Origin of the sequence: Eubacterium sp. Marseille-QA0814 (assembly GCF_965119675.1) — a bacterium.
Classification (GTDB): Bacteria; Bacillota; Clostridia; order Lachnospirales; family Lachnospiraceae; genus Eubacterium_G.
The window spans coordinates 2,125,686-2,241,028 of record NZ_CBCPMG010000001.1 but is presented as its reverse complement, the minus strand read 5'-3'; the positions used below and the strand labels follow the sequence as shown (position 1 = coordinate 2,241,028).

105 protein-coding genes and 3 pseudogenes (1 of these 108 only partly in view) are annotated in these 115,343 nt (G+C 35.0%); 9 read left to right on the top strand and 99 right to left on the bottom strand.

The window, feature by feature from the left end; genetic code table 11:
* Positions 1-48 carry the final stretch of a response regulator transcription factor gene (locus ACQY63_RS10365; RefSeq protein WP_428245182.1) on the top strand. 633 nt of this gene lie to the left of the window's left edge, so 48 of the gene's 681 nt are visible here — the last part of the coding sequence; its start codon lies off the left edge, out of view; it ends in the stop codon at positions 46-48.
* On the top strand, positions 45-1,202 hold the full coding sequence (locus ACQY63_RS10360) for a sensor histidine kinase (protein ID WP_428245181.1): 1,158 nt from the start codon (positions 45-47) through the stop codon (positions 1,200-1,202). Before ACQY63_RS10365 ends, ACQY63_RS10360 begins: the two co-directional genes overlap by 4 nt.
* A gap of 769 nt (positions 1,203-1,971) precedes the next feature.
* On the opposite strand, the gene ACQY63_RS10355 is transcribed toward ACQY63_RS10360, so the two are convergent.
* Positions 1,972-7,827: a GH92 family glycosyl hydrolase gene (locus tag ACQY63_RS10355; protein WP_428245180.1), complete on the bottom strand. Its 5,856-nt coding sequence runs from the start codon at positions 7,825-7,827 to the stop codon at positions 1,972-1,974.
* A gap of 236 nt (positions 7,828-8,063) precedes the next feature.
* Here ACQY63_RS10355 and ACQY63_RS10350 point away from each other — a divergent pair.
* Positions 8,064-8,510, top strand: a pseudogene (locus ACQY63_RS10350) (transposase zinc-binding domain-containing protein); the annotation flags it as partial.
* 529 nt (positions 8,511-9,039) lie between these two features.
* On the opposite strand, the gene ACQY63_RS10345 reads toward ACQY63_RS10350, so the two are convergent.
* From ACQY63_RS10345 to ACQY63_RS10335, 3 genes are all read right to left on the bottom strand, one after another.
* Positions 9,040-9,453 carry a hypothetical protein gene (locus ACQY63_RS10345; RefSeq protein ID WP_040447230.1) on the bottom strand — a complete coding sequence of 138 codons (414 nt, stop codon included), beginning with the start codon at positions 9,451-9,453 and terminating at the stop codon, positions 9,040-9,042.
* A gap of 165 nt (positions 9,454-9,618) precedes the next feature.
* The gene (locus ACQY63_RS10340; RefSeq protein ID WP_302690431.1) at positions 9,619-9,783 is read right to left on the bottom strand and encodes a CopG family transcriptional regulator; all 165 of its coding nucleotides are present in this window, start codon (positions 9,781-9,783) and stop codon (positions 9,619-9,621) included.
* A 308-nt stretch (positions 9,784-10,091) separates the two neighbouring features.
* Entirely contained in the window at positions 10,092-14,228 is a 4,137-nt protein-coding gene (locus ACQY63_RS10335; RefSeq protein WP_428245179.1) for a M64 family metallopeptidase, read from the bottom strand.
* Positions 14,229-14,416: 188 nt separating this feature from the next.
* On the opposite strand from ACQY63_RS10335, the gene ACQY63_RS10330 reads away from it, so the two are divergent.
* Positions 14,417-14,773: a GDSL-type esterase/lipase family protein gene (locus ACQY63_RS10330; RefSeq protein WP_008789346.1), complete on the top strand. Its 357-nt coding sequence runs from the start codon at positions 14,417-14,419 to the stop codon at positions 14,771-14,773.
* 98 nt (positions 14,774-14,871) lie between these two features.
* On the opposite strand, the pseudogene ACQY63_RS10325 reads toward ACQY63_RS10330, so the two are convergent.
* From ACQY63_RS10325 to ACQY63_RS10155, 35 genes and pseudogenes are all read right to left on the bottom strand, one after another.
* Positions 14,872-15,447 (bottom strand): annotated as a pseudogene (locus ACQY63_RS10325) (alpha/beta hydrolase family protein); the annotation flags it as partial.
* A gap of 269 nt (positions 15,448-15,716) precedes the next feature.
* A pseudogene (locus ACQY63_RS10320) lies at positions 15,717-15,866 on the bottom strand (recombinase family protein); the annotation flags it as partial.
* Between the two features lie 71 nt (positions 15,867-15,937).
* Positions 15,938-16,549, bottom strand: a complete 612-nt coding sequence (locus ACQY63_RS10315; protein ID WP_008789344.1) for a YczE/YyaS/YitT family protein — start codon at positions 16,547-16,549, stop codon at positions 15,938-15,940.
* Between the two features lie 426 nt (positions 16,550-16,975).
* Entirely contained in the window at positions 16,976-20,023 is a 3,048-nt protein-coding gene (locus ACQY63_RS10310) for an InlB B-repeat-containing protein (RefSeq protein WP_428245178.1), read from the bottom strand.
* 370 nt (positions 20,024-20,393) lie between these two features.
* Positions 20,394-20,573: a transposase gene (locus ACQY63_RS10305; RefSeq protein ID WP_428245177.1), complete on the bottom strand. Its 180-nt coding sequence runs from the start codon at positions 20,571-20,573 to the stop codon at positions 20,394-20,396.
* A 273-nt stretch (positions 20,574-20,846) separates the two neighbouring features.
* Positions 20,847-24,386: a leucine-rich repeat protein gene (locus ACQY63_RS10300; protein WP_428245176.1), complete on the bottom strand. Its 3,540-nt coding sequence runs from the start codon at positions 24,384-24,386 to the stop codon at positions 20,847-20,849.
* A gap of 6 nt (positions 24,387-24,392) precedes the next feature.
* Positions 24,393-25,103 (bottom strand): pectate lyase-like adhesive domain-containing protein, encoded by a 711-nt coding sequence (locus ACQY63_RS10295; RefSeq protein ID WP_428245175.1) that lies wholly within the window; start codon positions 25,101-25,103, stop codon positions 24,393-24,395.
* A 62-nt stretch (positions 25,104-25,165) separates the two neighbouring features.
* Positions 25,166-25,552 carry a hypothetical protein gene (locus ACQY63_RS10290; RefSeq protein ID WP_428245174.1) on the bottom strand — a complete coding sequence of 129 codons (387 nt, stop codon included), beginning with the start codon at positions 25,550-25,552 and terminating at the stop codon, positions 25,166-25,168.
* Positions 25,553-25,731: 179 nt separating this feature from the next.
* Entirely contained in the window at positions 25,732-26,361 is a 630-nt protein-coding gene (locus ACQY63_RS10285) for a response regulator transcription factor (protein WP_428245173.1), read from the bottom strand.
* On the bottom strand, positions 26,358-27,608 hold the full coding sequence (locus tag ACQY63_RS10280) for a sensor histidine kinase (protein WP_428245172.1): 1,251 nt from the start codon (positions 27,606-27,608) through the stop codon (positions 26,358-26,360). Before ACQY63_RS10280 ends, ACQY63_RS10285 begins: the two co-directional genes overlap by 4 nt.
* Positions 27,605-29,272 (bottom strand): histidine kinase N-terminal 7TM domain-containing protein, encoded by a 1,668-nt coding sequence (locus tag ACQY63_RS10275; protein WP_428245171.1) that lies wholly within the window; start codon positions 29,270-29,272, stop codon positions 27,605-27,607. The genes ACQY63_RS10280 and ACQY63_RS10275 overlap by 4 nt, the downstream gene beginning before the upstream one ends.
* A gap of 416 nt (positions 29,273-29,688) precedes the next feature.
* Positions 29,689-29,934: a helix-turn-helix domain-containing protein gene (locus ACQY63_RS10270; protein WP_428245170.1), complete on the bottom strand. Its 246-nt coding sequence runs from the start codon at positions 29,932-29,934 to the stop codon at positions 29,689-29,691.
* A 179-nt stretch (positions 29,935-30,113) separates the two neighbouring features.
* Positions 30,114-30,293 carry a DNA-binding protein gene (locus ACQY63_RS10265; protein ID WP_428245169.1) on the bottom strand — a complete coding sequence of 60 codons (180 nt, stop codon included), beginning with the start codon at positions 30,291-30,293 and terminating at the stop codon, positions 30,114-30,116.
* A gap of 447 nt (positions 30,294-30,740) precedes the next feature.
* On the bottom strand, positions 30,741-31,703 hold the full coding sequence (locus ACQY63_RS10260) for a hypothetical protein (protein WP_428245168.1): 963 nt from the start codon (positions 31,701-31,703) through the stop codon (positions 30,741-30,743).
* Between the two features lie 15 nt (positions 31,704-31,718).
* Positions 31,719-32,408, bottom strand: coding sequence for a hypothetical protein (locus ACQY63_RS10255; RefSeq protein ID WP_428245167.1), 690 nt, complete (start codon positions 32,406-32,408; stop codon positions 31,719-31,721).
* A gap of 65 nt (positions 32,409-32,473) precedes the next feature.
* The gene (locus tag ACQY63_RS10250; protein WP_428245166.1) at positions 32,474-33,106 is read right to left on the bottom strand and encodes a hypothetical protein; all 633 of its coding nucleotides are present in this window, start codon (positions 33,104-33,106) and stop codon (positions 32,474-32,476) included.
* Entirely contained in the window at positions 33,096-34,373 is a 1,278-nt protein-coding gene (locus ACQY63_RS10245; RefSeq protein ID WP_428245165.1) for an AAA family ATPase, read from the bottom strand. The genes ACQY63_RS10250 and ACQY63_RS10245 overlap by 11 nt, the downstream gene beginning before the upstream one ends.
* A gap of 163 nt (positions 34,374-34,536) precedes the next feature.
* Positions 34,537-35,154, bottom strand: coding sequence for a hypothetical protein (locus ACQY63_RS10240; RefSeq protein ID WP_412654189.1), 618 nt, complete (start codon positions 35,152-35,154; stop codon positions 34,537-34,539).
* Between the two features lie 20 nt (positions 35,155-35,174).
* A complete protein-coding gene (locus ACQY63_RS10235; RefSeq protein WP_428245164.1) occupies positions 35,175-35,597 on the bottom strand; it encodes a hypothetical protein in 423 nt (140 codons plus the stop codon).
* A 312-nt stretch (positions 35,598-35,909) separates the two neighbouring features.
* Positions 35,910-36,311 carry a hypothetical protein gene (locus ACQY63_RS10230; protein WP_302690130.1) on the bottom strand — a complete coding sequence of 134 codons (402 nt, stop codon included), beginning with the start codon at positions 36,309-36,311 and terminating at the stop codon, positions 35,910-35,912.
* 44 nt (positions 36,312-36,355) lie between these two features.
* Positions 36,356-37,021 carry an RHS repeat-associated core domain-containing protein gene (locus ACQY63_RS10225; protein ID WP_428245163.1) on the bottom strand — a complete coding sequence of 222 codons (666 nt, stop codon included), beginning with the start codon at positions 37,019-37,021 and terminating at the stop codon, positions 36,356-36,358.
* Positions 37,022-37,096: 75 nt separating this feature from the next.
* Positions 37,097-37,507, bottom strand: a complete 411-nt coding sequence (locus ACQY63_RS10220; RefSeq protein ID WP_428245162.1) for a hypothetical protein — start codon at positions 37,505-37,507, stop codon at positions 37,097-37,099.
* Positions 37,508-37,517: 10 nt separating this feature from the next.
* On the bottom strand, positions 37,518-37,697 hold the full coding sequence (locus ACQY63_RS10215; RefSeq protein WP_428245284.1) for a hypothetical protein: 180 nt from the start codon (positions 37,695-37,697) through the stop codon (positions 37,518-37,520).
* 22 nt (positions 37,698-37,719) lie between these two features.
* Complete coding sequence (locus tag ACQY63_RS10210; protein ID WP_428245161.1) at positions 37,720-37,893, bottom strand: hypothetical protein; 174 nt, start codon at positions 37,891-37,893, stop codon at positions 37,720-37,722.
* Between the two features lie 434 nt (positions 37,894-38,327).
* Positions 38,328-39,203: a hypothetical protein gene (locus ACQY63_RS10205; protein WP_428245160.1), complete on the bottom strand. Its 876-nt coding sequence runs from the start codon at positions 39,201-39,203 to the stop codon at positions 38,328-38,330.
* A gap of 1 nt (position 39,204) precedes the next feature.
* Positions 39,205-40,512, bottom strand: coding sequence for a DUF262 domain-containing protein (locus ACQY63_RS10200; protein WP_118351272.1), 1,308 nt, complete (start codon positions 40,510-40,512; stop codon positions 39,205-39,207).
* A gap of 163 nt (positions 40,513-40,675) precedes the next feature.
* A complete protein-coding gene (locus ACQY63_RS10195; protein WP_428245159.1) occupies positions 40,676-41,353 on the bottom strand; it encodes a hypothetical protein in 678 nt (225 codons plus the stop codon).
* Position 41,354: 1 nt separating this feature from the next.
* Positions 41,355-41,756, bottom strand: coding sequence for an ATPase (locus tag ACQY63_RS10190; RefSeq protein ID WP_118351276.1), 402 nt, complete (start codon positions 41,754-41,756; stop codon positions 41,355-41,357).
* Positions 41,746-42,198 carry a DUF4869 domain-containing protein gene (locus ACQY63_RS10185; RefSeq protein WP_118667086.1) on the bottom strand — a complete coding sequence of 151 codons (453 nt, stop codon included), beginning with the start codon at positions 42,196-42,198 and terminating at the stop codon, positions 41,746-41,748. Before ACQY63_RS10185 ends, ACQY63_RS10190 begins: the two co-directional genes overlap by 11 nt.
* 5 nt (positions 42,199-42,203) lie before the next feature.
* Complete coding sequence (locus ACQY63_RS10180; RefSeq protein ID WP_428245158.1) at positions 42,204-43,502, bottom strand: reverse transcriptase domain-containing protein; 1,299 nt, start codon at positions 43,500-43,502, stop codon at positions 42,204-42,206.
* A 315-nt stretch (positions 43,503-43,817) separates the two neighbouring features.
* Positions 43,818-47,261: a type I restriction endonuclease subunit R gene (locus ACQY63_RS10175; RefSeq protein ID WP_428245157.1), complete on the bottom strand. Its 3,444-nt coding sequence runs from the start codon at positions 47,259-47,261 to the stop codon at positions 43,818-43,820.
* A gap of 4 nt (positions 47,262-47,265) precedes the next feature.
* Positions 47,266-48,393, bottom strand: coding sequence for a restriction endonuclease subunit S (locus ACQY63_RS10170; protein WP_428245156.1), 1,128 nt, complete (start codon positions 48,391-48,393; stop codon positions 47,266-47,268).
* Positions 48,380-49,987: an N-6 DNA methylase gene (locus ACQY63_RS10165; RefSeq protein ID WP_428245155.1), complete on the bottom strand. Its 1,608-nt coding sequence runs from the start codon at positions 49,985-49,987 to the stop codon at positions 48,380-48,382. Before ACQY63_RS10165 ends, ACQY63_RS10170 begins: the two co-directional genes overlap by 14 nt.
* Before the next feature lies 1 nt (position 49,988).
* The gene (locus ACQY63_RS10160) at positions 49,989-50,210 is read right to left on the bottom strand and encodes a helix-turn-helix domain-containing protein (RefSeq protein ID WP_118351286.1); all 222 of its coding nucleotides are present in this window, start codon (positions 50,208-50,210) and stop codon (positions 49,989-49,991) included.
* Positions 50,211-50,355: 145 nt separating this feature from the next.
* A complete protein-coding gene (locus ACQY63_RS10155; protein ID WP_428245154.1) occupies positions 50,356-51,219 on the bottom strand; it encodes a hypothetical protein in 864 nt (287 codons plus the stop codon).
* A gap of 37 nt (positions 51,220-51,256) precedes the next feature.
* On the opposite strand from ACQY63_RS10155, the gene ACQY63_RS10150 reads away from it, so the two are divergent.
* Positions 51,257-51,475, top strand: coding sequence for a hypothetical protein (locus tag ACQY63_RS10150; RefSeq protein WP_428245153.1), 219 nt, complete (start codon positions 51,257-51,259; stop codon positions 51,473-51,475).
* A gap of 345 nt (positions 51,476-51,820) precedes the next feature.
* Here the strand turns inward: ACQY63_RS10150 and ACQY63_RS10145 are convergent, their stop codons facing one another.
* The 10 genes from ACQY63_RS10145 to ACQY63_RS10100 all read right to left on the bottom strand — a co-directional run bounded on the left by ACQY63_RS10145 (position 51,821) and on the right by ACQY63_RS10100 (position 60,199).
* Positions 51,821-52,273 (bottom strand): hypothetical protein, encoded by a 453-nt coding sequence (locus ACQY63_RS10145; RefSeq protein WP_302630542.1) that lies wholly within the window; start codon positions 52,271-52,273, stop codon positions 51,821-51,823.
* 95 nt (positions 52,274-52,368) lie between these two features.
* The gene (locus ACQY63_RS10140) at positions 52,369-53,013 is read right to left on the bottom strand and encodes a TraX family protein (protein ID WP_428245152.1); all 645 of its coding nucleotides are present in this window, start codon (positions 53,011-53,013) and stop codon (positions 52,369-52,371) included.
* Positions 53,014-53,835 (bottom strand): hypothetical protein, encoded by an 822-nt coding sequence (locus ACQY63_RS10135; RefSeq protein ID WP_428245151.1) that lies wholly within the window; start codon positions 53,833-53,835, stop codon positions 53,014-53,016.
* Between the two features lie 15 nt (positions 53,836-53,850).
* Positions 53,851-54,690: a S8 family peptidase gene (locus ACQY63_RS10130; RefSeq protein ID WP_302630539.1), complete on the bottom strand. Its 840-nt coding sequence runs from the start codon at positions 54,688-54,690 to the stop codon at positions 53,851-53,853.
* A 207-nt stretch (positions 54,691-54,897) separates the two neighbouring features.
* A complete protein-coding gene (locus ACQY63_RS10125; RefSeq protein WP_302630538.1) occupies positions 54,898-56,319 on the bottom strand; it encodes a MobA/MobL family protein in 1,422 nt (473 codons plus the stop codon).
* 257 nt (positions 56,320-56,576) lie between these two features.
* A complete protein-coding gene (locus tag ACQY63_RS10120) occupies positions 56,577-56,822 on the bottom strand; it encodes a complexin-2 (RefSeq protein ID WP_117908223.1) in 246 nt (81 codons plus the stop codon).
* A gap of 251 nt (positions 56,823-57,073) precedes the next feature.
* Positions 57,074-58,474 (bottom strand): VapE domain-containing protein, encoded by a 1,401-nt coding sequence (locus ACQY63_RS10115; protein ID WP_428245150.1) that lies wholly within the window; start codon positions 58,472-58,474, stop codon positions 57,074-57,076.
* A 119-nt stretch (positions 58,475-58,593) separates the two neighbouring features.
* A complete protein-coding gene (locus ACQY63_RS10110) occupies positions 58,594-58,926 on the bottom strand; it encodes a plasmid mobilization protein (protein WP_302630535.1) in 333 nt (110 codons plus the stop codon).
* Positions 58,910-60,001: a site-specific integrase gene (locus tag ACQY63_RS10105; RefSeq protein WP_302630534.1), complete on the bottom strand. Its 1,092-nt coding sequence runs from the start codon at positions 59,999-60,001 to the stop codon at positions 58,910-58,912. Before ACQY63_RS10105 ends, ACQY63_RS10110 begins: the two co-directional genes overlap by 17 nt.
* A gap of 12 nt (positions 60,002-60,013) precedes the next feature.
* Positions 60,014-60,199 carry a DNA-binding protein gene (locus tag ACQY63_RS10100; protein ID WP_428245149.1) on the bottom strand — a complete coding sequence of 62 codons (186 nt, stop codon included), beginning with the start codon at positions 60,197-60,199 and terminating at the stop codon, positions 60,014-60,016.
* Positions 60,200-60,401: 202 nt separating this feature from the next.
* On the opposite strand from ACQY63_RS10100, the gene ACQY63_RS10095 reads away from it, so the two are divergent.
* On the top strand, positions 60,402-61,013 hold the full coding sequence (locus tag ACQY63_RS10095) for a helix-turn-helix domain-containing protein (RefSeq protein ID WP_302630533.1): 612 nt from the start codon (positions 60,402-60,404) through the stop codon (positions 61,011-61,013).
* 31 nt (positions 61,014-61,044) lie between these two features.
* Positions 61,045-61,704: a hypothetical protein gene (locus tag ACQY63_RS10090; protein WP_302630532.1), complete on the top strand. Its 660-nt coding sequence runs from the start codon at positions 61,045-61,047 to the stop codon at positions 61,702-61,704.
* Between the two features lie 535 nt (positions 61,705-62,239).
* Here ACQY63_RS10090 and ACQY63_RS10085 read toward each other — a convergent pair.
* The 8 genes from ACQY63_RS10085 to ACQY63_RS10050 form a co-directional block, all read right to left on the bottom strand.
* Complete coding sequence (locus tag ACQY63_RS10085; RefSeq protein WP_040447230.1) at positions 62,240-62,653, bottom strand: hypothetical protein; 414 nt, start codon at positions 62,651-62,653, stop codon at positions 62,240-62,242.
* Between the two features lie 78 nt (positions 62,654-62,731).
* Positions 62,732-67,486 carry an RHS repeat-associated core domain-containing protein gene (locus ACQY63_RS10080; protein ID WP_428245148.1) on the bottom strand — a complete coding sequence of 1,585 codons (4,755 nt, stop codon included), beginning with the start codon at positions 67,484-67,486 and terminating at the stop codon, positions 62,732-62,734.
* 203 nt (positions 67,487-67,689) lie between these two features.
* A complete protein-coding gene (locus ACQY63_RS10075) occupies positions 67,690-68,922 on the bottom strand; it encodes a plasmid recombination protein (protein ID WP_428245147.1) in 1,233 nt (410 codons plus the stop codon).
* A 434-nt stretch (positions 68,923-69,356) separates the two neighbouring features.
* Positions 69,357-69,602, bottom strand: a complete 246-nt coding sequence (locus tag ACQY63_RS10070; protein ID WP_299119360.1) for a complexin-2 — start codon at positions 69,600-69,602, stop codon at positions 69,357-69,359.
* A 111-nt stretch (positions 69,603-69,713) separates the two neighbouring features.
* Positions 69,714-70,832: an AAA family ATPase gene (locus ACQY63_RS10065; protein ID WP_299119363.1), complete on the bottom strand. Its 1,119-nt coding sequence runs from the start codon at positions 70,830-70,832 to the stop codon at positions 69,714-69,716.
* Entirely contained in the window at positions 70,825-71,154 is a 330-nt protein-coding gene (locus ACQY63_RS10060; protein WP_299119366.1) for a plasmid mobilization protein, read from the bottom strand. Before ACQY63_RS10060 ends, ACQY63_RS10065 begins: the two co-directional genes overlap by 8 nt.
* 5 nt (positions 71,155-71,159) lie before the next feature.
* Positions 71,160-72,236 (bottom strand): tyrosine-type recombinase/integrase, encoded by a 1,077-nt coding sequence (locus ACQY63_RS10055; protein ID WP_428245146.1) that lies wholly within the window; start codon positions 72,234-72,236, stop codon positions 71,160-71,162.
* Positions 72,237-72,265: 29 nt separating this feature from the next.
* Positions 72,266-72,445 (bottom strand): helix-turn-helix domain-containing protein, encoded by a 180-nt coding sequence (locus ACQY63_RS10050; protein ID WP_356948921.1) that lies wholly within the window; start codon positions 72,443-72,445, stop codon positions 72,266-72,268.
* A gap of 189 nt (positions 72,446-72,634) precedes the next feature.
* On the opposite strand from ACQY63_RS10050, the gene ACQY63_RS10045 reads away from it, so the two are divergent.
* Positions 72,635-73,117: a helix-turn-helix domain-containing protein gene (locus ACQY63_RS10045; RefSeq protein WP_428245145.1), complete on the top strand. Its 483-nt coding sequence runs from the start codon at positions 72,635-72,637 to the stop codon at positions 73,115-73,117.
* 320 nt (positions 73,118-73,437) lie between these two features.
* On the opposite strand, the gene ACQY63_RS10040 is transcribed toward ACQY63_RS10045, so the two are convergent.
* From ACQY63_RS10040 to ACQY63_RS09870, 35 genes are all read right to left on the bottom strand, one after another.
* Positions 73,438-73,608: a CopG family transcriptional regulator gene (locus ACQY63_RS10040; RefSeq protein ID WP_215715546.1), complete on the bottom strand. Its 171-nt coding sequence runs from the start codon at positions 73,606-73,608 to the stop codon at positions 73,438-73,440.
* Between the two features lie 182 nt (positions 73,609-73,790).
* Complete coding sequence (locus ACQY63_RS10035; protein ID WP_428245144.1) at positions 73,791-78,998, bottom strand: Ig-like domain repeat protein; 5,208 nt, start codon at positions 78,996-78,998, stop codon at positions 73,791-73,793.
* A 27-nt stretch (positions 78,999-79,025) separates the two neighbouring features.
* On the bottom strand, positions 79,026-79,388 hold the full coding sequence (locus tag ACQY63_RS10030) for a hypothetical protein (protein ID WP_118030128.1): 363 nt from the start codon (positions 79,386-79,388) through the stop codon (positions 79,026-79,028).
* 4 nt (positions 79,389-79,392) lie between these two features.
* Complete coding sequence (locus tag ACQY63_RS10025) at positions 79,393-81,336, bottom strand: protein kinase domain-containing protein (RefSeq protein WP_215724905.1); 1,944 nt, start codon at positions 81,334-81,336, stop codon at positions 79,393-79,395.
* Positions 81,337-81,434: 98 nt separating this feature from the next.
* On the bottom strand, positions 81,435-81,656 hold the full coding sequence (locus ACQY63_RS10020) for a hypothetical protein (RefSeq protein WP_195558061.1): 222 nt from the start codon (positions 81,654-81,656) through the stop codon (positions 81,435-81,437).
* A gap of 134 nt (positions 81,657-81,790) precedes the next feature.
* Complete coding sequence (locus ACQY63_RS10015; RefSeq protein ID WP_412190162.1) at positions 81,791-82,960, bottom strand: ADP-ribosylglycohydrolase family protein; 1,170 nt, start codon at positions 82,958-82,960, stop codon at positions 81,791-81,793.
* Positions 82,961-83,260: 300 nt separating this feature from the next.
* Positions 83,261-83,674, bottom strand: coding sequence for an Imm63 family immunity protein (locus tag ACQY63_RS10010; RefSeq protein WP_412190164.1), 414 nt, complete (start codon positions 83,672-83,674; stop codon positions 83,261-83,263).
* Between the two features lie 13 nt (positions 83,675-83,687).
* On the bottom strand, positions 83,688-84,074 hold the full coding sequence (locus tag ACQY63_RS10005; protein ID WP_412190166.1) for a TNT domain-containing protein: 387 nt from the start codon (positions 84,072-84,074) through the stop codon (positions 83,688-83,690).
* An 18-nt stretch (positions 84,075-84,092) separates the two neighbouring features.
* The gene (locus ACQY63_RS10000) at positions 84,093-84,314 is read right to left on the bottom strand and encodes a hypothetical protein (RefSeq protein ID WP_412190168.1); all 222 of its coding nucleotides are present in this window, start codon (positions 84,312-84,314) and stop codon (positions 84,093-84,095) included.
* Positions 84,315-84,374: 60 nt separating this feature from the next.
* Positions 84,375-84,851 carry a hypothetical protein gene (locus ACQY63_RS09995; RefSeq protein ID WP_412190169.1) on the bottom strand — a complete coding sequence of 159 codons (477 nt, stop codon included), beginning with the start codon at positions 84,849-84,851 and terminating at the stop codon, positions 84,375-84,377.
* Between the two features lie 32 nt (positions 84,852-84,883).
* Positions 84,884-85,231, bottom strand: a complete 348-nt coding sequence (locus ACQY63_RS09990) for a hypothetical protein (RefSeq protein WP_412190171.1) — start codon at positions 85,229-85,231, stop codon at positions 84,884-84,886.
* Positions 85,218-86,369, bottom strand: coding sequence for a hypothetical protein (locus ACQY63_RS09985; protein WP_428245143.1), 1,152 nt, complete (start codon positions 86,367-86,369; stop codon positions 85,218-85,220). Before ACQY63_RS09985 ends, ACQY63_RS09990 begins: the two co-directional genes overlap by 14 nt.
* A 175-nt stretch (positions 86,370-86,544) precedes the next feature.
* Positions 86,545-86,949: an SMI1/KNR4 family protein gene (locus ACQY63_RS09980; protein WP_118025289.1), complete on the bottom strand. Its 405-nt coding sequence runs from the start codon at positions 86,947-86,949 to the stop codon at positions 86,545-86,547.
* A 36-nt stretch (positions 86,950-86,985) separates the two neighbouring features.
* A complete protein-coding gene (locus ACQY63_RS09975; protein ID WP_428245142.1) occupies positions 86,986-88,644 on the bottom strand; it encodes a polymorphic toxin-type HINT domain-containing protein in 1,659 nt (552 codons plus the stop codon).
* A 63-nt stretch (positions 88,645-88,707) separates the two neighbouring features.
* Positions 88,708-88,848, bottom strand: a complete 141-nt coding sequence (locus tag ACQY63_RS09970) for a hypothetical protein (RefSeq protein ID WP_181992233.1) — start codon at positions 88,846-88,848, stop codon at positions 88,708-88,710.
* 5 nt (positions 88,849-88,853) lie between these two features.
* Positions 88,854-89,177 carry a hypothetical protein gene (locus ACQY63_RS09965; protein ID WP_118030804.1) on the bottom strand — a complete coding sequence of 108 codons (324 nt, stop codon included), beginning with the start codon at positions 89,175-89,177 and terminating at the stop codon, positions 88,854-88,856.
* A complete protein-coding gene (locus tag ACQY63_RS09960; protein ID WP_428245141.1) occupies positions 89,170-90,948 on the bottom strand; it encodes an FtsK/SpoIIIE domain-containing protein in 1,779 nt (592 codons plus the stop codon). Before ACQY63_RS09960 ends, ACQY63_RS09965 begins: the two co-directional genes overlap by 8 nt.
* A gap of 2 nt (positions 90,949-90,950) precedes the next feature.
* Positions 90,951-94,241 (bottom strand): FtsK/SpoIIIE domain-containing protein, encoded by a 3,291-nt coding sequence (locus ACQY63_RS09955; protein WP_412190176.1) that lies wholly within the window; start codon positions 94,239-94,241, stop codon positions 90,951-90,953.
* Entirely contained in the window at positions 94,231-95,511 is a 1,281-nt protein-coding gene (locus tag ACQY63_RS09950) for a hypothetical protein (RefSeq protein WP_428245140.1), read from the bottom strand. The genes ACQY63_RS09955 and ACQY63_RS09950 overlap by 11 nt, the downstream gene beginning before the upstream one ends.
* An 83-nt stretch (positions 95,512-95,594) precedes the next feature.
* Positions 95,595-95,906, bottom strand: a complete 312-nt coding sequence (locus ACQY63_RS09945; protein WP_215715585.1) for a hypothetical protein — start codon at positions 95,904-95,906, stop codon at positions 95,595-95,597.
* Between the two features lie 11 nt (positions 95,907-95,917).
* Complete coding sequence (locus tag ACQY63_RS09940) at positions 95,918-96,268, bottom strand: WXG100 family type VII secretion target (protein ID WP_215715584.1); 351 nt, start codon at positions 96,266-96,268, stop codon at positions 95,918-95,920.
* A 12-nt stretch (positions 96,269-96,280) separates the two neighbouring features.
* Entirely contained in the window at positions 96,281-96,595 is a 315-nt protein-coding gene (locus ACQY63_RS09935; RefSeq protein ID WP_302152484.1) for a hypothetical protein, read from the bottom strand.
* Entirely contained in the window at positions 96,595-98,112 is a 1,518-nt protein-coding gene (locus ACQY63_RS09930) for a tetratricopeptide repeat protein (RefSeq protein ID WP_302152485.1), read from the bottom strand. Before ACQY63_RS09930 ends, ACQY63_RS09935 begins: the two co-directional genes overlap by 1 nt.
* A 16-nt stretch (positions 98,113-98,128) precedes the next feature.
* Complete coding sequence (locus tag ACQY63_RS09925; RefSeq protein ID WP_005360958.1) at positions 98,129-98,560, bottom strand: hypothetical protein; 432 nt, start codon at positions 98,558-98,560, stop codon at positions 98,129-98,131.
* Between the two features lie 11 nt (positions 98,561-98,571).
* Positions 98,572-100,374 carry a polymorphic toxin-type HINT domain-containing protein gene (locus ACQY63_RS09920; protein WP_428245139.1) on the bottom strand — a complete coding sequence of 601 codons (1,803 nt, stop codon included), beginning with the start codon at positions 100,372-100,374 and terminating at the stop codon, positions 98,572-98,574.
* Between the two features lie 23 nt (positions 100,375-100,397).
* Positions 100,398-100,970, bottom strand: coding sequence for a hypothetical protein (locus ACQY63_RS09915; protein WP_118030810.1), 573 nt, complete (start codon positions 100,968-100,970; stop codon positions 100,398-100,400).
* Between the two features lie 154 nt (positions 100,971-101,124).
* Positions 101,125-101,604: a hypothetical protein gene (locus ACQY63_RS09910; RefSeq protein WP_118025276.1), complete on the bottom strand. Its 480-nt coding sequence runs from the start codon at positions 101,602-101,604 to the stop codon at positions 101,125-101,127.
* Positions 101,605-101,608: 4 nt separating this feature from the next.
* Positions 101,609-101,992 carry a hypothetical protein gene (locus ACQY63_RS09905; protein ID WP_118031143.1) on the bottom strand — a complete coding sequence of 128 codons (384 nt, stop codon included), beginning with the start codon at positions 101,990-101,992 and terminating at the stop codon, positions 101,609-101,611.
* 105 nt (positions 101,993-102,097) lie between these two features.
* Complete coding sequence (locus ACQY63_RS09900) at positions 102,098-102,535, bottom strand: hypothetical protein (RefSeq protein WP_118031146.1); 438 nt, start codon at positions 102,533-102,535, stop codon at positions 102,098-102,100.
* Positions 102,536-102,553: 18 nt separating this feature from the next.
* Complete coding sequence (locus tag ACQY63_RS09895) at positions 102,554-103,678, bottom strand: hypothetical protein (RefSeq protein ID WP_118025273.1); 1,125 nt, start codon at positions 103,676-103,678, stop codon at positions 102,554-102,556.
* Between the two features lie 221 nt (positions 103,679-103,899).
* Positions 103,900-104,223: a helix-turn-helix domain-containing protein gene (locus ACQY63_RS09890; protein WP_118025272.1), complete on the bottom strand. Its 324-nt coding sequence runs from the start codon at positions 104,221-104,223 to the stop codon at positions 103,900-103,902.
* Between the two features lie 306 nt (positions 104,224-104,529).
* Positions 104,530-104,769 (bottom strand): helix-turn-helix domain-containing protein, encoded by a 240-nt coding sequence (locus ACQY63_RS09885; protein ID WP_118025271.1) that lies wholly within the window; start codon positions 104,767-104,769, stop codon positions 104,530-104,532.
* A gap of 242 nt (positions 104,770-105,011) precedes the next feature.
* The gene (locus tag ACQY63_RS09880; RefSeq protein ID WP_147348511.1) at positions 105,012-105,284 is read right to left on the bottom strand and encodes a hypothetical protein; all 273 of its coding nucleotides are present in this window, start codon (positions 105,282-105,284) and stop codon (positions 105,012-105,014) included.
* A 10-nt stretch (positions 105,285-105,294) separates the two neighbouring features.
* Positions 105,295-105,477, bottom strand: a complete 183-nt coding sequence (locus tag ACQY63_RS09875) for a hypothetical protein (protein WP_118031151.1) — start codon at positions 105,475-105,477, stop codon at positions 105,295-105,297.
* Between the two features lie 222 nt (positions 105,478-105,699).
* Positions 105,700-106,008: a helix-turn-helix domain-containing protein gene (locus ACQY63_RS09870; RefSeq protein ID WP_428245138.1), complete on the bottom strand. Its 309-nt coding sequence runs from the start codon at positions 106,006-106,008 to the stop codon at positions 105,700-105,702.
* A gap of 256 nt (positions 106,009-106,264) precedes the next feature.
* Here ACQY63_RS09870 and ACQY63_RS09865 point away from each other — a divergent pair, with 256 nt between their 5' ends.
* A complete protein-coding gene (locus tag ACQY63_RS09865) occupies positions 106,265-107,572 on the top strand; it encodes an IS30 family transposase (protein ID WP_428245137.1) in 1,308 nt (435 codons plus the stop codon).
* A 404-nt stretch (positions 107,573-107,976) separates the two neighbouring features.
* Here the strand turns inward: ACQY63_RS09865 and ACQY63_RS09860 are convergent, their stop codons facing one another.
* The 7 genes from ACQY63_RS09860 to ACQY63_RS09830 all read right to left on the bottom strand — a co-directional run bounded on the left by ACQY63_RS09860 (position 107,977) and on the right by ACQY63_RS09830 (position 114,940).
* The gene (locus tag ACQY63_RS09860; protein WP_428245136.1) at positions 107,977-108,594 is read right to left on the bottom strand and encodes a type III toxin-antitoxin system ToxN/AbiQ family toxin; all 618 of its coding nucleotides are present in this window, start codon (positions 108,592-108,594) and stop codon (positions 107,977-107,979) included.
* Between the two features lie 354 nt (positions 108,595-108,948).
* Entirely contained in the window at positions 108,949-109,587 is a 639-nt protein-coding gene (locus ACQY63_RS09855) for a septation protein SpoVG family protein (RefSeq protein WP_428245135.1), read from the bottom strand.
* 113 nt (positions 109,588-109,700) lie between these two features.
* Positions 109,701-111,416 carry a C40 family peptidase gene (locus ACQY63_RS09850; protein ID WP_428245134.1) on the bottom strand — a complete coding sequence of 572 codons (1,716 nt, stop codon included), beginning with the start codon at positions 111,414-111,416 and terminating at the stop codon, positions 109,701-109,703.
* 140 nt (positions 111,417-111,556) lie between these two features.
* Positions 111,557-112,411, bottom strand: a complete 855-nt coding sequence (locus ACQY63_RS09845; protein WP_428245133.1) for a carbon-nitrogen hydrolase family protein — start codon at positions 112,409-112,411, stop codon at positions 111,557-111,559.
* Between the two features lie 137 nt (positions 112,412-112,548).
* Positions 112,549-112,932 (bottom strand): GNAT family N-acetyltransferase, encoded by a 384-nt coding sequence (locus ACQY63_RS09840; RefSeq protein WP_207661654.1) that lies wholly within the window; start codon positions 112,930-112,932, stop codon positions 112,549-112,551.
* 63 nt (positions 112,933-112,995) lie between these two features.
* Positions 112,996-113,904 carry a hypothetical protein gene (locus ACQY63_RS09835; protein ID WP_428245132.1) on the bottom strand — a complete coding sequence of 303 codons (909 nt, stop codon included), beginning with the start codon at positions 113,902-113,904 and terminating at the stop codon, positions 112,996-112,998.
* 175 nt (positions 113,905-114,079) lie between these two features.
* Entirely contained in the window at positions 114,080-114,940 is an 861-nt protein-coding gene (locus ACQY63_RS09830) for an FRG domain-containing protein (RefSeq protein WP_428245131.1), read from the bottom strand.
* Positions 114,941-115,343: the final 403 nt, after the last annotated feature.

Below are 115,343 nucleotides of genomic sequence, written 5' to 3'. Positions count from 1 at the left end.
AACAAGGTAGGTGAAGGCTATAAAATACGGGAGGAGTCTGACAGATGAAAAGAATGTCACTACAGTGGAGACTTACGTGCATTACTACATTGTGTATTGCTATTATATGTGGCTGCCTGACTATGTTTGTCTATAAAAATGGTGTGCATTACATCGATTCTCTGCAGGATGCGGTAGAGTCACAGGGGAATGAAAAAGGAAACAAATCAGATGAAATATATATCAGCATACCGGACGATAAGTGGGATGAGTTTGCGGATGAATTTTCGGTTCAGGTGTACAATAATAAGGCCGACTATAAAAGAAACAGTCTTATAATCACGGTTTTGCTGGCGCTTTTGGGAGGTGCCGTCACTTATTTTATAAGCGGGCATGCACTCAGACCAATAAGGGAGTTTTCAGATAAAATTGAAGAGGTACAGGCTCAGAATCTGTCTGATTCAAGAATAGAGGAAAACAATGTTAAGGAACTGAACCAGATGGGTATTTCTTATAATAAGATGCTTGAGCGTCTGTCGGAAGCATTTGAGATACAGAGACAGTTTACTGCAAATGCAGCACATGAGCTGCGTACTCCATTAGCATTAATGCAGGTACAGCTTGATTTATATAATTCCGCCTCTCATCCGGGAAATGATGCAGACACTTTGCAGACCATAAAAATGGTTACAGAACAAAATGATAAATTAAACAGAATGGTAAAGACTCTTCTTGACATGAGTGAGCTTCAGACGGTGGGAAGGAATGATAAAATTATATTGGATGCTATTGTTGAAGAGGTTTTGGCAGACCTTGAGCCTCTTGCCGTGGAAAAGAATATAAAGCTGATTGGAAAATGTGAGAATGCCACTATTATAGGCAGTGATATCCTTATTTACAGGCTTGTATACAATCTGGTTGAGAATGCCATCAAATATAATCATCCACTGGGACAGGTTACAGTAACCGCATATCAGAGAAACAAGCATGTTTATCTGTCTGTAGAAGATACGGGAAGCGGAATACCGAATGAGCTTAGGGAGAGAGTGTTCGAGCCATTCTTCCGTGTGGATAAATCCAGAAGCCGGGAGCTGGGTGGCGTAGGGCTAGGTCTTGCTTTTGTCCGTGAAATCGTTAGAGTACATGATGGCAGTATTTGTATCAAATCAGGCAAGACTGGGGGAACGATTTTCGAGGTGACTTTTGCACAGCATTCAATGTAGCGTTCCATTTTACACATTTGTCAACGCTATTAAAACAGATTTGCTAAATGAGAAAAATAGAATAATTTGTTATTTGAGTGTGTGAAATAAAGTCTATAAATAGACATTCTATGATAAGTGATGGAGCTGTAAGTTCATGAAATGAGCTTGCAGCTCTTGTTTATATAACTAGCATATAAAAATACCCATGTCAAGGACGCCCATTTTTCAGTCACCCTGTCTAAAGCTTCAAGAGCTTTTTCTTCGTTAACTGCCTGATATATTGTTTTAAGATCTTTTGCAAAAACTTTTCTGTCCTTGTCAGATGGGAGTCACAGTACCGTAACAACGACGGCGACATTCCCGTAATCGGTTCAGGCAATTACGAATCTGAAGTACAAAGGGAAAACGCACGTCTTAAACGTGAACTCCGTGATACTCAGGACGCACTCGATGTGTAAAAAAAAGCCATAGGCATTATGGGAAAAGACTAACCGAAGCCATCTATACAGAGGTTGCTTTTTCACTTGTTGCCTTTCTTCGTGCCCACAGCAATTTTCCGGAAGCGGAGATTTCTCGGATGTGGAAAGAAACATTTTTCTTGATTTATCTTGTTTTTGTTGCTTTTCGGCTTCGAATTTCTTGCGGGGAGCCAATTTTTGCCACACAGTTTGTTATCTTCTTGCTTTTTTGTTGCTTTTAAGCAAAAATAACGGGCTTCATGATACTCCCCTGTCTATCTGACCGGGGCGTATCATAATGCCCGCTACTTTTCTAATATTATATATCTTTATTTAACTGTAACTTTCACTCGTTTGTACACACCATTCTGTGCATAAACATAAACTGAACACTTGCCTTTCTTCTTAGCTGTAATGACTCCCTTTTTGGATACAACAGCCACATTCTGATTATCTGATTCGAAGGCTGTCTTTCTATGTTTCTTTAATTTAACCTTCTTTGATTTAGCAATCTGTTTAACTTTTAACTTGAACTTCCTGCCCTGCTTTAAGTTAACCTTTGATTTGTTCACTTTAAGTTTCTTACAGTTACCTACTTTTCCACCCTTTGTTGCCACATGAATTAACTTGGATATTGCTACCACTTTGCCCTTTTCATTTAATGCAACAACCATGTACTTATAATAAGTACCTTTCTTTAGCTTCTTATTAGTAAATGTCTTGCTGTGAACAGTTGCAATCTTCTTATATGAAGTTCCACATTTTGCACCATATATAACATATGTCTTAGCAACCTGTATTTTCTTCCATGTAAGACTGATAGCCTTTTTCTTGCTCTTCTTAACCTTTACACAAAGTTTTCTGAAAGTAGATCCTGCTAAATCCTTATCATTCTTGCAGTTAAGTATTTTCCTGTTAACCTTACCTACATCGCTTCCTTCTCCAATTGCTTCTGTTGAAGTTTTACTCTGTGTTGTAGACGCCATTGTTGTCGGTGCCTCTGTCGTTGGGGCTACTGTAGTAGGTGCCTCTGTTGTTTGGGCTTCCGTTGTAGGTGCCACCGTTGTTGGTGCCTCTGTAGTAGGAGCTACCGTTGTTGGTCCCCCTGTCGTTGGGGCTACCGTTGTTGGTACCTCTGTCGTTGGCGCAACCGTTGTAGGTGCTGCTGTTGTTGGTGTTGTTGATTCCTTTGTTGTTGAGGCAGTCGTATCTTCAATCTTAATATTTTTAAAGTTAATATTTGTTCCTGCATCAACATTCTGTCCTAACTCAAACATTACTTTTATCTGGTTGTTTGTTACTGTGTATGTTCCTGTTAAAGTTCTTGTACCATTTGCCGGTATATCTGTATATACCTGTGGATCCTTTTTATTTGAAAGATCTTCTTTTATACCAATTGAACATGCTTTTGATGCAGTAACATCTACTGTTACTTTATATGTATGTCCGCTTGTTACGTTATCTGTATAACTTCCCTGTACTGACCATGCTTTTCCTTTGTTTGCCTTATCAACATAAATATTATAGTCTGCGTCTGATGCCCACTTATATGATCCTGAAGCCGTTCCACTCAAGTTTCCAAAGTAACATTCCCATTTACCTGATGGTGTCCACTGATTAACTGTTGCTTCTGTATATCCTGATGGAATATTATCCTTTTCCCCAACACGTTTTACATCAAAAGCAATATTGTCAACATTTGCCACATATTTATGTGAGCCATCATTCTTAAATACAATATATACATTATGAAGACCACTTATGGATTTTTCAAGCTGCTGACTTACAGTAGTGTATGTACTCCAATGATCTCCTGTAACCGGAAGATTAATAGTTGCTACAGGTTCTCCTACCTTGCTGTCTATATACACCTGTGCATATCCGCCTGCATCACTCTTTTGTCCCGAATAGTTAAAGCTTACCTGAGATGCCGAACCGTTAAAGTACACACTGTCATATCTTACCCATGTATTATTTTCCACTCCACCAATGTTTTTGCCATCATTAACTATATGGCCGGACTTTGCATCAAACTCTTCTGCTTCTACTTGGCTTGCATCATGTATTTTAATTGTCTTCTTCTCAATGTCCACAATTCTACCCAATGACTGATAAGCTTTTAGAATTTCATCATCTGATGCTTCTTCATTAGCATACACACTGCTTGCCTCTTTTAAATTATTTTCAAGACGTTTTGCAATAGGCAGATATTCACCTGTAGTGTCTATTGATTTTGCTACATCAATGGCATTTTTTAAATCACTCTTTAATATTCCGTTATTCTTATATCCCAGCATCTCAACTTCTGACAAATAAGCATCTGTTCCTGTAAGAACAACTTTATATCTTGAGTATTTGCCCACTTTGTCTGCACTTATTCCAAATGGTCTTGTATACTTGCCCCAAATATTAAAGAACAAGCTGCCACTGTCATGGTAGTCTCCCAGTAAAACCCAGTTATCATCTCCATTAGCGCCATACACCTTTGCCCTATCCGGTGTTCTTCCTGATTTTGATGATGTAAGAGTCAACATTCTTACAGCTTTTTTATCGGTAAACTTAAACATAAGTGTAGTTGTATTATCAACCTTTGTCTCTGTATCTGAATTATCATCAAATAAGTTATCCAATGTAGTCACTCCTGTACTTGAAGACTTATTGGCATCCTTTGAATAGTCCGTATATACTTGCGGCTTATTGTCATCTGTAGTTATGGATGTAAGGCTATCCTGTTCAAGTCCGCGCTCTTTATTAGGTGTTGAGGACATATTAAATTCAATTGTTCCACCTTTAATTAAATCCTTATATTTTATAAATGTTTTATCATACTTTTCTCCATTAACGTACATACTGTCTACATACACATTTTCCCTACTATTGTTATTTGCCTTAATTACCAGTTTTTTATTTCCTTCCAAATTAACAGTTACTTCTTTAAACTGTGGTGAACCGATAGCAAATTCATCATTTCCCATTGACAATGGATAAAAGCCGATGGAAGACAATATATACCATGCTGACATTTCACCATTATCTTCATCACCAATATAACCCTGCCCAAAGGTACTTCCTGCATAACATCTTGCAAGAATATCTCTTACATACTTCTGTGTCTCCCACGGACGGGATGAGTACAGATACATATATGGAATATGATGGGACGGCTGGTTGCTGTGTCCATACTGACCCAGTTTTACTTCTCTTGCTTCCCTCTGTTCATGAATACCACCAACACCATCCATGGCGCCATATCCAATATATCCTCCATCAGTTGTAAAGATTGTATCAAGCTTGTCTGCAAGCTGGTCGCGACCGCCATATAAGTTTGCAAGTCCAATTCCATCCTGTGGTACAGAAACTGCCATGTTAAATGCATTGGTTTCTGTATAATCTGCCCCCCACCAGAATGGATTAAATCCCGTATTATTGTCACTGTTTCCTAAATTCAAAGAACCGTCAGCTTTTCTTCCTCTCAACCATTTTGACGTGACATCCTGACCAGAATCGTCAAATAAGAGGGAATAGTTCTTTGCTCTGTTTAGATAGTAGTAATATTCAGACATATAGTTTGCTTTCTTTGTTGCATCGTTCGTCTGATTTGCCAATTTCTTTGCCATCTGAGCAATTCCGTAATCGTTAATATATCCTTCCATGGACCATGAGAAATTTTCATTTTCATCAGCAGGTACATATCCGATAAAGTTCGAAATATTTAATTTCTTTCTTCCTCCATTTGTAAGGTTATCGGATACAGTAGCTGCATTTCTCAATGCGGACTTGTATGCATTTTCATAATCAAATGATATGCCCTTCACCATTGCATCGGCAAAAATAGCATCACTGCTTGTTCCCACCATACTGTTGGTTCCACCTGGTGCAATCCATCTTGGAACCCATCCTTGATCTTTATAATGCTGTACCAAACCGTTTAACAACTCTGTTGCTTTGGACGGTGTAAACAGTCCATACCCTGACCATGCAGTACGATATGTATCCCAGAAACCATTATTAATATAAATCTTTCCCTCCACAGGATCTGCATTATCATCTTTGTAAGGGCTCTTGTATTTCCAAACCGGATTACTGTTTGACCCTGTATTTTCTGACATAAGATTTGGATAACAATACATACGATAAATACAAGAATAAAGTGTAACTAACTGTTCATAATTTGCGCCTTTAACATCTGTGATAATTCCAAGCTGATTATCCCATTTAGACTGTGCCTTGTTATAAACCGTTTCAAAACTGTCTCCCCCAATTTCAAGCTCCAAATTCTTCTTTGCCTGATCATAGCTGATGTATGATGTGGCAAGTTTCATTGTAACTCTATTGGAATTAAAGGATGCAATACTTTTCCTGTCATTTATTTTAGTTCCCTTAGGAGTCTCACTAAATTCTCCGTAAATGTACATACGCTTCGAACCATTCCCTGTATGGTCAGAATATGTTTTAAATGTATTTCCGCTATATTCGGTCCTACTTCCACCATTGGCACAATCAAAGATAACACTCTTGTTTGCCGTGTTATTATAAGTAAACCGTACCACTGCGCCATGAGATGTCGGTGTCAGCTCTATCTGTGAATTTGCTGCATCGCCTCCATTGCCATCAAAAGAAACTTTATAATAATGCGCTTTTGCTACCTCATTATCATGACTAAAGTTTGCTTTTAACGTTCCCAATCCATAATCGTCATTTGTATTATAATCTTTGCTGGTATTTACCATAAATTGCCAGGTTCCTCTATCACCAACCCATATAGACGGTTCATGGCTTATTCTCATACAACGAAATTCATCTGTTTTCTGATATTCATAAGCCGAATTACTGCTTGCGCTGGTTGCAGGAATCCAAAAGTTGAATCCGTTTGGCACTGTTACTGCCGGAATTGTCAACCCTCTGGAGAAGTTTCCTGTATTGTTCGTTCCTCTTAGAATATTTACATAATCTGATAAATGAGAATATACCGGATAATCCTGATTATATATTTCAATATCATCAAAATATGTCTGGAATTTTGCTAAAGCCCTCGCATTATGAGCTTTCATATCGTACACAACCAAAATCTTTTCAATGACTTTTCCCTTTGCCACATCACCAATTTTGCTGTAAATTTCATTCCACTGTTGTGCCACAAGTGTACGACTATCTCCCTGAGACTGTGCATCCACCTTATTTCCATTTTGATCAATTGCACCTAGCTCACTTAAATAAGTTCCATCCTTAAACTTTAAATCCACAGCCATATGCATCTGTGTATATTCATAGTCATATTCGTCTCCATTAGACATGGAAGGAAAAATTACATATCTTAAATTTGTATTATCACTTACTGTAAGATTCAAGTTGTCATAAATAACATTATAAGAATATGCATGACCAGTTCCTACATGAGTTCCCTTGCATACAAGAGAGTGGTTTCCTGTCCAACCCACATTGGATTTTTGATTCCATGCATCGCTCGGTCCGGAAGTAATATTACTATTCATTCTGCTAATAGAAGCACCAACTTCCTGACACTTGCCTGTTGCAAGAATAAACTCTGAAAATTGTGTCATGGAACCACCATTTTTATTTGCTGTAATCCGCAATCTATACTGCCTATATGCTTTGCTGTTATCCAATTCAAAATAATTTTGTTTATATCTGCCATTAAACACCTGATTTGCTTTATTGTCGATGGTTACCCAGCTTTCATTATCCGAATTTCTACCCTGAAGACTCCAATTCTTAGGGTCTCTTCCGGGAGCATCATTCGCAGAAGTTATCGCATAGGATTTTATAACCTGTTGACTCTTTAGTTTTACAATAACTTCCGACGGCTTTACCTCAGTTAAATATTTTGTTCTAGAGTTTCCGTCAAACAAATTTTTCAAAACTTCATTATCATTTTTCGCGGCACTTCCCGAGTAACTCTCGATTTCACCGGATAAATTTCCATTTATCTGATAGCTTAGTTCATTTGTTGTAATATTGGCTGTGCCCTTCTTATCATCTACTGTAGAAGTTTTAAATCCATCTGCTGATTCAAAGGATGTAGACCATAATTCTCTTTTTGTTGTATCTGCGTCTATCACTTTTCCATGCACAGTTTCGCTTTTCGTAACGAATCCCACAGGGAGAGCCATACATACTGCAAGTAGAATACTGATACCCTTTCTTAGTTTTCCTTTCTTTGTCATAATGTCCTCCTTTTCAACTACAACATAACTGTACCTAACATAAAAAATGCCATATCACTTATGCCATATAATAATTAAAATATATTTCATTATACCAAAAATGTTGTTTGCCGCATATACTTTCTAAAATTCAGATACCACTAATAAAAAACATTCTTCGCCTATTCAACTCCCCGCGCCCCTCAATCTTGAGGGGTGGGCTTTTCTTTTGCTTCATTTTTCTGCATAATAGACATATGAATATCTTACAAAGAATCTTTACCGACTATTATGAAGAAATTAAATATACTCTTCATCCCAGAGCTTCTGAGATAGAAAATATCGAAAAGATGATAAACTGTGGTGATCCTTCTTTGGGTGGTGCTATGTACGGCTACCCACACTGTGGAAATCTTAAGTCCGTTCCTTTTCGCTACCACAGCCGTTTCTGTCCCTCTTGCGGTAACAAGTATTCCATGGAACGTACTACATAACTGGTTAACGTTCAGCACAGACACTGCCTGATTTTCGAAGGTGGCTACAGCTATGACGGCGTGTTCGTTACCTTCCATTACAATCGTCACGAAGACGAAAAGTATGTCGAAGAAACTCTCCCTGCTATGGATTTCATAAAACGGTTAATCAGACACATCCCTGAAAAGCACTTTAAAATGATTCGATATGGTGGAATCTATGCCCGCCACCCGGCAGGCTGTTTTCAATTTACCAGAACGCCAACTACGGTCTTTCCTATAAAGAAAAAAAGGCTCCAATGTGACTAATTAATCACATTGGAGCCTTATTCTCCTATATTTGCCGAAATGGTATCATATTGGTATCACTTCGGTAATATTATATACAATTATGTGGTTCTAAGCCCTTTATTTAAAGGCTTTTTAAAAATTTGAATTCAAAAAAAATGTTATTCAAACTCGGCTTGTACCGAGTTCAACTTGAACATATTTGTTTAGGTTTCGTGTGCTTTTATCTGTTAATTCACCTATATTATATTATTTGTATTATCCTTCTGATTTCGTGTTGCCATAGTGTTGCCACGGAAGCATTATAACATAAGTCATATTTTATTTCATTAAGTTATTTTAATACCTACAAAAAATACGTTTCAAATTTAATGAACTATCATTCTTCATAATGACATTTTATACACAATACTTTATTTTTTAGTGCTAGTGCATAAAATAATCTAATTGCAAATCAATAATTTTCATTACACTATATATTATAATGTATATAGTACAATATATGACTATTTACGTCATATAAAAATACACTGTAATTATCATTATTTGACCCTGCTCTCAGGCTATAATAGTCTCCTTCATTTATATTATCTGTTTCAAAGTCATACTTATTGCTATCCTCCATACTTTCATAAGGGAACTTATCAAAATAACTCTTTATATCATCTATATTTTCTTTTGTTACAATAGAATAATAACTGTTCTCCTCAAATTTTTTATCCTCGCTTTCCTTATAGAAATATTTGCAATAATCTATATAATCTTGAAATCCATCACTGTAATATTCTTCACAGTTACTATACCCTTCAATAATCTCATTACTTTTGGAACTGCATGCACTCAGTAATATCATACACAATATAATACATAATATATTTCTCCTCATACATATCTCCCCTCCGCATTTTCTAACGTCTTGTATGCGGACTATGTTTTGTTATAATGTTTTTTTGCATCATTTTTAACCTCATTTATGTATATTAATGTGATTAACCGCTCAAGTGATATCCAATTGGTAGCCACCCAAGCTTTCTTTTGTTGTTATCTGTATCTATTTGTTAAGCACTTCGTACAATCCATTCTTTAGTACATCTGAAATTTTCAAAGAATGTTTTTTGGCATACATTGTAAGTCTTTGATGTTCTTCTTCTGTAAGCCTTACAGCAACAATTTTATCTTTGTTATTGTCTGATTTTGGTCTTCCCATCTTTGACATATGCATACCTCCTATGTTGTTATTATATTTTTTGTTTAACAAAAAGTCAAGTTTATATTATTTTTCGGTAGCGTAAATTTGCTGTCGGAAAATACATGATAGAGAATTTCTCATGTTTATAACGAAGTACCTGAACACTCCAATGATAATCCAACTGGACATTATTGTCAAAATATCTTTTTGACCTACTTGGCGATATTGTATCTGACTGCCTTAATAAACTTATTAGAGGCTACCTTTTCGCAGAATACAAGACATACATGACATGTCCAACTCTTGAAAAGCTAGCCTCTTTAATTACTTTTTAATTATTTAATTTTAAGTTTCTTCTTAAACAACTTAATGGCTTTCTTATTTCCTTTAAGTTTAGTCTTCTTAGACTTAATATTTTTCTTTGCTTTCTTGCTAAATGCATTCTTCTTTACAGTCTTAAGTTTGTCACCTTTGAATTTAATCTTCTTAATCTTGTTATCTCCTATAAATGCCTTAGAACTTATTGTCTTAACTGCTTTTCCAATTACTACTGTTTCAAGTTTTGAGCAGTTCTTAAATGCATTTTTTCCGATAACAGTTACCTTGTTACCTATTGTAAGCTTCTCAAGGGCCTTGCAGCCGGCAAACGCATTGTTACCAATTGTTGTTACATTTAATCTATATCCCTTACAATCTGCTCTGTCCGGAATTGTAACTTTCTTTATTTTATTCTTTTTAGCAGCTACTACACCAATAACCTTTGATTGTCCTACTGTTGCAGTATCAATTGATGTAATCTGATATATTAAATTTCCTGCCGTATATGTCATTCCAACGTATACGCCGTAGCTATTGGTATGGCTGCTGCCTGTTGCGGGGATCGTTGCGGTTTCAAGAACCTTCTTGCAGACGGTGCATTCCTTATGCTTAGCGCCTTCTGCGGTTTCGGTAGCTGCCGTGTCAATGATCCACTCGCTGGTGCTGTGAGCCGCTTTGTCATTTTTGTCGTGGCAACGATAACATTCATGCCAGTGGTTAGTATCATCAGACTTCCATTCTGTGCCTGCGGTATGTCCGGGAGCCGGAATCTTCACACTGGTTTTATCGGTAATTTCTACCGATCCTGTTGCATCTGCGAACCACTTGTCACAGCCATCGCAGGTGTAGTATGCGGAATTGCCCGCAGTAGTGCAGGTGGCAGCTTTCGCAGCAACCAAAGTCAGATTGTGAGTGTGCGGTACAGTTTTGTAATATCCGCAGGTGTCGCAAACATTGTCAGAACCGTAATCGTGAGCCGCTTCGTCCTTTTTGTCGTGGCAACGAGAACATTCATGCCAGTGGTTAGTATCATCAGACTTCCATTCTGTGCCTGCGGTATGTCCGGGAGCCGGAATCTTCACACTGGTTTTATCGGTAATTTCTACCGATCCTGTTGCATCTGCGAACCACTTGTCACAGCCATCGCAGGTGTAGTATGCGGAATTGCCCGCAGTAGTGCAGGTGGCAGCTTTCGCAGCAACCAAAGTCAGATTGTGAGTGTGCGGTACAGTTTTGTAATATCCGCAGGTGTCGCAAACATTGTCAGAACCGTAATCGTGAGCCGCTTCGTCCTTTTTGTCGTGGCAACGAGAACATTCATGCCAGTGGTTAGTATCATCAGACTTCCATTCTGTGCCTGCGGTATGTCCGGGAGCTGGAATCTTCACACTGGTTTTATCGGTAATTTCTACCGATCCTGTTGCATCTGCGAACCACTTGTCACAGCCATCGCAGGTGTAGTATGCGGAATTGCCCGCAGTAGTGCAGGTGGCAGCTTTCGCAGCAACCAAAGTCAGATTGTGAGTGTGTTCTTCGTTTTTATTTTTGTAATAATATGTAACAACCGTTCCGTCCGAAACAATAGGCTTATTCAAGCCGTCAACCTTTATAAATTCATAATCATAAAGTGTTTTTGCCGGTGTTAAATCAAGCTTTGTGCCGTATGGCACGGTAAATGTTCCGCCGGCAGTGTTTGGAATTTCAGAGCCGTCCTCAAATTTATACTGAATTGAAACGGTTGTGTAGCGCTGTGTTTCCGTATTGTCGTCTGCAAGCACATTTCCGTTTTCATCGAGCACCTGAAATGCCACGGTATCGCCGCTCTTAAGCTGTGCATCAGACGGAATTTGATAAATAAGCGAGCAACTCTTTAAGCCTGAATTAAAGTCGCTTTTGATGTGATCCAAAGCACCGAGCGGCCAGAAATTTGCCTTATCATTCCAAACAGGAATGTCAAAGGTTTGTACTGTTTGAAGCGGATTCCCCGATGAATCGGTCGCAACGCTTCCGTCGGAGTGCTTAATCCACATTTTGAATTTTAATTGTCGTGCATTTTTATCTGAAATGTTTTGAATAACAGTTCTAAGCTCGATTTTTTTACCGTTCATATTAGTATTAAATCTGCTTTTGCTGTTGCCGCTCAAAAGTCGGTCATTGCGATTATATGTGTAATTATAATATGAACTTGTTTCAAGGCCGGTAAAATCAGACGCCTTTGAATAAGCGCCCGTATATTCCTTAACCTCGGGAGTTGCAACATAAAGGTCTACATCCTTAACAAGCTGAGACATTCGCTTGAAGCCCTGCAAACGGCAAACCTCACAGAATTGATAGTTTGTGTCTCTCATTATGCACTCATAACTTGAAACAAGCATTTTTGAGCCGTAAGCATTGCGGCAGGTATATGTGTTTCTAAAACCTAAAAGCTGTCGCCATTTTATCTTTTCCGGGTCTTCAACCGAGGAAAGATTGAGTGATTTAAGTTCCTTATCGTCAAGCAAATATCCGTTACTGTATTCATCACCGAGACCGAGCAAACCGTGTCCAAACTCGTGTGCAAAAGTTTTTGACGCACGATAACTGTCTGATGGCGAAATGAAATAATGGAAGCCGTATTCACGGTTATTATAAGCACCGCCGAAATCTGATTTTGTGTTTACAACCATAGCGAACTGAGCAATATAATCGTGAACATAATAATAAGGCTCATATTCCGAACCGGACGGAATTGTGTTTGGATCACACTTTTTTTTGATATGAGCATCGTGAATTTTCTCGATAAATTCAGGACCGATACATCTCTCAAAAATATGATTTTTCCACTGACTTCCGTGGAGATTATTAGAAATAACAGGCGAATTATATTTGTCGACTATAACATCAAAGAAGGTGCTTCCACCATTGTCAAAAGTCGATTCGGAAGCTGTGCAAAGAGCGTAAACATTGAATCTGTCGGCATAACTGCGATACGGTTCATATTTCATAGCGTCCTGCCAAAGTCGTTTGACATCATTGATGAATTTGCCCTGCTGACTTTTTGTGTATCCCTCGCCGCAAACGACAACAACCATATTTTCCGTGTCGCTGCGTGTTTTTTGGATGGTATAAACAGGGATGGTAGGATTAGAATATTTTCCGTCATTTGAATACCACGGGCCGAGGGTGAGCTGAATGCTTTGCTCGGTGCTGACATTCCAATCGGGATTTGCGTCCTCGGCAGGTTCCGAAATTGTATAATCATCCTCTTGCTTATTTGGAGCAGAGCCGATATAAGGACTGCTTTGTGAGCCGCTGCCGGAAGTTGTAACAAAATATTCGGAATCGAGATAAAATGCAGGTCTTACGCCCAAATCGGAATACCACGGAGCATAACGACCGACCTGACCCGATGAACTGATATAACGCATATCGTGATTGCAATCGGTAACAGGAGTGCGAAGCCAATAAGGCCAAGCCATACCGTCATTATTATACGCAACATAATAACCTTTGAGATTTTTCCACACGGCATTAGCCTGCTTTACATCAAGAAGAAAAACCTTTTCGGTTGTAGTTTCAAAATATGAACTGTCGTAGTTTGCCACCGCTTCCGAAATATCGGTGTAGTATAACAAATCCGAATTTGCGTCTCCATCAACTATGCCCTTGTTGTATTCGGGATGAGAAACGAGAGAACGCTGGGTAACGGTTTTCATTGCCGCAATTTCTGATTTTGAAAAAGCGTTGAGAAAACCCGCTTTTTCGTTGTACGCTCCCACACCGCTTACATATCCGTCTTTCGGAGGGTTGCCACAAAGCCAATCGACTTTGCCTTCAGCTGCGGTCGAATTTAACCAAGAACGCATATTGCTGTCTTTCCAATAGTTAGAACCGTAATCATCACGCTTATAGCTTCTGCTGTGTGATTTTGAATTGCTGTTGTCATTTGTTTTGGCATCATATGCAAGGGTGTCAACAATTTTGTCTGCAAGCATAAGCGGTCCATTATTGTCAATGCTTACACATCGCCAAAGAATTGAGGCATTGTTATACGCGCCCATTTTAACATAGTCGCCAACTTTAATATCGGGCTTTGATGCCGCCTGAATGGTCATCGGCAAAACGGGAATTGCCATGCACAATGCCAAGAATATTGCGGTTATTTTTTTCGTCATTAAGGACCCTCCTTTATAAGCTATATATTTGCTTTTATTATATTGTAAGGTGTTATATGGGTCAATTAAAATCCAATTAAATTTTTGTTAATTTTACAGCCGACACATTTAATATTACACGAAGAAGAAAATCTTATTAAATATGCAAAAAGACTTCTGCCCAAAACAGGGCAAAAGCCTTAAAAATTATGCGATTTTTAGGTTTAGTTGCAAGCCAAGGGGGACTATTTCATCTGCCCGAAAACACGTTTTTGAAAAAAGTGTTGCAAAAGCGGTTGAACACAAAGATTTTCATATCCGATAAGCCTGAATTTTGCGGCGCAATCGGTGCGGGATTGTTTGCCGTTGACAGCGACAGATTGTTGGAAAGGCTCGAATGTAACGCCTTGAACATAAACCCGAAAAATCTTGTGATTTTAATCGGAACGAATGACATCGGCATAGGAGTTCCGACCGAGTACACCTTGAAAAATATAAAAGAAATTTTGCAAAGAACGCAGACACTTTGCTCGAATACCGCCGTAAAAAGCAGTATTCGGGCATAAAAAAGCCTCGGAACACGAATGTTCCGAGGTGATGGCAGATTATATCAACTGTCAAGTCTTTAAAGGTGGAGATTTGTCCATATGGTATCAGATGAAAATCATTCGTGTTTTGCGGCGAATTCTTTTAATAATTTCATTGCAATGACATCATGCTTTTTCGAAAACATATGCCCTCCGCCATCTATAAAATGAAGTTGCACCCGTTTGGAATCTTGCATTCCGATCGGTATCGTACTTTTATATGCTTCTGCCGCACGTTTGGCATAAGAAACATCTACGATTTTATCCTTTGTACCATGCACGATGCACACCCTGCCGGCGTAGTTCTTAATTTCTGCAAAGGCATCCATTTGCATGACATCCATTGCATAGCAACACCCCAATTTCATCAGTCCGCAGCGGAAAGTATCGGGAACATTTTGCGGATAAAATTTTGCCATCATCATTTTTCCGGTTCTGGCGTCATCCGGGATACACAATGCCGGATAAAACAGGACAAGTTTTTCTATCGGAAAGTTGTTCTTTGCTGCCACCAAAGCAGACACAAAACCGCCCTGACTGCATCCCATCAATAAAATTTTTTCAGAATCTGTATAGGAAAGATTTCTAACATATTCAATGACCGCTTTCAGATCTTTGGTTTCTGTCAGAACAGACATCTCTGTGGTTTTTCCGTCACTTTTTCCACTTTTGTGTAAATGTTTTAGTCAATAGCTATTTTGCTTGTAATAATCATAAGCACGGGAAACACAAAGGAGCATTCTTTCATGATCGACATATTGTTCTTTGGTTTACTGTTAACTCACACTGTCATAGTATAATAATGCCATTACTTTGTCAATAACTGAAATCATACCTTGTGCTTGAAGTTCTTCAGCCTTTTTAACAACGGCTTCTTTGGTAGGGTAGGGGAAAGAATATCATCAAAGCATTTAAGTACGATCATCGGCAAAATGACTTTCTCTGATAAGTCTGCTGAATAATATTCAGCCATACCTTCAAGTACGTATTCAAGAATTATGCCTTTTGAGCCTTCGCTAATGTTTTCGTTAGCGGATATAACCTTAACTCCGTTTTTTCTATTGTCCATTTTTTACAGACTTGTTCAAAATCGAATTCCATCCTTTTTGTATGTCTTATCACTTTTAGGCTTGTATGAGAATTTTAAGAAATGTTTTTTAAAATCTTTGATTTCTTAACAGTGCTTACGGTTGCCTGAATTATCGGACCGGAGAGCAAAACGGTGGCAATTGTGCAAATTCCGAATTTACCGCCGAGCAAAACGCCGATAATTACCATTATAATATCAAGAACCATTCGTACGATTTTGATTTTCCACCCGTTTTTTTCGGCAAGCGAAAATGTGACTGCTTCATATGAGCCCCTGCCGAAATCAGCGGCGGAGTAAATCCCCGTTCCGAACGAAAATATAGCAATGCCAAGCAGCATTATAACAAAATTAACCGCTTTAATATCTGTATAATGCTGAATTTTTGTGAATACATCTACGAAAAAACTGTAAATGATTTGGTAAAGAATTGTGCCGATATTGATTTGTTTTCTGTCATAGAAAAGGGCAAAAATTATCATTGCCACAGCCACAATAAGCGACGATGTGCCGATTGACATACCTGTCACATTCGTCAGCCCTTGCCACAATATCGCAAGTGTTGCGCCGCCGAAACCTGCGCCTATTGCAAGCGTAATTCCGTATGCGGATATTATTGATCCGATAACGATCATCAGCGTTTTTGTTGCATATTTTTTGAATTTCATATTATCACCTAAAAAAATAAGACTGTAAACTCTGCTGTTGTGTTCAGAAACAGCAAAATTTATAGTCTTCATCAGCCGAGACAGCTTTATTTTTTTGATTGTACACCCGAGCTTTTATAAAGTCAACGGTTATAAATATGATTTTCTGTATTCGCTCGGAGTTTTGCTCATTTCAATTCGTGTTACGATTTTGATTTGAGCGATGTCTCTCAAAAGTCTCAGTCATAAATGCCCCCAATCGCACTAAAATGACTTTGAACACTATTCTCTGACGAAGGCGAAGGTGCTTTGTCAAATGTTCTGAGTATTTCTTCAATTTCTTTTTCTTGTTCGTCCATTTGATTTCTCCTTGTTCGATTTCTTTTCGTAAGGAAAAGGCGGCAGCGGAAGCTCCGCTACCGCCATCCTTAAATGGTTAGCTATCTGTTATTTCTTTGTTGTAACAGTCTTAGTTTTTGACCAGCCTGAATAAATCCTTATGGATTTGCCGTTAATCTTAACTGTCTTATAGGTGCAAACTCTTACATAATATTTTTTCTTTGCCTTAAGCTTTTTAACGGTAGTCTTTGTAGTCTTCTGCTTCTTGAATGTTACGGTTTTCTTGTTCTTCTTGAATTTCTTATTGGTTGCGACTTGAACTTGATAGCCTGTTGTCTGTGTAGCCTGCTTCTTCCACTTTACTGTAAACTTCTTTGAACCTGCTTTAAGTGAGGAAATACTTGTTGCCTTTGGCTTGATTGTGAAATAAAGCGTCTTTGTTCCGCTGTATTTACCCTTAAAGGTAATCTTTACTGCGTACTTGCCAACATACTTTCTGCCTTTTGCATAAGACACAGTATAGTCAGTATTCTTAACAAGTGTCTTTCCTGTTCTGTCCTTAACAATAACCTTAGGTGTTCTAACCTTTCCGTTATATGTTAATGATGTTGCTTTAAGCTTTATGCTTGATGCCTTTGGAATTACTGTCGTTGAAAGAGTTTTCTTACATACCGAACAGTAATTTACTATCTTGCCGTTTGCTGTTGGGGTTGCCTTTGTTACGGTTTGCTTTGTGGTGTGGGCAATCTTAGCAATATTGCCCCAAGATGCAAGGTCGGTTATTTCCTTTGTACCGAGTACATCTTCATAGAACTTGCCACAACCTTCGCACTTGTAGTATGCTTCCTTACCGCCCTCTGTGCAGGTGGCAGCTTTCGCAGCAACCAAAGTCAGATTGTGAGTGTGCGGTACAGTTTTGTAATATCCGCAGGTGTCGCAAACATTGTCAGAACCGTAATCGTGAGCCGCTTCGTCCTTTTTGTCGTAGCAACGAGAACATTCGTGCCAGTGGTTTGTAGAATCGTATTTCCAATCAGAACCATATGCATGACCGAGAGCAGTATTCATCGCTACGAAGGTATCTGTTGTGCTGATTGCACCGCAGGAGCAGCTCTTGAAATATACTGCGTTGCTTGTGCAGTCAGCAGGGGTTTTAAGTGCTTCTGGTTTTACAGTTTCCTGATTATAGGTGTGCGTATGTGGAGCGTTCTTGTAGGTCGCTTTCACACTTACTGCACTTGCAGGCATAGTAAATGTTGTGGTTGCGCTATTTGCGTCTGCAAGGGTAATGCCGCCGCTTACAACTTCCCACTTATCAAATACCTTGCCGGACGGAGCTGCACCTGCGGTCAGAGTAACGGTTGTACCCATTGTTGCCTTGGTGATCGGAGTGCCTGCACCAACGGATGCAGTACCGCCTGTCACGGTTACATTGTACTCAACAGCTTCCCAAACTGCGGTTACGGTAGTGTTAGCAGTAACGGTAATCTTATCGCCAACCACCTTTTCAACACCGCCAACGCTCCAAGCCTTGAACTGCTTACCAGCAGGAGCAGTGAAGCCGTTTGCAGGAAGCGTGTATTCGCCGGAAATACCAGTCACATCTGCCATTGTGCCTGTACCGCCGTTAGCCGCAAAGGATACGGTATATGTTACAACAGGGATGTTCTCCCAAATTGCATATACAGTTCTATTTTCAGTCATATCTACTTTAGTAACGATTGCTCCATCAGTAGTTAATGACCATCCTTTGAATTGTTTTCCACTTGGTGCTGTAAACTCATTTGCTGGTAATGTGTATTCTCCAGTTAAATCAGTAACAGGAGTCATTGTTCCACTTCCACCATTAGCATCAAATGTTAGTGTATATTTATTTTCTGTCCATTTTGCATAAAGAGTCATATTATCAGTAATCGGTGTGTCGAAATTAAATTTCGTACTGAATGTTGAATCTTCATACCATCCATCAAAAGTAAATCCTTCTCTTGTTGGAGCTGGGGTTGGTTCTGTTAATTTCTCTCCAACATTCACATTTTGTGATTCAACTGATGTTCCATCATTTGAATTAAATGTTATAGTATAAACAACTGGTGTCCCAATTGCTTTTCCTAAATCAACAGTAACATAAGCACCCCAAGAGTAATCTTCTATTTTCACAGTTGAGGTAACTTCTCCTTCATTGTAAAAAACCTTTAAATTTGAATAATCAAGTTGATATCCATCACTAGGTTTTACACTGAAAGTATATCCATAATCTGTTTTGCCATCATTTACTGCAGTTGGTGTTTCTGAACCAAATCCACTCCATAATCCAGTTTGCATTTTATATTTCCAGTGACTATTTGTATTATCAATAGTAATATTATCAGTAGTAGTTCTAGGATTAAATGATGGTAGTGTTCCTACTGGAACAGTTCCATATTGAAAATCTCCAGCAAGTCTAATCTCATTGATAGAATTTGCAGCTTCCCAGTTTGCATAAAGAGTCATATCAGATGTAATTGGTGTGTTGAAATCAAATTCCTTATTGAATGTTGAATCTTCATACCAACCTTTAAAAAGATATTTATCTTTTGTTGGTGTTGATGGTGCTTTAATTTTCACTCCACTTACAACTTCTTTTGGTGCAATTTCTGTTCCACCATTTGAATTGAATGTTACAGTATGAGTAGCAGGATTTTCTCCTGTTGCTTGTCCCAAATCAACATAAACATAAGCACCCCAAGTCCACCTTGCTACTTCTACGGTTGAGGTAACATCTTCACCATTATAGATAACTTTTAAATCTGAAGCAAGTTGATATCCACTATTTGTTTTTACTTGAAATCTATATCCATAATCTGTTTTGCCATCATTATATGCAACTGGTGTTTCTAAACCAAATCCACTCCATCCTCCACTTTGCATTTTATACTCCCAGCTACTATTTGTTCTATTAATAGTAATACTATCAGTAGTAGTTCCTGGATTAAATGCGGGTAATATTCCTGCTGGAACATTTCCATACTGATAATCACCTGTCAATTTAATTTCGGTAATATCAGTTGTTTCTGCATTTACATTAGTTGGTCCAATGGCGAAAACTGATACTAATGTAAATAATATCGTAAATAATATCGTAGTTAATTTTTTAACTACATTTTTAGATTTGCTCATCAAATCTTCCTCCTTTCATAAGTAATTCCTCCTTGTTTCTTTTCGGCATTTCGCCAGGTGATCTGAGCATGTGAGTTGATTTATCGGCTCTTCCACACGGCAAAGAGAGCGTCCGCCATTGCCCATCCGTTCGGAGAACGAAGAAGCGTCAAATACATTCATATCATTCCATCACCATCTTCTAAAAGCATAACTTTAATCTTACAATATCTATTGTATTGATTTTTTGGTGCTTGTCACTGGCACTTGTGCCAGTAACAGAAGAAAAATTTCGATTTTTTCAAAAAATTTTTGCCTTTTGGGTGCGAAAAACCCCTTGACCATACAGCCAAGGGGTTCAGTTTTGCTTGTTCGTCTTTTAAGGTACTGGTCAAGCATTTTTGTAACAATAGGTGGTATAAAGGCATTCTTCCCTGTATTCATTAGCCCACATGCTAACGGAACTTTTTGCAACATTAAATTCAACAGCAAGTTGATGTATTGATTTGTCGCCTGCCATATAGGCTTTAACGACTTCTTTTTTGAAGTCTTCGCTGTAACGTACTGACATAGTGAAGTCCTCCTTATTTAAGTAATATTATAATATATTATTCGAACAAGGTGTTACAAATTTAGTTTACCACTACACTTCCACTCTATGCCGTATGCCGGAGCCGGGACATGCAATGTAGCTACCATAGTTATAACACTTAGTAAACAAACTACTAATTTTTTCATTTTATCCCCTCTTAATAAACTTATTAGAGGCTACCTTTTCGCAGAATACAAAACATACATGACATGTCCATCCCTTAAAAAGCTAGCCTCTTTAATTACTTTTTAATTATTTAATTTTAAGTTTCTTCTTAAACAACTTAATGGCTTTCTTATTTCCTTTAAGTTTAGTCTTCTTAGACTTAATATTTTTCTTTGCTTTCTTGCTAAATGCATTCTTATTTACAGTCTTAAGTTTTTTACATTTGAATGTAATCTTCTTAATCTTGTTATCTCCTATAAATGCCTTAGAACTTATTGTCTTAACTGCTTTTCCAATTACTACCGTTTTAAGTTTTGAGCACTTCTTAAATGCATTTTTTCCGATAACAGTTACCTTGTTACCTATTGTTACCTTCTTAAGTTTCTTCATAGACTTAAATGCCTTGTCTCCAACGGCTGTTACATTTAATCTATATCCCTTACAATCTGCTCTGTCCGGAATTGTAACCTTTGTTATTTTATTCTTCTTAGCAGCTACTACACCAATAACCTTTGATTGTCCTAATGTTGCAGTATCAATTGATGTAATCTGGTATATGAAATTTCCTGCCGTATATGTCATTCCAACGTATACGCTATGGCTAGGAGGTGCATCCTTATAGGTGGCCTCAATCTTCACATCATTACCGGGCATGGTGAAGGTGGTGGTGGCGCTGGTCTCGTTAGCCAGTGTTACGCCGCCTGCCTTAACGACCCACTTATCAAAGACCTTGCCGGTCTCCGGTGCGTCTGCCGTAACGGTGACCTCAACGCCCTCCTTGGCGCGGGTGATGGTTGTGCCTGTGGCAACGGTTGCCGTGCCGCCGGTGACGGTAACGGCGTAATCCCGCAGGGCGGGAATCTCAGTGTTCTCGTTGCGCTTAGCATGGCAGCCGGTGCATTCCTCGTGCTGCTTGCCGGGCTGATTCAGCGCCGCCTCCTGATCCACTACCCATACCCAGGTATGCTCGGCAGTTTCGGTGTAGGTGGAGCCGTCCGTCATCTTGCAGACGGTGCAGTGGCGGCTGTGTATGCCGTTTCCGTTATCCGTCCAAGCCGTGAACTCGTGAGCCTGAATGTTGTAGCCGTCGCCTGCCTTGCACTCCTGACAGTGATTTCCGGGATCCAGATACAGGTACGGCTGACCGGAGTAGTCATGCTGGTGGTCGACCGTAACGGTGCAGGTAGCCTTCTTATTGCCGCAGGAGACTGTGATAATTGCCGTACCCTGTGCCTTAGCGGTCACCTTGCCGGTGCTGTCAACTGTTGCCACGCCGGTATTGTTGCTCTCCCAGTTAAGGCTGCCCGCTGCGTTGACAGGCTCCTTCACGGCGGAGAGCTGATAGGTCGCGTTAAGCTCCAGATTTACCTTCGTCGGGGCAACGGTAACACCGGTAAGTTCAACGGTGGGAGCCTCGGTCACGGTGACATTGATACGGGAAGTCTGAGAAAACGATTTGACATTGGTTACGCCTTCCTTAACGGCAACCAGCTCAAGTCTGGTGCTTGCCGATCCGGTGTGCGCCGCTTTCGGCTTGATCTTGCCGTTCTCCAGCGTAATGTTATCGTCGCTCGTCTTATATGAAGCGCCGTAGGGTCCGACCTTGACAATGCGCCATTCCAGATGATAGCCGCTGTTCTCAGGCAGTAGTTTCGGAAGCTCGGTCGGAAGCTCTGCCGTGTCGTTTTCGCTCAGGGTAATATCCTCGTATGCGTAAACGCTCTCAAGTCTCAAAGCATTGGCCACAGTGGAATCATCGTATACAACCACATACCATGTGCCGTAGGCGCTTGATGTGGCACTGGGGTAGCTGGCTCTCAGATTTGCGCTGCCCTTAGAAACGCCGGTGATCGTGATGGTATGGCCATTGTGGAACGGTGTGGCCGTCCCGGTGCTTGCGTTAATTTTTCCATTGGAGATAGCGATGTTGCTTGTTGTCGCGCCCTCATCCTTGAAGGTGATCTCCTTCCAGGAGTTGGCGTTGCTGGGGTCTACGTTGACCTTCAGCTCTACGCTCTCGCCCTTCTTGATGTAGATCGTTCCGTAGCTGCCGTAGCCTTCCAGCAACACGCGATCCAAAGGAACATAGTCATACAGCCTGATGCTGTTTTTGCTCACAATAGAGCCTGCCGTATGGGTGTTAGTCTCCTTGAAACGGGCGAAAACATAATAGGTGGTATCGCTCGTCAAGCCGGTTACGGTTGCGGAACTGATCTGATTTGCGCTCCAATTCGGCGTATCAGTCGTGCTGTAAACATACTCGCAGTCGGAGTCAAAGTTCGTGATTTTAAAGCCGGTGTAATTGCCTGCGCCATTCTTCACAGCCTCCAGCTTAATAACCTCAGGATAATTGTTGTTGGCAGCCTTGCTGACCTTCACCGGTGCGCCGACGATCTCGCCGAGATACCCCTCTGCCGTGACTACTACACGGATGCGGACATTCTCGCCCATGTCAGCCGCCACAGGGGTGTAGCTGCCTCTGGTTGCGCCGTCAATATTCGTCCAAGTGCTGCCGCCGTTCGTGCTGCGCTGCCACTGACACGACTTGGTGGCTTCTGCGGGGGTCACGCTGGCAGCGGTGGAGATAGAGCGGCCGAAAACGATGCCGCTGGTGTAGTACACGCTGCCCTCGATGGTGGGATCGGGTTCAACCACCGGTGCTTCGTTCACCACCAGCTTGACGATATGCTGGTTGACGAAAATGCCGACGAAGCTGCCGTCCTTATCCAGATTCAGCTGCAAATCATAGGAATAGACCTTGGGGTCTGAGCCCGCAGGAATGGTGACCGTATGCGAGGTTTTATCGGCAGCGATGGTATCTGTCTGCTGCACTGCGGAAGAACCGGAGATATAGCGGTCGCACTCTGCGCGATAGCTGTAGCCTGCGTCTTTCAGCTCCTGCGCCAGAGGATACCACTCGAACTTGAGGGTATGCGCTGTGCTGTTGTCCATCCGCTCAAAGGCGCCCTTCCAGTCCTTGAAGTAGTCGATGGGGTTGCCGTCCAGCGTAACGGACTTCATGCCCCATGCGTTCGATAGAATCTTGGTCGGCTGGTCATTCACTGCCTTAATCTCAAATACAAAGCCCTCTGACCATCGCTTACTTTTGTTGTAATCGTAATAGGGAATGTATTCGCGGTAGCTGCTGGTGTCTTGTGCCGCAAAAGTGCCCTTGCCCGTCTGAACGGCGTTTTTTCCCAGCATTTCAGTTGCCAAAAACGTAACATCGCTATACGACAGACGCGGTCTCACAGGTGCATAACCATAATCCGAGGGTTGCTTATCAACTGACAATGTTTCATGGATAGTGCCGCCGTTCAGCTTTACCGCTACATGGTAACCCGTTAAATCCTTGTCGTTTTTATCTACAAATGTTGGCCTCATCCAAAATTTCTTGTGGAACTCACCGCCGTTGATGACCACTTCGGGTGTGGTAAAGCTGTTCTCAAAGCTGGCAGCCACCCATGCCTGTACATAGTCGAGGAAAATACCGTTGTTGATCACGGTGAGCGGCTTGGTGCCGTCACCCGAGCCATTGAGCATGACCTTCTTTTCAAAGGTGCCACCGTTGATCTGGATGCGCGGTTCATTTTCCTTCCAGTCGCTGCCACCGGCGTCCAGACGCACAGGCCCCTAGAAGGTGCCGCCGTTGATGCTCACCTTGCAGGAGTTCGCCGCCATCAGCGTATAGCCACAGTAGCCGTTGAGCAGGTCCCTATACTCCTCCTCAAAGTACTGGCCGTAAGCATTATTTTCCCCTTCATATGTCTCCGGTGCAACATGGAGCGTGCCACCGTTGATGGTGACGGTTCCGCCGACGTAGCAGTAGATCACGCGCCTCCATTTGTTCTCGGTCTTGAGGCTGCCGGCGTCCACCTTCAGTGTTCCGCTGTTTAGGGTGAGCTTTCCGTATTGTATATTAAAGAGGTAGCACGAGTCGTTGTAGGTCGAGCCGAGAATGGTTCCCTTCTGGCCGGAGCTGCTGTCCAGCACCGTCAGGTCGCCACGCCTGATCATGATCATATCGCTCATGGCGGTTTTTGCGGAGTACATCCGCAGCGTGTGGCCGTTCAGGTCAAGCTGCTTCCTGCCCTTGACCTCCAGCGGCTCAATGATGCCCATGCCGCTGGTTAGCGTGCCGGTGTCGATATCGCTGCCCAGCTTGATATTGTCTGGCGGATTCTGATTGCTCAGCGCCGCCTTCAGCTGGTCATAGGTGTTGACCGTCGTCCATGATGTGTCCGCCGCATTTGCCGTCACGCCGGTGATGGGTACCATTGTCAGTAGCATCACAAGCACCAGCAGGATGCTGACGATGCGACTTCGTGTGTTTGTTTTTGTCATATTATCACTTCCTCTCTCAATATCATTTTGAAAATTTGTCTATGCATTTTGTGTTGCCTGATTTAAACACTGTCGATTACCGAAGCAAAGTAGTTTTCGGATACCGAACCGAAGAGAAAAGCGTCTATCAGACCCTCGCGCTTTGCCTGCCGTACCTTTTCGGTCAACTCTCCGTCTGTATCGTCATCCACAAAGAGAATGACCCGGCAGTTTTCCGTGTTCCGTTCTACCTTGTCACGGATTGCCATTCGTTCTTTGAACATCCATGGCGAATACGCCTTGACCTCCATTAAAAGCACATCCGGTCGATGCGTCTTGCACCACTCGACGGTTGCGTCCGGCGACTCGGAAATCACAACTTGGCAATCGTCCAATTTTTGCATCAGCATTCGCTCCATGGTGTGCGCATGGATATCGCTCTGAATGTCCAAAACGATTTTTTTCATCATTCATCACCACCTTCTAAAAGCATAACTCTAATCTTACAGTATCAATTGTACTGATTTTTTGGCGCTCGTCACTGGCACTTGTGCCAGTAACAGAAGAAAAATCCCGATTTTTTCAAAAAATTTTTGCCTTTTGGGCGCGAAAAACCCCTTGACCATACAGCCAAGGGGTTCAGTTTTGCTTATTCGTCTTTTAAGGTGGTTACCATGAGCTTGTTTTCAATGGCAGTTGCAACCAGTGCTTCTCTGCTTTTAAAGCCGCCCTTTTCCACCATATCGTCCAGGTTCCAGCGAACGCCGTTTTTGGAAATGCCCAGCTTATCGGCAATTTCCTGATAGGTAAAGCCCTTTATGTAAAGCCGCAGGATGTCTAACTGCCGTGGCGAGAAGGCATCGGACATCGTACCCTCCATTTCAATGGCCGGAGCGATATCGGGGAATACCTTTTCGCCTGCCAGGGTGCGCTTTACCACGCTCATCAGTTCCTCTGTGCCATGGTCCTTATACCACAGGCTGTCGGCAGCACCCATTTTGGCTCTTTGCAAAACTTCGGGATCGACAAGCGAAGTAGCCACAACGATTTTGATTTGCGGAAAAGCCTTTTTGATGCGCTCTGCGGCGGCAAGACCAGAGTGCTTGTGCTGGGTCTTCACATCCATAAGGACGAGCTTTACGGTGGCGTCGCAATGCTTTTCCGCTTCAAAGGCGTCACGGAAAACGCCGACAAGATTAAACTCGCCGTCTGCAGCAAGACGATCGACAAAGTGCTTTTGGATGTATAAATCATCCTCTACAAGTATGGTGTTTATCATAGGCTAACCTCCTTTGCGGGAATCGTAATCAGAAGAGCAAATCGTGGATTGTGCGAAATATGCATTTCACCGCCGGAGCTTTCAATACTGCGGCGAAGCGTTGACAGGCCACTGCCTTCCTTTATCGGCTCTGTGGGTATTTTGCCGTTGTTGGTTATGGTAACATCATAGCGTTCGCCGCGCTGGACAATGCGGATATATACCTCATTCCCGTCTGCGTGCTTGATGCAGTTGGTCACGCACTCCTTGGCGGCAGCAACGGTCAGCTCCTCGGCTACGGTATCACGTGGCAGGTAGCCGTCGATTTTTACAGCCACGCCAAGCTGCCGTGCGGTTCTTTTTACCTCGTCCATTGTGCTGACAGAGGTGACACGGTTGCTTGCCAGCATACCGATGGCATTTTGCAGCGCCTCAAGCTTTCGCTCGGTATCCTCTCCGCTGTCTATGATGTCACGGATGGTCAGGAGGCTTCGCCCGATGGTATCGTGAATATGGACCTTTAGGTCAAGGCTTTCCTTCTCCTTGACATCGTCCTCCATGCGAGCGTACATATTCCTGAGCTTTCGATTGACTTCTGCCAATTCTTTATTTATTTCCTCTTGCTTTTGGTAGCCGTTATACAGCTCGGTTACATTGTGCGCCGTTATCTGCTGCCAGCGGTCATCGCTGTCCACGGTGATATTTTGTGTGCGAAACTGCCAGACAGTCTTGTCGGGCAAGATGTAGCAATCATCCTTGACGGTTACGGATCTGTCCGGCACGCTCAGGGCATTTTCCATATCGCTTTTGATTTGCAGCTCGTGGCCGCAAAGGGCAAAAGAGAGCCTGCGCATACGGTTGTTGCACAGGATGATCCTGCCGTTGGGGTCGGCAAAGCAGATGCCCATAGGCAGCTTATCGGTTGCTTCCTTAATGGAGAACGGCGAGAGCTCGTTCTTTTTACGGCGGTATTCCCGCGGCAGAGCAATGGCAAAGTGAACTGCCACAAGGAAAATGGCAGCGGCAAATATCAGCCACGGTGCATCCAGCAGAAATGCGTCCCCAATATTATCGGGATCTGCCTGGGAAACGGAGAACAGCAGTGGAATCATCACCGCCATAACCGCCAGACTCAGCAGGCTGCACACCGGCTTATTGCTGCGAAGAAGCTGATACATAAACAGCCCGATTTCAAGGACGATCTCCACAAGCATGATAAACGGCAGCATAGTCTGCCAAAATTCAGAAATGAAAGAAAATGCACTCATTTCCTGTCACCTTCTTTCGCTTCAAATACAAGGCGCTGGTATTCCTCGTCATCCTCTTTTTCACAGCGGATACTGTCTCCGCTTACCAAAGTGGAAAGGTCGGCCTTGCAGCACACATTCAGTGACAAGCGCAAGCCGTCTGCCTTTATGAGGCTTACCTGTATGCCTGTTAAATTCAAAATATCGGCTTCAATAACCGATTCATAAAAATCAAATACAGCGGTCGCCGTTTTGCCGGAGAGCATGGAAAGAGACTCGTCCACATAGAGCGAGCTGCGAACGCCCAACAGCTTCAGCGTTTGGAGGGACTCATTGAAGGCACGGTGGAGTTCCGTTGCCGCTATTTTAATATCTCGGTCGGTAAGGAGCGTCAGATGCTTGCGGCGTTTAATATAGCTGCACAGCACGGCAATCTCGGCAAGGAGCGTTTTGGCGCTGTCGGGATCGGTGCTTGAGATTCGGCGGTATTCCTTAGTGAGCTCCGCAATGCGGTCGATCTGCGTCTGCGTAGTGGAACGCATGAGATCATACAGGCGGTTTTGCTCCTCCACCTTGCGGCGCTTGGCTTCACGCTTGTATTCATAACGGAGTATTTCGTTCCTGTCGGCAAGCTCATCTGCAAGAAGCTCGGAGTCCTCCTTGATGTCACGCAAAGCCGACACATCCTCTGTCCATACGGCATAGCCGCCGTCAATGGGCATGGTGTGAACGGTCAAGCCGCCCATCGTGACCGGGCTTTGCTCGGCTTTTTTCATCGTTTCCTTTGAGATAGGTGCAGTGTTTACAGCTGCATACCGAACGGTAAAGTCCTTGTCGGTGATCTCTGCCGATGTGCCGACAGAGGAGGCAAACAAGTCCACATAACGGCTGTTTGAATGTATATATCCGCAAGCGATGCAAAACTCAAAGGTCAGAATATACATCACACTTTGGAATGCAGCAATATCGCCGAACAAGTGGAGCAGCCAATCCGCACCCGCATAGTAAAGTGCGCTGTAAACAATCGCCAGCAGCATAGGAACAATGGGCAGAAAGTGGAGCCTTCCTTTTTGCACGCGGCATTTTAAAAACATAATTATGAGTGCAGCAAAGGCACATAGTACCTGCCAGCCCACACTAATGAAGTAGCCTATCGAGTAACCGTTGTTTTTGTCTGTCCACACGGTGGCGTCCTTCGGAAAGGTAAATACGAATTGGTGCAGGTCATTTGTGAGCACGAGCAGAAGCAATACACCGGAGATGATCCACAGAGCCGACATTCCCTTGGGGAATTTGTATTCGTCCGGCTTTCCCAATGACATGGCAATCAGCAGTGCCAGCATAGGCACAAACAGCATGGGCAGATAGAACAGATACCACAGGTAACGGACGGCGTCCGGCTGCCAGAATATAAAATACTTTGCCGAACGGACTCCCATCCATATGATGAGCAGTACTGCGGTGACCGTCATAAACCTGCACACCTGCTTTTGCACGATCCGCTGACGGACGGAGAGCCCCCAGGCAGCGAACAGACCGATATAGATAAAGCTGCGCAGATAGGAAAACAGCATCGGGTAGAAACTGCCCCTGCCTACAATTCGGAAGCAATATGCCAGTATCACGGCAAGCACAGCGATGCCGCTTGTTATGATAGTATTCTTTTTCTGTTCGGTCATAAACATACCCCATTTCGCCTTCATTCGTTTTTGCTTACCCTTGGGTATAACTTTTCAAATTAAATTATAGTATAAATCCGTCTATTCCTCAACTGCGTCTTGCGAGACTTCAGGTTTTGTATTCCTGAAGGTTCTCCAAAAAATTATGGGAAAAAACTATATTCAAATATGATATGAACTTCTAATCACGCGAAAAGAAAAATAGTTCATATCGTCTGTTTGTCTAATTAATTACATCCTGTTCTTTTATCTGATTAATCATTGCTCCAAATAGTACGGAGAGTTTTGATTTCATCTCTAATGGAAGTTCATTACACATTCTAATGCTAATCCTCGATTTTAAGGATTCTGGTTCTTTCCTGAACCTCTTTTATCTTATTATTGTTATAACTAAATTACGTGGGAGCACCACTACTACTTTTTTAGTGTTCCTCATCCTCAACTACAATGCATTTCCTACCTGTAACAATGTAATCAATAGTAGTATCAAAATACACTGACATTTCCATAAGCGTTATAATACTTGCTCCATTTTTTCCCTGCTCAATATTTCTATATCCATCTGTAGATATTCCAATGTCATATGCTGCTCTCTCCTGTGTTACTTTCTTTGCCTTTCTTAATTCCTTGATTCTTTTTCCACTTTCTTTGTTATCGTAATAAATCATCTTTTTCCTTTCTGGAAAACCAGAAAGGTTCGTTGTCTGCACCTGACAATTTAGTTACATATATGTTTTTCTATGCGAAATCAAAAAAGACGCAAGGAAAATCCAAAAGAATCCACATATCTATAAGATACATACCAATTACCTCGGCTTTTATCCTTATATACTCCCATAAATCCTCCTTAATCCTGATACATTAGTTTTTTGAAAAAATACTTTGTATTTACTTTTCCCTGAACCACCATATATCCTTGCTGCTTTAACTCTTCGTTTAACATTCTCATGATTTCATATGCCTTACCATCTGACACTTCAAGAATTTTTGTTACATCTTTTACATCCATAAATAATTTATCTGTCATATTTCTAATCTCCTTTTTTTATAAATTGTTATTTTATTTTCATTGACCACAGTTTTAATATAAATGTATTTCTTCCCAAAGTCGTGGTAGCACCGCTACTACTTTAATTGCTTATAAAACGAAAAAAAGACTCCAATGTGACTAATTAATCACATTGGAGCCTTATTCTCCTATATTTGCCGAAATGGTATCATATTGGTATCACTTCGGTAATATTATATACAATTATGTGGTTCAAAGCCCTTTATTTAAAGACTTTTTAAAAACTTGAATTCAAAAAAACTGTTACTCAAACTCGATCTCAGTAGCTATATATTGTGTCTATACAAAACGCTCATTGCCATATTTTGTGTAGCCATTCTTGATATTCTATATATTCTTTATCATCTTGGGGATTTTTGCAAGCGAAACGCAAGCACTATAATTAAACCTATATTTGATTTATATTTAGACATGTATCGTTCCATTCTCTCTTAATACTATATCTTTAATTACAGTTGCCACTATTGTAGGATATACCCTCGACGTTTCTTCTGAGACTTCCCAAATTTTTCCGCCCTCATCAACGTCAGCTCCATGATCAGCAGCGTTTCTAACTTGTCCAATATAATCAATCATTCCCCTATGTTTTTTTGATAATACATTCCCTAACGCCGAACTTTTTTGAAGTATTCCATTTTTACCAACTAATGACACACTATGTTCATCCGCAATTTGTTGTAGAAAAGATTCGAAAGCATTCCCCGAGTATAAAATAATAGTTTTTCCTTCTGTTAATTCATTTTGTACCTTGCTAAATGCATCCGAGAGGGGAGTATACACTTTATCGGCATCTATGTAATTATATGTGCTTTCTCCCAATAACGTTTTCAAAGCATTATCATCATTTGCTTTAGATCTTAACACAACATCTAAAATTTCCAGATACGTCACTTGGTCATCATTCAAAACAAATTGATTAGCGCCATCACTTATCATCGCCTTAGCATACGTAGCTATATTAGTAATTGTATTCTTAATATCCCTATATGTTGTTGTCATACCATATAAGACTTTCAATTGCTTACAAGCCAAATCTATCGATTGTGTAAATATATATCTATCCTTAAATGATTTAAACGGTTTATATTGCTCTAATATAAACCTCATAATTGTGGCCTTTTGTAAATCATTTCGTGCAGAAACCAGCAAATGTGATAGTAATGAATCACTTTTATACGATTGTGAAATACTATCAAAATACAAGAGTTCCATATTAACAGCCATTTTTATCGCATTCTGTGCCTGTTGTTCTGATATATCTGCGAATTCACTAATATATTGTATATCACAAATATCTTTTCCTGCCAAAGCAGCGTCAACAACACTAACAATATCCTCAGCTGTGGTAAGAACTATTTCATATTGCATAATTCCACCTACTCTCTATTCATTGATTGAATTTAATAATTGCTTGATTTTTTCACTAAGTTCATCTAACTGATCAACCGATGCATCGATATTTATATTTATATTTACAACAGTGCCATTTTTTATCTTCTTATCATCATATATTTTTACAATTTGCTCGGTGTCTTTAATTTGATTATTTTGTTCTATTTCTTCATTTGTATCAATAACATTTTCTTTTTCAACGGCCAAGATTTTTCCATCTTCTTCCCTAACCATTCCTGCATCCTTAAAAATTTCTATAATTGTATTTGCACCAACTTTTGATGCACTTGTAGTCGACCCCGCTGAATACAAAATATGATTAATGAGTGCTGTCTTATCCATACCATTTCTAATCTTAATAGCAGACATCATTCTTGTGAGAAACTCATTATTTTCAATCAACATTTTCCATATTTTTTGTACTTCTTCTCTTATATTTAGAGAATATGCCCTTCCTAAAGAAAAGCACTCACTAGTAGGTGTTTTCTTAGCGCCCTCCATCAACAATTGCATTTGTAATAAGAAGCCATTATTTCGGCTAACAATTGTCCTATCAATTCCTGATGCTTGGGCAATTGCATCTAATGGTTGAGCTTGCCCTTCTTTTCCACTTGAATATGCCTTAATTATTTTTATTATTTCTTCATATGAAGAACCTGGTAACTTAAAATTATCTGCCATCTTTTATCTTCCTTTCATAACACAATTTAATATTTATTGCTTTAACATTAATTTTACTACCGACTTTATACTTCAATTCTATTATTTATCTCATATATCCATCCGACATCACCTCCTTCAAACAACTCTATAAACCTTCCAAAATTGCTACCTCCTGTAATTGTATCGATTGTCTCCAATTTTTTCACTCGTCGACTCATATCTTTGTAATTCTCCGCAGTAACATGTTCCATAACTTTTTGAATCTGGTCTGCTCTTCCTTTGTAATTCTCCACCCCGGTATATTCCTTTATCAAGGGAGCATTCACTGGTTTTGCTGGAGATTTCAGATTTTCATCGGTCCAATGTTTAGATATAATCTGCATCGTACATGGATTACCAAATATAATCACTTCATTCGCAGCACTATCCACACCATGAAACTCATTAATTTTGCGTTTAATGTCCTCATACTGCTCGTGAGGTTTCTTTTCCGTATCACAGAACACAAGCACAAGTTCATCTGCCCCATTTTGATATCGGTCCTGATACCTCGCCGGGATATTTCCATTTCCACCAGCATTGACCAATGAAATATCATATTGCTCATTCCATACTTTTAAATTTTTTAATCGATTTAGATACTCATATTCCTCATTACCTTCACAGATAATACAGATTTTATGGTTATCCAAAAACTTAGGGAGCTTATTTGGCATCGGCATCATCCCCCTTTACACCACTTTTAATACTAAGCAATGAGTTAATCAATTCAGGATCAGGCAAAGCTCCAAGCGCACCTTTCCGATATTTTTCCATAACATCTGTCGTATCTCGTACGCCCTGCTGTGCTGTAAAATCTGCAAGTGAATATACATACACACCTTCTTCATCCTTATGAACAAACCAAATCTGCTCCTTTCGAAACATTCGCTTGCAATCCATAAGATTTATATCATGTACTGTAAATATCATCTGTGCACTTGTATTTAATTCATTATTAAACATCGCAACAATCGCCCTGGTAAGCTTAAAATGAATACTGCTATCCAACTCATCCACGACTAAAATCCTGCCTTGTTCAAGTGCTTCAATTACATAGCTGGCAATAGCTGCAATCTTCTTTGTTCCTGTGGAGTCAAACATCATACTTGGCACATGGACTCCCTTATAAGTAGAAACCAATCTGATTTGATCCATAATGTTCTCCGGAATATCAAGCACTTTCTCATCTGGCTTTTCGTCACCTTCACCAGTTTTCAGCTGTATCTTATCCATATCCACATATTCAAAATTATCCATATATAAGTCAGCATTTTTTATGAACTCAACAACCTTTTGCTGTAACTGATTCTTATTTTTCATAAGTTCAATCGTGTGCTGCATAGGTATGTTATTCATATTGATGATATCAATTTTTTCTGCAAATCCGACAAGAATCTGCTTCATCTCATTGATATGTTCGAATTTGCTTGTATCTACCACATAGCATAGCAAATTATTCTTCGATACAACTGAAATCATATTCTGAACAGCTTCATCAATACACTCATATATTTCACTAACAGTATCTTTTTTTAACCAACAAACTTCCTTTTCGTTGTTGTACTGATCTTTAAATATCTCCGAAAATGACTCATATATATATTCTTCTTTTTCTGAATCATACTTAAAATCATAAGAAAACTTTCTTCCAGATGCCATAAATGTAACACCTAACTCGCATACATCACTATCAGTAAATATATTTGGCATCAGTCCATTCTTCTTATTTAAAAGTACATTTCTTATTGCCCTAATGCACTTGATTAGACATGTTTTACCGGCATTGTTTGGTCCATATATTCCTACCGTTTTAAGGACATTAAAATTATTCTCTTTGTGAACATTTGCTCCAAATTTTTTATTTCGCATATCTGCTTTCATCGAAAATGTAATGTCATCCTCAAATGCATAACAGTTTTTTGCTCTTATCTCTATAATCATGGCTCATTCCTCCAAGTCACTTTTCTTCTTTACTTATCATTATTATATCATCAATTATTTTTTATGCAACTTTTTTTCACAAAAACTATAATTCAGAGATTAATTAAACTTAACATAGCAAAAAGGACAGCCTCCCAGGGAGCAGTGCGACTGCTCCGTTTTGTTATATGTCAAGTCTCTCTGGTACCAATTTTTTCCAATACATAGAAGGATGACGAGGATACAAGTAATAAGTTGTATTGTCGGCACATCCCTCTTTCACAATTTCATAAATACTATTATCGAGTTTTCCTAAGAAAATAACTATCTCTGGGTTAATTATTTCAACTTCTTTTACAATAAAATCTCTATACGTTTCAGCATACGTTTTAAGCCTATTCATGTCACACGTACTATCTCCACCCCGTTTGTTTATATTTATATATGCACATTCATCAATAGTTGATTTCAATTTCAAATCTTCCAAACATTTAATTGGAAGGTTATAGTACTCCGTACTTTTATTTTTCACAGCACATTCCTTTACCCAAAAGAATTTACCATTCTTCTCATCTTTACTTTTTTCCGTATCATAAATATGTGGCTCCCTGCAAACAAATAAAACCTTAGCCTTATCCTCATTGCCAAGAAAACCATCTTTAGAAAAGATATATTTCCTACTAACATCATAATTAAAATATGTTTTTTTAAAAGACTCATCACATTCGTCAATTTGGGCTTTTTTCCAAACTTTAAATAGTTGGTCCAAAGTATTACATCTATCAATTTCTTCTTTATACATTTTTCCTTCTAAATGAAAAACTAATCCCTATACTTTTTCCAAATATAGAAAAATATTTTCTCTGATTTTACAAATAACTCATAGGTTCTATTCTCGTCTCTTTGAAGTCTCTGTGCAATTTTTTGAAATTGTCTTTCGCTTTCTCTATTATTATTTATATATACAAAATCCAGATAACACTGATGGCACCAGTAATTCCTTATTTCTCTAATATCATCAATCAAATCATAATCATCGTCAGACAATTCTGGACGATCATCACTATAATCTAAATTTTCTAATTCTCTAGCTATTTTTCCAAGATTGCTTTTTTCTAATCTATTAAAATTATCATCAAAATTCCCCTCATGCATTGCGGCATAGGTTCTTCTTAGATTAAACTCAATACATTGTACTTGCTGTATCAATTCACTATGTATTAGTTTAAATGTATCTCTATCCATGCAATTATTCTCCAATTATTACTGTTTTCCTGTAAATAGAATCAAAATAGAATCACATTAATATAAAAACACCCCACAGTGCCTATAAATAAAGGCATTGTGGGATTGTAGTGTCTACTCAAACTCGGCTTGTATTAAGTTTAACTTAAACATATTTGTTTATGTTTTGTGTGTTTTTATCTGTTTATTTACCTATACTATATTATTTGTATTATCCTTCTGATTTCGTGTTGCCATAATGTTGCCACGGAAGTATTATAACATAAGTCAGATTTTATTTCATTAAGTTCTTTTAATGTCTATAAAAATATATTAAACATTTTCAAATTCATTGAATGTTTTTTCAACTATTTTTATATTTTTTCTCTTAAAAATAATAACAAATTTTTTTGAACTTCCTATTTTTTTCCAAGTGCCTTTCCCATCTTGTTGATTCAATGTTCTCTGGTATAATATATTCTTGTAATAATATTCTTTTATTTTAACTGGTCTATCTAGAAGTGTTTCAATGAAAGAATCTATAATTTCAAACATTTCCTGCTCACTACGATAGTCAAAGGAAAAATAAATATATTCAAAATTCCAACACATTATTACGATTTCATCTTCTAGGAATTCCACTTCTATGTTCTGCGTAATGCATAACTTCGATTTATTATTACATATTTTATACTTTTCAGATAACATTCTTTTTACAACGCAAATATCTATCATTTTCCTAACCACCACTCCTTAAAATAATTTCTACCATTTGTAAATCATCTTACTACGAAATGTATCGGTTTATTATGATGTGTGGTATGTATTTCAAACTGTACTTTACTCATAACTTTTATTCCCATATACACCCCATTACTTCTGAAAAAGTATAATACTGGCTTTAATGCTTTATTAATTGCATTTATTATACGAACTCCCCATATCATACCAACCACAACCCCAAATGCTACACACGCGACAGTAAAAGCAGTTAGTTTTTTTCCATTTAATCCGCATTTTTTTCCTATAGAATATGCAAGTGCTCCAAATATCACTCCACTAGCAGCTGCAATTGCAGCTCTAAAAAACCATTTTCCTGTTGGATCTATATTATTAACCGGATTTCCATTACAATAGCAATACAAATTATCTTTATACACACTATCACTTTCTATTTCTAATACACTGACATCATCTGCATTTATAAATCTTCCCACCTCTGCATCGTAATATCTGCTCTGCAGATAATAAAGATTTGTATCGCTTTCAGTATCAGTGAAGCTTCCGTCATAGTAGTATCCTCTGTACAATACATGATTTAACTCAAAGGGGACCTCATATCCTTCATAACAAAAACTCTTTTCTGTATCTGTGATGACATTTCCCCATGCATCATATGTATATGAAGCGATTTCTGCTCCCCCGTCATCAAGCAGACCTGTCACATCTCCCTGCAGGTTCTTTTCATAATAAAGTCATATTTATGTAGATTATATATTTTAGATTAAATTAAATTAAATTTAATCTAAATCTGTCACACTCCCTTCTTCATCTAAATAAATTCCAATTTGTGTAATATATATATTGACTCCAACAATTTTGAAATAACATTTATAATATACTTCTTTCTTCCCTTCACTAGTCTCAAGATAAACAGCTACTTTAACATGTTTATTAATCCAGTTTTCATTGTCATATGAACATTCTACTGATTTTACTATGTGATTTTTATCATCCCAATATATGTTATTTAGGATTTTTTTACTATCTTCTTCAGAAATATATTTGCTATTACAATTTTCAGTCAAAATTGTTTTAGTAAAAATATCTCCTATTTGATCTAAATAGAAAAATCTTACAGGATATACAATAACTATTGTTATTATTGATATTATTAATAACGTAACACATATTATCTTTTTTTTATTCATACAAACTTCCTCACTCCTTTATGTGGCATATCTCAACATGATCGTAATAATCCCCTTGTAACGGTTCTCGAAGGTCCTTATTAAAATGACTGTCTGAATGTGCAGCATAATTAATTTTATCTGCTGTTACCGAAGAAATTATGGCTGTATGAGAATAACGTTTCTTTTTACTGGAATAAAAATATATCATATCACCAACTTTTGGATGAAATCTATTTATATAATTTTTCATTTGTTGTTTTGTTACTTTTTTTTACAATTTTAAATGATTTATTACTAAAGTATTTTTTTACATACTTTCTTTGTTCCACAACCGTTGTCCAACTCTTTGTGTATGCGAATCCAATTCCCTGTATACAAGGCATACAATACCAATTACTGGTCATGTTAATCCCTCCAGTCCACAAGCACTGTGATGCAAAATTTGCATTATTCAAACTCGCAAAGTCTGGTTTGATTCAGATTATTTCAATGTAGTTATCTATACTATTTTGTATTGATAGCTCATACCTTTTCCACACATTATTTTTCGTTTCACATATTTTTAGTACCAATCCAGTACCATTGCATTTTTTCATTATTGTGTGTAGTTCAGGTGGCTTGCAGGTTTCTTTTACTACTCACAGAATAATTTTCTGCTGGCTTGCTTGTCCACCTATGGAAATTATAATCTCCAGGCAATATTTCTGCAAGAAAAAGTTTTGTGGTACCAATGCTCTGTATCTGCAACTGCTTGAAATGCAGAAATCATTCACTATCATAATATCTATGTAATTATTTTATAATCGGATTCATTTTTATAAAACTGATTTCCGATTATTTATTTCGATGTAACTAGCTTGCTTTCATACACAATCTGATTCAAATCATCAATAACTAAAAATGAATCTTTTGATCTTAAATCAATATTATTCAACTTAATTAACTGCATTCGAACATTTTCTAGTAGCACACATTTTTCAATCACCTGTGAATATTTTTTTATAAATTGTCTAGAAGCATTGCGTAATGTTTTTATTTTAGTATTAAGTTTATCCTTTAACTCTTTATTTTTATTGCTTTTATATTTACCAACTAATCCATAACACTCTTTAATCAAACTGCAAATTTCAGTCCAACCATTTTGATACTCAATTCTATATTCTTTACCATTGGCTATAATCATCGATAGTTCTGTACTAATATATTTTTCTGCATTAATAACATCTCTATACTGTTCTACACTCGATTGAAACACACCCCTATGGGCATATCTATGTCTATTTCTGATAAGATCATCATATTTTGAAATTTCATCTCTATTTTTATTGATAATAAATTTAAAACTATCGCACAATTCATCTCTTATACTTTTTTCCAAAACAATATAGCTTACATTTGGAGAAAACTTCTCAATATCCAATTTTTTATTAATGAAATTTCTAGCATATAAATTTTCAGTTCTATCTTTTTCAAGTAATTCATAATAAAAATTTTTTACAAGTTGTTCTGCATAAGTATATACACCAATCAGTAATGCCCTTTCATATGCATCAATACAATCGCTCAATGCTGAAAATTCAACATTAACTTCTCGAGAAAATTTTCTATATTCTGCTGTATGATCAGCAAAACTATTTTTTATGAGTTCAACATTTTGCAGGGCAATCTCATTTTTCTGAATTTCATCTTCTACATCAAAGTCATATATTTTCATATTATCTGTATCCTAATATTCCCTCACATATTTCAAATCTTTTTCTTATTGACTGTAATGTTCCTGTACTTATGCTAAATGGATTTTCTTCTTCTCTCTTAAAAGATTTTTCCAATATACTATACATTGTATTTAAATACTGATTTTTTATAACTTCCGGATCAATATCTGTTAATGAAATTTTTTTCTCTATTATAACTCCCAACATCGCCTCAAGTATACTAACATTTAGATTTCCAACAAACCCCAATTCATCTTCATTTATTTTTTCTACCTTTCTAAAAATATTTTTGCTTTTTCCAAATATTGAATACATCATTTTTATTGCACTTGATAAGTCTTTTATATAGTTTTTACTTATTAACTTATTCTTGTTATCCTCACAATAACTATTCAAAATATTATTAATTCCAGATTTTTCAAACTTATATCCTCTATAAAAAACATCTGACATTACAATAACTCTAAGAAGAGCTTCCACATGAGCATCCTTTTTTATTGCATTATTTGAGAACAAACTTTTTAATTCTTTACACGAATCTGCCGTCTCATAAAGTGCATTTATAAATTCACCATATGCAAGCGATTTTCTTATCTGCATAGAATTTAGTTTGACAGATCCAGTATTTATTCTCTCAAATATTAAGTATTTAGAACTGTAATCGTTCGGTCCAATTTGCCTAAATTCTATTAAAGGTATAGTACTTCTCTTTATAATTCTTTGATATTCTGGTTCTAACTGATCAAAACTTTTTCCAACAAGTTCTTCCATTATTTTACCTGATAGTTTTGACTTTCTCTTCTTTTTTCCTTCCTCAACTGCATTCCACGGTTCTCCATTAACATAGTTTGTAACAGTTGTAAGTCTTTGAAAACCATCTATTAATTCATATTCATTATTTCCTACTTCCAATAAAAATAATGGTGGAATTGGAAGTCCTAAAATAATTGACTCAATTAATCTAGAACTCTTTTGAGCATCCCATATAAATTCCCTTTGCATAGCAGGTTTTTTTATTTCTCCACAATTAAACATATCAATTAATTCGCCAAATGATCTATTACTAACCCAATGTTTAATATTATAGGAAGTTAAAGACTCTTTATTAACTTCGCTTTCAAACAATTCACTTATTTTATTTTCGGTTTCTTCATCTATATTCCCTAGTTTTTCCAGTTCTATAAACATTTCATCTAATGAATTGGCTTCAACTTCTTCATTGCAAACATTATTTTCCTCAACATCTACATAATTAATAAAATTATTTTCAACACGAATATATAATTTCATATTTTTTCCTTTCTTCAAATCATATATCCTCCAAACTCTTTTTAAATAGGATATACAATTTATAGTAACATCATTCTTGTAAAATTAATATTTATTCTTACATTATTTACCCAAATATGCTATCAATTTTATTTATACTTTTTCAGCCTTAAACTTTTATTTTATATAAAGTGCATATTATTCAGGCAATAACCTTGCTAATCACATCTTGTACTTCCTCTGACCGTATCAGCATCCTCATCTTCTCATCCCCACCTTCAACCTCAGGCTTACCACACCTAACATTATCCGTATGCTCTGACACACAACAATCTTTATACCAGCATTCACCCATAAGAGTCCCTTTAACAGACCACTTTTCATTTTGTGTAAATTCACCAACCAATGACTTCATCACACGTTCTGTAGAATATCTCTTAAATCCAGCTATGTACTGTAATGTTTTCTTATCATCAATCCTTGATAAATCTATTCTGTGATTCTCAACTGCCGCCAAAACTTTATCACGGATTTTTATTTTATCGGTCTTTCCAGTGCCTGTCCATTCTACCAACTTATCAAATGCAAGAATCAGGTACTCAAAACAAATCATATCCAGAATTACAATCTTTCCTTCCGACTTATCTGTTATTGATTTCAACATACGATACTTATTGCGAATGTCTTGATTGTCAACCACATAATCAAATGCAATATAGTATTTATCGTCATCTTTAATATCCAAGTCTATTAATGCATCCAATAATCCCTGATTGCTCCCTTTACTCTCAACTACAAGTTCATTGTCAGAGAAAATCCGATTAACTAATTTCCAGAAGTGAAGTCCTGCACCAGTATCCTCTGTCCATAAATATCTCATATCACAACTCTTCTTCTAGTGTTATCCTATTATTATCAAACTTCAACACCTTAAAGCTCTTATCAGACACATTAAGTCCGTCACAATTTCGCAAGAAGAGCATATACTGATTTGATAACTCAAAATTAATAAATCTCCTAACATCATCATTAATCAAACAATCTGCATTATCTATCACAATAAAACTATCTCTGCACTGTTTGATTGCCACTAAAAAATCATCTGATTTATAATTAAACAGCTTGATAGCCTTGTATTCGTCTGTCAATCTTATATCTTCAAGCATTTCATAAAGTACTGTTTTCCCGGTACCACTGTCTCCACCAACAAGTGTAATTCTGTCATCAAATTCCAAATCGTATGAAAATGGATCAGCTTTGAATCTAACATTTTTATAAATCATCTGCCTCTCTCCTTTCATATTCATTACTCCACCATGCATTATAACCTCTGCCACCGATAACTATATCAGAATCATTAAATCTGATTTTGGCATCATCTGGAATATCAAAAAGCGTTGGTCTTGACATATAAATCTTAATATTATCCATAGTAAAAAGTATTCTAAGTACATTCGGTCCACATTCCTCAACATTTACCACTTTATCAGGATGCTTTATAATATTAAGTAATGTCTTGCAACCTGATGATAAATTTCGAATTGTACCCAAGCCATATTTTGTTTCTATATGCTTGTCTGGCGTCAGCTTAGCCGCATCCACTTGTTGAATCAAATCAATTTCTTTTTGTGACATCTCTTCATTGCCTGTATTCAGGTTAAAATATAGGTCATTCTGAAATATCCAATCCTTTAAATTCTTTTTTTCTGTATAGACGTTTATCATTGATATTACTCCTTCAATTTGCTATCAATTTTGTACCAATGTCTTTTCACCTGATTCCGAATACCACTCTCAAGCACCTTACTTTGACTAAATATCTCATCCGCTTTATATGCATATGTTAAGAAATTCCCATGATCCTTAGAATACTTACTTGCCCCTAAATGTGTATACGAATGATAAATTGCTTTCTTTCCAGCATTAAACGATTTTTCATCCGTGTTCTCTTTAATTCTTTTAATTTTTCTATATGCTCTACAATAAAACTTAAATAAACTTTTATCCCTTATATGAACAATTCTACCATCAAATGTAAATCCAAGATAATTTATAAGGTTACTTTGCCCCTTTATTTTTTCTATTTCCCCATTATTGTAAAAAAAATGCTCTGTTTTATCCTCATTTAATTTTAAATTAGGAATACCTTCTCTGGTATCATATATAAATTTTGAAATTTTCTCATTTCTTCCACAATTTATCTCGTTACGGGTCATCGGAATAACAACTATTATATCATCACAATACCTTCTATATATTCCTTTCTGAGAAGTAATAAAATCATTAATTCTTTTATCAAAATCTATCATATATACATTAGCATATACAGCACTTATAGATGAACCTTGCGGAATCTGATAATCTTTACTATTTTTATGAAGATGCTTCTTTTTAAAATCATGAAATTCATCTGTCTCAAAATATTTATCCAACTCACGCATATCTCTTCTAAATAACCCTTTTTCAGCCTCTATATCATCAGCTTCAACATATGTAAACTTTGTAATATTCTTATAAATTGCATAATCAGCTACATCCAACGACTTTTCACCAACCACACATTTAATTTTTTCCTTTAAATATCTATGATCAAGATTATCAAAAAATTTACTAAAATCACCAACAAAAATATAAGCTGATTCACATTTAGCAATATACTCAAACACTTCTTTTGCAAAATCAATATTGCATTTTCCTGGTGAGCAGTTTCTATATGCTGTTGAAACACGACCTATTCCTTTTGACTTAATATAATTATTATATTTGCTATTAAGACGATTTCCATAGTACTCATAAATAAATCTGTCAATGTGTGCTGCATAGTATATATCCCGATTTTTTTCTTTAATAAACTTATTTCCTTCTAAATCGTTTGTGTATTTGCTGCAATCCATTTGAAAGTGGATAAACGGATAAAAACCGTGCCTACTAACCCAATTAATATTTTGAACACTTTGCTCATAGTTAGTATGGTATTTCTTTTTATCAAAGTGAGTATAGAATTTATCTTTGTATATTTGTTTGCTCATTTTTTCTCCTAAAAGCTTACTGATTAACGACCGGTAGATATCAAATATCAGTAAGCATTAAAATCAATTGGACCTTGCTTTCGCAAGGAACTCTACCATCCTCCAAATACGATGTATTGTATAATATTATTAACAGCTACTTTAATTCACTGGTAATAGGAGGTCATACAATGGACAATATAATTCTTAATATCATCAACTGTATGCTATTAATTCTGGTCAAGAATATTCTTGACATAGAATACGTAAAACCCTTATAGCTATTTCTATAAGGCAAAAGCTATTATTAATCTGTCTCTTGATAATAGTATAATACTACTTTTTATATCCATATGGAATAGACTCCTCAGCAACTCGCAACATACTATTTTCTGAAATATAATCATATATATGTCTATTAGAGCCTTTGTACTCTTTAATTGAAGCGGATACATCTGAATGTTCCTCAAAATTCTCCACATGCTCCATAACTTTCTTAAATACTTCCGGGCTATATTGTGGTGGATAACCATTCTTAACTAGACAAATCTTTATTTCCAATTTCAACTGGTCTCTTACATTTTGATTGTTAAGCCAATCAGCAAAGGAAGATTTTGTATCAATGATTTCCTTTACCTTTATTGCCAAGTTTTTGCACTTATCATTGATTACAATACCATCAACCTCTTTATCCGTTCCATACTCAAAATTATATTGGTCACGCATAGAAATCAAAATATCATAAAATACCTTTTCCTCAAAAGTAAGTCCTATTTTTCGGAAGCTTTCTCTATTTTCATTCATTGCTCTAAGAATAGCTAACGCCTGCTCTGTTGCAATTTTAATAATATCTTCTGAAACCTGTTCCTGTGCTTCACCTGCTTCTTCCGCAGAAAGATGTTTACGTCTCTCATGGTATTCTGCAATAGTCTTTTCCAACATTTCCTGATATGTCTTTGCAGCTAATCTGTTAACTTTCCCATACTCCTTAATCTGTTTACGAAGCATTTTAACAAGAAGTTCTAGCTTAGTCACCGGCATCTTAACATCGGATAGCTTTTCAAAATATTCTGGTGAAAAGATATCTTCTTCCTCACCACTTTCAAGGACACTCTCAACCTGATTATATTTTAACGCTTCCTCCACCATCTTAGAAACTGCACGATTCATACTGTCAGTATCTACTTCACTTGTCCCACTCATTTTACGGACAAAACCTGCTATTGCCATAAAGCATTGTGCCAAAGCAGATTCTTCTTCTCCAAGATACCCTGAAGGCTGACATATATCAAATGCCATTCTCATACGTTTAACAGTCTTCAGAAAATATGTTTTAAAAGATACTGTCTGAGGACCATTTTTTCCTTCTGACTGCAACTCCTGAATTGATACAAAAACATACTCTGCTGCTTTGGCAAGAAGCCTGTATCGGTCAATCGGATTGCATTCCATATTTATAAATGGTGTTAAATCATAGCCTATAAACATATTTTTTAGCACTTCCAATTCTTCCCTAAATACCGATGTAGCCTGCTCAACATCATCAGAAGTTGGTGCAACCGATGTATTTCCACCATATAATTTCATGGCTTCACGCATATTATCACGGATTCCAATATAATCAATCACCATACCATATTCTTTTCCCGGATACTTTCTGTTTACACGGCTTATGGTCTGTATTAACAAATGCTTTTTTAATGGTTTATCATTATATAAATATGTGAGACACGGAACATCAAACCCAGTAATCCACATATCTACAACAATGACTATACGGAAATTTGACTTTTCCTGCTTAAAAGCAGCATCTAACTCTTCGGAACGTTTATCATTCTTAACGCCACCAAGATAGTTATACATATCCTGCTCATCATTTTTTCCAACACTAGATACCATTGCAATAAGTGGCATAGGTTTCAATTCATTTAATTCTTCATCTGTTACATCAGTACCATCCGACACTTTCTTTTCTTCAAACCATTCAGGATACTTATCTTTAAATTTCGACAATAAAGCATAAGCAATCTTTCTATTAGAACAAACCACCATTGCTTTCTGTATTCTATTTGGATCTGCATCACAGGCTGAAACATAATGATTATGAATATCTGTAGCAAGGCGCTCTAATCTGGAAGGTTCCCCAAGAATTATTTCCATAGAACTCATTGCCTTCTTACTTGCTTCGACATCTTCAAAAGTAGCACCATCATCAGCACACTTTTTATAGTAGTCCTCAATCTCTTTTACCTTGTTTTTATCAAGTAATACTTTTGCAATACGAGGATGATATTTAATAGAAACAGTAAGTCCATCTGCAACAGCCTGATCCATCGTATATCTATCAATTTCATCACCAAAAGTCTGATATGTTTCTGCAATAGGTGTTCCTGTAAATCCTACAAATGTAGCCTGTGGAAATGCCTCTTTTAACACCTTTGCATATGGCTTTGATACCATAGCTTTCATATTCGCATCCGCATCTTTACTGAATTGAATTTTTTTAGAATGTTCAAGCTGAGTTCTATGTGCTTCATCAGAGAAGCATATAATATTCTGTCTGTCATTGATAAGACCTATTTTGTCATCTTCCCTATCACAAAACTTCTGAATAGTGCATATGTAGAATCCACCACTTTGTCTTGCTCCAAGTTCCTGTCTTAGTTGTGTTCTATTCTTAACAACAGAAACCTCTCCAAGATTAAGGAATTCTGTACTCTTTGTAAAAAGCTTCGCCCCCTGTTTTTGCAATTCATCTCTATCGACAATCAATATAATCGTTGGAGAACCTATCTCTGAGATATCTGTACAGCGTAATGCCAACTGACGTGCCAAAAATGCCATCGTATAAGTCTTACCACACCCCGTAGCCCCAAAATATGTACCGCCTCTTCCACTCTTGGTAACAACAGAATCTACAATGCTTTGCTTCAGAAGCCTCGCAGCAAAAAACTGTGGATAACGGCATACAATTTCCACTTCATCACTATCATAAATACTATCCTGAAAATAAATGTAATCTCTAAAGATTTCCAAAAAACGCTCAGGAGAATAAACACCCTTAATCATAGTTTCTGTTTCAGCAAATGGAAGTGTTGATACAGCATCTCCATCATTAACACGTCTCCAGGCATAAAAATGTTCATATGGTGTGCGAACTGTTCCTAATCTGGTTTTAACTCCATCAGAAATACAAGCTAAAGGACAGTAATGCAACAAATGAGGTATATCTCTCCAATAACGAATATTAATCTGCTCCCAAGCATCATAAATAGTCGCATTTGCATCAGCAGGGTTCTTCAATTCCATAATACATAATGGCATACCATTCACAAAAAGAATTACATCCGGTCTGCGGTTCTCTTTTTGACCATTATTTGTATATTCTACTGTAAACTGATTCACCACTCGAAAGACATTCTTAACACCATCCTTTTCAAAGTTAATCAGCGGTATCATTCTTGCAATACCATCTTTCGGAGTAAATTGGATACCATCCACCAACCAGTTGTATACCTTATGCAATGTTGCAAAATCACTCTCTGCACCCACAAGACGAACAGTATCATAAATCTGTGTCACTTCATCTTCTGTCAAATCAAGATTTCCATCTGCTATAAATTTCTTGAAATCATCCTCTATCAACACATCTCTTTTGGTAACACGAGAAAGCTTATTTCCAGAAGTATATTTCCATCCCTCTGTTTCTAAAAAGCCAATAAAGGCATATTCGTATTCTGATTCACAATAATGACCATTGTATTCTTTTAATCTAGCCATAGGCTTATGCCTCCTTTGCTTTTCTCGCCTCTTCTATAGAACCTTTAATTAGTATTGGGCAAATATCTTTTATCTGTTCTTTAAGTTTTTCGTTAATATCTCTGCGTTCATTATATGCGTTATATATTTGAACAATTGATTTTTGAACATTTAAATCCGGTACTGGTATTTCAATTTCATAAAAACGATCCATATCTAAATTTGTTCGTATACTTCCGTCACTCATAAACCAACCTAGTCGATCAACTTCTTTACGCAAAAACCACATCATTATATATTCCATCAAAACACTATTATCTTTTATTTCCAAGACCGTATATGCCGGTGAAATGATTACTGGTTCATCTTTATCAAAAAGTGCTATTCTAATACATTTATCTCTTCCTGTCTGCATTCCAGAAAAAACAAATTGCCCCTTTCTTACAATCTTATATTTAGATAAATCAACCCCATTTATATTTGCAACAGATGGCATAAATTGTTTAGTAATGTTTATTCCTTGAACGTCTTTTATCTCACTATTTATATTTCTACAATCAACTTCTTTAAAAACTTCACTCATCTTTTTCTTTTTCGATTTGTGTTTATACATATCAATCAATAGTTCAAAAGATAATTTTAAATCACTCATACAATATTCATAGTTCTTCTGATTCTCATACATAGTATTATAAATTTCAATGTACTTTTGCTGTACTGAAAGAGGTGGTAATTCCAATTCAATATCACAAAACACATCCCAATCAAGATTTGAACGAATGCTTCCATCACTACAAAACGCTCCATATCTATCCATTTCGTTAGATAGAAATTTAATAAAGAAATACAATGGATTAACAACATTCGTTGCTATCACTTCAAACATTGTATATGCTGGAGACACTAATATTGGAGCATCCCCATTATACATACTAACCCTTATACACTCATCTCTGCCTGTTTGCATGCCACTATAAACAAAACGATTCTTTCTAACCACTTTATACTTAGTTTCATCTAATCCTTCAGTATTTGCGACTGTCGGCATAAACTCTTTTTTTATATTAATTCCATAAAAATCTCTTATACCAAGATTATTTCTTTCATCAACTATTTCTATCAATTCTCCAATTTTATATTTAGTCAATTCCATAACCAATCTCCCTAAATGCCTCTTCCAGCATCTGCTGGGATTTCTTTTCCTGCTTTAATATATCTTTCATCTCAGATTGAATACGAGCCATTTCCTTTTCATAATCAATATCTAAATCATGGTCAATAAACTCAATATATTTGCTTGGTGTAAGTGCCCAACCTTTACTTTCTATTTCGTCAATACCTACACTACGATAAAGTTCCGGTATTTCATAATTTACGCCATCGGTACCTTCAGATTGCCACGTATGGTATATAGCAGCAGCCTTCTCAATCTGCTCTGTAACCAAACGAACTTTCTTTTTACTCTCGCCCTTTACTGGATTTTCTGTCCATTGGCGCAAATCCATAAACAAGATTTCGTACTCACGACTACGAAGTTTTCTGTCGTGATAGTTTCCACCTTTTTTATTCTGATTTAATATCCAAAGCGTTACGCTGATATCTGTAGTGATAAATAGTTCTCTTGGAAGAACTATAATTGCCTCCACTTTGTCATTCTGAATCAGTTTCTTACGGATTTCCAATGTATCGCTATCATTTAATGCTCCATTTGCAAGAAGAAATCCTGCTACTCCATCTGCCGGTTTTAAATGTGAAAGCATATGAAGAATCCAAGCATAATTTGCATTACTTTCTGGTGGTGTCTGGTAATTATTCCAACGAGGGTCATTTTTTAAATTATCGTTATACCAACCTTTAAGATTGAAAGGTGGATTTGCCATAATATAATTAAAGTACAGCCCCTTGTGCAAGTCATGGGTAAATGATGAATCTGCTTCCTCTCCAAGATTATGACTAATTCCACGCAGTGCTAAATTCATTTTTGCAAGGCGATATGTAGCCGGTTCTTTTTCCTGTCCATACACATTTATTCCATTTAGATTTCCCTGCTTTGATTTTACCAACTCAGCACTCTGAATAAACATTCCTCCTGAACCACAGCAAGGATCATATAAAGTTCCATCATATGGCTCAATCATTGTTGCAATAAGCTGTACTACATCATGAGGTGTATAGAATTCTCCCTCCTCTTTTGTAGCATTTACCGCAAACTCTTTAAGAAAATATTCATATACACGACCGATAAGATCCTTTTCCTCCCCAAATGCTTTATGACTAATTTTATTTACTTCATCAACAATCTTCTTTATATCATTCGCAGCTAGATTACGTGCTGTAAATGTACCTTTTACAAAACATCCTTTTAATTGTGGATCCTCTTCCTCAAGTCTTTGTAATGCTGTATCTAATGCAACATTTAACTTAGGAGCAGGTGTATTGATAATTGTTGACCATCTGGCTTCTGGCGGTAAATTATATGTACCATCTGCAAAAGTAGCATCATCAAAAAATGCTGCTCTTATGTTTTCATCCTCTGGGTCTAATCCCTGTTCTTTAAGTGTCTGCTTTAATTTTTCAACACCATCCTCATACTTTTCACCAATAAATCTTAAGAATACAAGTGTAAGCATCATATCCCTTTTCTCAAAAAATGAACCAGAGTTACGCGCTGCACGTAAATAATCTCTACAATTAAATAAAATACTATCTATGTTTAATGCCTTTTCAACATTTTTCTTCTTCGCCATATTATTTTTCTTCCCTTTCCTCGTCTGGAACAAATTCCATAATATCCTGTATATTGCAATGCAATACATTACATATTTTTTCCAGAACCTGTGTATTTACATGCTCATTCTTTCCTAATTTAGCCAAAGCATTTGTGGTAATTCCAGCCTTTTCTCTAAGGTCTATCTTCATCATATTTTCATCTATTAATTTTTTCCATAATCTGTTGTATCTGATTGCCATCGCTAATCCCTTTCGTATCATCACAACTATTTATTACTTTTTTAGTATATCATTTGAATCATTTTGATTCAATCTTAAATTGATTTTTTCAATTTGTTATACATCTGACTATATCTAACCCATATTTATAGAATAAGCAGAGGAATCATCTTCCTCTGCCCCTATTCCACATCTTATCTTCCGCCTTATCCTTACAGGCATCTCTATCGACACTCTCATCATAAATCCTCTGAAACTCCTCATAAAGCCCATCACCATCCAGCTTTATTCCAGGTTTTTTCATCACATCCGAGAACAACCTTATGCTGCCACTTACATCAGCAATACCGAATCCAAATATATCAGCCTTAACAGAATCACTGATATTCTCATAACCACCAATCTCTGATATTTTCCCGACAATCCAACCAACTTTATCCACAGGTTCAGTTTCTCTAGTTTCCACAAATTCATTTTTATCTGTTACATCAGTCATACTTTCGCCAACTCTTGTCACATTCACATCAGGCGAATTATGAGGCTCTGGTATTCCTATGCCATCTAAATCAGTCTGTTGTTTTATCGCACTATCAGTTTGCTCTTTTTGTCTGCCTATTTCATTCTGATTATTGTCTGGATTCACTACCTCAACATTCGTCTTCGACTCAACAGCCACATTTTTCTCTGACACAACCTCCTTTTCCATCCCCGGTATCTCAACATCCCTGTCAGCAACAATCTCCTCGTCCTCTGACACCGCATAATAAGCCGTATACAAATCTTCCTTCATAATGCTGCCATCAGCAAGCTGTATCTGCCTCTTAAGCTCCCTTTTTTCCTGCTTCAGCTTATCCAATTCTTCCTGCACTTCCACATGCCATATCTGATATTCCCTATATTGTGCTTCTGTGTTAATCTTCCGTTTTCGACTAGAACTTTCTATATATATCTCCTTCTGTCTGTCCTCAATCTGCTGGATCTTTTCTTCCTGCTCACCTATGAAATCCACAAGATCCACAACACTTAACACATACCCCCATCTGTTTCCACATAAACAGCAGGAGCTTGTGCATAGTCTAGAATCATTGCAGGCAACAGATTCGTCAACACCAGAGCCACCATCTGATAACCCTCTGCTTGAAGCAGCAGGTATCACCTGTGAAGTATCTCAGACTCAGAACAACGGCTCAGATGTAACAATCCGACCTCAGTTCGGACCTGCGTTAGTACCACCAAATACCGCATCAGGGAAAATCATCCAGATGCCACAAAGAAAGATCATATAGAAGAAATCCCGCAGTCATCAGGGTTTCTTGCTATTAAAGTTAATAATAACCATATGAAGACGATAGAAAAAAGAGTAGTTGCTATTAGTAGCAAATTAGTAGCAGAGCAAAAGAAAAAGTCTCGGAAGCCGCTTGTTTAGCGGGTTCCAAGACTTGTAGCTCTTATTCAAACTCCTACTCACAAAAATTTACTCCTTTATAAAGCAGGATATTTATTGTATTTAGTAGTTCATTTCTGTACTGTTTTAATTTTTTTGCGTATACTTTAAGACGAAAATATTGTCATTTTATTGTCATAAGTCAATATTCTACAAACCTTCCTATTCTTTAAGAACTTAAACACAATTACACATTTTTCTTAATTAATTTACATTCTATTTTTTCAAAAAAGTCATTCCAATATTTCATATCCACCACTATAATTTCTTCATGTGATATTGTATATAAAACACAGTTTTCTTTTGCAAAGAAGGCAATGTCCATCTGATCTTCATACTGAAAGAAATCTGAATACCTTTTCAATATATCTATACTAGTCTTTGAGCATTTATAAAAATGTTGAATTGCCTCTTTGTTTTTGCTTCTTACTTTAATCTTTGTTCCTGGCCAGACACATGTTCTTTTTCTTTCAATTAGAAACTTTTCCAATTCTCCTTTAGGTTCTGGAAGGACGTCTGGAAAATCTTTTGTGTCCGCAATTGGCTCTACTAAACAGAACCTATCACTTAAATTGCACAATTTATCTAACATTAATTTATACTTGGTATTTTCTATTTCAAATACATAATATTCAGTCATAATTATCTCCTAACTTTAATGTGTTTTTTCGATATGATTATTAATACCACAATTTTTGTTACAACAATTTGCTACTCAATACTTTTGTTGATTTTTTATGATAAAGTTACTTCTTTTAAAACTAATAATATTATTAAGTGTATTGGATATATCAAATAATTAACATATCTTATTCTCCAACTAATTTTTGTATATCTAGGGCTTTTATTTTGAACAAAAGCAATAAACATTAATGCAATCAAAGAAACATACTGTACCATAGAAATTCCAAATATGTAACAAGATATTGCTAAAACAATTATCTGAGATACAACAATATCTTTCATCGGTCTATTGCTAAAATAATAAAACGCAAAAATTACACAAATTCCATATACTCCATAATCAAAGCCTATAACCATAGCTATCACAAAAACACTCATTATCAGAAAATATCTCTTAGTTCTTAAAATATTACTCTCATAAATAATTATTACTAATAGTCCTGCTGATAAAGTAAAACATATATTTAATTCGTGCGATATAAGACTATAATAGACCCACTGCGACATAATTGCCGATATCAAAATTCTCAATAAATATTTCTTTTTATTACTTGTTCTTTTGGCTCCAACAGCAAGCAAATACGCATAAATAACAAAAGATATTCTACCAATTATTCTAAAAATCAAATCATGTGGGTAAAAAATTATACCCACATGATCAATAATCATTGTTAGTATAGCAATAAATTCTAGCATTTAAATAAACCAGCAGTGTGCATGTGATTGCACTTTATTCTTTATCATCGGATGATAATGATAATAATTTTTTCCTTCACCCGAATGTTTTTGCTTTGACGATACTTTTTTTATAGGACTAGCAGATTTACATGCATCATATGCATATCCCGAACTAATTGCAAACACATTTCCTCCTACTGCTAAATATCGTGCAGCTGCTGATTTTGAGCTTAGTTTTGGTCCAATATACACATCATCACCGTAACTTAAATATGCCATATAATAATGAACTTTTGGTTGCTTTCGGCTCAATGTACGAGCAACACTTTTTGCTGCATAATACACAATTCCCGCTACAACAACAGATGCAACAATAGATAACAAGGCCTCCAATAAAGCTTCTAGGGCCCATCCAAGTCCTACTCCAATTACCATGGCAGCCTGTGCAACCACTTCTGTTTGATCTACAGACACAGCATCCGAATCATCTTCTGTATTTACAGCCTCGGCTACAATGCAATCATTTGTCGTGTCTTTTACTTCAACATCATATTCTTTCTCTTCTGGTATTCCCACTCCAACTCCCAACACAGTTGTAGGATATTCTTTTTCTAGTAATGTAAAATCTCCATCTTCTTTATCCAAAGACAAAGTATATGTAACACCATCAATGTCTGTGGACACAACTGCCTCATTATCATTGTTTGCGACAATATCTATGGTATGTCCATCAACCTCCACTGTCTTATTATCTGAAGCATATGCCCTCGAATAAGATAGATTTGTTACTAAACAAACTACCATTACACAACATATAATCATTTTTAATTTCTTCTTCATTCTCTTTCAAGCCTCCTAAATTACCAATAATTTTTTTATAATATTTACATCATAGTTTTCTTTATTTGCCTTGTACTCAGACACTATTAACGCCACACATCCTGTCACATATGCAGTGGCTACCGAATTTCCATTAACTTTTTCATACCCCCCTTCCCTATTCGTTGTTACAATGTCATATCCAGGTGCATAGCAAATCTCTTCTTTAATGTAAATTTTGTCAACTTTTTTCTCTGCTTTTACCCCTATAACATTCTCGTATTGAGCGGGATAACTGCTTCTATTCTTTTTGTTATCATAACTTGCTACTACAAAAATTCCTTTTTTTATTGCTTCACTAATTGCTTTTTCCAAATTTTTATCATTTTTTTTAGTTGAAAAACTAACGTTAATTATATCTATGTTCTCTTTAATGCACCAATATATTGCATCAACGACATCAGATATCTTCCCCTTGCCCATATCATCTAACACAATTAATGGGTATATTTCCGCATTAGGTGCGACTCCACAAATTCCTATGTTGTTATCACAAGCACCAATTATTCCCGTAATCCACGTTCCGTGTCCATACTTATCACTAATCTTTTCCTGATTATTAATAAAATCATAGCCTGATTTTATATTGCCTGAAAAATCTCGATGGTTTAAATTTACTCCACTATCTAGGATTGCAATTTTAACTTTTTCTCCGCCATTATTATATTTGTCAAATAGGGTAATATTTGTTTCATTTGAAACTTGAGTGAATTTTAATATATTAAGACATTCAATAAAATAATAGTAACCAGTTGCACTAGAAAGCAATACAATTATCATTAAGAAAATAACTATTTTATATACTCTTTTTTTCATCTTCTTCCCCCTCATTTGCCTTTAATATCTTAAGGAAATATTTTTATTATAAAAACTTATCAAATCTACCATAGCTTATTCTACATAAATTAGTCAAGTTCTCAATATGGATTGTTAAATTGTTAAATTGTTAAATATTTTAAATATACTTAGCATTTACACAACAAGTTTGTATATATTTTGTTTTCTATAAATAACAAAATACAATTATTTATGTTTAAAATTATCTTTTGTATATTTTTTATTTTCTTTTTCACCTTCCATAAATGCCTTCACCTCTACTTCCAGCATTTCTTTAGCATCCTCTGCCCTGTCAACAGAGTTTTTATACGCATCCATTTCCATTCTCATTCGATTAAATTTTCTTATAACCTCATCCACACTGTCACCATTTAATTTTTTCAACAATCTGCTCTCTAAACTCCTTGCCTTTTTCTCCTGCTTTTCCAACTGTACAATTTCATCCTTTAACTTTTTCTTTCCTCCAAATATCCTGTGTTCTTTTCGGTCCATTTGGTATTTTGCCTCTCTTATTGCCATATGCACTCTGTTTAATACTCTATGATTTTCCAATAATTCATCTACCTTTTTTGCATATTGCTTGTACTCCTTAACCGGTTGTGGTGGCTTTGGTGCAATTGCTCCTCTAAATATCTTAATCAGTCCCTTTAAACAATCACACGCCATTCCAACAGCCTTTTCAAAAACTCCGGCAAATATTCCTACACCTGCACTTTCCCTTGATGACTTGTTTTTCCTTAATCCACCAACTGTCTTTGTTTCCGTCTTTCCAAATTTATTTACATTCTTAAGTATCTTTTCCTCTTTAATGGTTCTGATGTGTTTTCTTGGAACCTGATAAAACAGTGCTTCATCAACTGTACTGTTCCACCTCATTCTCACCTGATTGTTTCTTCTTATCTGCTCTGCTTTTGGATTATTCTTTCCAATCTTTTTTGTTGGCAGATAAATATCTTTATTGTTAAACACCTGCAGTTTGTCCTTATCATTTAAGAATGAATTAATGTGCTCAGTGTACAGTGTTTTCACACCCTTTAGAAATGACCTTGCCTTAAACTCCACTTTCTTTTTTGAAAATCTGTTGTACTCATAAACCTGACCTTTTCTTATGATGTTACAGCCTTTTCTCACATTCCCACTATCATCCAGTATCTCCTTTTTGGTCCTTACATGCTTTCCTGTTTCGTCATAAAACATGTTTCTTGTGGCAATTTTCTTTATGTCGTTTTTTAATTCCTCTCTTTCCGAAAATATCAAATGAATGTGTAAGTTTGTTTTTGTCTTGTTGTGATGCATTGCTGCAATGCAGTTTACTCCGTAAGTTCTTCTAAACAGCTCAGTAAAATCTTTCAATACTTTCTGTTTGTCCGTGTTGCAGAATGGTTCAGGCAATGCAATAATCAGTTCTCTTGATTCGATACACTTTCCGGCACTTCCGCTTTTCTTAAATTCCAATCTATTACACCTTGCAAGTTCATGCCAAAATGTATCGTCTGTTGTATTGTAAACTGCGTACAGATTTTCCTGCCTTTTGGGATTTGTAATGTAATCTATGCGCCCCTTTAAATTGCCTAACTTGCTTATCTGAATAAATGAATTTCTTGCCATATGTTTGTTCCTCCTATTCTTTAAATCTTTATGTTTAAGTAAAATAAAAAGCCCCCTGCAAGGGCGAAATGCAAACCCTTAAGAGCATAAAATCGTAAGATTTTGTGCGATGGGTGTATTTCGCTCTCAATCGCCGAGGGCTAATCCTCTTTTCTTTTTCCTTTAGTTTTTCCGTTGCTACCGCATATATTATTTCCGACTTGTCTGCTCTACCACCTGCAAGTGCCACTTGCAGGTCATTAACATTAAGCAGAAATTTACCAACGGAAATCCTCCGGGATTTTCTTTCTGTCAAGATAATCTTTTCTTGCATTTTCTCTTTCCTCTACCGATTCGGCAGTCTTGCTTTCTGTATAAATGTTTCTCAAAATCATCTTATCCATCTTATCTTTAAGACCTGCCTTAATCAGTTCCGTTTCGTCCTCACGACCATATATAAAATACTGATAAATCATCCTAAATAAGTCCTCATCTATTTTTATCTGTTTAACCTTTTCAACCATACAAATCTCCTTCCGTAAATTGAAAATGTAAATCGGCTTTAAAAAACTTTATTTTTTAATTTTATTTAGCCAATTTACAATTTACGATTTACAAATTTCAAAACATCCCATAAATAAAGGGATTGAAGCCATCTAGATGTAAATTGGCTCTTTTTTTTACGTCATTTCCAATTTACAACTCCATCATTCTGATTTACAAACCAGCCAATTTACATAACAAATTTACATTTTTAAAAGTAAATGACATGATGTCACTTACTTTTTCCTGTCATTTTATTAGATTCAGTTTTAAGATTTTCCAATGTTTCCTGCTTAAAAGGAATGTCCTCATCCCTCTCTATTTTCTCAAAACCCTTTGACTCTTTTCTCTTCCATGCAAGTTGGGTTCCATATCCTTCCTTAATGAATCTGTGACTTTTCACCTCTTCCCACTGCTCTGCGAATTTAAGCCTCATGATACTCGTAATCTCTCTGGATTCGTACTGTTTTGGCTTGCAGTTTTCATGGTGCAGCGCTCTCTCATAAATCATCTGAACGCACACAAACTCCTCATCCGTCATTTCAAGAAACATTTCAATGATGCCCACAAGAGTATCCTGTGGCATACATTCCTTCTGAAATTCAATAAGTTTCTTTTCCAAATCCTTATTAAATACAAGCTTTGTGTCAATGCCCTTTTTATACATGCTCATAATTTCAGCCCAACACTGCTCTATATATGCCCTTGTTTCTTCCTCATTCTCTAGTGGATGATGCAACGCTTTTTCCTTATTTACCATTACCGGTACAAATCTTCTGTTACCTGTACGGTCAAACGGCAGGAAGTCAGCATTATTGGAAGAACCCACAAATATGCACTGTCTTGGTCTGTCCTCAGGATGGGTTTCATAAGGTACCTTGTAAGTTTCACTCTGACGACTTAAAAATGACTTAATGTCCTCAACGCTTCTTGCGTTACAGGTTGCAAGCATTTCCGCCATTTCAATAATCCAATGTCCCTGAATCTTACGAAACACGTTGTCATCATCAAGTTTTCTTAAATCATCCGAAAACCACTCATTTTCCATTGCAAGAAGTCTTAAGAAACTTGACTTTCCTGCACCCTGCCCGCCTACCAGGCAAACCATGTATTCAAACTTGCACCCGGGATTGTAAACCCTGTGCACCGCTCCCATCATCATTATTCTTGTTGCTTCAAATATGTAATCACTTTCATCTGTTCCAAGGTATCTCGGTAACAGATATCTAAGCCTTGATTTTCCGTCCCACTCCAGACTTTCCAGCCTGTCTATAATAGGATGATAATGGTTATTGTTGCCTACAATGTCAATTGCACGCTTAATGTTTTTATCTCTTGTAATACCGTAGAACTTCTCCATTCTAAGCATTATGTTGTTAAAATCCGTGTCGGTAAAAGTCTTTGAACGTCTTCTCCAGTCCATCTTCTTAACAATGTCTGTCTTACAGGAAAGTTCATTACGCCTTATTGCATCCTTTAACATTGGGTCATTATTTAAAACCTCAATTACATTTTCAATGGTTTGTCTCGGACTTCCATCAGGACGTTTTTTTAGACTATCTCTTATAGCCTCGATTTCTTTATTGTCTGTGTCCTCCACATTGGAGGATATATTTATTGCTGTGTTATTCATTTTTCCTCCGTTATTTAAAAATTTTGTTGTTATTGGAGGTAACCCCTGCTATAATTTAATTGGTGATAAAAGTAGCGGGGACAACCTCCTTGTTACCTTGTAAGTCTTAAGCTTATTGCTTAGGGCTTTTTTCTTTCTTCAAATCCATCTAATATATCCAACATTGTTCTAATTGGGACAAATACCTCTTCATCAATTTTTCCACCAGCCTCAATCCTCTTTAACTGTGCTATTATTTCTTGGAGATATTTTCTGAAACTAAGCATCATTAGCGGATTTCCCACAGTTCTTATTTTGGTATAAAGTAATGATTGAACAATAAATTCCTGCTTTGTCTGAAATCCACTTAGTTTTGCCCTCATATTTATTTCTTCGTTTTCTTCTGGTGACACCCTAAAGGCAACTGTTACATTTCTCCATCTGCCTTTTGCATCATTATTCTTCGCACTCATCTAATAAAGCCTCTCTTTCTGCATCCATAGTTTTTGCCATATCTGTTTGTACAGTTGGAAATAGATGTGCATATTTATAAGTGATGTCTACAGCCTCGTGACCTAGTCTGTCGGCTATGGCAAGTGCTGTATAGCCTTTGTTAATCAAATATGATACATGGGAATGTCTTAAATCATGTATTCTTATTCTTTTAACTCCTGCAGCTTTTGAGCCTCTTATCATTTCATGGCGAAAATAGCTTTTTGAATTTTGAAATATTCTGTCATTTTCTTTGATGCCATATATACTTGCCAAATATTCCTTAATTTCTTCTGCCAAAAATTCAGGAATTACTATATCCCTTATGCTTTTAGGTGTCTTTGGGTCCGTTACAATATCTTTACCTTTAACTTTTTTATATGACTTTGTTATTTTCAAAACATTGTTTTCAAAATCAAAATCTTTCGGTGTTAAGGCAAGAAGTTCACCAATTCTAAGCCCACACCAATAAAGTATTTCAAATCCATAAAATGATTGTGGTTTATCTGTTACCTGTTCAATAAATTTCTGGTATTCCTTTTGCGTCCAGAAATCAACATTTCTATCTCTTGCACTGCCCATGTTCCCAGCCTTGCTTGCGACATTCCATTTAAGCCCATAATATCTGACTGCATGGTTAAGCATTGCACTTAGCTGATTATGAATTGTTCCAAGATATGATTTTGAAAAACTCTTACCATTTTGAGTTGTTAAGCTCTGAATTTCTCTTTGCCACTCAAAAATGTCCGTTACCTTTAATTCATTTATTTTTCTCTTGCCAAGATAAGGAAGAATTTTTGTTAAAATTATGTACTCCTTTTCTTCCCAAGTGTTTGGTCTTACCTTATGACTTACATCTCTTTTATATAATTCAAAGAAATCTTCAATGGTCATATCCAGGTCCTGGTGGTCTTGCAGTTTGAAATGTCTTTCCCAATCGAGAGCTTCAGATTTTGTTCTGAAGCCTCTTTTGGTTTTCTGTTTTCGCTCACCTTTATAATTTTTGTAATAACACCTAACTTCCCATTTATCTGTTTTGGGATTCTTAAAAACCATTTATTTCACCTCCTATTTAGTCTTAATTCCATAGATTCGTTCTTCAAAATACTGTCTGCTAAGTCTCTCCTGAACAGTTACAAACCCCTGCTCTTTAAGTTCATTATTAAGTTTTCTAATAATCTTATAAGCCATAGCCTCTGAAACTCCCATTTCCTTTGCTACATCGCTTGCTCTAACAAAAAGTGTATCTGCCATAATATCACCTCCTACCTATTTAAATTTCATTACTTTGCACAGTACATTTATGAACTGTGTTATACTCATTTTATCAGTTCACTTTTGTACTGTCAAGTAAAATATTTCACTTCTGAACTGTTTCGTATTCTTTATATTTCACAAATGAACTGTTTATGATATAATAAAATCAGTTATAAAATGATATGGAAGGATATGTTTTATGGAAAAAAATAAAAGAGAATTTTCTTTAAATGCTAAAAATCTTGCCTCAGCAAATTTAGGACAAAAGATTAGATTTTACAGACAAATTGCCGGCATGACACAAAAAGAATTGGGAACTGCCTGTGATGTAAATGAATCAACTATAAGAAATTATGAACTTGGAAATCGCTATCCGGATTCAGACACTATATTTGAGATTTCAAATGCTTTGGAGATTTCTCCATATGTGCTTGCAACTCCTGATCCTATTTCAGCTGCAAGTTCTCTACAATACTTATTCAGTATGGAAAAAACTTTGGATTTGACTCCAACAACTATAGATGGAAAAGTTTATTTAGAGGTATCTTCTGACATAGACGTAAACGATGCTACTATTGCTCCTCTTTCAAATCTTAAAAGAATGTTTAACCATTGGGCAACAATGTATGAGAAATTTATCAATGAAGAAATTGACGAGGAAACCTACCTATTATGGCAGGCAAAGTATTTAAGCTTTGGAAACGATTCAGCTGACTTCTTATTGGATGCAGAAAACGAAACAGCTATTGAAGTAGACAAGAATATCTCTGATGCAAAGAAGAGATTTAGGAAAGCTAATTTGAAGGATTAAATTTATATGTTTATTTAAGAGAGATGATAAAATGGAAAAAAATATCAACGAATATATCAATAAATTTATTGATAGTTACCATAACGATAAAAACGGAAGATATAGATCATATGATCACTGTAGAGAAAGTTTCTTAAAATATAAAAATGATGAAACCATGTACAATTATATAACATTAAATTTATATGCCTACCTAGCTAGTTGGGGTATGCTACGAAATTCTTTTTTAATGCAAAAAGATTATTTATTTAGTAAGCCTGTTGTCAAAATACTTTGTAAGGATAAATATTCAAATTTAATAAGTTTTAATCCTTTTAAAGAGAATATTATCACAGATCTTGAAACTATAATGAGTTTAAGAGATGAAATAAAAGAGTACTATATGGGTCAAACTTATATAGAAGATGGTACTAACAAAACAAAAACAATTTCCAATGTAACAGATACATTAATTACTAAAATCATATTAGGAACTCTTGGATGCGTTCCAGCATATGACCAATATTTTGTAAAAGCGCTACGTCGGAACAAAATAAATGGGGTTTTCAATTTAAATAGTATGAAGCAAATAATTCAATACGCCAAAGACAACAAAGAGGAAATCGAAAAAGCTTGTAATAAACTTGGTAATTTGTACACCCCTATGAAAATTATAGATATGTATTTCTGGGAAGTTGGAATTGAAAAATAGAATATTGGTATTTCAGTCATAACCAACCCTGCGGTGTCACTGCAGGGTCTTTTTATTTTATAAAGGAAAAATATGTAATTTTATCAGTTCATAAATGTACGCTTTTGAACGTTTTTTATAAAAAATAGCAAAAAATATTGTCATTTTATTGTCACTCTAAAAAAGAAAAAACCTACAAACCCTTTATTTATGGGGTTTGTAGGCATATAGAATTTATTTTTGCATTATTCAAACTCGGCTTGCACCGAGTTAAGCTTAAACATATTTGTTTAGGTTTCGTGTGCTTTTATCTGTTAATTTACCTATATTATATTATTTGTATTATCCTTCTGATTTCGTGTTGCCATAGTGTTGCCACGGAAGTATTATAACATAAGTCAGATTTTATTTCATTAAGTTATTTTAACGCCTATAAAAAATACGTTTCAAATTTAATGAACTATCATTCTTCATAATGACATTTTATACACAATACTTTATTTTTTAGTGCTAGTGCATAAAATAATCTAATTGCAAATCAATAATTTTCATTACACTATATATTATAATGTATATAGTACAATATATGACTATTTACGTCATATAAAAATACACTGTAATTATCATTATTTGACCCTGCTCTCAGGCTATAATAGTCTCCTTCATTTATATTATCTGTTTCAAAGTCATACTTATTGCTATCCTCCATACTTTCATAAGGGAACTTATCAAAATAACTCTTTATATCATCTATATTTTCTTTTGTTACAATAGAATAATAACTGTTCTCCTCAAATTTTTTATCCTCGCTTTCCTTATAGAAATATTTGCAATAATCTATATAATCTTGAAATCCATCACTGTAATATTCTTCACAGTTACTATACCCTTCAATAATCTCATTACTTTTGGAACTGCATGCACTCAGTAATATCATACACAATATAATACATAATATATTTCTCCTCATACATATCTCCTCTCTATCGCACCTTCACTTGTTGCTTGGTAGTATAAATAGTAATGAAAGTATTATTTCACACTATTCTTATACAATATTAAATCTTGAACTATGCACATCGTTATATTTTATGTTTACTTTATATGGTTTCAATTCTCCACACTTTTGCAAATAATAACCTACATTGTTTGCAATACCAGCAAAACTAGACCAACTTCTTACTTCTGTAAAATCATAAACGTCACTCACATTAATTTCTGTTTTCCATATATTACCTTTCTGCTTTACCGCATGAACAACTACTTTCACATGTTGTAATGAATAATATAAATCTCTATCACCAGTAAATTCATATGAGTTCTTTACAATATAAACATTTGTATATCCTTTTTTTTGTAACAACTTCAAACAATTAGACACATATTTTGTAAATGCAAATGATTTTTTCATTTTCTTAATAGCAATTTTCTTTGTTTTATCTGATAATCCTTTTCCTCTACCATATAACGCATGCTTAAACATCGCCTTTGCTAAATTGTAACCTTTATAAGTTAAAAATGTACTTGCTGCTAACCATACCGCCCCTTTTAAAATTTTTAATGGCATCTTAGGATTAACTACAATCAATCTTCCATCTTTATCAATACATGTACAAGGATTATTTGCACAATATACATATATATTAGCATAAAATATATTTCCATTATTTAGTTCTTCTAAACTAGTGTCATCTGCATTTAAAAATCTTCCTATCTCTGAATCATAGTATCTGTTTTGTAGATAATAAAATTTGCTCTCATCATCCTGATAATAGCTACGATAAGTGATATGATTTAATGCATACGGTGTCTCATAGCCCTCATAGCACATCTTGCTTGTCACATTTCCCCATGCATCATAAGCATACTTTGCAATTTCTGCCCCTCTAGAATCAAGTAAACCAATGACATCTCCTTGGAGATTCTTTTCATAATATATTCTTATTTTCTTCAAATTATTATCCATACTGGATATTTCAGAATACTCAAAGCCTGCCACTTGATTATTTGCATCAAAGAAATACCACACATCATACTTCTTTCCTGTTACTTTATAAGTAACAATTTCTCTTATCAGCCTATTCTCATCCCATTCATAATCTGTTGATATTTTTTCTGTTTCCTTATGAGTTCTGAAACCGTCCTTATTATATGTATATATTACTTCCGAATTATCATCTAGCGTAATTTTTTCTAACTGTCTTCCATTTTCCCATTGGAATTGCATTCCATTCCAATAAGTGATAGGATTTCCAACCTCATCGTACGTAATACTATTTCCATCATAAGATGTCAGTTGATCAGGCCATTGTACATTCTCATATTCTGAGTACCTCACACTTCCTTGTTTAGATGTCTTACTTCCACTTTCATCAAGTAGATATGTCCAATCTGCCTGAATATTTCCCGTCGTATTATAAATATACTCATGGCATTGATTTATCATATAATCCTTCTGTTCTGTCAGTCTTCCATGAGCATCGTAGCTATACTCATACAACTTATTTCCACTCTCTTTAATACTTATAATGTTCCCGGATAAATCATAATTATATTCATATGACTTGTCTTCTTTATATATATCCACATTAAACGTGGTTTTTGTATTCGATACTTCTTTTGCATCAATTTTTAAGATGTTCTTTTTATAAAGTTTTGAATACAAGCTTGTTGAAGCACTTTTTTCATCATCCATTGTTTCTGTAATATATTTATCCCCATTAAATAATGTATTAGATATAATTGACTTACCCTCATCTGATGCATCCATCTTGTAAACAGATGTATATGTTGCGTTACTATTTTTTAAATTTTTATATGTATAAGCTGTGCTTATTGTTGATACACTTCCATCCGCATTCTCTGATGTTGATACTTCTTTTACAAACCCATCATTCCGTGTAATCTTTGTTGTCTTATCATTATAACTGTAATTATATGTAATCTCTCTTGAAGCATCAGTACTATCCGTCATTTTAAGTACTTTTCCCTCATTATTATACTCTACAACGTAACTTACATCATTACTTCCATTATAATAAATTTCATCTTTTGCAGCCACGGATATTATATCCTCTTTTTTCCTTTTATAGGTTGTAGTTTTTGTTTTGATACATTGCCCATTTCCATAAGTAGTGTTGTTTTCTTTTACATCTATAATGTCACCATCTTGAATGTCTGATGTATTTCCATCTTCCCCAGCATTATTCATTATTATACTTTTCCCATATTTTATCAGGCTGTTATTCCCTACTTTCAGTTCTGTCATTTCACCATCTTCATAGGTCATTGTATACTTTGTGGACTGATCACAGATGAATATTACATTTCCATCCATATCAAAAGTATAAGTAATACAGATAGTTTTCGTACCTTTTGGATCAAAATTTTCATCATACGACTCAATAATTGCTGTATTGTTTCCTTTTTCATCATAGAAATATTTCATTATTTTATTTAATGATGTGTCTCCATAATCAATTGTTTTCTGTCTAATATTTCCACGATATATATTTGTAATATATGTAGTTGTTGCTCCACCTTCTGTCTCGGAAAATTCTTTGTCATATAACCCCTTATGAACCTGTGCTGTAGCTGCTTCTGTCTGTTTTGTATGTCCTGCGGTTTTCCTCAGACTAATATCACCTTTATCACTTGTACCGTCAAAATCTGAATCCTTTAACCACGGATCTGTTCCTTTCTGATACTCTGTAATGTCACTCCATCCATCTCCATCACTGTCTTTATTCTCTTCATTTGCTACTGTTGGGTCTGTTCCTAAAGTAAATACCTCATATCCATCTGGAAATCCGTCATCATCGCTATCTAAATCATATATTTTATTATACTCTGTACTATCACTTGTTTCCGTATTCCATAAAGTTTTAAAATCCCAAATTTCATAACCATCTTCTAACCCATCGCTATCTGTGTCTATCGTTGTTTGCTCATAACTAACTGTGTTTTCTTGTCCGTCTTCGTTAATTTCCTCCATTTTTCTTAAGGTTACAATGTTTGAAACCTTTACCGTACCGTCTGAATATAATATAGCTGCTCTAATGTCTATGCATTCATCCACGTTGGATGCATTTATTTCTGCCTTTTCTGAAATGTCTGTTCCCTTATACTTTGCGCTAAATTTTAATGCATTATCTTTTCTTGTAAATATCTTGTATCCTGTTACCGATACCCCTTCCTTAAGTTTATTATCATCTTCTATGGAAGTAATAATGCTGTTACTCTGTTTATCATATTTAGCACTTATGTTTATGGAAGCATCATATGGTTCAAAATCTCTGTATGTTAAATAGATTGACATGTGTCTTGATTCACTGTTCTTTCCATTTTCGTCCTGTATGTAATGTGCTTCAGGGCCATAAAACAATGCTGCTCCGCCTTTTTTTGCCGTAAACACCAGTCCGTTGTTTTCTATCTGTTCATCGGCTATATCCTGCACCCATTTCGTTATGTCAAGGCAATGTCTTGTGCCCTCAACTCCCGTAAACTTTTCTTCAAGAAGTACTTCTTCAGAAGCCCCCGGTTTATTGTTCCACGTGATTGTATCAGGATTCCATGAGTCCTTTGCCGTACGAAGCTCCAGTGTTCCCACCTTATACGGCGCACGGTAACTGCTTTCATACAGATTTAATGATGCAGATTCAATGTATTTTCCCCTTATGTTCAGTCCACTGCCCACCAACGCACTTCCTGTTAACAGATTTGAAGTATCCAAATATACATGTTCCTCTGAATTGTATGGATAACTTGATATCATGTTGTTCATGGCACCCAGATAATGATTATGCATGTTCACATTTTGCTGAAAATCAACAGACCAAACTGATGCAGTAGTTAGGTAGTCAAACATCCATACCATTGTAGGATCGATTGTAACCGGATACTTTGTGGCTTCGTTTTCAAAATAATCATTACTTACAATTACTTTTAATGCTTCATTTTCACCATCTTTTTCTAATTTGTATTCTACACTTTTGTAATCTTCTTTTCCGTCTGCATCAACTAAGAATGGGGCTTCTATTGTTCCTATGATTTTATTGGTATTTTTGTCATACACCAACAGACCTTTATCATTTTCCTGTTTTTTCAAATAGAGATTCTTTGTTTCAATTTTATATTCAAATATATTTGTTTCAGGCTTTTCATTTAGTACAATATTCTCTTTCACGCCACAGTTGTTTACGGAATATTGATATTCCATGTTTTTTGATTCCGATATATATTTTAATTCATTTGATTCCTCATTTTTTATGCATTCAAACTCATTATTTTCATTTGATTGAGATGTATTTTTATCATCTCTGTTTATGTCATCATTTTCTTCTTCGATAACAGGTGTCATCTTTAAAATGTACTTCCCATGGCTTAACATTATGCCGTCTTCAATGTCATCTGAAAAATATGCCTTGTTATCACTGGATTTGTTTACATATTTGTATGAAGATTTGTCACCCGACCCGTAGGTACTTATAGACTTTTTCCCGTTTTTTCCAATGTCAACAATTTCATTTTCATAATCTTTCAATTGTCCGTCTTTTTCATATCTGATGTTTGATAAGAATAATTCTGTTTTCTTAGATCCGTCAGACAACAGATACGTGTTTGAATTTTCTGTTCGCTCATCTGTCAGTTCCTTGACTACTGTTACTTTGTTATCAGCTGCTTTTTGTGAATTCTTGCCATCATCAACGGAATTGGCTAACGCATTAATTCCCGAACCTGTTCCAATTATCGCTATTGTTAATGCAAGCGACACCATTTTTTTGCTTATGTTTCTTATTCTCATACTACCTCTGTTACTCCTTCCTAAATAATTAGCAGTAAATTTCCGTACAGTAAGAATAATCTTCCTGCATTAATTATCCTTACCCATCCTTCTCTTCCATCATAACATGTTTTTCCAATATGCACACTAACAAAAATCTTTTGTAACATTTTTTATTTTGATTTTACTATTGTTTGTATTTACTCCACTGTATTTCACTTGTTTTATCTCTGTCTGTGTCTTGTTTTTTCATTGTCTTTGCCCATTTCAATTACCTTATTGTAATCCTCCCTCCTCAGGAAATTCTTAAAATATCCAAGTTTTTTCCTATCGTCATACAGTCCGTCAATCTCTTTTTCCTGCTCATCAATGCTTTCTCTTAGCCTGCTATTTTGTTTCCTTAGCATTTCATTTACTTCAAGCTGTTCATTATATTTTTCTGTCAGTTCCTTAAGTTGTGCAAAACATCCCTTTGCAAATTTAACCACATTTTTAAATGCATCATACATTTTATCTATAAATGGAATTACAATCTTTTCCCGATAATTCTTGGCAGACATGATTCCCTTTGGATTGTCCGGTCCTTTTCTAACCATGGTTTCAAGTTTTTTCACATTTTTTCCTAAGTCAGCCACATTTTCAACTATTTTTAATTCCTCATACATGTCTGCTAATTCTTTTTCAGCTGCTATCTGCTTAATCATCGTTTCCTTAAGTTCCTGTTTGGATTCAGCATTTTCCCTGGCTAACTGATTTGCTTTTTTTGTTTCTGCCAGAGTTTTATATTCTGCAACTTTTAAATCATTATTTCTTCCTTTTTCCTTTCTTTTCAGGAACTCTCCAATCCATGTGAATGACCTGTCCTCTGCATATTCTCTTATTCTGCCCTGCAGTACTTTTTCAAGAAATTCCTTTGTGCATACTTTTCTCTTTGACACTTGCCTTGACATTCCCTTTTTAAATCCGTCAGCTACGGGAACTGCCACCACGTGCATGTGTGGGCTTGCCTCATCATAATGTATCACAGCATTTGCCACAACAAGATTTGGTGCTTCCTTCTGTAACATATCAAGCATTTCCTTAAATGCCACATCCATCTTTCTTCGCTTGTTGGGATTCTTATCCCAGAACTCCTTGTCTCCTATCTGAAAAATAAGTTCCACTGCCATGTCTTTGTTTGACTTTGCAGTCTTTTCAAAGTAATCATCAATCTTTCTGTCATCCCTTGTCTGCTTTTTGTTATATTCCCTGACTGCTTCGTCAAACTGTTCCTTATATACTTTTTTTACATCCTGCACTAATTTATCCGTACCCCATAAAATTACAATGTTCTCCTTATCATATTCCAAGGAGCGGTACTTTCGTAAATTGTGCTTTGCAACACCTGAGAGTTTCGCCTTGCTGTTAATGGCACTGTTTTTCTGACTCAGGTGTGCTGAATATGATAATCCTGCCATAATCTCACTCCTTTTTTTCTTTTATTGTTTTGATACGTGCGGTGACACCTGCACGTTGTTAGTCTTTAGTAGTCTGCCCGAGGCTGTTGAAAACGGGTAGTTCTTATCAATTTGGCTCTGCCATAATTGATAACCCCCTAGCAGTTCTGTCATAGACACAACTGCGGGGGCTCTGCCGAGGGCTTATATAGCTGCTATCAATGCTTTACTCATAACCTGTCAAATGGCATTTAGTGGTTGCTGTAATTGTAATGGCAGCTATATTATGTTTAACCTCGGGACTCCGGGTCCCGCGGTTCTTAGTGACATGATGTCACTAACTTTTAACTGTAACCAATCCTTTTTGGTTCTCCCTGATTATTCTTTAACCTGCAAGTGTCACTTGCAGGTATTGATATTATCAACAGGAACTCTATTTATGTTGCAAGCTGTTACTACCATCTAAAGTCCCGGTGCATTCCAACGGCTTCAAGATATTTCTGTCTGTACTCTTCCCTCTCTTCTTTTGTAGGTGCCATTTTACTTTTTGTGTAATCCTCGTGCCTTGACATCTTGCTTAGTTTTTCTTCCAACTCAGAAATTATAAGATTATTAATTTCTTCATTATTTTTCATGTCTAATACATGATACTTAATCAAAGCCATCATTAATTCATTGCTTATCATTCTGTTTTTGCTCATTTTTAAACCTCACTGTTTTGTAATCAATCTTGTTCCGTGACGATGCGTGACGGTTGTGACGATGATTTACGTGCCATAAAACATCGTCACCATCGACACCATCGTCACGCTTTACTCTTTTTCATATTCCAATGTTATGATTCTGCCATCGTGACAACGCTTATTGTCATATCTGATGCCATAATCCTCATACAGCCTTCCTGCCTTAATGTTCAACTGTCTGGTCAGCTGATTCGGAACTAAATTAATCTCCGATATCTTATCCATCAGTTCACTTGCTGTTCCCTGAAAACATCCTGCTTCCATTAGATATGTATTAACAGCAGAAAGTACTTTGTCTTCCGGTTCTTTCCACAGCTCTGTTTCAGCCTTTTCAAATTTCCACAAACACAACTCAGGTTCAAACTTAAGATAAAGTTTCTGGTCCTGTTGGTCTCTTCCTGTTATGTCAACGGTAGCCTTTAGGTCAGTTCTTTTTTCCTTCTGCATGATGAAAGCTCCGTCAGCTGCACCAAGCAGTCCGTTTGTTCCCGATATCATTTCAAAGGCATCTGATGAATCCATCTTTCTTGTGTGATGAACCACTAGAATGCAAATGTTATGTTCATCAGCAAAGTGCTTTAGCTTTGTAATGATGTCATAATCGTTTGCGTAACTGAATTTATCTACACTTATTTCCTTGATTTTCTGCAGTGTGTCAATTATTACAAGTCTTGTATCCGCATGAGCCACAAGAAACTCTTTAAGCTGTTCTTCCAGACCTTCATTGAGATTTTTGGAACGTGTTGCAAAGTAAAAATGCTCTGCCACATCAATTCCAAACATTCTTGAAAGTCTCTGTTGAAGTCTTGCATAATCATCTTCCAGTGCCAGATACAGCACTGTTCCCTGATTGGTCTTATGCCCCCAAAGGTCAATTCCTGCACTTACACAGAAACCTATTTCAGCCATTAAGAACGACTTTCCAACCTTTGGTGCACCGACAAACAGATACACTCCGTTGTAAATCAGATCCTCAACCAAGGGCTTCTTAATCGGATATACCGTGTCATAAAGTTCTTCCATTGATACTGTTTCCAGATTTTCACCCACCGGGGTACCGGTGGATTGCAAATTGCGGACACAATTATTATCTGTTATACTGTTACTGTGTTTGGTAACACTTGGTGACTGCCCGTTATCTGCGCCAACAGATACGTTAAGGGCGGCCACTGTTGTTTTATTATTCATTATTCTTATCCTCCTTCATTCCGTTCATGGTAACACCGATTAGTTCAATTACCTCTAACAAAACATCATCAACCTCACCTGCACTTGTAATTCTTTTTAACTCCTCATACACGTCATTAAGTCTGTTTTTTAAGGCAATGAAAACCTTTGGATTTCCATTTACCACAATTTTCTTTTCACACAGCCTGCGGATAATGTATTCCTGCTTTGTCAGTCCTGACAGGGCAACCTTGTCATCAATGATTCTTGCCTCTTCCTCAGAAACCCTGAAGGCTACTATCTTATTTCTCCAACGACCGTGACTGTCCAATGATTTTTCCATTATTCCTAACTCCTTTCCTCTTCAAGTTTTCTTGCCATTTCATCCTGCTTGTTTGGATATATGTGGGCATATTTGTAAGTAATGCTGATTGCTTCATGCCCTACCCTTTCAGCTATGTCAAGTGCTGAAAATCCTCTGTCCATAAGCAGTGAAATGTGTGAATGTCTAAGGGCGTGTATGTTGATTCTCTTAATTCCTGCCTTCTTGGAACCTCTTGTTATTTCGTGTCCAAGATACCCTTTTGACTTAAAGAAAAGTCTCTGGTCAGGCTTCAGGTCATAAAAGCATTTCATGTAATCCTTAATCTCATCTGCCAGAAACTGTGGAATCTTCACCACCCTGTTACTCTTTTTTGTCTTTGGAGAAGTAATGATTTCACGCCCCTTTACCTTCTGATAATTCTTGTTGATTCTCATTGTGTTATTATCAAAATCAAAGTCTGCCGGAGTAAGTGCCAGTAGTTCTCCTTCCCTGACACCTGTCCAGTACAATACTTCAAATGCATAAAACGATAATGGCTTGTCCATGACTGCTTCCGAAAACTTAAGGTATTCTTCCTTTGTCCAGATTTCCACTTCCTTTTCAACGTCATTTTTCATTGTTCCAACTATTGCCGCAGGATTTGTGGATAGCCCATAATATCTTTTTGCAAAATTAAATATTGCGCTAAGCTGTGCGTGAATTGTTCTTAAGTAACCTGATGAATAAGGCTCTCCCTTTTCATCCCTGTAATTAAGCAGTTCATTCTGCCACTCCATTACATCCTTTGGTTTAATCTCATCCATTCTTCTGTCCTTAAAGTAAGGAAGGATTTTATCTCTTACCACGTATGATTTTGTCTCAAAGGTGGTTTCCTTTACCCTTGCCTTCTTGTCTCTTTCGTAGATTTCATAAAAACTTCCAAATGTCATGTTCAATTGTCCGTTTTCGGCTTTCTTCTTATTTTCAAGCCAAAACTCCGCTTCTCTTTTTGTGTTGAAGCCTCTTTTCTGTGTCTGTCTTCTTTTTCCGGTAAAATCAGTATAGCGATAAACAGCTCTCCACTTTTTCTTGTTATTTGCCATGTAAGAATAAACGCTCATGTTCATCACCTTCCTTTAATAAATATTTTCTAATCACCGCTGTACATTACTTTTTTTCTGAAATAAGAAGTACAGACACGTCCTGCTACCGTGATGATGTCTTTTTCTTCCAGTTCCTTATTAAGCTGTCTTACAATCTTGTAAGCCTTGGACTTTGAAACAGAAAGTTCTTCGGCAACATCGTCGACTGTCATAAAGTTCTTTTCCATGATTTTTTCCTCCTCCATTATATTTCTTAAACATATTTGTTTAAGATAATGTGCATTATATTAAACTTTTTAGTTTAAGTCAATAGAAAAATTAACTTTTTTTGTTTAAGTTTTTCTTGATATATATTTTTACCTATGTTATACTAACCATAGCGAATTTGTTTAAGTTATCTCGCATTGGGAATTTTTATGTTAAATTGGAGGTTTGTTATGGCAATTGGTGAAAGAATTAGAACTTTTCGCAAGCGTAAAGGTTTAACTCAAAAGGAATTGGGAGTTCAGTTAGGTTTTAAGGAAAGTACTGCTGATATCCGCATGGCTCAATATGAAGCAGAGAAACGTGTTCCCAAGGATGATTTGATTGAAACTCTTTCTTCCATTTTGGAAGTTTCTCCTGCGGCGATTAATGTTCCTGACATTGATACTCATGTGGGAATTATGCAGCTTCTGTTCACTCTTGAAGATATTTATGGTATATCCGTCAGACAGGAAGGGAGTCATATTACCCTTGACTTAGGTGCCATCCACGACGCTTTAGGTCATGAGGCAAAGTCCTGGGCAAAGATGAAGTCCAAGCTTGATACCGGAGAAATCTCCAAGGAAGAATACGATAATTGGAGATACAACTATCCGGCTAATACTCACGGATATCATAAACTAATTGATTTATAAAAGAGCATAAAAAAACCTTACTGACTCCTCAAAATCAGTAAGGTTTTTTCATTTATACATATGGGTAAATTGTTTTAGTGTTGCCATATCGTTGCCACGATATAATCACTACCTCTCACAATGCCTATAAATAAAGGCATTGTGGGATTTTTGTGTCTATTCAAACTCTAAAAAGGCTGACGGTTGATAGGTGTTTCTCTTTACTCTCTCTGTCCATATTTTGCCTTTCATTTGATTAAAATTTCTAATTATTTTGACTTGTTATTTTTTTGTTCTCAAGGTGTGGTCAACTTAAAGAATATTGCATCGTGGCTTACAATTTATTTGCACTGCTCATATAAAAGCTCTAAGCCCTTTTTAAAAGCTTCCGCTTTTGTCATTGAATGTGCCTTAGCAAACTCAATGAGTTTTACATGTTCCTCATCTGATAGCCTAACCGAAATTTTGTTGACCTTCGGGTTATCTATCTTTGGTCTGCCCATCTTTGCCATAACACTGCCTCCTATTAATGCCTATTATACTTTATGACCGTCAGTTAGTCAACCACTCTTGAATTGCATTTTTCTCCGCCTATTTCTTGCAATTAAATTTAGCAATTACTCTTCCAGTAATCTTTAAGAAATTATTCTGCATTACTGCTCTAACATTTATGTGAAAATTTATTTTATAAAAATCATTCTAAATTTTCAACTTTTCTTTTCCTTTTTAATATTATGAGCATAGAAACTCCGGCAAGTATAACAATTGACATACCTATCCCCAAATAAAGTCTAAAATTACCAACACCTAAATGCGAAATTTCAGGAACATTATATTTATTTCCTGCATAATCCACCAACGAGATTCCGACACTATGACTTCCATTTTCAATTGAAAATGTTATTTTATTTTTATTTGAATCATATGAATATTTAACCTTTTCTCCATCAATATATACAGTGCTTGCACTTGTATCTATCTTTTCACTTATATTGGTAATTTCAATTTTTTTCTCACCTGTTCCCTTCATCCATCCCCAATTATGAAAATATGGAGGTAAATCACATTCTGGCGCAATGTTGTCTATATGAATTTGGCCTAATTCAATTTTTTTGTCAGAATCATTTACTGTGAGATAAAAAGTTGCGTCCGTATCTTCCTGATAATGATCTTTAAAGTAATCTTTTGATAATACATATCTGTATACACCTGCACCATATACTTCTTCCTTATTTGAACATTCTATTCCAGTGTCAATACTATCTCCATCGTTACTATTTAATGTAATAGAAATATTTGAATCTTTTCTCGTAATCACAGCTATGTTTAAATTTTCAAAATTATCCGGTCTTTTACTTAAAGGTCCATCTTCGTCCTCTATTGAATACCATCCCTTCCCTATCTTTCCGTTTACTCCCGGATGACTATCCTCAATGTATGCCAATACATCTGATTTAACCATTCTAACATATGTATTTTTGTTTACCTTGCTAGCATTACCGGCCTTATCATATGCAGTCATTTGAACAGCATAAATACCATCTTCTTTAAAGTCCTCCAGTTTAAATTCTTTGCTGTTCAAAGTTTTCTTTATCGTTTCCGGTAATATACTCGAAAATTCTTTTCCATTTTGATATTCTGGAATATATTTAACGATTTCATATTTTATGCAATCAAAGTTGGCATCATAGTATTCTACCGTTGGTGAAGCATCGTCTTTCCTTTTTTCATCATAGACATCAATAGTGTTTGTTTTTTTCTTATCAACACTTTCCCCATTAATCATAAATATTTCTGGAGCTGTTGTGTCAATTTCAAATACAACTGTGCTATCTGTTTCACCTTTGTTTTCTGAAATATCAGATGGCTTCATTTCTATTTTATATATTCCGTCTCTTTCAAATTGTAATTCTATAGAATGTGTATCGCCATTATCACTCCATCCTTTTTTACTATACGCAGCATAACTTATTTTCTCTGCCCCTTTAACACTTTGATCTTTTCCTGCTTCTTTTTCAAAAACATTAATATTCATTAATTCAGGATCAAAGTTATGCTCTTTTACACTAATTGTTGCTGTTTTTTTCTTATTAAAATAATTACCCTCTTTTTGCGTACTATTATTCACAAAAGAACTAAAATTTGTAGATACGCTTGGATTAGTAGTATCCACTATAAATTCTGCCGTATATAATTCTGTTGATTTCTTTCCACCATTAGAATGTATTTTTGCTTTATGACCCACTATATCATTTGCAGACACCTGAACATTATAATCACCTTCCGGATAATCAATAGTTGCAACATAAGAATATTTGCCTTTTTCTTTGACAAATTTAGGATTTATTTTGTTATTATGGTAAGAATCCGAAATTACAATATTCAACAATTCCTTATCAAAATTTCTTTCTTCAACAGTAATATTCATTATTGCTCTTGTTTTGCTATTATAATATTTAGAATTGCTTTTAACTCCACTAGAAAAATCAATTTTAATTACAGGTGCTGTTTTATCTATTGAGAATTTCTGTGTTTTAGTATATTTTGTTTTATTCCCAGCCATGTCTGATGCTCTAAAATGTGCAACAATGTCATTATCGTCAGAGCTAAAAACGATTTTTCGAGACACCTTAACCACAAGATTTCTGTCTGTTTTAGTAACAATCCATCCATCTTCAAGTTTGTCCCCTTCTTTATATCCTTCATTGGATAGTTGTATCATTTTCTTTTCAATTTTATTGTTTTCTGCATCTACGTAGTACTCAATTGTCTTCAATCCAGATTTTGTATCCGTAATAGAAACATCCACAGAAACATTTTTAGAATATAAATTGTTTCCTAAATTATCTTTATATTTAGTCTTCTTCAATGGTTTTATATCTATTTCAGGTGCACTCTCATCTTCAATATAACCCAAAGTTGTGACTTGTTTTGATACATTACCAACCATGTCTATTGCCTTAACAAAAATCTGACCTTTAAAGCCTTTAGGTATTTCAATTTTTGCCATACCATTCACAATTGGTGAAGTTTTATTTATACTATCTTCTTTCTTCCCATTATTATATACCACCAATTTATATTCGATATGACTTAATCCGGAAGATGGCTTTTTATCAGAAGTATGAATTTTCAAATAAAAGCTATTATTAAAATAATAACCATACTTAAACTCTGTGTTAAAATCATTTGTTGTTAAAATTCCATCAGATGTTTTTCTTGAAAATTCGATTTTATCAACACTTGGATTTGTCTCATCTATATTAAATGATTTATTATTATCTACATATATATTTCCAGCATTGTCCGACATCTCTACTTTTATTTTATATTTGCCATCCTCTGCTTTACCTACCTCTTTTATAATATAATCTGTTGTAAAGTTATATGTTAAAGAAGTTATGTTCTTAGGTGATGATTTTGAATATTTAGTATCAACTATTTTAGTTCCATTAATATCTTTAACTATTTCTACACCATTAACAAATATTTTTACATACCTGATTCCTGACTGCTTGTCTTCTAAGTCGATAGAAATATTTTTGTTTTTGTTGTACCACAATTGATCGTCCGTTCTTTCACTACCGTCACTCTTTGGAAGATTTATCTTTGCTATAGGTGTAATATCTTCCTGCATAACAAAATATTTGTCTGTACTATTACCCGCTTCATCTTTAATAGAAGGAATAAATTTGCTTTCTTTCCCGTATTTATCATATGCAATTATTTCGAAGTTACTATTAAACATTTCAGAATTAATTTCAAATGGTAGTATATACTCAAATCGGTTTTCAACAGATGTCATTTTTTTAACAACTCTATCTCCGTCTTTGTAATACGCAAATTCCACATAATCAATTCCACTATCACCTTGTACATCACTTGCTTCAACTTTAAATTTTAAAGATCCATTTGAATAAATTCCTGTAGATATCAAATTTAATGTTGGTTGAAATAATGCATTGTCAATTTTATTAATTGTAATACTATTTATTTCAGGATCTGCTTTGTCTATATAGCATGAATAAATACTTTTTGAATTATTATTGTTTCCTGATAAGCTTTCAATGTATCCCACAATACTAATTTTATTTTCGCTATTCCCTATATAATTTTTTACCGGTACTTTAAGGTTTATTATCAGTTTTTCATTTACTTCCTCTATTGTTTCAGCATATTCTAAATTTTGATTATTTACTTTAAATTCAACATTTTTAATATCTGAAGCCGATTTTTTTATTGTTGCAACAATTTCTAACTCGTCATTAATATCATACCAATCTTTATTATCAATAACTTTTTTATTTGGTGCTTTCACTTCATATGAAATCTCTGGTTCACTATGATCCACATAAATTTCATATTTTTCTGACTGTTTATTTCCACAGTTATCAACAACTGTCACCGAAAAAATATGATCACCTTCATCTAACAAACTTGTGTCAATTACCTGCTTATAATTTTTTTCTTGCTTATCAAAAATCTTATTTAAGTAATTCTTTATAACTGATTTATTATCGTTTTTAATTTCATCAGTTATTGTTACTGATTTAACTCCACTTCCAGAATCCTCAACTTCAATAACAAAGTCTCCACCATTATTATTAAACCAATATTGACCATTACTATTCACAGCATTTTTATAATCCGGCTTTAAAGTAGGCGTTTCTTTTTCCATGTAATAACTGTCTTTTTTGCTACTATCAATTTCTGATATTTTTTTAATTGTTTTATAACCATTAGCATCCTTTGCATGAATAGTTAAAACATCAGCACTTATACTATCATTCACTGTATAAATATAGTATCCATTTTCTAACGCCATATTACCAATGAATTTATTTCCATCAAATAATTGTACAGCATCATTATCTTTACTCATACCTGACACTGTTGCGCCCTCTTGTGCAATATCTGTAGTTTTAACTTTGATTGTAAATGCACTACTCACCACGCAAATTCTGTCATATAATATTGCTGAAATTTCATCAAATGACTTTAATTCTGTCGTTGTTTCCTTTGTAGAGTCAATTGTTGAGGTAGTATATGGTTCAAATGAAACACTATCAATTTTTGGACCTACATTGTCAGACTTTTCTTCGTTGAATTCATTGCTTGAACAATGATATTCATTTCCTGCATTATCAGTAATAAATAAATCTATTGTATGATTTTTCCCTTCTATTTTATAAGCAAAATTAACGTTTTTCCCCGGGTTATGTATTTCGTTTCCATCTAATTTATAATCTTTTTTTTCGCCATTATCAACTTGATATTCAATTTTATCAATTCCCGAATTGTCATCTCTAAATGTACATTTAACTTCGGTCTCTACCTTTTCAACACTTTCAATACCATTGGCACTCCACTCCAGCCACGTCTTTACCTTTATTTTATTATTCTCACTTATCGGATTAATTGTATCTATTACAATCTTTTTCACATCAGCATTGTCAACACTTGTCTTTACATCCTCATACACTTCTGTTGGATGAGAAGAGCTTTTTACTCCAACACGATATTCATAGTCTGAATATGTTTTCTCTTTCGCGTCAAGTTTAATATTTTGTTGAGCTATATATTCTGATTCATTATACTCAGGGGTCACTTTGACACTGTTTACTAGTTCCTTTTCTTCTCCATTAATTTTGTATAATGTAAATGTTTGCACATCTTCACTTGAACTAATTGTTTTTATAGATACAGTTAATTCCTTGGAGGTTAATATGCAATCCTTAGAAATATTAGCAGCATTGCTAGTGTCTAAATCTACTTTATCAATTGACAAATTAGAAGTATCTTCTGCTTCTGCTTTTACTTCTATTACATACCCAATATTGCATAAATTGATAACAAGAATTAATGCTAATATCAATGATAATTGACTGTAAAATTTTTTCATGATTTCCTCTCCTCTTTTGCTTTGCTTTTATTTACTAAGTGTATTAGAAAGTGCCTTATACGAATTTCCCTCTACATATTTTCCATTTTTTATTTTCTTACCGGGACGCTTATATTTATACAAGCACAAACTTATTCCATATATTAGTGAAATCACTGCCATTATTGTAAATGTAAGCATCATCCACTTTAGCATTGGCGAATTGTATTTAATATCTGTTGATACAATAAAGTTTTCAAAATTTCCTGAAGCAATTATTATCCCTAATATTAATATCAACAAAATAAATCCCGAAATGATTGTAATGCGGGTTGGTTTCAAAACATAAAAAACAATTTTCTTTACTTCTTCATTCCAGATTTTTTCTTTTATTTTATTAATAACCTTCATTTGCTTACCTCATTTCAATCTCATCAAACAATTTCACAATATCACTTCTAGACTTTCCAATATCCTGACTAATTATACGAATAGATTCATCATGATTTAAAGTGTTTTTGAGTCTTACTATAATTGAATGGAATTCTTTATTATCCTTATTATTTAGTAAGATATTATATCCTGATACAATATTCTTTTTATTATTGGAATTGTACCCTTTAATCTCAATATTATATATCACATTAGCAATATCATATCCTAATGAATTGTTTGGTTTTTTCAGTTTTACTATGTACTTTATAATTTCTGTATATCTTCTATCATCAGCATTTACGATAATATCATCTATGTACTTTGATGTGTCATTCGTATCCTCCATCTCGCTTAACAAATTTACTAATACATTTCCTTCTGCTGAATCAATCAAATTATCATTATCCAGCAAAAAATTATACGTATCACTATATACTTTTCTTTGATTTTGAGAATTTGATGACTTAATCAAATCTACTGAAACAGATCCTAATCTCTCTATTCTGGTACTGTTATAATTAGATGTTATATTATCCCATTTTTTTTGAGAAAGATAATTAAAAGAGATTTTCAATCCGCTTTGTAAAACAATTAATATAGCAATAAATCCCAAGACTGTTCCAACCATTCCAAAAGTGTTTCTTACTTTTGTATTTTCTGTTTTAACAATTGTCGGTGAAGAATCTCGTGCAAATTCAATATCCTCTCTCAATTGCTTATACGAATGGTAATATCTATCATTATCCGGATTTCTATAATCATTATCTCGTGATCTTGTACATTTTCTAATTATTTTTTCCAGTTCCAAATGATAATGTGATGAAGTTAACGAAAGATCTCTATCACAATATGCTTCATTATTCAGAACATATTTTCTGTAATAATCATATGATCCACCCTCACCTTTATCTTTTGCAAACTCTCTGCTTTTTGTATACAATTCAAAAATATTAAGACACTCCCAGAAAGTTGCGCCAAAAGAAAATATATCACTTTCTATTGTCATCTTCCCTAGTTCCACTTTATTCTTGTCAAGTGGATATTTTGAATCATTAATTGGTTTAACATAGTTTTCCGGAGCCGCATATCCCAATGTTCCATATTGGAACATTCTTTCAATTCTTTCTTCTGTATTATAATCTGCTCCTGCAAGTTGACTTTCTATGTAGTTATGTTCATTTAATGTTCCTGACCTGCCAAAATCAATTAAAATTAATTCCCTACCATAGCGGGTAACCATTATATTGTCAGGTTTTATATCTAGATGCAATATTCTGTTCTTTTCTGTAACATATTCCATTATGTCACACAGATTAATCATAAAATTATATATTTCATTTTGATAACGAATTATACTTTTATAATCTTTCTTATAACTTTCAATTTTACTATTCTGCAATTCAGAATTAAATTCATGAAAACTAATTTTTTCCTTTAATCCATATTGCAATTCTTTGGTAGCTGTTAATTTCCAATAAACATCTCTGCAATATTCTTCTAATGACCATCCATCGACAAATTCTTCTACTACACAAAAAAATCTGTCTTTGTCTATTAATAATGGCTTGCCACCTTTAGGAATATGCTTATCTAATAATGAAAAATCTCCCAAATCCTCAATTACATCATATATTCTTACTACTGAACGGCAATTCTGTAATTTATCAAATATTTTCAAATCATTTTCTTTAAAACGTGTTAGTACATCGATTCCTTGTTCCTCATTGTCCTTTGTACTCATCCTTATATGCTTGTATTTAAATTTCAAAACACAAGACATAACAATCTTTCTGTCTTTAGATATTTTTAATCCTTTATAAACAATACTTTCTGTACCTGTTGCAATATATCCGTCTTGACTTAATCCATACGAACTATCAATTTGATATATAAAGTCTGATCCTCTCATTTCATTTGAATTCATCTTGTTTTATTTACCTCACGCTTCAATAATTTGCTTTATACTTTCACTTATTTAATTAAAATTTTGGAGATGATTGTCACTAACTACCAAAATAGAGTTTATTCAGTTAATCTCTTGCAAATGTATTCTAATGCTTCACTTTCACTATTAAAATATTTATTTGTAGTTTTGCAACCTCTTTCAGCGTAATATACATTCCATCCATGTTCATCTTTGTTCAAGTAAAAGCGCTCATCATCACGTCCTGTTCCCTCTATATTATAATAAAAATTAGGAACGTGTTTTTTTTTCATGATTTTTATAAATTCTGTTCTATCCATTATAAAATCTTCCTCAAATATCCAGTCTTTATCAATTCCTTAATCGACGAAGGCATTTTGAATCGCATGTCCATTTCCGACATATTAAACACAAATGCGATAGTCGCCATTTTCTATTTTCTAATTTTAACTATTTAATTCACAAGTGTTGCCCTAAAATCATCTATCAACTGTTTTATTTCAGCTAATTTTGCAACATTCTGTATCCATCTATCATTTATTGACGAAAATCCATATATAACACCTGCACATCCTCCAGCAAGAGCTGCAATTGTATCTGTATCGCCGCCTAGGTTTACTGCCTTCAATATAGTTTGTTCATATGTGTTTTCATTGAAAACCAACCAAAATACGGCTTCAAGAGTATCAACAACATATCCTGTTGTTCTAACTCTATCCAACTTTTCATTTATAATTGTTTTTTCTAATATTCTATTGAAATATTGCCATTCCCCCATATATTCATCTTTACATTCTTCTTTTACAAAATCTATTGTTCTATCATATGCTTTCTCTTTGCTGCAACCTTTATATAGATTTGAAACAAAATTCACATATATTATTCCTGCTAAAAGTGAACGTTTGTGTCTATGAGTTACTGAAGAAACACTTTCGACCATCTTTTTCTGTTCTTTGTTAGTTATGTTTAAAAACGCTATAGGTAATATTCTCATCAACGAACCATTTCCATTATCATTTTCTGTACTTCCACCACACATCGTAGGCAAAACCCCTTTTATGATATTTTCTATGGCTATTCTTGTCGAATTTCCTATGTCAAACATAACCCCCTCTGGTGTAAACATTCCTTCCTTATAATATTTAACAAAATAATTCGATAAACGTTCAAGCGAAAATCCATCAATTAAACTGGCGATTAATGCTATCATTAATGATGTGTCATCTGACCAAACTCCAAACCCTTGATGATATGTGCCATACGCACGAAGTTCTTTTACCGGATCTATGCTTCGTTCTACTCTGCTAGTGAATTCCACAGGAACCCCAATCATATCTCCAATACAAAACCCCAATATGCCGCCATATAATGAATTATCTTTATCTGTATAAATATCAAATTCTATTCTGTTTTTACTTTCAAAATATTTACATTCTTTTTCGCAAAATAGAATATGTTCAGGTTTGTATTTCTTTTTATATTTCTCGCAATTCATAGCATCACCAATAATATTATATCTACATTTTTCACACTGAGGAGATAATGTTCTAGCAGAAGCACCTTCCCTGTACGCCTGAGCATCTATTTCCCATTTTTCTGCTAATGTCAATATTTTTTGTTCCATAACAACTCCTTATTTTGCTATAACATCTATGTATAGTACACCATTTTGTATGTTTGCATTAGTTATTGTAAATTGCTGTCCTTTTCTTTCTCAGTTTTAGACGAAGAACTAATACTATTTAACGTATCTTGTAAATTATATGTGCTACTACTTACTCCTTGTAATGTAGATTTTAACGTTCCTAACTGAGTGCCCAGATTATTTGAAGATTTAATTATATTATCAAACAATCCTACAACATTTAGTTTATCTTTATATAATGTTATCCTATTGGCAATTCAATAACATATACTTTTCTATTTAAATATCTTTATACGGATTTTCTTCTAATATCTCCTCTATTTCTCTTTTTTTATTTTTTTCAAAGTCATCCCCAAACAACGAATATATCTCTACTTCTTTTTCAAACAATTTACGTCTAAAGTCTTTGTGTTTCTCTCTATTGCTAATAGCAAATTTCATTGCAATATCAAAGGAAACAATATCTAATACACTGTAAATTATTTTTTTTTCATCTGTTGTGACTTTCTCATCTCTTATCTTTCCTTTTTCTGCAAACAGTATATGATATGCGTTATCCTTCGAAAAAATGTATGTTCCTTCTACACTATTTTTATTTCCCTCAGTAAAATTTACATTTGTCCAATCCACACTACCAAGTTTACTCTCTATCTGTGCAGTTATGTATTTTTCCAATTCATTTGTTGTATACATTTTTTACTCCAATCTATTTTGGTATTATATATCCCTCTCTAATTAATTGTTTAATAGGTTCTGGTAATTCATATTGTACTCCTCCACCTGGTGAACCTCCCCACGCCGCTATTTTACCTTGTATTGTATTAGGTATTTTCTTAATCACCTCAAATTCTTGATAAATTGAAGGACTTGTGTTCGGCGGTAAAGCTAATCTGTTTGGATCTGCACCCGTCTGAGTAACAAAATTACTTTTATCTCCAATATTACCATATCTACCAATTATTTTTCCTGGTTTTAAAGTTATATTTTTTTCTGTTCCCTTAATAGCTCCATTATTTGGCGGATAATTCATACTGCCATCGCCATTGTACCAACTATTATTTATTCCACTCTTTACATATGTTAACGCACCCATGATTCCACCTACAAAAGCTCATGTAGCTGCTCCTGAAATACCAGACAAGGCTATATCATCCAATGCCCCATTCAAATTTCTCTGCTCTATCAAATAATCAATCGTTGTTACCGCTGAATTGGAAAAGTCTGAAGAAAGCGCTCCTACCCCAGCATTTTTTAAAATACTTGATGTAAGCGATAATCCCGGTTTGAATGCCAATTTAGCAGCAAATGCTCCCGATATGGTGCCACCTATCATTCCTCCAATAGCACCATCAAAACTTCCATTTTCAAACCCATCTAAAAAGGTGTCACCATATTACATTATTGAAAACCTATATTTTCTTTCATAATATTTATTAAAGTTCATTATATTGTGCATTGCGTTTTTCTTTTTCATTCCATTATAAAAACCTATTTCTCCCTCCAAAACATCTCTATTCTTATTCACTTCATCCCTTAATCTTTTTGAAAGCAATTCTCTATCTGTATTAAAACTTGCTTTTCTTATTTCTTCTTGAAAAATACATGCATCAAAATACAAGATTGCAATGTATAACTTTGAAGGATCCCTACTAGAAATCATCTCAACTAAAGCATCTTGAAAAATCACATCAATCTGTGGAACTTCTGATTTTATGTTATATATATAATTAACCAACACTGCATTTATATCTGTTGGAAAAACATCTGATGTAAATCTTGAACATTCCACTTCATATGGTTCCCTTCCACATAATACATCTATTATATTTTTATTTTTAATTGCTTTTATAATCTCTTTACTTAAATCCATATGTTGTTATATTACATAAATCACCTATAACTTTATTTCCATCCACATTCTAATAAATATTTATCCGGAATCCTCAGTTCTATCATTGTTCTAACTCTATTAATATATTTATCTATGTCTACACTCGAATAGCAGGTAAATTCATTTATTATTCCTATACTCCTACCATCTCCAATTTCAATCGAAAAACCAATAATGTCCAATTCATAATTAAAAATAATAACAAAATAATCATAAGCTATAAATCTTATTTTAAAAGCCCAATGATTCGCTTGCTCAACGATATCAAATGTTTCCAAACTACCTATTCTATTCCCAAATATTTCTTTTATCTTTCTTCTAATTTCTACTCTAATTTCATTAAATTCACTTAGTTGCATACCAAAAATCTCCTATCTTATCCAAATTATTAAATCCGTGCTTGTTTTGCAAATAATCCCACTCCCATTTTAACGCACAATCTCCATATCCATTTGGATTATGTGAGAACCTAATTATCTTGCCTGACTCAACAGCTTTATCTAATGCCGGTTTATTAAAATATTCAAACATAGATTTTCCCTGTGAATCCAAATTGTATGTGTTGGTAATATCGTCCCATTCAGTTCCCAAGCTAAAATATGTATTACCAGCATTATCAGCAATTTTAGTATATGCATCAGAACCTGCAACCGCCCAATTTTCTGTACCATCCGGATTTATTGAAGGTCTATATTTTCCTAATGTCATCGTATCTGCATCAGGATTTTGAACACTTCTTTGTACAATTCCTCTATATTCATCAGCAGGAATTTTCCCATCAACTTTTCCACTTCGAACCCTTAAGCCATTTTTTAAAATATCAGAATTCTTTATATATGAAAATGCTCCTGTTATTCCTCCCACAAACGCTCCTGCTATTGCTCCATTAAATCCTGCAAAAGCAATATCGTTAAGAGAACCAAGTAATGTTTTATGTTCAATTAAACAATCAATAGTTGTTACAATCATATCAGAACTTCCCAATGATAATGCCCCTATTCCAGCATTTTTGAGAATGCTTTCGGTAAGTTTCATACTTGGTCCAATAGTATATGCAAATCCACCAGTTATAGCACCACCAATCATTCCTCCAATAGCACCATCAAAACTTCCATTTTCAAACCCTTCAAAAAATGAGCCACCATTTTTCAGGCTATTTATCCCTCCGGCAACACCACCGATAACTGCACCTGTTATTGCTCCCCAACAGGCTCCAGCAATAATAGCAGCTCCAAGTCCAGTACCTACTCCAGTAAATAAAAGAACTACAGCCACTATTACAATAACGGCTGTCACAACCAATTTCCAATGTTTTGCACACCACTTAGCTGCCTTTTCAACTTTATCCACAATCTTTTCGATGGCATTTTTTTCGCAATCCGGCTTTAAATAGTTGTACTTCGCGTAAAAATCTTTTTTTGATTTATTGATTTCATCGCGTGCAGAATTATCTCTCTTAACAGTAGTCGCAATAAACTCTGTAACCTGTTTATTCAATTTTTTTTAATCGCTGACTTTTTCTTTCTCAGTTTTGGAAGAGGAACTAATACTGTTACTATATCCTGCCGGTTATATGTACTGCTACTTACGCCTTGTATAAAAGCTGATCTTCAATTTGCAATTAATGCTTCTATTTATTCGTTAATTGTTATCTTCATTTTCTTTTGTATAATTACTTGTTCTTCTCAATTAGAAATTCAAAAAAAGATTCACCATACTTTTTCACTTCTTCCTTATTTATTGAATCAAAAGGTATTTCAATTATTGTAGTCCTATCGTGATCAAATTCAAATCCATATGCTATATCTCCCCCATCAGAGCCAAAATATTTAATTCCTGATAAGAACTCATCGACAGCATATTCTTGATTTAATTCAATTAGTTCATTTATTGGCCAAATTGATAAATAACTTGCCTTTCCAATTGGCCCTTCTATACCGTTTGAAAATAAAATCAACTGCTTATACTCACATGGTAAACTAATATTCCACTCCTTTTCAACTTTTTCTATCATTATCTTTGTGGCTGGTGTTTCCTTATCCATTTTTTTTAGAATCTCAAGTATACTTTCATTCATTTTGTTGTTTCCCTTCTACTACATAATATTAATAATCTAAGTATCTTTTTCTATTTGTAACTGCAATCTTTTCCAAAAGGTTGTCAGCTTAGCATGCTCAATTCTTGTTAACACAATTTTATTCTCATGGTCTACAGGGCTTCCATTAAATTTCACTGGCTTAATTTCATGAATCTGTTTTCCTTTATATTGCGGATTATTTCTATGAATCTTTGCGTTTTCGCTATTAGCCGCTTTTCTAGCATTTGCATATTTTTCGCCTTCAATTAGTTTCATTTCTCCTTCTGGTTTCGGCATATCTTCTGGATATCCTTCCCAATCAGTTATTTCTATATTGCCAGATTTATTTATTACATAATTGGCATTATGAACTAAAATACAACTCTCACCGACATAATATGTATGATAATCTTCAACCTTGAAGTTAAATACTTCTACACCATCATGATTCGACTCTCGAAGAATATTCTCTACACAAACAGTATGACCTTCACCATTTATTAATTTACTTCCAATTACTAAGTTCATTGCCGGAACAAATCCTTTACCTTTGACCCAGAACGGATGATCTGTCGTTGTAACTATTTCTTCCTCACCAATATAAATATGCACCAATTCATTTGTTTTTCTCACAAACGTATCAAGTACTTCTTTATATTCGCTTTTCATTGTTTTAGTATCTGTTGCTAAAACTTTATCACCTATTTTAATATCTTCAATCTTTTTTAGTCCTTCTGATGTCAGCACCAATGTTCCAGCCACAAAGCATTTCATCGTTGTTGTCATTCCACCTGTAAATACAGCTAATGCCGACACACTTATTTGAAAAATATTATACGCCTTGCTTGAATGTAGTTTTTTATTCAAATCTGCAATAGGATTATTTTTATTATCAATAGCCATATCAGCTAAAGAAATCATGTCAAAACCTGCCATTCCAAGACTCAGCACTTTTGATACCGCTGCCGTTCCTTTAACAAATTTACCAAGTGCTGACATACATTTGATACCTTTTCCCAATGCTGCTCCGGCAACTCCAAGTCCTGCAAAAGCTGCGCCTCCAATAGCACCGCCTACTGCACCTGAAAAAGCACCATCTTCAAATCCGTCATGGAAAGAACCGCCTTTGCTCATACTTTCCAGTCCACCGGCAACACCACCGATAACTGCTCCTGTTATTGCTCCCCAACAGGCTCCAACCAAAAGTGTTCCACCTATTCCGGCTCCGACTCCGGTTGCTATTAATGCAACTGCCACCACAACTATCACAGCAGTGGCTATTAACTTCCAATGTTTTGCACACCACTTAGCTGCCTTTTCAACTTTATCCGCAATCTTTTCGATGGCATTTCTTTCGCAATCCGGCTTTAAATAGTTGTACTTCGCGTAAAAATCTTTTTTTGATTTATTAATTTCATCGCGTGCAGAATTATCTCTCTTAACAGTAGTCGTAATAAACTCTGTAACCTGTTTGTTCAAATTTTTTAGATCACTGACTTTTTCTTTCTCAGTTTTGGAAGAGGAACTTATGCTATTTACTGTATCCTGCAGATTATATGTACTGTTGCTTACGCCCTGTAACGTAGATTTAAGTGTCCCTAACTGAGTATCCAAGTTATTGGAAGACTTTATGATGTTGTCTATCAAGCCTCCTACACCATTCAGTTTATCCTTATATAATGTAATTGTTGCCATTCTATTTTCTAAAATTCCTTCAACTGTTAATATTCATAACTATTTAGAACCAAGTTTAAATCCTTACGAATTTTCCAACTCATCTCTAAACAATATATTATAAATTGTGTCTTCATCATTTTCTGATAATACTTTTAAATCTATCTGTACTTCTTTATTTTCATCTGTAATATCTGTATAAGATACATCTGTAATACTTGGCATTTATATCACTCACTTTCATTTCCATACGGATTTTTATTAAATTCTGCTAAGTCATCATCCAATTTGCTGTAATTATCTCTAATATCTTTTACAGCACTATTGTTAATCATTTCAAGAACATCATCTACACTGCCTATTTTTTCAAGAATGTGATCCGTTTCATATTTATATGCGTCTGCACCAACACCTTTCCAGCCACTCAACAACTCTTTGTTTATACGTTGAAACTCTTTTTTAATAGCTTTGAATTCTGCACATGCCTTTTTGCTTTCTTCTTGAAACTTAGCTATTTTACTTGTATCAGCTGATTTAAATTCTGCATTACTCATAACTTCTATCCTCCCAGTTATTTTTTATAAATTTCATCTTTTTAAGATTGTCTGCTTCAACATCAAAGTAATATCCATCACCAAGCTCACATTTAGCATAATCTTCTTTTAAAGATTTGATATCCATATCTCCAAATACGGTCTTGCTTCCCCGTTCACTTGCAAATTCAGCAATATTATCAAGTACAAATATTGACTTCAATGAACTGTTAAAAACAGAATTAACTTCTATGTCCGTTATTTTTTTAACATCCGTAAAAATAAAAATATAATTTCTATCTTCTGCAACATCTAATAACTCAGGAAGAATATAATGTATAAAATCCGCATTAATCTTTGAATTAATATAAATAGATTTGCTCTGTATCACAAATACTGTTGGTTCTGTTTCAGAATTACTTTTACTTTTCGGAAATTGATCCTCATTTATTCTTCCAAAAATATTATCCAAAATATCAATGTAATTAACAGATAAATCTATGTATTCTTCGTGTAACATCAAATAAAACTGTTGAATAGGCGAAAGTTTCTTTTTTACAAACCCCGGTTCCCCATATTCTCCAGCCTCATATCTTAGTTCAACCTCCTTAAACTGATTTATTAACTCACATTTATAGCCTTTTACTTTATAATAATTATAAAATGAATCTAGCTGTTTTCTTCCATCATCAAAAAAAACATACTTTGCACAAGGTAGCTTTTCACTAATTCCATCTAACAATGTACATAAAAGATTTGTTTTACCAAATTCTTTTTTCCCATAAATAGCTATAACACGCGAATTTTCCAAATCTATAGAAACCGGCTCACATTTTACATAATCCAAGCCGACTTCCACACAATTAGGTGAAGTCTTCGCATATACTTCCTTAAGTTGCTCATAATCCTCTCTTTTAAGTTCTTGTGGAAATGTCTTATATCGTGTTGCAACATGTCTCAAATATTTCTCATCATATTCATTAATTTCACTATCCTTTTCGTCAATTTTTTCATATTTTTTATTTAAATTCAAAACAAATTCTGTATCCTTTTCCTCAATATTCTCAGCCAAAAAGCATTGAACCTCATATGGATTATTCATTTGGAACGTTCCCGTTACTCCTTCCGGTTGAACCGTTACATTAGCATATCCTCTTCCCGGAATATTTCCTGCTGCCTCAACTTTTGTATTAAATATATCTACATATTTGTCAACAGGAAGATTTAATGCAATCTTCTGTTTAAACGACAATAAATAACCTGATATTCCCTTGGTATCACTAGCTGTAAAGACAACACTTATTCCCTTAGACGATCCCTCTCTGCATATTCTTCCAAATTTTTCCTGATACGAAAAATATCTGTCTTCATCAATAAAAGCATTTAAATTATCAATAATAAACGTTGTATGAATTGGCTTTTTATTTTCTTCTGCATTTCTATATATTTTTCCATCCAATTGTTTTGTGTTATCATTTAAAATTGATTCCATTATCTTAAACGTTCTTTTAACATATTCCTCATTCGAATTATCAAAATATGCCGAAACTAATGGTGCTCTTTCATATGCCGAAAGTGCTCCACCAAAATCCAAAATGAATATTTGTTCATTTTTTTCATTTCTAATTTTATGCAAGATATTAATCAGCAATCTGACAAAATTTGTTTTTCCATTCATTGAAGATCCAAATACAGCTATATTTGAATCTAATAAATCAACCTTAAAAGGAGGTTGCATCTGTATAATTGGAATGTCATATTGCCCCAAAGTACAAACAATACTATCTGTCATTATTAGTCATACCTCCATTCTGTTTCATCCGGTATTACAGATTTTAGTGGATCTCTGAAAATTTTAACCGGTTTTTCAAATTCATTTTCAATGTCCTTAATAACATCTGTAATGTATTTTAACTGAGTATCATATTCGCTTACATTTTTGTTCTTCTTCTCAATAATAATATTGTCTTTTGAAGAATTATAATATTTTGTATCAAACACACCTGTTGAAGGTACATATGTTACATTTACCGGAGGCTCGATATTCATATTCTTATTTGCACCCGTATATGCTGATTGAAAATATTCGTATCTGCTTCCTGTCCCAACCAACAAGTAAGCTCTACCATTTCCCGGCATTGTTGCAGCTGCCGCATCAGGTGTTCCAAGCATTTCCTTTGATGCTTGCTTTGTTGCAACTTTCAAACATATTTTTGATTTTGAATTCACTCTAATGTCATCTGTTATCGCTCCTTCAATATTTTGAGAAATCAAAATGATATGTAAGCCTAATGTTCTACCTACACGGGCGATTGTAGTTATCTCTGCAATAAAATCTACATCATCTGATTCGCTTGAGAATCGCTTTAATTCTGTAAATTCATCTACTACAAGTACCAAATGAGATAATGGCTTTATTTTAGAAACATCTCCTTTAAGTGCCTCCATCTGCATTTTATTGTTCTTTATTTTATTTATCAGTACATCTTTTTCTTCAGCCTTTGAACTGTCGCCCTCAATTTCTTTAATTCTCTTAATTATCCTCGCTGCTCTAATATAAGCATCACAATTATCTACACCTAATTCAGATAAGATGAGCATTCTCTTCTTTATTTCGGCATTTAAAGACTCTAAAAATCGCTTTAACATGTAAACAGCAGAAATTCCTTCGCTTTCACCTGTAGTATTTGTAACTGCTCCTACGCAATGAGGCAAATCTCCCAAACGATCAGAAAATCCTCCACCTTTCATATCCACAAGCATAATGTTTAAATCCATAGGCGAATACTTCATACATAATCCTATCAGATAAGTTATGATCGTTTCTGATTTTCCTGATCCGGTTGTTCCAGCTTCAAGCATATGTGGTCCATCAGCTTTTTCATGTAAATCAAGATAAATTATTCCATGTTCATTTTTTCCTAGCGGAATTTTTAAATCTCTTGTGACATCATTCTTATTTACATCATTCCAATTATTTCTAATATTTTCAACGATTCTACCATCATCTACCATTTTAGATGTATAGCCATACAACTCGAATAAAGTTACCATTGACGGAACTTTTCCGTTCTCAGCAATTCTTGTATAATATATTGAACTCAACTGCCTATACGCTTTTTCAAATGCGTTCTTATAGCTGTCAGCCTTCTCAAAGATAAATCTATTTTGAAAATGTTTATATTCAATCAGACTATCTGTATTTGCTGCACCATCAGCTTTAGAACTATCTTCACTTAAAGCTTTCAACTGTTCACGACTTAATACATTATATCTCATACTTAGTTTTCTATTATCTTTAATGTTTTTATCTAAATCAACAATGCTTCCGCAATATTTAGGAAGCATATCTTTATGCTTTTGGATAAAAATAAATGTTAACCCTAATTTATTAACATACTCTTCTCCCTCTTTTGGAGCTTCCGGCAAATATTTTGAAAAAGCCGTTTCTTTTATATCATAATCATAAAATACTATGCACACGATTTGCTTCTGTTTAACTTCTTCTTTCTTACCGTCTTCTCCTTCGGATTCGCCGGATTCCTTGCTACGTTCATTCATTATACCTGACAGTCTTCCAAAAACTTCTCCCGAACTTTCTTTATCAAAGACAAACTGAGACAAGTTCTCAAACAGTTCATTTGTGTGAGGTAAATATTTATAGTTCTTTGTTATTTCATTTTGCAAATTAGCATTGTTCTCTTTGTTAAAGAAAAATACCAACTGCAAATCTTCCGGAGAATGATAATATGCTAATTCATATACTAAATGACGCACAAAATCTTGCGACATTTTTTTATCATCTGATATAACACCTAGTGCTCCACATTTTTTTAAATCAAGCAATAACGGTGGCATAACCGGTTGTCCGTTTTTTTCTTTCTTATCACTTCTAAGGTAATTGAATCCTAATACTTCATCACCATCTAATCCTTTATTTGCAAAATTGTATGCCAAATCAGTCAATAAAAATCTATTTTTATTATCTTGACTTATTTGGTCTAAAGTCCGTTTTTCTTTTCTCTTATTTTGCTGTGGCAGAAAAATATCTATTCCTAAATTTCCATCAGAATTTCTCTTTGTTTTGTAAAAAATATCATAGAAAATATTATCTTTTTTCTCTGCCTTTATTTCAAACAAGGGCTTAACTTCTGCTGATTTTCCAAGAGACAGCCTCATAAAATCATTGTCGTTTTGTGATCTTGCAAATATGCTGTCATCAATTTCTGCCGTTTTATAAAAAAGCTGTTCCATATCAGGATATACACTATTTAAATATGTAATATCATTATCCTGCCATGTAACAATCGTTTTCATCACTCTTGAAATATAATTTTCATAGTTATTCTTCCATTCTTTTACGTCAACCTTATACTGTCTTTTTTGTTTGCTATAGTTGTAAAATGATGTGACACCTGATATTACCGGCATCGCAAGTGTCATAATCATCATCGCATTATTCATTGTTGAATTATCCGATAATAATCCACATAATAATCTAAGTCCTCCCATTCCAAAAAGTGAAATTATCATTGGTACTAATACATCCATTAGAGAACCCGACTTTTTACTTGGCATGTCATTTGGTGGAATAATATCAATAATAGATGGTTCAATTACATTAAGTCTCCTTGAACTGATATTATATTCTAGCGAATCTTTTTCTTTTAAAATATAACTGCTGGAATTTTTAAACAAAGTCCTTCGTGCAATCTTATTCTTATCAGTTATAAGAATACAACTGGATGTCACTATTCCCAATTCCGTTAATGAACTATTATATAACCACTTATCTCCGTTTTCATTTTTTTCTGTAAAATCAATTACACCATGCATTCCGTTTGAATCATACAGAACCGGTATTTCACAGTGTGTTCTTATAAAGGAGTCGAATAAATCATAACATTCTAAGGTGCTTAACCCACCTTCCTCTTTATCGTCCTGTTTCATATGCTTTTTCAATCCAAAATAAATAGCTTCTATTAAAGCTTTAAAAGTAATATCTTTTATTACAAGAAATGACATTTCTCTATAATTTGTATCTTTCTCAAATCTAACAGATACCAGAATCTCATTATTCTTCATGATTATCTCCCATACTGTTTATTATCTGTTGTATCTTCTCACTAGCCTTTTCATCTATAATAAGAGGGCTTTCTATATAAACTTTGTTGTCATTTAAAACAAGCTCAGGCTTTACAAAATCAATACTTTGTGCAACTGGAATTACAGTATTTACATTAATACCGTTATCAACAGAATCCTGTTTGAAAATAAATTCATTTTCGATACTAGCCATTGCTACAACTGGTTCATCTATCGAAATATCTGATTCATCAACTATGATTTCTTTTATTTCCGGTGCTTCCACAATCTTTGCATCTGCTAGTTCAACTTGATTATCATCTGTGATATTTATCTCAATGTTCGGAGCAGCTATTACTGTTTTATTAATTTCAGACAATTTTATATTTTCGTCATTTTCATAATCGATCTTGCTTGCTTTCGCTATTAATATATTTTCATTTTTTACTACAATTTCATCCATCAGTTCCATCTCTACCTGTTCATTCTTTGGAATAAATATAGTCGTATTTTGTATTTCTACTTCTGCTTCATCATATTCAAAAATATCCGGTGAAGCATAATCATCATTTATATTCAAATTTATATCGTAATCGCTGACTTCTTCTGCATTAAAATTCACTTCTGGATGCGATGTATTAATATAAACATCATTTTCGATTTCAATATTTTCAAACTTCATCTCATTTACATAAATGTCTGCTTTTATTATTTCTTCTGATAATTCTGATACATCAACCTCTTCAAACTGTATTTCTTTCTCATAAATATGCGCTTTTGTTAACACTCCCGAAATATCCGATATTTCAACCTCATCAAAATTATACTCAGATTCACTCTCCAAATTTTCTATTTCTATTTCAGGCAATACAACCTCTCTATTTTCAGGGGCATCATATTTTTCTTCTATCGTTTTGGGAATAATAATCCCATTGTTTTTCTCGATTTGATATGCCTTACTTAATTCCAATGTCATCTTTTCCATTTTTTTGACATCATCTTTTTCGTCTAACATTTCTGGCAAGAATACATTTTCAAGTACTATCTGCGATTCTTCGACATTTATTACGCCGTCAATTTTATCAGGTTCTATTCTTGACAAAAAAACATATTTTGGCCTGATTTCAGGATAATGAACATTTTCAAGTTCTTCAATCCTATCAACAAAAGCACATCTTTCTTGATACAATTCAAGTTCCTCTAAATATAATTTCTTTTGTCTTTCACTTAACGTATTTACTTCACTTTCTGATAATACTCTAAACGCCATACTTCACCTCTTAATACAAGCAATACGACAATAAAATTTTCAACTTATTGCCGTATTACTTACACTTTGTTCTCCTACTAATGTTATTTATTACCTCTTATACTAGCAGCGATCTTTGAATCTACTGATTCAAAATTACTACGATTTCCTTCAAGTAATTTTGATAATCCCTTAATCATTGCCGGCAAGCCACTTGTATCATCAGTAACGAAATCCTTATAACTCTTATCAAACAATTCGATAAGCGCATCTTTTGCATCGCCCTCCATATCTGCAATAGCCGCCTTAAAATCTGTTTCAAAAGTTGTTCCTGCTGTTTTATACTTTCCTGCAATTGTATTAATATTTGTAACCGCAGTTTTTACATTTGCATTAACAATTTTACAATCTGCCATTTCATTTCCTCCTATTTATCTTCTGACTTTCCTGCATTTGTGTTTCCTGTTCCTAACTTGTCATCAACACCCTCAGTATCACCAGGAATCTGTTTTTTCACAGTTTCACAGATAGTCTTTAATGATTTTAACATCTTTGTTAAATTTTCACCCGTATTAGGTTCAATATTCTTAGTATAAAATGTCTTAAATCCAGTAGCTGCTGAACCAGAAAAGGATGAAGGAATAATTCCATCAATTTCTGCAAGCAATTCCGTATTAAGATTTGTAATGGTTGTCTGATATGTATCAATAGCAGTAATTGCTTTGTCCATCATATCCTTTGTGATGTTAATTGTACCTGTTGTTCCCATGTTTGCCATGTTTTTTCCCTCCTATAATAAATTTTTTAACTCATCAAACCCATCAAAAACATCTTTATAATAATTATTTCCAATAACCAACTCTAGAGTGTCAGAAATATGCCCCACTACAAGGGCCATGTTTTCAACTGGCTTTAACAATGTTTTTTTTGCTTCCAACTGAACTTCTTTTCCTGCAGGAGTATCCATGGCACTAGCCAGGCTCTCATACATGCCTTCTAATTTGGTCTTAAGTTCATTTGTTCTTTTCTTAAGTGCCTTCATGTCTCTTGATGCATTGTTAAACTTAGTCTCATCAAGTTGCAGGTCTTTTGACAATTGAGCCATTACTCTGTACCTCCTGTCTTAGCTTTATTTATTTCTTCTAAAAGCGGATTTTTTAATTCATCCGAAAGCAACGAACATAATTTTTCAGCATTATCAAAATCCTTTACATCTATATAACACTGAACTCTAAAACTAACTGCAGCTAAGTCTGTAGGATCTTTAACAGACTGATTTCTGAAGAACTTAATCAAATCTTCATATTCTTCATCAATTTTTTCATATCCTTCTTCCTTTAATGCCTTAATCAAACTATATTTTCCAATATACTGATTAGCTTGATTTGGACTTTTTGCAAGTCTTGAAGCATATAATTTAATATGCTCCGGCTCTTTTTTTAATGTATAAGCTGCCACATATAATCTATTAATCTGATCCAAATTATCTTGAGAATAAATTGGTTCAACACTATTGTCTAATTTTTCAAAAGTATATTCATCTGCCTTATCAATTGGGGTTAAGTGATCTATTGAAGTATTCTGATTTCTGAACGCATTTCTTTCTCGTTCTCTCCCCATTTGTTCAATTTGTCTGTCACCATATTTTCTTCTTGCTTCTTCAACAGCTCTGTTAATCTCTCTATCGCTAGGTCTCATAATAGGGCCAGCATTTTCCTTACTTTCCATTTTGTTAATCGAGAATCCTTCATTAAATGAGTCTATCGGATTCTCTGCTGCGCCAAGACAATTAGCTGCCATATCTCCATCCTCTAGCTGGACATAAACCTCTGCAGCATTAATATATGCATCTACCACATTCTGTACTTCTGGTTTAATTGCGTATAATGAATCATTTATGTACGCTAGTGCTCTTCTATAATGTTCCTTTTCCTTATCTTGTGTATATTTCGCTAATTCCAAGGAAATCTTATCTATGAAGAAATCCATGCATGGTCTGGAAAATCTTTCTGCCCTGTCAATTTCTTCCTCTGCTTCTTCATTTCTATTTTGTAACAGCAATATTTCTTTAGCGATTCTATATCCCAAATATTCAGAAGGTGCAAATAATTTAATCTGATTTGCAACTTCTAACCCCTTCGTATATTCGCCTAACATTCCATAACTTAACGCTTTTCTTTGTAATATTTCAATATCGATTCCGATAATTGTTTCGGCTTTACATAAATTAACAACCGCATCATCATATTTTTTTAAATCAAAACAAAGCATTCCAAGAATCTTATATAATTGCCCCGTAACCTCCGGAGAACATCCAATTTCATCTGCTTTTGCAAATATCGCAATTGCTTCCGCTGATTGTGAATTAGTTGCCAAAGCATATCCTAAATGAAAATATCTGTCGCCATTTTCCGGTTCACACTCTACGGCCTTCTGATAATATTTAATTGCTATGTCATATTTTTCAAATGACATATTTGCATTTCCAGCACATAAATATGCGTCTGCATTATTAGGATCCACTTTGATAGCATCTTTTGCTATATCAAGTGCTTCCTGATATTTTCCTTGTACAAATGCCAATCTTGAATTGGCTATTAATGTTTGAATTTGTTCATTCATTTTCATTTATCTCCTATCATTTAGTAATGTTTTTGCCACACTCATCAAACCAATCTTCAAATAAATCAAAAATGTTTTTGTCTCCTGTTATAACAATGTCCTCATAATTATATTTTGAATCCAATGCTTTAGTAATTACATTGTATATCAATCTAAATTCATATGGGCGTTTTGCATCATAAGCCTCACAAACATTTGTGATATTATCTAAATCATCCTTTGCACAATAAAAAAAATCTCTTATTTCTCCTGATGAAAACCAATCATCTCTTGTATACAATTTGCCTTCTTTCTCAAAGAAGAAATTTATATAGTCCATTTCGTCATTTCGATACAAATATATATATATTTTTTCAGCTTCCTTTCCTGAATTGCTTAACAATTCCAAGCCTAACGATATTACACTTGCTTGAGCATCAACAAAAGCGTCTTCAAATCCTTTTAACATTTTATACCTCCTTAATTTTTAAAACTTATCATTTCAAACTTACCGTCTATTTTATAAGAAACATCAAATCGGCTCGGCCGTGACGAGCCTTCACTGTATGCTAAATTAATATCTATGTCAGTAACCTTTTTGCCATTATTCATTGCATCAGCCCAACTCTTTTCCATCGCTCTATATGTCCTATTGTCTCCTTTAACAGCTCGATTTAATGTGCTTCTTTGCGATACAAGATTATCAAGTTCCGGAGAGCCACCAAATTGGTCTGCAAATATGTGTCCCGCATCATCACCTGGTAATTTATCTGCTGTGTTAGGATTATGTTTTAATCTACCATTATGCGTTTTAAATTTTAATTCATCAGCATGAGCACTCACAATTTTACCATTAGAATCTGTTTTATATGTATATCCGTTTTCTCCTGTAGTGTATTCCTGATTCGGTTTTAATGTTCCATCTTCATTCATATGTGGTGGGCAATTTTTATTGTGCACCAAAATTCCACAGTTACCGACAAAGTATGTATGATAATCTTCGACTTTTATGTTATATACATAATTATCTTCAATGCACTTTTCTCTATATATATCATTAACCAAATGTATATCACCATTTGAATCGAGAAGTTCATTGCCAATACATAATAATGTTGCCTCAACAAACCCTCTTTCCTTTACATAAAACGGATGATTCTTTGTTGTTATAATCTCCTCATCGTCAATGATAAGATGAACTAATGAATCCACTTTTCTTTTATAGATAACTTCGACATTTTTATAATTCTTGTCCAACGTCTCTGCGTCTAGTGCCAATACTTTATCACCAACTTTAAGTTTATCTATAGGTGATAATCCATCAATTGTAACAACCATAACTCCTGCAACAAAGCAAGCCATAGTTGTTGTCATTCCGCCTGTAAAAACTGCCAATGCTGACACACTTATTTGAAATATGTTATACGCTTTATTTGAATGTAGTTTTTTATTCAAATCAGCAATAGGATTATTTTTATTATCAATTGCCATATCAGCTAAAGAAATCATATCAAACCCAGCCATTCCAAGACTCAGCACTTTTGATACCGCTGCCGTTCCCTTTATTGCTTTTCCGAGTTTTGATGCACAACTGATTCCCTTGCCTAATGCGGATCCGGCAACTCCAAGTCCTGCAAAAGCTGCGCCTCCAATAGCACCGCCTACTGCACCTGAAAAAGCACCATCTTCAAATCCGTCAAGGAAAGAACCGCCTTGGCTCATACTTTCCAGTCCACCGGCAACACCACCGATAACTGCTCCTGTTATTGCTCCCCAACAGGCTCCAACCAAAATAGTTCCGCCTATTCCTGCTCCGACTCCGGTTGCTATTAATGCAACTGCCACCACAACTATCACAGCAGTGGCTATTAACTTCCAATGTTTTGCACACCACTTAGCTGCCTTTTCAACTTTATCCACAATCTTTTCGATGGCATTTTTTTCGCAATCCGGCTTTAAATAGTTGTACTTCGCGTAAAAATCTTTTTTTGATTTATTGATTTCATCGCGTGCAGAATTATCCCTCTTAACAGTAGTCGTAATAAACTCTGTAACCTGTTTGTTCAATTTTTTTAAATCACTGACTTTTTCTTTCTCAGTTTTGGAAGAGGAACTTATGCTATTTACTGTATCCTGCAGGTTATATGTACTGTTGCTTACACCCTGTAACGTAGATTTAAGTGTTCCTAACTGAGTATCTAAGCTATTGGAAGACTTTATGATGTTGTCTATCAAGCCTCCCACTCCATTTAGTTTATCCTTATATAATGCAATTGTTGCCATTCTATACCCTTACTTTATTTGTATTAAGCGGTCATATGTTTTTTATGATACGCCATATCAACACTTGCTGTCCTCATTGTTGTGTCTGCTTCATCTATCAATGTTACATACCTTGTAATACTAGTCTTAACAGTAGCCAGCTCTCCATTTAATTTTGTTATTTCACCGTTTAATGCAGTTTTTCTTCCTGAAAGATTCTTCTTTGCCTTCTCAATACCTGAAAATGCCTCTGATATATGTTTCTTTGATTTTGCAACTTTGCTTGAGAATACCATCTCTAAATCCTTTTGATTTCCATTACTGGATTTACCTATATTTTTAAACTGCGTTGCCGCTGCAGATAAATGCTTTGCCGCTTTTTGAATATGGCTCTCAATTTCATTGTCTTTTCCATTCGTTTTTGTTAAATCCGTATATGTTTGAGACACTTTCTTTAATTCTGATTTTTTAGAATTAATACTGTTTATCAATTGTTGTCTTTTAGTCTCTGCTCCCGCCTTTTCTCTTGAATATTTGGCTTTATTTGCATAAGCCATTTCATATTTCTTTTTAGCTGCAAAATATTCTTCTTCATGTTTTTTCTGTTCAGGCGTCATATTCTCCACTCTCTTTCTATACTATATCTATTTTTATTAATGAACTATTATATATTTTCAGTAAATCCTGCTATATATATGTTTTTATATGTCTGACTATTAAATCTAGAATATCTTTATCTTCTGATTTTTCTATATTTCAAACTATATTTAATCATATTTCAGCCTCTTCTTTTGTTCCCAATATGTAACATTCCATTTTTTGTTTTTCAACACTTTTTAATAAATATTTTAACAGTTTATCAAAATTTTCTACTGTATCAATATATTTATCTTTACTAATATTTGATATGATTTGCATTGTAACAATCTTGCCTTCACTTTTTTCAAAAATAACTTTGTCAATGTCTTTAACATAATATTTTCTTCTTAATCCATACCACTTTTTTATAACAATCTTGTTTCCATAAACATATAGTTTAGGTGCAAATGCTATATATTCAAACAGTGCTATTCCGCCAAAGATAATCATAAAAATAATTGATACTATAATTGAGACACCAACTGGTTTTTTCTCAATACAATACAAACTAATTGTTCCCCAAAGTATCCCAACAAAGAGAATTGAAAAAAGTATAACAAGACGCATGTAATAACGAGTATAAACTTTGATATCATATTTATTTCTTCTCATTATTTTAAACTCCTACACACATTAAACTTTTATTGTCAATTCCCGTAATCAAAATTTCTATCTTATTAAACCTTTCATCATTGAGATTTTTTGCCAACGACTCACTATCTAGCTTAAAATCTACTAACCGTTCCTTTTTATATTTCAAATCTAAAACTACCTTTTTATCTTTTGTCTCTTCCATAACCCTCATCATATCCTTATAATCATTACGGTCATACATTTTCGGGTCAGATAAAATAAATGTAGCGGATAAATATTTCATTTCACCGTCAATTTTACCGTAAGCCTCAATAGTGATTCCACCTAATTCTATATCCTCTTTGTTTTTTATATAACAAAACGGCAGCTCTTCTTTCTTATATTCAGCCTTTCCCCCAAAAATCATATTTATTTTCTCCTGTTATTAATTATTTTTATATTTTATTGTCAATATCATCAATACTGAAAAACCGTAAACTTTGAATAGTCAATTTTCACGTCTATATTATCTCTACGAAATTGTATCTATTTTTGTATCATCAATATGGTCTAATAGATAATTTTTCATTTTATCATAATTTTCCATTACAGGATCTAAAGATAACACCTTCTTTTTACCTTTATATATGTGAATTCTAGTAGCATCAACAGGCTTTCCACTTAAAGTGGCAAATACAACTTTGGTGATATCATCAAAGTTAACTTTTACACATCTGCCATACCATTTTCTTATAATAATACATTCATCTGTTGCTGTTATTTTATATACTAATATTCCAAATATTGTAAGAAAAATAGTCATATCAAAAAAAATAGAGCAAACTATTCCTTCAATGAAATAATCATTATTAGATATTACACTCACACAACAAATCACTGTCCAAAAAAGAAAAAGATAAATTAACATTTTTACAATTCCTCTTGGCTGATAACATTCAATTTTTTTCATATTTTTCTTCCTTTCACACTAATTAAATACTAATTCCTTTATTTCGTCCCATCCCACGCCAAGCACTCCATTTGTAGGGTTACTAAAAATATTTTCTGTAAATTCTGCCATAAATCCGTTTCTATATGTCCTATATGTTATATTTTTTAAACTAGAATTTTTATGTATCAATCTCTTTATAGATCTATTGTAGTCAGCTCTATAACTATGACTCCCTGCAAATCTTTCCGTAATCTTAAATCCAGTATTTTTTAATCCCTTGTTGAATTTCGTAGTGAAGCCATCAAACCCTTTTGCTAAGACTAATGACAATGCCGTTCCTACTGCGACATTGCTTCCCCACTGACCTAAAGATAATTTTTCTTTGCTAAATATCATAGGAGTACCTTCACTCAGAGAAGTAGAAACAAATACATCTGCTGTTGCTGCTAATGCAAAATTTCCAAACACTTTACTAGCAAATACTGAAACACCAGCAACACCACCTGTTGGTAACATTATAATTCCTCCAATTGCTCCCCCTACTGCCGATGAAATATAATTCAACGGACTACTAACCTTAAAATTTCCCGTGACAAATCCACTAACTATATCAGTTATTAACTGGCTTGCCAATCCCGCTGCTGCTCCAACCACCGTAGCAATAGCCACTGCACCAAGTCCAAATGTAGCAATCGCAAGTGCTACTACGGCAACTACTGCTAATACAGCCAAGCCAACTACAAGTATTTCTTTAATGTTATCCACAAGCCAGCTTACAGCACTTTTTAATCCGTCACACACTTTTTCCAAGCCATTTTTTTCACATTCCGGCTTCAAATATGAATATTTTGTGTAAAACTCTTTCTTAGTTTTCTCGATTTGTTCTTTTACAGAATTATCCTTCTTTACTGTAACAGAAATAAACTCACCAATTTTTTTGTTGAGTTTCTTTAAATCCTTTACCTTGTCTTTTTCAGTTTTTGTTGAGGAACTAATATTATCGACCGTGTCTTGTAGATTGCAAGAATTAGAACTTACCCCCTGTAAGATTGATTTCAAAGAATTTAATTGAGTATTTAGACCATCACTCGAATTAACTGCATCATTTATGTAAGTATTTATACCATTTAATCTATCCTTATAAAGCACTATAGTTGACATTTTATCCCCCTTAATTCATATATTTGTTCACATTATACATTTATTTACTATTTTAGTCAATAATTCCTGAGTTTGAAAATCACATAATTTGTTACGTGATGTCACTTAAATGTTATATCTGCAATTATTTTTTCACTGAAAAAAGTCGAATAAAACATTTTTACAAATATACTTGTAAGTGCTTTAGATTCTACTCTTATTTTATATAATCTTTATTTTATTTATCTTCTATTTTCCACCCCATCTATTGTCCTCAAAAACAATTCCGTCAATGTTTTCTTCATCTTAGGATTTAACTCCTTCAGTCTTTCATCCACTGAATTTTCATTATTTTCTTTTATCCCCAATATTGTGTTTGCATCTGTATCCAGTGCATCCATCAACCTGTATAAAAGATCTATGCTCATTTTATTGTTTCCCTCTTCCAGCTGATACACATGTGATTGGCTTATCTTTGCTCTATATGCCAATTCAAACACTGATACGTTCTTTTTTATTCTTAATGATTTAATTGTATTTCCAACTTCTAAACCTTTGTATTCCATTTATTCCTCCTGATTTTTCTCCTTATGCAATGCATTGCATCACGTCCGATACTTTTGCAGTAATATAACACGCCAAAAATTATTTACTGCCTTGTTTCTTTTCTCCAATCGTCACCGGTATATGTGCTGTAGCTTGCTATCGTATTTGTATACGGGTCACGGCATAGTCAACAACTTCAAACTTATATTTATAATAAGTAGAAACTAATCTTATGCATTGCTTAAAGGAGATTTTTCCGGCTCATTTGAGCCTCTTATAATATACTGTTTTCAAATATAAATTAAGAGTTAGTGGCACTATACCTTTTACTCTTCATCAATAACCATACAACTTCTGCCCAAGACCAAGTAATCAATTGTTGTGTCCAATGCTTCTGCCAAATAAACAAATGTATCAATTCTTGCTCCATTAATTCCACACTCAATCATCTTTAGCCCCTGACATGAAATTCCAATCTTTTCTGATAATTTATCCTGTGTTAATCCCTTTGCCTTTCTTAATTCTTTGATTCTTTTTCCACTTTTCTTAATATCGTAATAAAACATCTTTTTCCTTTCTGGAAAAACCAGAAAGTTTTGTTGTCTACACCTGACAATTTAATTACAAAATATAGTTTTCATATGCGAAAATAAAAGAGACGCAAAAGGAAAACCAGTAAAGTAACTCTACTTCTAACTGATTTTTCCCCTGCGTCTCTGGTGCTCCTACAGTTTCCTTTTTTTGTCTTGTAAACTGCATGCCCTTATCAGGTGGGCATATTCAATTTTTTATAATAAATTGTTTTCAGTCATCCATAATATCCACATTCGTAATCATATGGTGAATGGTATGTTTTTTTCTTATGTAATTTGCTTAATTCATTTTTCGCAGCACTGTTCTTTGTTGCTGCTTCTCCGATAGTCTTATATAGTCTTGACTCTCTTAATTTAATTGAGCCTTTTCTATCCGTAAAGCAGACCTGATAGAAACCATTGGCTATATTAACTATTATCACTTCGTTTATGTGTATCCCATTTTCTATGATATACACGTGCTCTCCAATGCCATACTTGTAAATCAATTTTTACACCTCACACAAATAGTTTTCCGTTAATCATTCTCTCTGCTACATATTTCTCATCTATCTTTTTAAGTGTTAAAACTCTTTTGCATCTATTGCATTTGATAGACAAGTTTAAAATTCCTGCATAATAATCAAACATTTTTCTCTTACAGTCTTTGCAACAGAATGATACCTTCATAGAATTGCTCATTCCTTTGTTCACTTCCTTTAATCAGTATTTTTGTTTTTACAATAAATACCTGCTTGATAAGGGAAATAAATCCTGCAGATAATACGCTAGTATTCCGTAGCATCAAATCCAATGCCCTAGCTAAGCTGATCTCACACCCCTTTTTAGAATGTATCTAAACTATAGCGAAAATAATTTTGGTTTTCTATAGCACATACGCCATATTTCGAAAATATGTTCGTTTTAAGGATTTTTCTTACTTTCAATCGTTGAGACATAATATCTAATATTTCTCTTGAAGAACTCCTGCTCTCGTTCATTTTTAATCTGTTCTGTTGTTTTCCTTGTATATAAATCATCAACCGAAACCTGCAAATATTTAGCAATAGCAAATAATGTAACTGCAGATGGATCAGACTTACCGGTTTCTATCCTGCTAATAGTACTGGTTTCAACGCCAATTGCATTAGCAAATTGAGTCTGGCTTATTCCTTGCTTCTTACGGATAGCTGTTATATTGTTTATATAATTGTTGTCTTTCATTTTAAGCATAATTATCGCTCCTATTATGTACAAATTTCTATATTTATTAGTAAATCAAAGGGGTAAAATTGCGATCTAGGGACCCCACTATTCAAATTATACATTATAGATTGTACAATAAACGGGACTTATAAAACGAAAATACATAATTTAATTGCAATTTAAACTGCTAGTTTTTCCATGCTACTACTTTTGCAAACTAGCAGTTACCTTTGCAAAAGTGTATATTTTAAGTAGTCTTTGTTTGATCAGAAAGGAGGCTTTTATGCCAAAACAATTATCCTTATCTGAACGAATAATTATTGAACGTATGATTAGTAAAGACTACTCTTTTGCCTCTATTGGTAGAAATCTTGAACGTTCAGCTTCTACCATTTCTAGAGAAGTAATTAAATATCGATGCTTTGTTGATAGAATTCCTCTCCCTGGCGAGAATGATTGTACTCACAAAAACTCTTGCCTAAAGAATTCTATCTGCGATGATGTTGGAGTACATGGATGTTATGGATATCGTTGTAAGCGATGTCCTGAAGATCGTATATGCACAAATATTTGCGCTTCTTATGAATCTTCTCAATGTCCTCTTTTAGATAAACCTCCTTATGTCTGCACTAATTGTTCTATGCTTAAACAATGTAAACGTAACAAGGCTTACTATACAGCTCACAGAGCTGATGCTGCTCATCACAAAAGCATTCGCAATGCTCATTCCGGTGTCAGAAAAACTCCATCTGAATTAAGAGCAATTGCTGATATAATTGAACCTCTTATTGCTAAAGGTCAATCTCTAAATCACATTTGTGCTACGCACTTAGATGAATTAGGTATATCAGAGAGAACTCTCTATAATTACATTGACCAGGGTGTTTTTAAGGTTCGTAATATTGACCTTCCTAAAAAGGTTGTTTACAGGCAACGTAGGCCTAAAAAGGTTCTTACCAAGCTTGAATACCAATATAGACAAGGTCGCACCTATGAAGATTTCAAATCCTTCATGGAAGCAAACCCAGATCTACCTGTTGTAGAAATGGATACTGTAAAGGGTGGTCGTAATAAGGGAAAAGTATTTCTTACTATGATTTTTAGAAGGACAAGTTTTATGCTTATCTTTCTAATGAACGATGGAACTCAGGATAGTGTAATTCAGATTTTTGATTCCTTAACTGAGATTCTTGGAGTGTCTCTATTCAAGAGATTATTTCCTGTTATCTTGACCGATAACGGCGTTGAATTCAAAAATCCTCAAGCACTTGAACACACAAGAACAGGGCTTTCCAGAACTCGTGTATTCTTTTGTGATCCTCAAGCTTCGTGGCAAAAACCACAGGTCGAAAACAACCATCGTTTAATACGAAGAATACTTCCTAAAGGTGTTAGTTTTTCACCCCGCACTGTTGCTGACGTAACGTTAATCTGTTGTCATATAAACAGTGTTCTTCGTGAAAATTTAGATAACAAAACACCTTTTGATTTAATGGACTCCAAAGACGGGAAAAAGTTATTGTCTTTGCTACAACTTTCACCTATTCCACCCGATGAAGTTACTTTGAGTCCAAAGCTACTTAAGCGTTAATTAACATTTTAATTGATCAAACAATGACTCCCATATCTTTTAAAGAAGCGGGGTTGCAGTTATTTTTTCAAAACTAATGTTATGCCGCTTATTAACTATGCACGAAAATATAGCAAAACAATAACTTTTTTATTATTATACACCATTTAAAGCTCAATTTTCACCCCATTTAAGGTTTAAAAAATTTGGTGTCAATATGTTCGTGCAGTTACTTTTTCATTTAAAGACGAAAATACATAATTTAATTGCAATTTAAACTGCTAGTTTTCCCGTGCTACTACTTTTGCAAACTAACAGTTACTTTTACAGAGATATGTTTAAGATATTTTTTACGATTTTATAAAAAAACATCTATAAAAAGTAATTTATAACAATACTTTTTATAGATGTAAATCATCAATTATTTATTTGTATGTATCTGCAACAGATCCTAAAACTTTATAATTACAATGGTATGGAGCAACAACCCCTGTCACCATCTGCTTTTCATAGATTTTTTTTGCTTTAGCTTCAATCTGTTTTTTGTACTTTTTGCAGAAAAAATATTCTTTTACCATAAGATTTCGTCTCTGCTCATCTTCTGTTGTCGTTGCCGGTGTACTTAAATCTGCTAAATAATACACTCCATCAACTACTGGAAACATCTTCTTTATTTCTAAAACAGAAAGAATTCTTTTCTTAAAAAACTTAAACTCATCTTCTGGAATTCCTTTTTGTCTAAGTTTATTTAAATCTGTTTCATCAACAATAATATCATATTTATCCACTATTGTTGCCCTTGTATCAATTTCTTCATATACACGATAATTGGTTGTAGTAACATCTCTCCAACTAGCATGCTTTCTCTTTGCTGAAGTAAGCGGAATAACATATTTTCTGCCATTACAAGTAGTAAGTATTCCTAAATGTGGTTTTTTTGAGTAGTCAGTGTCTATTGAATAAAAAATTTCTGAATCCACATTGTGCAATGCTTCCAAATAATCCGGTTGTATAAATACAAAACGAAAGTTCGTAAATTCCAATATTGTCTCCTTTGTAAAAAATAAGGAAGCATTAAAGCTTCCTCATCGTTACTGTCAGCTGTTTTGGTCGCCGACCACCAAACTTTATCGTCTCTCTCTTTTTTTATGGTGGAGAATCACCAAACTTTATCGCTTCCCTCTTTCTAATGGTGGAGAATCACCAAACTTAACATTAGTAATATCAATGCTATATTCTTTTTCTACATTTATTGTATATTCTTTTAGTCACGCCGTCAAGATATATTTTCTATAATATACTGTATATATATTATAGTATTCTTTATTTGTTACTAAATATTCATACTACTATATATTAAATAGATTTTAACTTAAAAATTTTTTATTTAATATGCCTTACCTAAACGGCAGCTTTTCATCTCCAAACTCTCTCATCTTTTCAAATCCTTCTCCATCAATTTCCCGACTTTTCAACTCACTATTCTTCTTTATAATTTCTCCATACAGCTGTTCACGAAATTCTTTAGTTATCGGATAGCACATCTCTGTATATTCCCTTTTTCCATCTTTACTCTCTGTTGCTCTTGTTGGCATTGCAACAAAACTTCCTTTTTCGCTTGCGATTACTCTTACTCCATCTACAACGAAACATTTATCAATGTATATCTTACCAATACTTTCTATCCTGTCGTTAAAATTGCAAGGATACATTACAACCGAAACACCCACTTTATCTTTTCCTGATGTAATGTTAACTTCTTTGGCATTGCTTTTGTATGCCTTAATAATATTATCATACAACTCTTTTCTAAATTCCGCTGTTGTAGGGTAAAAATAATTTTTGTAAATTGCATTTCCCTGCTCGTCAGTTTTACTTGTTTTGTACCCTGGCATTGCTACAAACAGTTCTCCATTTTTTGCTTTTTTAACTGTAATATCTGTCACTTTAAGACTTTCTTCAAAAACTATTGATACAAATGCCTTTGTGCTCCAATCTTTATTTTCTAATTTGTTAACTTTAATACTATAATTCATCTTTTTAACTCCTTTCGATTTTTCTGCCTTATTGCTCTAATTGGGCTACCCATACTTATACTAAATTAAAAATTCTTATTTTAAGAGTTAGCCACACTATACGTAGCTTATTTTTATTTCCCCGGCCTACATATCATCACCAATCCACCATTATGATAATTACCCAAGCACACTCCATGAGCTTCATCCACGGCTTCCACCATCTTTCCATTACCCACATAAATTCCAACATGGCTGATGTTCTTATACCTTCCATTAGTTGTATAACTGTAGAAAATCAAATCTCCCGGCTGTAGATTTTCTTCTTTCACTGTCTTATCTTTTAGACCTTCTGCTTCTGCAGCCGCAGTTGTTCCACCTCCAAACGATATGTCAACACCTGCTGACTTCCACGCATAGTATGCCAAGGAACTACAGTCAAATGCTTTTCCACTGTTTCTTAACGGCTGACTGTAAGGATATCCTACTTTTGACAAAACAAATGAAGCAACAGCCTTTTGTGTTGGATTAGAAATCTTGTCTGTTATGTTGCTTATTTCCTGAGGTGTAAGACTTCCCTGTAATCCACTTATCTGACTTCCACCAGAAGGATTGTTTGTTATGTAAGCACTCATTAACTGATTAAGTGTTGCTGTTCTGTTATCATCAAACTGATACTCTATTGCCATTTCTGTATATGTTTTTAGTGTAATTCTCACCTCTAAGTACTTTATCTTCTTTTTGCCTTTTTTCTCTGTTACATTCTCCGTGGTGTATTTACACATGTCATCAAACACTGCCTTCAAATTTTGCTTGTTCGTTTCATTCATTTTTGTTGCGGTATTTTCATATCGGTACTTAACCATGTATACACTCATAATATCGTAATAATTGGATGGTTCACTATTCATTCCTTCATAATCCACATACACTTTTCTTCCCTTGTCAGCGTCCTTGTGTTCATCAATCAAAGTCTGCACTTCCTGATTAAATTCTGAAACATACTGTGTTGTCACTAACTGTATTGTATCTCCACTTTCCAATGGTGGAAGGAATAATGCAAATGGCGAATTATACAGAACTGCAATTACGGCAAATACAATTCCGGTTGCTGCTATTACAATTATTAAAATGGGTGTAACCAATGGTGCCAACAATGATACTGCTCTTTTTATCATAAAAGTCATTTTGTTTCTTACCATTCTCCTTACAAGTTTAAAAAGACTGTCATTCTGCTCTTCATTTGGTTTCAGCTTGTCCATAAAAAATTTCATCATTCTACTTCTTTGCTCTGCCTTGTAAAATGTATTATCAATCTTCATTCCTGCCACTTCGCCCGCAGCCATTCCTACCAAAGTTCCTTCCGGTCCTGCTACTGAACCTGCCACTGCAGTTCCAGCCTTGGTTGCAATCTTTGTGCTTTCCTTTGCCACTTTCCTGCCGTTATCTTTAGCCATCTTTTTTGATATTTTCTTTACCGCCTTTCTGCCTGACTTTTTTGCTAATTGTTTACCTTTATTAACCGCTCTCTTTCTTAACCTGCTTCCTACGACTTCTTTTTGAAGTTTTGAAACTTTTGCCTTTTTTCTAATTCTATTACCTTCATTTACAATGCTCTTTATAGGCTTTATTGCCATTCCTGTAGCTTCAAAAGTTTCCTCAATGTTTTCACCGCCTTCAATGTTATCTGTAATCTTTGATTCTGCTACTTTTCTCATAACTCTTGCATTATTCTTTGTTCTTGTAGATATAGCTTTACTGTCTATTTTTACATCTCGCTTCTTATGAATCTTGCCATCTTGCTTCTTGTGTATTTTTATTTCAACTTCTTTTTCTTTACCTATTTTCATATTATCCTCCTTTATTTTTTCGTAAAAAAATACGCCAAAGTTAGCTTTTACACTAACTCGGCGTTTGTCTACAATTCTATTTATTGTCTATGTAATTTATGTTTTGATAGTTTTCCTTACAAACTGGAAATTGAATTCTTTTAGATATGATTTCTCTCTGATATTATACCATACAGTTCTGGGCGACGGTTTTTGCACCCCCATACCTCACGATGACGATAATCTCGCAACATATCTACATCCAACTCTGCCACATACACACCCTCTTCCTCGCCAGCTTCAAATACACATGTATCTCGCGAGTCAGGAAGTTCTGGAAGATATACTACACCATCTAACAGGGTAGAATGTCCATTGCAATCCGGATGAGGGGCCGGATAATTGCATGTGGCTATAGCTAACATATTTTCATATGCTCTTCCCCTGAGTTGTGCGAGACGGTTCAGTTCCATTGGGCAGGCATTTGGAACTAGAAGTAGCTCCGCTCCTTTCAACATCATAACTCGAGCACTTTCCGGAAATTCCCGATCATAGCAAATCATCGATCCGACTTTTATAACTCCTTCTTTCGTATCCAATTCTGTCACAAAGAAATCATCTCCTGCGTCCAGAACACTTTCATCATCTTCTTCCCCAAAATTACAAATATGGACTTTTGAATAACAATACTGCATTTTGCCATGTCTGTCGAAAAGGCAAACTGTATTTCTCGGCTTCGGCTCATGTTGTTCCAAAAAAGTAATAGCTATAGCCATATCCAACTCTGCAGCAAGTTCTGCAAACCGTTTCACAAAAGATCCATCCCTAGGAATGGCACATTCCCGTAGGCTTGCCTCTTCATGTGGGAAGACGTATCCACAGCTCCACATTTCTGGAAAGATTGCAATATCTGCCCCCTTTTCTTTTGCCTGAAAACAAGCCTTGATTCCCTTTTCCATATTTTCTTTCAGACTTCCTACTGGAAGAAGCTGTAAGAATGCAATTCTGAGTTTCATATATTCCTCCATATCATTGTAGAAACCAACTCAATGCTCTACAAATTCGAATTTGCGCGTTTCTACAAGCGATGCGCAACTACACTGAATTGGCTGACGAGAGCTTGCTCACAGTCAGACACATTCAGGTGTTGATGCTAATATGTTTCCATTTGCCCACATAGCATATTATAAAACCCAAATCGCTCATAAAACGGCTTTAAGCATTCTTCATAAACCACTGAAATCATGTAGATACGCTTTTTCTTCAGATATTCAATCATTTTATCCATCAGGTCTGTGCCAATCCCTTTACCTTGGTAATCCGGACAAACCATTAAATCTTGAATATAAGCATCTGATACCCCATTTGATACACTATCAATATACCCAATCAGTTTATCATTTTCATAAACTGCAATATGGTAATACGATGTCATCAAAGGGTTTTTATACTCTTTTTCCATCCTGTTCCAACCCACAGATTCACGCAAATCTGCCAATGCTTTTACAGACACTTTTTCATTAAACTTGTACATCATTATATTTTTCCTCATCTCCTTATTGTGGAATATTTATATCGTTAAATTCCGATTTTTCCAATTCTACAAACTGGAATTTGCCGCTTTCCATTCATACCAAAACTCAGCAAATGTTAAATAACGTTTACTTTTATTAAGACTTACCGTCTTGGTTGCAACTTGATAACTCTCTTCACTTAATTGCCAATTAGGTAATGTGCAAGGAATAAATTGATTGTTACAATATCTTTGATGGATTTCTTCATCAGAAAATCTTCCAAAAAACTCAAAAATTAGTGCACCCAAAGTAAAAATATTCGTCTGCTCATCAATCGCGCAACCCTCTATATATTCCTCTGGAGCTTTCAGCCTCTTTGTTCCAAACCAATCTACACCTTTATCGTTGATAACTGGGGCTTTTTTAAAAAGGTCAATGTCGCAAATTGTAGTTACATCTGTTGAAAAATCATACATAATGCTTCCATCATAAAAATCGACAGCAACATATCCCTTTTGGTTTACATTTTGCAAAAAAGAATTTAAAACCTCTATTACTTTCAGCTTTTTACTAACAGGTAATTCTTTAAATTTTTCTTTAGGACTTTTAATACCTATATCTCTTTGGTATGTTTCAAAATTCCAATGGTCAAATAAACATTCTCCATCTGCCCATTCAAAAACCACAACATAAAATTGGTTATAATCGTATTCCTCAATAATTTTAGTCAAATTGGGGTGTGCTAAATCGTAATATAGATGAACAGCTTCTTTTAGAATTTTCACAGATTCTTCCGGTGAAACTTCTGCTTCAACTGTATTTACTCCTGCAATTTTACAAAAATATTTTCTTTCAGCATCCTCCATCCCAATACAAATACATCCTGAGCCGGTTTCATCTACAACCCAAAAAGCAGTACCATATTTCTTTAACCAAGTAAAATCATGCAATTCTTTAAGTCTAAATTCGATAGAATCAAGTTTGTTAATTACCATTGTTCCTCCTAATTTTGTGAAGGGTTACAATATTTTTTTCCTCCACTTTTTTGTCAAACGACAGATACTTCTATTTTTCATTTACAATCATCTCCTTCGCTATTTAATATCTATGTAAACTCTATTAGAGAACTTAAGAATCATAAACAAATTCTAATTTATCGAAGTAACAAACTCAGTCTGTTAAAATCTGTATTGAGCCGTACTGGTTAACAGTTCCTTGATCATCTTCTGGATACGATTTCATTAAAATCTTATAACCCGAATCAAAATGTACAGCTGGGAACAAACTGCTCAAGGAAAGAAAGTCATTTTGACCTAGCCATTTCATACCAACTTTTGTAGGTATCTTTGCTATTCCAACAATTAAATCACTATAGTCCCCAGGATATTCTTCATTTTTTCTTAACATATAAGCATGCTGTGCATGTGGTCTTAAAAAATATGATGGTGTTGCTTTCCTTAAATCTACTAATGTTGTATCATTTCCCTTATATACTCCAGATTTGTTTGTTTCCTCTACTGCATCAGATACTATAAGTACAATATATGCATACTCTTCTTTTGAATCAAAATAATATACATAATTATGTGAATTAACCACCTCGACTTTTGATTCATGAAGTGCAAACCACAAAGCTACCCAAACATTATCTACTAAATCAATGTATGGTGTCTTTACTCCATAATGTTGAATTAATGGTTCAAATACACTTCTATCATATTGGCTAAATATTCTTTTACTAGTTATTGCCTTATTAATTCTTTCATTATATTTACAAGTAATACTATCTAGTCTTGTTTTCCCCCTATATAATGACGGTACCATTTTCCCATCATATAATGAAGTCTGTCCCCTAAAATATACATTGCCTACCTTATTATTTTTATATTTTCCAAAACCAATAAACTGTATCAAGTCATGTACCGTCTCAATCTGAAAAACTTTTATATCCGTGCCACACGCCAATTTAACGTTTTCATAAGTAATATCAGAAGGAGTTTTTTTTTCAAAATTATCAATAATATAATACATATATCCTCTTTTCTCTGTGTGTTTACTGCAAAGTTATTCTAAATATCAATTACTATCAAGTTACCGTCTAGAGTTTGGATAAATAAATATCTAAATATGAAACATATAATTCTCCTAACATTAGCTTTGGAAGTATACCATCCCTTAACTCAGTTAATCTTTTATTCTCTTCCTCATTTTGATAAGTCATATCCAGCATAGGGCTAACTGCATCATCAAACTTTTTCAGCAAAGCGACCTGTGGTTTATAAACTGAAAATCCCTTTATATCTTAAATAAACATTGTTGAACCGCTCCATATGCAATATGAATGATTTCCTGCTTCTGTGACAATAAAGCAAAATACAAATGTGCCGAACTACCAATGCCTCTATTAGGCTTAATAATTGCCACACTACACTAA

Bases quoted from the DNA above. Each gene is read 5' to 3' on its own strand.
- ACQY63_RS10360 (WP_428245181.1), top strand. From the start codon at position 45: ATGAAAAGAATGTCACTACAGTGGAGACTTACGTGCATTACTACATTG.
- ACQY63_RS10355 (WP_428245180.1), bottom strand. From the start codon at position 7,827: ATGACAAAGAAAGGAAAACTAAGAAAGGGTATCAGTATTCTACTTGCA.
- ACQY63_RS10345 (WP_040447230.1), bottom strand. From the start codon at position 9,453: ATGAGGAGAAATATATTATGTATTATATTGTGTATGATATTACTGAGT.
- ACQY63_RS10340 (WP_302690431.1), bottom strand. From the start codon at position 9,783: ATGTCAAAGATGGGAAGACCAAAATCAGACAATAACAAAGATAAAATT.
- ACQY63_RS10335 (WP_428245179.1), bottom strand. From the start codon at position 14,228: ATGACGAAAAAAATAACCGCAATATTCTTGGCATTGTGCATGGCAATT.
- ACQY63_RS10330 (WP_008789346.1), top strand. From the start codon at position 14,417: ATGCGATTTTTAGGTTTAGTTGCAAGCCAAGGGGGACTATTTCATCTG.
- ACQY63_RS10315 (WP_008789344.1), bottom strand. From the start codon at position 16,549: ATGAAATTCAAAAAATATGCAACAAAAACGCTGATGATCGTTATCGGA.
- ACQY63_RS10310 (WP_428245178.1), bottom strand. From the start codon at position 20,023: ATGAGCAAATCTAAAAATGTAGTTAAAAAATTAACTACGATATTATTT.
- ACQY63_RS10305 (WP_428245177.1), bottom strand. From the start codon at position 20,573: ATGTCAGTACGTTACAGCGAAGACTTCAAAAAAGAAGTCGTTAAAGCC.
- ACQY63_RS10295 (WP_428245175.1), bottom strand. From the start codon at position 25,103: ATGACAAAAACAAACACACGAAGTCGCATCGTCAGCATCCTGCTGGTG.
- ACQY63_RS10290 (WP_428245174.1), bottom strand. From the start codon at position 25,552: ATGATGAAAAAAATCGTTTTGGACATTCAGAGCGATATCCATGCGCAC.
- ACQY63_RS10285 (WP_428245173.1), bottom strand. From the start codon at position 26,361: ATGATAAACACCATACTTGTAGAGGATGATTTATACATCCAAAAGCAC.
- ACQY63_RS10280 (WP_428245172.1), bottom strand. From the start codon at position 27,608: ATGAGTGCATTTTCTTTCATTTCTGAATTTTGGCAGACTATGCTGCCG.
- ACQY63_RS10275 (WP_428245171.1), bottom strand. From the start codon at position 29,272: ATGTTTATGACCGAACAGAAAAAGAATACTATCATAACAAGCGGCATC.
- ACQY63_RS10270 (WP_428245170.1), bottom strand. From the start codon at position 29,934: ATGATTTATTACGATAACAAAGAAAGTGGAAAAAGAATCAAGGAATTA.
- ACQY63_RS10265 (WP_428245169.1), bottom strand. From the start codon at position 30,293: ATGACAGATAAATTATTTATGGATGTAAAAGATGTAACAAAAATTCTT.
- ACQY63_RS10260 (WP_428245168.1), bottom strand. From the start codon at position 31,703: ATGCAATATGAAATAGTTCTTACCACAGCTGAGGATATTGTTAGTGTT.
- ACQY63_RS10255 (WP_428245167.1), bottom strand. From the start codon at position 32,408: ATGGCAGATAATTTTAAGTTACCAGGTTCTTCATATGAAGAAATAATA.
- ACQY63_RS10250 (WP_428245166.1), bottom strand. From the start codon at position 33,106: ATGCCAAATAAGCTCCCTAAGTTTTTGGATAACCATAAAATCTGTATT.
- ACQY63_RS10245 (WP_428245165.1), bottom strand. From the start codon at position 34,373: ATGATTATAGAGATAAGAGCAAAAAACTGTTATGCATTTGAGGATGAC.
- ACQY63_RS10240 (WP_412654189.1), bottom strand. From the start codon at position 35,154: ATGTATAAAGAAGAAATTGATAGATGTAATACTTTGGACCAACTATTT.
- ACQY63_RS10235 (WP_428245164.1), bottom strand. From the start codon at position 35,597: ATGGATAGAGATACATTTAAACTAATACATAGTGAATTGATACAGCAA.
- ACQY63_RS10230 (WP_302690130.1), bottom strand. From the start codon at position 36,311: ATGATAGATATTTGCGTTGTAAAAAGAATGTTATCTGAAAAGTATAAA.
- ACQY63_RS10220 (WP_428245162.1), bottom strand. From the start codon at position 37,507: ATGAATAAAAAAAAGATAATATGTGTTACGTTATTAATAATATCAATA.
- ACQY63_RS10215 (WP_428245284.1), bottom strand. From the start codon at position 37,697: ATGATATATTTTTATTCCAGTAAAAAGAAACGTTATTCTCATACAGCC.
- ACQY63_RS10210 (WP_428245161.1), bottom strand. From the start codon at position 37,893: ATGACCAGTAATTGGTATTGTATGCCTTGTATACAGGGAATTGGATTC.
- ACQY63_RS10205 (WP_428245160.1), bottom strand. From the start codon at position 39,203: ATGAAAATATATGACTTTGATGTAGAAGATGAAATTCAGAAAAATGAG.
- ACQY63_RS10195 (WP_428245159.1), bottom strand. From the start codon at position 41,353: ATGAGATATTTATGGACAGAGGATACTGGTGCAGGACTTCACTTCTGG.
- ACQY63_RS10190 (WP_118351276.1), bottom strand. From the start codon at position 41,756: ATGATTTATAAAAATGTTAGATTCAAAGCTGATCCATTTTCATACGAT.
- ACQY63_RS10185 (WP_118667086.1), bottom strand. From the start codon at position 42,198: ATGATAAACGTCTATACAGAAAAAAAGAATTTAAAGGATTGGATATTT.
- ACQY63_RS10180 (WP_428245158.1), bottom strand. From the start codon at position 43,502: ATGAGCAAACAAATATACAAAGATAAATTCTATACTCACTTTGATAAA.
- ACQY63_RS10175 (WP_428245157.1), bottom strand. From the start codon at position 47,261: ATGGCTAGATTAAAAGAATACAATGGTCATTATTGTGAATCAGAATAC.
- ACQY63_RS10170 (WP_428245156.1), bottom strand. From the start codon at position 48,393: ATGGAATTGACTAAATATAAAATTGGAGAATTGATAGAAATAGTTGAT.
- ACQY63_RS10165 (WP_428245155.1), bottom strand. From the start codon at position 49,987: ATGGCGAAGAAGAAAAATGTTGAAAAGGCATTAAACATAGATAGTATT.
- ACQY63_RS10160 (WP_118351286.1), bottom strand. From the start codon at position 50,210: ATGGCAATCAGATACAACAGATTATGGAAAAAATTAATAGATGAAAAT.
- ACQY63_RS10145 (WP_302630542.1), bottom strand. From the start codon at position 52,273: ATGACTGAATATTATGTATTTGAAATAGAAAATACCAAGTATAAATTA.
- ACQY63_RS10140 (WP_428245152.1), bottom strand. From the start codon at position 53,013: ATGCTAGAATTTATTGCTATACTAACAATGATTATTGATCATGTGGGT.
- ACQY63_RS10135 (WP_428245151.1), bottom strand. From the start codon at position 53,835: ATGAAGAAGAAATTAAAAATGATTATATGTTGTGTAATGGTAGTTTGT.
- ACQY63_RS10130 (WP_302630539.1), bottom strand. From the start codon at position 54,690: ATGAAAAAAAGAGTATATAAAATAGTTATTTTCTTAATGATAATTGTA.
- ACQY63_RS10125 (WP_302630538.1), bottom strand. From the start codon at position 56,319: ATGGCAAGAAATTCATTTATTCAGATAAGCAAGTTAGGCAATTTAAAG.
- ACQY63_RS10120 (WP_117908223.1), bottom strand. From the start codon at position 56,822: ATGGTTGAAAAGGTTAAACAGATAAAAATAGATGAGGACTTATTTAGG.
- ACQY63_RS10115 (WP_428245150.1), bottom strand. From the start codon at position 58,474: ATGAATAACACAGCAATAAATATATCCTCCAATGTGGAGGACACAGAC.
- ACQY63_RS10110 (WP_302630535.1), bottom strand. From the start codon at position 58,926: ATGAGTGCGAAGAATAATGATGCAAAAGGCAGATGGAGAAATGTAACA.
- ACQY63_RS10105 (WP_302630534.1), bottom strand. From the start codon at position 60,001: ATGGTTTTTAAGAATCCCAAAACAGATAAATGGGAAGTTAGGTGTTAT.
- ACQY63_RS10100 (WP_428245149.1), bottom strand. From the start codon at position 60,199: ATGGCAGATACACTTTTTGTTAGAGCAAGCGATGTAGCAAAGGAAATG.
- ACQY63_RS10095 (WP_302630533.1), top strand. From the start codon at position 60,402: ATGGAAAAAAATAAAAGAGAATTTTCTTTAAATGCTAAAAATCTTGCC.
- ACQY63_RS10090 (WP_302630532.1), top strand. From the start codon at position 61,045: ATGGAAAAAAATATCAACGAATATATCAATAAATTTATTGATAGTTAC.
- ACQY63_RS10085 (WP_040447230.1), bottom strand. From the start codon at position 62,653: ATGAGGAGAAATATATTATGTATTATATTGTGTATGATATTACTGAGT.
- ACQY63_RS10080 (WP_428245148.1), bottom strand. From the start codon at position 67,486: ATGAGAATAAGAAACATAAGCAAAAAAATGGTGTCGCTTGCATTAACA.
- ACQY63_RS10075 (WP_428245147.1), bottom strand. From the start codon at position 68,922: ATGGCAGGATTATCATATTCAGCACACCTGAGTCAGAAAAACAGTGCC.
- ACQY63_RS10070 (WP_299119360.1), bottom strand. From the start codon at position 69,602: ATGAGCAAAAACAGAATGATAAGCAATGAATTAATGATGGCTTTGATT.
- ACQY63_RS10065 (WP_299119363.1), bottom strand. From the start codon at position 70,832: ATGAATAATAAAACAACAGTGGCCGCCCTTAACGTATCTGTTGGCGCA.
- ACQY63_RS10060 (WP_299119366.1), bottom strand. From the start codon at position 71,154: ATGGAAAAATCATTGGACAGTCACGGTCGTTGGAGAAATAAGATAGTA.
- ACQY63_RS10055 (WP_428245146.1), bottom strand. From the start codon at position 72,236: ATGAGCGTTTATTCTTACATGGCAAATAACAAGAAAAAGTGGAGAGCT.
- ACQY63_RS10050 (WP_356948921.1), bottom strand. From the start codon at position 72,445: ATGGAAAAGAACTTTATGACAGTCGACGATGTTGCCGAAGAACTTTCT.
- ACQY63_RS10045 (WP_428245145.1), top strand. From the start codon at position 72,635: ATGTTAAATTGGAGGTTTGTTATGGCAATTGGTGAAAGAATTAGAACT.
- ACQY63_RS10040 (WP_215715546.1), bottom strand. From the start codon at position 73,608: ATGGCAAAGATGGGCAGACCAAAGATAGATAACCCGAAGGTCAACAAA.
- ACQY63_RS10035 (WP_428245144.1), bottom strand. From the start codon at position 78,998: ATGAAAAAATTTTACAGTCAATTATCATTGATATTAGCATTAATTCTT.
- ACQY63_RS10030 (WP_118030128.1), bottom strand. From the start codon at position 79,388: ATGAAGGTTATTAATAAAATAAAAGAAAAAATCTGGAATGAAGAAGTA.
- ACQY63_RS10025 (WP_215724905.1), bottom strand. From the start codon at position 81,336: ATGAATTCAAATGAAATGAGAGGATCAGACTTTATATATCAAATTGAT.
- ACQY63_RS10020 (WP_195558061.1), bottom strand. From the start codon at position 81,656: ATGGATAGAACAGAATTTATAAAAATCATGAAAAAAAAACACGTTCCT.
- ACQY63_RS10015 (WP_412190162.1), bottom strand. From the start codon at position 82,960: ATGGAACAAAAAATATTGACATTAGCAGAAAAATGGGAAATAGATGCT.
- ACQY63_RS10010 (WP_412190164.1), bottom strand. From the start codon at position 83,674: ATGTATACAACAAATGAATTGGAAAAATACATAACTGCACAGATAGAG.
- ACQY63_RS10005 (WP_412190166.1), bottom strand. From the start codon at position 84,074: ATGGGTGCGTTAACATATGTAAAGAGTGGAATAAATAATAGTTGGTAC.
- ACQY63_RS10000 (WP_412190168.1), bottom strand. From the start codon at position 84,314: ATGATAGGTGGCACCATATCGGGAGCATTTGCTGCTAAATTGGCATTC.
- ACQY63_RS09995 (WP_412190169.1), bottom strand. From the start codon at position 84,851: ATGGATTTAAGTAAAGAGATTATAAAAGCAATTAAAAATAAAAATATA.
- ACQY63_RS09990 (WP_412190171.1), bottom strand. From the start codon at position 85,231: ATGCAACTAAGTGAATTTAATGAAATTAGAGTAGAAATTAGAAGAAAG.
- ACQY63_RS09980 (WP_118025289.1), bottom strand. From the start codon at position 86,949: ATGAATGAAAGTATACTTGAGATTCTAAAAAAAATGGATAAGGAAACA.
- ACQY63_RS09975 (WP_428245142.1), bottom strand. From the start codon at position 88,644: ATGGCAACAATTACATTATATAAGGATAAACTGAATGGTGTAGGAGGC.
- ACQY63_RS09970 (WP_181992233.1), bottom strand. From the start codon at position 88,848: ATGCCAAGTATTACAGATGTATCTTATACAGATATTACAGATGAAAAT.
- ACQY63_RS09965 (WP_118030804.1), bottom strand. From the start codon at position 89,177: ATGAGTAATGCAGAATTTAAATCAGCTGATACAAGTAAAATAGCTAAG.
- ACQY63_RS09960 (WP_428245141.1), bottom strand. From the start codon at position 90,948: ATGACAGATAGTATTGTTTGTACTTTGGGGCAATATGACATTCCAATT.
- ACQY63_RS09955 (WP_412190176.1), bottom strand. From the start codon at position 94,241: ATGAAGAATAATGAGATTCTGGTATCTGTTAGATTTGAGAAAGATACA.
- ACQY63_RS09950 (WP_428245140.1), bottom strand. From the start codon at position 95,511: ATGGCGTTTAGAGTATTATCAGAAAGTGAAGTAAATACGTTAAGTGAA.
- ACQY63_RS09945 (WP_215715585.1), bottom strand. From the start codon at position 95,906: ATGGCAGATTGTAAAATTGTTAATGCAAATGTAAAAACTGCGGTTACA.
- ACQY63_RS09940 (WP_215715584.1), bottom strand. From the start codon at position 96,268: ATGGCAAACATGGGAACAACAGGTACAATTAACATCACAAAGGATATG.
- ACQY63_RS09935 (WP_302152484.1), bottom strand. From the start codon at position 96,595: ATGGCTCAATTGTCAAAAGACCTGCAACTTGATGAGACTAAGTTTAAC.
- ACQY63_RS09930 (WP_302152485.1), bottom strand. From the start codon at position 98,112: ATGAATGAACAAATTCAAACATTAATAGCCAATTCAAGATTGGCATTT.
- ACQY63_RS09925 (WP_005360958.1), bottom strand. From the start codon at position 98,560: ATGTTAAAAGGATTTGAAGACGCTTTTGTTGATGCTCAAGCAAGTGTA.
- ACQY63_RS09920 (WP_428245139.1), bottom strand. From the start codon at position 100,374: ATGGCAACAATTGCATTATATAAGGATAAACTAAATGGAGTGGGAGGC.
- ACQY63_RS09915 (WP_118030810.1), bottom strand. From the start codon at position 100,970: ATGACGCCTGAACAGAAAAAACATGAAGAAGAATATTTTGCAGCTAAA.
- ACQY63_RS09910 (WP_118025276.1), bottom strand. From the start codon at position 101,604: ATGAGAAGAAATAAATATGATATCAAAGTTTATACTCGTTATTACATG.
- ACQY63_RS09905 (WP_118031143.1), bottom strand. From the start codon at position 101,992: ATGATTTTTGGGGGAAAGGCTGAATATAAGAAAGAAGAGCTGCCGTTT.
- ACQY63_RS09900 (WP_118031146.1), bottom strand. From the start codon at position 102,535: ATGAAAAAAATTGAATGTTATCAGCCAAGAGGAATTGTAAAAATGTTA.
- ACQY63_RS09895 (WP_118025273.1), bottom strand. From the start codon at position 103,678: ATGTCAACTATAGTGCTTTATAAGGATAGATTAAATGGTATAAATACT.
- ACQY63_RS09890 (WP_118025272.1), bottom strand. From the start codon at position 104,223: ATGGAATACAAAGGTTTAGAAGTTGGAAATACAATTAAATCATTAAGA.
- ACQY63_RS09885 (WP_118025271.1), bottom strand. From the start codon at position 104,769: ATGTTTTATTACGATATTAAGAAAAGTGGAAAAAGAATCAAAGAATTA.
- ACQY63_RS09875 (WP_118031151.1), bottom strand. From the start codon at position 105,477: ATGAGCAATTCTATGAAGGTATCATTCTGTTGCAAAGACTGTAAGAGA.
- ACQY63_RS09870 (WP_428245138.1), bottom strand. From the start codon at position 106,008: ATGCTTAAAATGAAAGACAACAATTATATAAACAATATAACAGCTATC.
- ACQY63_RS09865 (WP_428245137.1), top strand. From the start codon at position 106,265: ATGCCAAAACAATTATCCTTATCTGAACGAATAATTATTGAACGTATG.
- ACQY63_RS09855 (WP_428245135.1), bottom strand. From the start codon at position 109,587: ATGAATTATAGTATTAAAGTTAACAAATTAGAAAATAAAGATTGGAGC.
- ACQY63_RS09850 (WP_428245134.1), bottom strand. From the start codon at position 111,416: ATGAAAATAGGTAAAGAAAAAGAAGTTGAAATAAAAATACACAAGAAG.
- ACQY63_RS09845 (WP_428245133.1), bottom strand. From the start codon at position 112,411: ATGAAACTCAGAATTGCATTCTTACAGCTTCTTCCAGTAGGAAGTCTG.
- ACQY63_RS09840 (WP_207661654.1), bottom strand. From the start codon at position 112,932: ATGATGTACAAGTTTAATGAAAAAGTGTCTGTAAAAGCATTGGCAGAT.
- ACQY63_RS09835 (WP_428245132.1), bottom strand. From the start codon at position 113,904: ATGGTAATTAACAAACTTGATTCTATCGAATTTAGACTTAAAGAATTG.
- ACQY63_RS09830 (WP_428245131.1), bottom strand. From the start codon at position 114,940: ATGTATTATATTATTGATAATTTTGAAAAAAAAACTCCTTCTGATATT.